Genomic DNA, 113,809 nt, shown 5'->3' with positions numbered 1-113,809 from the left:
GCGCGCGGCGCTTTACGACGCGCTGAGCGCGTTGGGCGCGCAGGCGTTCCTGACCGGGACGGGCCCCGAGCTTTTTTCGCCGCTGGGCACGCGGGCGCAGGTGTTCCGCGTAGCCGAAGAGGCCGGGGATTCACGATTGCAGGAGGAAGATCTGGCATGAAGGCGCAACGCATCACCCTTGTCACGCTGGGCGTGGCCGATCTGGACCGCGCCAAGGCCTTTTATGCCGCCCTGGGCTGGGTGCCCGAGGAAACTGCGCCGGGTGTGGTGTTCTACGATCTGGGCGGCATGAAAATGGGGCTGTTCGGGCTGGACCCGCTGGCCAAAGATCAGGGGCGCCCGGGCGCCGCGCTGGGGACCGGAGCGATGACTTTGGCGCAGAATTTCGACAGCCGCGACGCCGTGGATGCTGCTTATGCTCTGGCGCTGGATTCCGGCGCGACACCGCTGAAGGCGCCCGAAGCGGTGTTCTGGGGCGGGTATTCCGGGTATTACACCGATCCGGACGGGCATGTCTGGGAAGTGGCGCATAACCCGTTCTGGGCGCTCGATTCCGAGGGGGCGCTTGCCTGAATGCCGACCGGGCGGCATGGTTTGTTGATGCCTCGGTCCACCAGACACTCGCCCGAGCGTAGCGCCGCGCGTCTGCGCTTCCTTGAAGCGGCGCGCGAGTCGATCGACCATCTGGCACGCTATGTCACGCTGATCTTCGGGAGAGAGACATGAGCACGATCACCTGCCGTTGCGGCGACACGGCGCTGGAACTGACCGGCGCGCCGATCATGACCGCGACCTGTCATTGCACGTCCTGCCGGAGAGCGGCGGCGGAGCTGACCGCGCGTCCCGGCGCGGCGCCGGTCGTGGATGCCTATGGCGGTACGCCCTATGTGATGTGGCGCAAGGACCGGGTGAAGGTTCTTCGTGGCGCGGGTCATCTGCGCGAACACCGGCTCAGTCCCAAAGGATCGCGCCGGCCCAAAGGATCGCGTCGTGTGGTGGCCCGGTGTTGCAACAGCCCGCTCTATCTGAACTTTCCCGGCGGGCACTGGCTGTCGCTCTATGCCGTGCGCTTTGACGATCCGCCGCCGCCCGGATTGCGAACGATGCTGATGGATGTCGAGGGTCCGTGGCCCGATGACGATGTTCCAGGCGCGAAACGGCAGACGGCGCGTTTCATGGGAAAACTCCTTTTGTCCTGGGCGGCGACCGGCTTCCGGCGCTTCCCTCTGGAACCGATGCCACCGCTGGAGGATGCAGGATGAGCGAGAAGATCGAGGTCGAGAACGTCAATTCCCCGGGCCGCACCACGCGCGTGGACCGGGCGAAATACGAAGCCGCGCGCGCGGCGTTGATGGCCGTCCTGCCGGGCGAAGCGCCGGGAATGATGCCGCGCGAGGCACAGGCGGCGATGGTCGCGCATCTGCCCGAGGATCTGTTTCCCGGCGGCGACAAGGTCGGCTGGTGGATGAAATGCGTGCAGCTCGACCTTGAGGCGAAGGGCGTGATCACACGGGCACCGAAATCCCCGGTCCGGCTGTGGCGCGCTTGACGGCACCGGGGCACGGGTTCAGCATCGGCTCTTGAACCCCGCTTTTGCCGGAGCCTGCCGATGCGTGCTTTCCTTGCCCTGCTGTGTCTCGCCGCCAGCCCCCTGACCGCACAGACCGTTCCGGCCGAGCTTCAGGGCCAATGGAGTGGAGAGGGATCACAACGGGGCGGGTCGGCATGGCGCGTGGATATCGATCTGGGGTCGGACAGCGGGGTTGCGTTCTATCCCGGCGACGCTCCGTGCACCGCGCGCTGGCGCTTCCAGACCGGGCTTGAAACCTTCAGCTTTTTCACCGCCGTCGGGCACGAAGAGATCGTCACCGGACAGGACCATTGCATCGACGGGCTGGGGGTGTTTCTGCGCCTCGGCACGGACGGTGCGCTGGTGGTGGAATGGCGCGGCGAGGGCGGGGTGCCGGTGGCAATCGCCCGTCTTGGGCGCGGATAGGGCAAGCCCCGCTCAAACCGCCCTAAATCTTGTGTCCGAAGCGTGACAATACCCCCGGAATCCGCTATCGACGGGGGGCAACAAGGACGGACAAACTCCATGACCGCACAAGCCGCTCCGCGCGAGGAATATGGCGCCGATTCCATCAAGGTTCTCAAAGGCCTGGATGCCGTGCGCAAGCGCCCGGGGATGTATATCGGTGACACTGACGACGGCTCGGGCCTGCACCACATGGTGTACGAGGTCGTCGATAACGGCATCGACGAAGCGCTGGCAGGGCATGCGACCTCGGTTCACGTCAAGATTCACGCCGATTCCAGCGTCTCGGTGCGCGATAACGGGCGCGGCATTCCGACCGATATCCACGCTGAAGAGGGCGTCTCGGCGGCCGAGGTCATCATGACCCAGCTGCATGCCGGCGGGAAGTTCGACCAGAACAGCTATAAGGTGTCGGGCGGTCTGCACGGCGTCGGCGTTTCGGTGGTGAACGCGCTCAGCGACTGGCTGGAACTGCGCATCTGGCGCGGCGGCAAGGAATGGAAAGCGCGCTTCGAAAAGGGCGAGACGGTCGAGCACCTGACCGAGGTGGGTCCGGCGAAAGAGGGCGAAAAGGGCACCGAGGTTCGGTTCCTGGCCTCGGCGAAGACCAATCACCCGGAAGGCACGTTCAGCAATCTGGACTTCGTCTTCAAGACGCTGGAGAACCGCCTGCGCGAGTTGGCCTTCCTCAACAGCGGCGTGCATATCGTCGTCGAGGACGAGCGCCCCGCCGATCCGCTGAAAACTGAGTTCTGCTATGAGGGTGGCGTGCGCGAATTCGTGCGCTTCCTCGACCGATCGAAACAGCCGGTCATGCCCGAGCCCATCTTCATTGAGGGCGAGAAGGACGGCATCGGCGTCGAAGTGGCGATGTGGTGGAACGACAGCTACCACGAGAATGTGCTGCCCTTCACCAACAACATCCCGCAGCGTGACGGCGGCACGCATATGGCGGGCTTCCGCGGCGCGCTGACCCGCACCATTACCCGCTACGCGCAGGAAAGCGGCATCGCCAAGAAGGAAAAGATCGCCTTTTCCGGCGACGACGCGCGCGAGGGGCTGACCTGCGTGCTGTCGGTGAAAGTGCCCGATCCGAAATTCAGCTCGCAGACCAAGGACAAGCTGGTCTCGTCCGAGGTACGTCCGGCGGTCGAGAATCTGGTCAACGAAAAGCTGTCGGAATGGTTCGAGGAAAATCCCGGCCCGGCGCGGCAGATCGTCGGCAAGATCATCGAGGCGGCGCTGGCCCGCGAAGCCGCCCGCAAGGCCCGCGACCTGACCCGGCGCAAGACAGCGCTGGACGTGGCCTCGCTTCCCGGCAAATTGGCCGATTGTCAGGAACGCGATCCCGCCAAGTCGGAACTGTTTCTGGTCGAGGGTGACTCGGCCGGTGGTTCGGCCAAACAGGGTCGGTCGCGCCAGAATCAGGCGGTTCTGCCGCTTCGGGGCAAGATCCTGAACGTCGAGCGCGCGCGCTTCGACCGGATGCTCAGCAGTCAGGAAATCGGCACGCTGATCACCGCGATGGGCACCGGGATCGGCCGCGACGAATTCGATCTGAAGAAGCTGCGCTACCACAAGATCGTCATCATGACCGACGCCGATGTCGACGGCGCCCACATTCGCACGCTGCTGCTGACCTTCTTCTTCCGGCAGATGCCTGAACTGATCGAGGCGGGGCATCTGTATATCGCGCAGCCGCCGCTCTACAAAGTGTCGCGCGGCAAGTCCGAAGTATACCTGAAGGACGTGCCGGCGCTGGAAGATTACCTGATCCAGCAAGGGATTGACGGCGCGGTGCTGCGGCTGAAGACCGGCGAAGAGCTGGCCGGGCAGGACCTGTACCGCGTGGTCGAGGCCGCGCGCGCCTTCAAGCGGGTGCTCGATGCCTTCCCGACGCATTACCCGCGCAACATTCTGGAACAGGCGGCGATCGCCGGGGCCTTCGATCCGGGCAAGGTCGATTCCGATCTGCAGGCGGTGGCCGACAATGTCGCCGCGCGGCTGGACATGGTCGCCAAGGAATACGAGCGCGGCTGGACTGGGCGCATCACGCAGGATCACGGCATCAAGCTGTCGCGCATCCTGCGCGGGGTCGAAGAGATCCGCACGCTCGATGGCGCGGTGCTGCGCTCGGGCGAGGCGCGGCGTCTGGCGCGCGTGTCCGAAGAATCGCGCCATGTCTACCGCGATGCCTCGTCGCTGGTACGGCGTGAGCGTCATCAGAACATCTATGGCCCGACCGACCTGCTCAACGCGATGCTGGAAGAGGGCGAGCGCGGGCTGTCGCTGCAGCGCTACAAGGGTCTGGGCGAGATGAACCCCAACCAGCTCTGGGAAACCACGCTGGACCCCGATGCCCGCACCTTGCTGCAGGTGAAGGTCGACGACGTGGCCGAGGCCGATGACATCTTCTCGAAGCTGATGGGCGACATCGTCGAACCGCGCCGGGAATTCATCCAGAAGAACGCGCTGAGCGTCGAGAATCTCGACGCCTGATCGCCAGGACCACGAACAATCCGAAAGCGGCGTGGTCTCTCGCGCCGCTTTTTCTTTGCGCCATTCACCTTTCGTGCAGCAGGTCCAGAAACAGGCCGGCGGCGCGGCTTTGATGGCGGGCCCGATGGCGCACGGCGTGGAACAGCCGCTCGGGAAAAGCGAAGGGCGCGGCACGGATATGGCCGCGATCCAGATGCGGCGCGGCCGCGAGCGCTGACAGCACGGTTGCCCCATGGCCGGTTTCAACGGCGGCGATGCAGGCCTCGTTCGACGGCAGTTCCAGCACCGGGCGGATCGGCGCGATGCCCTGATCCTGCATGGCCTCATCGAACTGAGCGCGGGTGCCCGAACCCGGCTCTCGCAGCACCCAGTCGCCCCGCGCAAGCTCCGCCGCCGTCAGACCCGACGCGCGTTGCCACGCATGGTCGGGCGCGGTCAGCAGGACCAGCCGGTCGCCGCCGATCATCTCGGTCTCGAAATCGGCGCCGTCGATCCGACCCTCGACCAGCCCCAGATCCGCCTCGCCCGCGCGCAAGGCGGCCAGGACCTGTGCAGTGTTGCCCTGCCGGAAGCTCAGCGCAATGCCGGGATGACGCGCGCGAAATCGCATCAGGTGGCGCGGCAGCACATAGCTGGCGACGGTCTGGCTGGCCTGCAGACGCAGGCTGCCGGTCTCGCCCCCGCGCAGATCGGCCAGCCAGCGCGCTGCGTCCTCGACCCGGCGCATCACCTCTTCGGCGCGGGGCAGAAATCCGCGCCCGGCCTCGTTCAGCGCGATACCGCGTCCGACCCGGTCGAAAAGCGGAACGCCATGCTGCGTTTCCAGAGCCGACAGCGCCGCGCTGACCGCCGATTGCGTCAGATTGAGCTGCTTGGCGGCACGGGTGACATGCTCGAGCCGCGCCACGGCAAGGAAGATGCGCAATTGCTCCAGCGTCATAAGCGGCCCTTTCAATCAGTTACCGCGATCATTTCATGAAAAACATTCGGTTGGAATGGTTTTTCGCCGCGCGCTATCCTCCCTTCATCGCCCGCCACGCCCCGGGCCACGGAGTCCCGATGATCGCCACCCTTCCGCTCGCCACCCGCAAAAGCCTGATCCCCCTGTTGCCCGGACTGGTCCTGGTGGCCGGGGTGACGGCCCTCGCCTTCGTGCTGCGCCTGCTGCCGGGGCTGAACGCGCTGAGCCCGGTCATCGTGGCGATCCTTCTGGGCATGGCGTTGAGCAATCTGCGCGCGCCTGCCGAGGCCGCGCAGCCCGGTATCGCCTTTGCGGGCAAGGGGTTGATGCGCGCCGCCGTGGCCCTGCTGGGCGCCCAGATCACGCTGGGCGATCTGGGCGCCTTCGGGATCGGCGGTGGACTGGCGGTGCTGGCGGCCGTGGCGATCACCCTTCCCGTCAGCCACGCAGTCGGGCGACGTCTGGGCGTTGCGCCCGATCTGTCGCTGCTGATCGCCACAGGCAGCGCGGTCTGCGGAGCCTCGGCCATTGCCGGGGCGAACGGCGTGATCCGCGCCCGTGACGAGGTCGTCAGCTATGCCGTGGCGACGATCACCCTGTGGGGCACGATCGGGCTGTTCGCAGTGCCGCTGGCCTCGGGCCTTCTGGGCCTGACGCCGGTCCAATCCGGGCTGTGGGCCGGTCTGTCGCTGCACGAGGTGGCGCAGGCGGTCGGCGCTGGATTCGCGGGGGGCGAGGTTTCGGGGCAGGCGGCGCTGGCGATGAAACTGGGCCGGGTACTGATGCTGGCGGGCGTCGTCGCGGTGCTGGCGCGCGGCCATCGCGGCGAAGCGCGCGGACAGGGCGCGGGCGTGCCGGGTTTCCTTTGGGTTTTCATGGCGCTGGTGGTGCTGAACACGCTCGGGATGCTGGCCGAGCCGCTGCGCATGGCCTCGGCGCAGATCACGCCGGTCTTGCTGGCTGCGGCGCTGGCCGGGCTGGGGCTGAACACCCGCTTCGCCCGCCTGCGCGCGCTGGGGCTGGCCCCGCTGGTGCAAAGCGGTGCGGCTTTCGCGATGATCGCCGCGCTGGGGCTGGGCGCCGCGCTTTGGATCGGCTGAGCCGCGCCACCGCCCGACGCTTGCAAAACGCCTGACTTCGGGGCAGTGCAGGGGCGCGCGGCATGGTTGACGCGCTCGGGGCGAGGGATGGACCGGCGAATGCAGGCGGAAAGAGCCGCGCGATGATCGAACTGCGCGATGTCACCCATCGCTATGGCGAGCGCGTGGTCCTGCGCGACTTGTCCCTGCGGCTGGAAGAACGGCGCGTCGCGGTGATCGGCGGCAACGGTTCCGGCAAATCCTCGTTCGCGCGGCTGCTCAACGGGTTGCAGCTGCCCAGCGCCGGACAGGTTCTGATCGACGGCCTCGACACCCGCAGCGACGGCAAGGCAGTGCGCCGCCGCGTGGGCTTCGTGTTTCAGAACCCCGACAACCAGATCGTCTTTCCCGTGGTCGAGGAAGACCTCGCCTTCGGACTGAAGAACCTGCGCCTGCCGCGCGACGAGATCCGCGCGCGGGTCGATGCGGCGCTGGCGCGTTACGACCTGACCGAGCTTCGCGAGCATCCCGCGCATCTGCTGTCGGGCGGGCAGAAACAGCTTCTGGCGATTGCCGGTGTGATGGCGATGGAGCCCGCGCATATCGTGTTTGACGAACCCACCACGCTGTTGGACCTGCGCAACAAGCGCCGGGTCGCCCGCGCCATCGCCGAGCTGCCGCAGAACGTGGTGATGATCTCGCACGATCTGGAATTGCTGCGCGATTTCGACCGCGTCATTGTGCTGGACGAAGGCCGCATCGTCGCAGACGACCGGCCCGGTCCGGCGATCGATTTCTATGAAAGGCGCATGGCGTGATCCTGTCGGATTACCTCCCCGGCACCGGCCTGTTGTGGCGCTTACCGCCCGGTATCAAGCTGTTGGCGCTGGCCGCTCTGGGCACGCTTTTGCTGGCTGTGCCCCTGCTGGATCTGGCGGCGATTACCTTTGTCGCCGTGATCGCGCTTTATCTGGGCTCGGGTCTGGGCTGGCGGGTGATCTGGGGCATTCTTCGGCCCATGCTGCTGATCCTTGCCATCGTCGCGGGCGCACAATGGTGGCTGTTCGACGCGCTGTCGGCGCTGATGGTGGCGTTGCGGCTGGCGGCCCTGCTGCTGTTCGCGTCGCTGGTGACGCTGACGACGCGGGCCTCGGACATGATCGCCGCGCTGGAGCGGGCGCTGTTCTGGCTGCGTCCGCTCAGGGTGAACCCGGCCAAGGTCAGCCTTGCACTGTCGCTTGCCTTGCGCTTCATCCCCGTTCTGGGCTCGATCACCGCCGAGGTGCGCGAGGCCCAGCGCGCCCGAGGGTTGGAACGCAGCGTGATCGCCACCGCCGTTCCGGTCATCGTGCGCCTGCTGAAGATGGCCGATGATATCGCCGACGCGATCGAAGCGCGCGGCTATGACCCCGGCAATGAGACGTCCCGCTCGACAGGAGAGACCCGACCATGACCACCCGTGAGATCGTCCATATCGCGCTGTTCGCCGCGCTGACCGCCGCGCTGGGTCTTTTCCCGCCGCTCACCCTGCCCGCCGTCGGTGTCGCCATCACCGCGCAAAGCATGGGCCCGATGCTGGCCGGGGCGCTGGTCGGCGCGAAACGCGGCGGGCTGGCGCTGGCGCTGTTCTATGTGCTGGTCGCCGTGGGTATGCCGCTTCTGGCCGGCGGGCGGGGCGGCATGGGCGTTCTGCTGGGCGCCTCTGGCGGGTTCGTGCTGGCATGGCCGCTTGCGGCTTTTGCCATCGGCTGGGCCTATCAGCGCGCGCGCTTCAATCCCGGACTGCCGGGCGAGGTGGCGATTCTGGTGATCTTCGGCATCGGACTGGTCTATCTGATCGGTGTGCCGTGGATCTCGGCGGTTGCGGGGCTCAGCCTGTGGCAAGCGCTTGTCGGCTCGATCGGCTTCATTCCCGGCGATCTGGTCAAGATCGCGGTGGTGATCGCCATCACCCGAACCGTGCGCCGCGCCTATCCTGCCTTGTCTCAGGGCCGGTAAGAGCGCCAAGAAAGAAAGGCTGGTTCGCGCTTCGGGGTGCGCTATCTGTCTGACAGGCGGGCCGCAGGCGCGCCCGCCCTTCCCTTGCCATACGGGATCCAGATGAAGCGCCGCACCCTTCTTCGAACCGCTGCCGGACTTGCAGGCGTCACCGCCGCCGGGGGCGCGACCACAATCGTCCGGCGGGGGCGCAACCGCTATTACGACGGCCCCGAAAGCGACCATTTCGACGGCGTGCGGTTTTTCAATCCCGACGGGTCGAGCCCCAAGGGCCTTACCGATGCGTTGCGCTGGCGTTTTGGCCCCAAACCCGCCGAATGGCCCGACTCGATCCCGATGATCCGCCCGGCCGTGCCCGCTGAGCGTGTACAGGACCTGACCATCACCATGGTCGGCCACGCAACACTGCTGATCCAGATGCAGGGGCTGAACATCCTGACCGATCCGGTCTGGTCCGACCGCGTCTCGCCGGTATCCTTTGCCGGGCCGAAACGGGTTATCGCGCCCGGCATCGCCTTTTCCGATCTTCCGCCCATCGACCTGATCGTGCTGTCGCATTGCCACTACGATCATCTCGACCTCGCCACGCTGCACCGGCTGAAAGAGGCGCATGATCCGCATGTCATCACGCCCCTGGGCAACGATACGATCATCGCCGGAACCGGGCTGCGGAGCGAGGTGATGGATTGGGGGGACGAGACCACGTTCGGCCCGCTGGGCGTGCATTGCCTGCCCTGCCATCACTGGAGCGCGCGCGGCGTGACCGACCGGTCGATGGCGCTGTGGGCGGCGTTCATGCTGACCGCGCCCGGCGGGGCCGTGCATTTCATCGGCGATACCGGCTTCGATCAGGGCCGCCCCTATCAGGGGCTCGAGCGTTTCGGCCCGATCCGCGCGGCGATCCTGCCGATCGGCGCCTATGATCCGCGCTGGTTCATGGCCGATCAGCATCAGGACCCGGACGAGGCGGTGCAGGGCTTCCTCGCCTCGGGGGCGGTTCATGCGGTGGGCCATCACTGGGGCACGATCCAGTTGACGAACGAGGCCCGCGACGAACCCCGGGACCGGCTGGCCGAGGTGCTGGACCGCCACGCGGTCGACCCCGCCCGCTTCCGCGCAATGGAGCCCGCAGAGGTCTGGGAAATCCCGGCGCTGTAAGCGCGGCTGTGGGTAGCCATGCCAACGGTTTTGGTGAACACTCCCGCTGTTGATCGTTGTCCAGAGGGAGGAATGGATGTCGAGACTCACACGGATCGCGGTGGCGTCGCTTGCCATGCTCGCAGCCCTGCCCGCTCAGGCACAGGATATGGATGCCGACGCGCGCTGCGCCGCTGCCATGGATCTTGCCGTCGACGGCGTGCGGCTGACCGAAGCCAGCTATAGCGCGGCGGGCGAGGATTCGCCCACCGATCATTGCATCCTGCGCGGCGTGATGGCCGAACGCACCGGCGCCGATGGTCAGCCCTATGCGCTGCGCTTCGAGCTGCGCCTGCCCGATGACTGGTCCGGGCGCTTCCTGCACCAGTTCAACGGCGGCGCAGATGGAGAGGTCGTCCCGGCCCTTGGCGGCGGCGCCGGAACCGGCAGCGTTTCGGCGCTGGGGCGCGGCTTTGCCGTGGTCAGCTCGGATGCCGGGCATGACGGCGCGGGACGGCCCGATCTGGGATTGGCGGGTGCCACGGCGTTCGGGCACGATTTCGAGGCGCGGCGCATGTATGGCTATGGCGCGGTCGAGACGCTGCAACCCGCCGCGATGGCCCTGACCGAAGCCTATTACGGCGAGGCCCCGCATCACGTCTACGGCTACGGCCGCTCGAACGGCGGGCGTCACGGTCTGGTTCAGGCCGAGCGCATGCCCGGTGCTTTCGACGGCATTCTGGCGGGGTATCCCGGTTTCAACCTGCCGCGCACCGGTCTGCAGAGCGCGCTGGACATCCAGATCTTCCTGTCGCTGGGCGGCACGCTGGCCGACGCCTTCAGCCGCGAGGATCTGACCGTCGTCGCGCAATCGATCCTGAATGCCTGCGACGCGCTGGACGGGCTGGAGGACGGCGTCGTCAACGCGCTGATGGAATGCCAGCAGGAATTCGACCCTCAGGTCATGGTCTGCGCCGAGGGGCAGAACAGCGACTGCCTGAGCGCCGAGCAGGTTGACGTGCTGGTGACCAGACATGCCGGGCCGATCAGCGCCGAGGGCGAGCAGCTTTACAACAGCTGGTACTGGGATCCGGGCATTGCCTCGGGCAATTGGCGGTTCTGGAATCTGGAAAGCCCGATCCCGCCATGGGACCACCACCCGCTGATCGCCACGATGGCGGCGGGCGCGACGGCGCAGATCTTTTCGACTCCACCGAACGATGTGGGGGGTTCGCCGCAGGATCTGCTGGATTTCATGGCCAATTTCGACATCGAGGCGGGCAGTCAGGCAATCTTCGCGCGGACCGGCGATTTCCCCGAAAGCGCGATGTCGCTGATCGCGGTGCCGAATGTGGATGACCCCTCGCTCGACGCTTTCGAGGCCGAGAACGGGCGGCTGATCATCTTCCACGGCGCGGCGGACTCGGTGTTTTCGGTCAAGGATACGATCGACTATGTCGGGCGTGTGCAGGCCAACAACCCCGAGGCCGACGACTTCCTGCGCCTCTATCTGGTGCCCGGCATGCCGCATGGTCCGGGCGGCAACTCGGCCAGCCAGTTCGATCTGCTCGACGCGCTGGTGGCCTGGGTCGAAGAGGGCGAGGCGCCCGGCACGCTGGACGCGGCCTTCCCCGAAGACGATGCCGAATCGGCGGCGAATGCGGGACGGACCCGGCCGCTCTGCGTCTATCCGCAGGTCGCCCATTATGTCGGTGACGATCCCGCTGTCGCGACCAGCTTCGAATGCCGCTGAGACGACAGGCGTATTAACGAAAACAGGCGCCCCGATCCGGGGCGCCTGTGTCGTTTCCGGGCAGCTTCAGCCCACCTAAATCACCCGACCGAGGCCAGTACGTCGCCGCGTTCATGCGGGGCTTCGAAATCCAGAATCGGCCCGATCGGGATGATCCGGTGCGGATTGATCGTATCGTGGCTGTAATGATAGTGGCGCGTGATGTGGTCCATGAAGACCGTCCCCGCCACGCCCGGCACCTGATACAACGCGCGCGTGTAATCCCACAGGTTAGGATAGTCGACGATGCGCCGGCGGTTGCACTTGAAGTGACCGTGATAGACCGCGTCGAACCGCACCAGCGTGGTGAACAGACGCCAGTCAGCCTCGGTCACGCGGTCGCCCATCAGGAAGCGGTTTTCCGACAGCCGCTCTTCCAGCCAGTCGAGCGAGTCGAACAGCGGGTGGACGGCCTCTTCATACGCCTCTTGCGAGGTGGCAAAGCCGGATTTGTAGACGCCGTTATTGACCGTGTCGTAGATCCGCGCATTGACCGGCTCGATCGCCTCACGCAGGTCTTCGGGCCAGAAATCCAGCGTGTTGCCGGTTATTTCGTTGAAAGCCGAATTAAACATGCGGATGATTTCCGAGCTTTCGTTCGACACGATGGTCGCGCGTTCCTTGTCCCACAGGATCGGCACCGTCACGCGCCCGGTCATCAGCGGATCGGCGCGGGTATAGACCTGATGCAGATAGTCGAAATCGAACAGGGTATCGCCCGTCGCGCCGGGAAAATCGTCCCGCAATTCCCAGCCGTTGGACAGCATGTCGGGATGCACGACCGAGACGTCGATGTGATCTTCGAGCCCCTTGAGGCTGCGGAAGATCAGCGCCCGGTGCGCCCACGGACAGGCATAGGACACATACAGATGGTAGCGCCCGCTTTCAGCCTTGAAACCGCCCTCGCCCGACGGCCCGGCCGAGCCGTCCGCCGTGACCCAGTTGCGCCAGCTTGCTTCACTGCGTTGGAATTTTCCGCCGGTACTTTCGGTGTCGTACCATTCGTCATGCCAGCGGCCGTCGACAAGTCTACCCATCACTCTATCTCCTTTTGAGTAAAGGTGGGTGTTCACAGCAGATGGTCAATCAAACACTGGGGATGCGCCCTGCGCAGCGTCTGTGCAGGGTCACACACCCGGAAAAAAACCGCGCTGCCACATATCGGTAACTTGTTTTTCGTATGGTTGACGACAAGGATGCCAGGCATCGGGAATCGGGAGGTCCGGTCATGTTCGAGTTTTTGCCAGAGGACGTGCTCAAAGGTCTGCACGCCGCGCAGGCGCGCGACAAGCGCAAGGGCTCGCGGCTGTCGGTTCATGTCGGCGACGACGTCTTTCCGATCCTGCGCCTTTGGGAGACGGGCTTTGCCGTCGACGCCGAGCGCATTCCGCCGCTGCGGGGCTTCGTCGATATCTATGACGGCCCGCGCCATATCAGTCAGGCGCTGATCATTGCCGTAGAAGACGAGAACGGCGAAATGCGCTACGAGTTCAAGCGCGAAACCACGATCACCGACAGGCCGGTGCGCGACTATGCCATCGACCGGCCCGAACATGGCGGCTTCCTGCCCAGCCCGGCCTGATCAGCAACCGCCACATTTCGGAAATATCCGAATAAAAAAGGGCCCGTCACCGGGCCCTTGTTCGTTTACGCGCGTCTGTCCGCTTACTGCAGATCACCAAAGGCGGCGGCAAGGCGCGACACGGCTTCTTGCACCTGCGCGCGCGGCGTGGCGATGTTGAAGCGCATGAAGGTTTCGCCGCCGGTGCCGAAGGTCGAGCCGTGATTGACCGCGATCCGGGCCTCGGATTCGATCCGGCGGATCACCTCGGCGCTGTCCATCCCCGTTCCCGAGAAATCGACCCAGGCCAGATAGGTCGCTTCGAGCGGCATCGAGCGCAGGCCGGGGATCCGGTTGACCGCGTCGTCGAAAAGCTGCCGGTTGCCATCGAGATAGGTCATCAATTCATCGACCCAGGCCGCGCCCTCGGGGGTATAGGCGGCAGTCTCCATCCGCAGACCGAACGAGCCGGGCGACATGCCCAGCCCCATCATCGTCTCGCCGAAGGCTTCGCGCAGCGCGGGATCGGGAATGATGACGTTGCCGTTATGGGCGCCGGCAATGTTGAAGGTCTTGGTCGGCGCGGTCATCATCACCAGCCGGTCCAGCATGTCGGGCAGCGCGTTGATCGCGGGGGTATGGGTCTGGCCGGGAAAGACGAGGTCGCAGTGAATCTCGTCCGAGACCAGCAGCAGGTCATGCGCCTCGCAGAACGCGCCCAGCGCCTTGAGCTCGGCATCGCTCCAGCAGCGGCCACCGGGATTATGCGGCGACGAGATCACCACCATCTTCTCGTTGCCGGTCAGGCGTTTGGCGGCGTCCTCGAAGTCCATCTCGTAGCGGCCGTCGCGGAAGGCAAGCGGGCATTCCGTGACGGTGCGACCGGCCGCTTTGATGATCTTGGCGAAGACATGGTAGACAGGCGTGAACAGCACGACGCCGTCGCCCTTCTGGGTCCAGGTATGGATGCACAGCGCGGTGCCATTCACCAACCCGTGGGTGGTGAAGATCCATTCCGGTTCGACATGCCAGCCGTGGCGGTTGCTCATCCACCAATCGATCGACGCCTTGTAGGACGCATCGTCGCCGAAATAGCCGAACACCCCGTGGTCGATCATCGCCTGCAATTCGCGTGTGACCGAAGCTGGCGGGCGGAAATCCATATCCGCGACCCACATCGGGATCCCGTCTTCGGGAGAGACGCCGAACATCGGCTCCATCATGTCCCATTTTGCCGAATGCGTTCCGCGTCGGTCGATGATTTCGTCGAAGTTCATCAGGCTCTCCTTAACATGTGTGGTAGAATGCCGCCGCGAACGGCAGGATCAACCCCACAAATGACGCGGCGCGGGGCAATACCCCAAGGTTGCAGCCGGTTTGTCGCATCGGCGCCGTTGCGCGACGCCCGAGGATCGCCTAGATCAGCGAAATGAGCCTGAGATCCATCCTTCTGCACCCCGATTCCCGCCTGAAAAAGGTCTGCGATCCGATCGACAGCGTCACGCCCGAGATCGGCAAGCTGGCCGAGGACATGCTGGAAACCATGTACGAGGCGCCGGGCATCGGTCTGGCCGCGCCGCAGATCGGCGTGATGCAGCGCCTGTTCGTGATGGATTGCGTCAAGGACGAGGACACGGCGCAGCAGCCGATGGTACTGATCAATCCCGAGATCCTATGGACCTCGGAAGAGCGTAAAAGCTACGAAGAAGGCTGCCTGTCGATTCCCGATCAATTCGCCGAAGTGTCGCGCCCGGCCTCGGTGCGGATGCGGTGGCTGGGGCTCGACGGCAAGACCCATGAGGAAGAATTCGATCAGCTGTGGGCGACCTGCGCGCAGCACGAGCTGGACCATCTGAACGGCAAGCTGTTCATCGATTATCTGGGGCCGATGAAACGGCAGATGATCACCCGCAAGATGGAAAAGCTGAAACGCGACCGCGCGCGGGGCTGACCCGGCGCAGGGCGTGACATCTGCGCAATGGACGGACATGCCCGGCGGTGATAGCGCCTTGGGACATGCCCGTGAAATCCCTTATCCAGTATCCCGACGCGCGGCTCGGCCGGGTGTCACGCGCGATCACCGAGGTGGACGATACGCTCCGCTCTCTGGCGCGTGACCTTCTCGATACGATGTATGCCTGTGGGGCCGGCTCGCTGTCGGCGCCGCAGATCGGTGGAACAAGCCGGGTTCTGGTGATCGACGACGACTGGCAGCGGCGGGGGCGGGATCCGAGGATCTGCGTCAATCCGGCGATCATGGAAAGCGCGCAATCGCTGGTCGTCAATCAAGAGCATTGCCTGTCCATCCCCGAACTGACCGCGTGGATCGCACGGCCCGACTGGATCGTGCTGCGCTGGCTCGATCTTGACGGCTTGCAGCATACTGAGCTGTTGTCCGATTTCGACGGGATCGCGGCGCAGCACGGGCTGGACCTTCTGGACGGAAGGCTGTTGATAGACCGCATGGATGCCGTGAGCCGCGACGCGGCCGAGGCGCAGCTATCGAAACTGAGGATGCGATGATCCGACCCTGCCTGCCATGGCCCGACCGCCGCCTGCGCAGCCCGGCCGAGCCGGTCGAGGCCATCACCGACGAGATCCGCGCGATCTGGGACGACATGATCGACACGATGGAAGCGATGCCCGGCGTGGGCCTTGCCGCCGTGCAGATCGGCGTGATGAAGCGGCTTGCGGTGGTCGATGCCTCGGAAGCGCGCGGACAGGCGGTGCGGATGGCCAATCCCGAGGTGCTGCATGCCTCGGTCCAGCTGCGCGCGCATGACGAGGCCAGCCCTAATCTGCCCGGCGTCCACGCCCGGATCGAGCGGCCTCGTGCGGTGACGGTGCGCTTTCTCAACGCGGATGGCGAGATTGAGGAGCGCGATTTCGTCGGGCTCTGGGCGACCTCGGTCCAGCATCAGATCGACCATCTGAACGGGCGGATGTATTTCGACCGGCTCAGCAAGGTGAAGCGCGACATGCTGTTGCGCAAGGCAAAGAAGGCGCAAGGCTGACCCAGCCCTGTTGCACCGACCGCCGGTCCTTGTGTAGCTGAACCCCGCGCCGGATCATTCCGGCCCACAGGCAGGTCAGGAGCTATCGGATGCGCGTCATCTTCATGGGAACCCCGGATTTCTCGGTGCCGGTGCTGGAGGCGCTTCACGCCGAGCACGAGGTGATCTGCGTCTATTGCCAGCCGCCCCGCCGTGCCGGACGCGGCAAGCAGGAGCGCCCCACGCCGGTCCATGCCCGCGCGCTGGAACTGGGGCTGGAGGTACGCCATCCGGTCTCGCTGAAAGGCGCGAACGAACAGGCGGCTTTCGCCGCGCTCGGGGCCGATGTCGCGGTGGTCGTGGCCTATGGGCTGATCCTGCCGCAGCCGGTTCTGGATGCTCCCAAGCATGGCTGCCTGAACATCCACGCCTCGCTTCTGCCGCGATGGCGGGGGGCTGCGCCCATCCACCGGGCAATCATGGCGGGCGATGCCGAGACGGGCGTGTGCATCATGCAGATGGAGGCGGGGCTCGATACCGGGCCAGTGCTGCTGCGGGAAACGACGCCCATCGGCGCCACGGAAACCACCGAAGTGCTGCACGACCGGCTGTCAGCAATGGGCGCGCGGCTGATCGGCGCGGCGCTGGCGCAGATCGACCGGCTGACACCCGAGCCGCAGCCCGAGGACGGCGTCACCTATGCCGCCAAGATCGACAAGGCCGAGGCGCGCATCGACTGGACCCAGCCCGCCGAGGCCGTGGCGCGCAAGATCCGCGGCCTGTCGCCCTTTCCGGGCGCATGGTGCGAGACGCCGGGCGGGCGGTTGAAGCTGCTGGGCGCGGCGCCGGTGAGCGAATCAGGCATCCCCGGCACGCTGCTGCACGACATGACCGTGGCCTGCGGCGTGGGCGCTGTCGCCATCGACCGCGCCCAGCGCGAGGGCAAACGGGTGATGGAGCCCGGCGAATTGCGGCGCGGGGTTGATTGGGCCGACGGGGTGTCGTTCACCTGAACACGGCGCCCGGATCGCGCCAGCGGCAGCGCGGGCTGCCGCCGGCGCAAAGGGTCAGGGGCGCAGATAGGCCCAGCCTTGTTGTTGCAGTTCCATCAGATGGACGGCGCCCGACGGCACGACCTCAGCCTCGGACAGCAGCGGGACTTCATGCCCGGCCTGCCGTGTCATGCCCTGCAGCGTGTTGTTACAGGCCGAGAAAGCCAGCGTCTCGTATTCGAGCGACATCTGCGCGATGCGGTCGGCAACGGGCGAGGTATCGGCGCGCAGCATGTGCAGGCCCGGGCCATAGGTGACGATCTCGACCGCGACCTCTTCGCCCTGATCGTGGTAATAGCTGATGATATTGGCAGCATTGTTCAGCGCCATGTTCATCCGCGCCGGGTCGTTTTCATCGACATGAATGGCGACGCGATTCGCCTCGGCCATCGCGGCCATCGGCGCGAGGGCGGTCAGCACGGCAAGCGCGGCGGCGCGCAGGGATCTCTTGAGCATTCGGTTCCTCCCTTGGTGGCGCGCGTCCTCCCAAACGCGCGGGGCCTTGGCCCGTGGGCAGCATGCGACACTTCGCCACAATACGCAATCATATGCATGTACGAATGAAAAGACGGCCCCCGAAGGGACCGCCGATACTCGTTACGCAAGGGACGGGGTTATTCGGCCGGAACGGCGGCCACAGCGCGCGGGGCGCCGAAATGGCGGCGGTTCAGGGTGAAGACCAGCGCGATCATCGCGGCCTGCACGATCAGGGCGATGGCGATGAAGCCCCAATAAGCCGGCGAGAACTTGTCGACCAGATGGGTGGCGACCAGCCCCTTGTGGATGAAGAACTGCATCAGCACCACGAAACCGACACCAGGGCAGACCAGCGCATAGCTCATGACCGAGGTTTCACGGCCCCAGATGAAGCGCTTGCCGTAATTGTGGCGGGCAAGGATCAGCCAGCCGAACAGCGCGAAGACAAGCTGGATCGACACCATGCGGGCGAGGAAGGTGAAGGTTTCGGCGGCGGCGGCATGGGCTTCGAAATGGACGCCCAGACCGTGCGACTGACGCATCATCAGGATACCGAGGATCGTCATCAGCGGGATCAGGATCATCAGCGTCGGCGCGGTTTCGGCATTCGTGCCGTGATCCAGCATCGAGCGGATCCCGAGGATCAGCGCCACACTGGCGATCAGCAGCACCGTCACCATCAAGAAGGTCGACGCAAAGATCGACAGCCCGACCACGGCGGGATTGGTGCTCATCGCCGCCGGAGCGGCCATGCCGACGCCGATCATCGCGAAGGCGAAGGCGGGCAGGATCTGGCCGAAGCTGTTATTGGCAGCATGGTTGAACCCGCCCTCGACCTTGATGCGGGCGATGAAGTGGCCATAGGTGCGGAACGCGTGGATCGCGATCCCCGCGAAAGCCACAAGCGCCAGCGGGAACAGGTATTCGACTGCGTTCCACAGGCCCGGAACGAAGACGAGCCCCGCGATGAACAGCCCGTTGACGGACATGGCCAGCGCCAGCGGCATCGCCATGAGCTGGCTCTGCGCGTTGGTTTTCAGGAAGGCGCGATAGGCCTCGGTCCGCGACCAGGCGCGGAAATGCGTCAGGTTCCAGACCAGCGATTTCAGGTTGAGGAAGACGAACAGCGCGATGCCGGCCCAAGCGCCCACGATCATCGCCTGCATCAGCGTGTCGCCGGACTGGAACGCGGCCATGATGTCTTCGAAGACGGGCACGGTCTTTCCGGGATGCGGCACCCAGAACATCAGCCACATGAAAAAGGTCACCGACAATCCGCCCGCGCCCAGCGAGGACAGGAAATACATCGGTGAATAGGTGTCGGAGGGGCGGGAAGGGGTCATCTGTCGGCTCCATACATTCACTTTACGGAATGCATCTAACATTCCGTTTTTGGAATGTGAAGGGCCTGATTGTCGCAGGTGCAACGGTTCGATGCGCGGATCAGAGAAACCGGCGATAGGTGATCGAGGTCGGTCTGTCGTAACCCTTATGCGCAGTGCGCCCGATCTCAGCAAAGCCCATCGCCTGAAACGCCGCCTGATTCGCCGTCAGCTCCACCCGCGTCTGCAGCGTGACCGAGGGGCGGCTCAGCGCCCGGGCGCGCGCCACGGCGTGATCGACCATGACCCGCGCCAGCCCCTGCCCGCGATGCGACGCCGCCACGGCCAGCTTGCCCAGATACAGCGTATCGCCCTTGTCCGTCAGGATCATGCAGGCGACGGGGCCGGGGTCCAGAACCCAGAGCTCTTGCGCGCGGGCCTCGGCCGCAAGGTCGGCGATGGTCATCCGGCCCAGCGACGAGGGCGGGTCGATCACCGCGTCCATATAGGCGAAAGCCTGCGTCAGCAGCGCGTGGACCGGTTTCATGTCCTCATCCGGGGACACCCGGCGCGGGACCGGCGTCACAGCCTGCGCGCCATGAAGACCGACGCCGGGCTTTCGGGGTAATCGCCGAACGGGCCACAGACGACAAAGCCATGGCGGGCATAAAGCCCCATCGCCTCGGTATTGCGCGGACCGGTTTCCAGCTTGAGCGCGGGCAGGCCCAGCGCGCGGCCTTCGTCGATCAGCCGGGCCATCAATGCCTTGGCGGCGCCATGGCCGCGCGCGTCGGGGTCCACATACATCGACTTGATCTCGCCATAGCCGGACCTCAGCGCCAGCGCGGCGGTGCCGACCGGCTTGCCGTCAAGGCGCGCGGTGAAAAAGCGGATATCGGGCATGCACAGCGCATCGATGGACAGGAAATGGTTGTCCTCGGGGTCGTAGAGGCTTTGCAGATAGGCATGCGAGGCCTGCAATAGCGCGGCCACCGCCGGATCGCGCGGGGTATCGGGGGAAATCGTGACAGCCATCCGGGACCTCTTTTCCCCACACCCTAGAATGCTCGATGTGTGGCGACAATGCCCCAACATCTTGTGGATATCCGTGCAACCTCAGCAAGATCCGGCAGGGTTTCTTGACACTCGGTAAGGCTGTGCAAAGACTGGATAGACAGAGCAGAGACAGGACTTCACCCCTTGCATTTCACCCGCCTGCGCCTGAACGGGTTCAAGAGCTTCGTGGATCCCACCGAACTGGTGATCCGCGAAGGGCTGACCGGCGTTGTCGGGCCGAATGGCTGCGGCAAGTCGAACCTTCTCGAGGCCCTGCGCTGGGTCATGGGGGAAAACCGGCCCACGGCGATGCGCGGTTCGGGGATGGAAGACGTGGTCTTTGCCGGGACCAAGTCGCGCAGCGCGCGGGCCTTTGCCGAAGTGGCGCTCAGCCTCGACAATTCCGACCGGCTGGCGCCCGCAGGCTTCAACGACAGCGACGCGCTGGACGTGACGCGGCGCATCACCCGCGACGCGGGGTCGGCCTACAAGGTCAACGGCAAGGATGTGCGCGCGCGCGACGTGCAGATGCTGTTCGCCGATGCCTCGACCGGGGCGCATTCGCCCGCGCTGGTGCGGCAGGGACAGATTTCGGAACTCATCAACGCCAAGCCCAAGGCGCGCCGGCGGATCCTCGAAGAGGCCGCCGGCATCTCGGGGCTTTATCAGCGCCGGCACGAGGCCGAGCTGCGGCTCAACGCGACCGAGACCAATCTCGAACGCGTGGGCGATACGGTCGATCAGCTGGCCCAGCAGCTGACGGTGCTGAACCGGCAGGCCAAGCAGGCGGCGCGGTATCGCGAAATCGGCACCTCGCTGCGCAAGAACGAAGGGATGATCCTGTACAAGCGCTGGCGCGAAGCCGCGCAGGCCCGGGCCGAGGTGCAATCGGCTCTGGCCGAAGCCGTCACGCAGGCCGCCGCCGCCGAACGCGCCGCGCGCGAAGCCCGCGCCGAGCGCGAGGGGCGAGAGGATGCGCTGCCGCCCCTGCGCGAAGAGGAATCGATCGCCGGCGCCATCCTGCAGCGCCTGCATGTTCAGCGCGATACGTTGAGCGATCAGGAAAACCGTGCGCGCGAGGCGGTGCAGACCCTGATGGCGCGGATCGAGCAGCTCAGGCTCGACGCTCAGCGCGAGGCCGGTCTGGCCGCCGATGCCGACGAGTCCATCGAGCGGCTGCAATGGGAAGAGGAACAGCTTGCCCGGGCGTCCGAAGGCTATGACGAGAAACTGGCCGAAGCGGTCGAAGCCGCGCATGAGGCCTCGGACGTTCTGGCCGATGTCGAGGCGCATCTGACCGAGGCGACCGAGGATGTCGCCCGCCTGTCCGCGCGCCACCAATCGCTGACCCGGCAGGCCGCCGATGCCCGCGCCGAGGGTGACAAGGCTTCCGCAGGCGCCCAGCGCGCCGCCGACGAAGCCGCGCAGGCTGAAACCAATCTGGAAGCCGCCGAAGCCGAGCAGGACGCCGCGCGCGAAGCGCTGGAAGCCGCGCAGGACATGCTGGACGCCGCCGAAGAAGCGCTGGCCGATGCTGAAGCCGCCCGCGCCGAGGCGCAGGCCGCCGAGGTCGAAGCCCGCGCCGCCCGCGCCGGGGCCGAGGGCGAGGTTTCAGCCCTGTCCGCCGAGCTGACCGCGCTGCAGCGGCTCATCGACCGCGACAAGGATCAGGCGGGCGGCATCCTTGACAAGCTGCGCGTGGCGCCGGGCTTCGAACACGCGCTGGGCGCCGCTTTGGGCGACGATCTGCGCGCGGCTCCGGCCGAGGCGGGTTCGGGCTGGCGCGCGCTGCCGGGCTATGACGACACGGCGCCGCTGCCCGCGGGCGTCGACCCGCTCGCCGCCAAGGTGACCGCCCCCGCCGAGCTGGCCCGTCGCCTGTCGCAGATCGGCCTTACCGACGCCGCGCGGGCCGAGGCCCTGCATGCCGATCTGCGCCCCGGTCAGCGGCTGGTGACGATCGAGGGCGATCTGTGGCGCTGGGACGGGTTGATGCAACGCGGCGAGGATGCGCCCTCGGCCGCTGCGATCCGCCTGACGCAGCGCAACCGGCTGGATGCCCTGCGCGCCGAACTGGATGAAGCCGAGGAACGTCAGGACAACGCGCGCGAGACGCATGAAGAGCTGCAATCGGAACTCGCCCAGCGGACCGAGGCCGACCGCATGGCGCGCGATGCCCGCCGCGCCGCCGAACAGCGCCTGACCGAAGCCACCCGCGCGCAGTCCCGCGCCGAAGCCGCCGCAAGCCTTGCACAGTCGAAACGCGAAAGCGCCGGGCTGACGCTGGAACGGATGCAGGCCGAGGCCGAGGACGCGCAGTCGCGCCGCGCCGAGGCCGAAGAGGCGCTGTCAGAGCTCGAGGATATCGACGCCGCGCGCGGCGCGCTGGAAACCATCCGCACCCGTGTCGAGGCCGCGCGTGTGGCGATGCTGTCGCGCCGGGCCGCACAGGAAGAGATCCGCCGTGAAGGTGCGGCGCGGCGCACCCGCTCGCAAGAAGTGGCACGCGATATCCAGAGCTGGACCGCGCGTAAGACCAACGCCGCCGAGCGCATCGCCGATCTTGAGCGCCGCGCCGACGACGCGCAGGACGAACTCTCGGAAGCGAATGCCGCGCCCGAGGAAATCCTTGCCCGCCGCGAAGAGCTTTCCGAAGCGATTGCCGAGGCCGAGGAACGCCGCACCGCCGCCGTCGAGGCGCTGCTCTCGGCGGAAAGCGCGCTGCGCGCCGCGCAGGAGACCGAACGCACCACCGAACGCGCCGCCGGTGAATCGCGCGAAGCCCGCGCCCGCGCCGAGGCCCGTGTCGATGCGGCAGGCGAAGCGGTCACGCTGGCCGCCAACCGCATCGCTGACGAGCTGGACGCGACCCCGCAAGGGCTGCTGAACCAACTGGGCATCGCCTCAGACGACATCCCCGATTCGACCACGCTGGAAACCGAGATCGCCCGCCTGCGCCGGGCCCGCGACGCGCTGGGCGCGGTCAATCTGCGCGCCGAGGAAGACGCGCGACAGGTCGAGGAAGAGCACGGCACGCTGGTAACGGAAAAGGCCGATCTGGAAGCCGCCGTGGCGAAGCTGCGCGGCGGCATCGCCGCGCTCAACCGCGAGGGACGCGAGCGGCTGCTGGCCGCCTTCGATCAGGTCCACGCCAATTTCGCCACGCTGTTCACCCATCTGTTCAACGGGGGCGAGGCGCGGCTGGTTCTGGTGGAATCCGACGATCCGCTGGAAGCCGGGTTGGAAATCCTGTGCCAGCCACCGGGCAAGAAGCTGGCCTCGCTGAGCCTGTTGTCGGGGGGCGAGCAGACGCTGACCGCGCTGGCGCTGATCTTCGGCGTGTTTCTGGCCAACCCGGCGCCGATCTGCGTTCTCGACGAGGTGGACGCACCGCTCGACGACGCCAACGTCGTGCGGTTCTGCGAGCTGCTGGACGAGATGACCCGCCGCACCGAGACGCGCTTCCTGATCATCACCCACAACGCGCTGACCATGGCGCGGATGGACCGGCTGTTCGGCGTGACCATGGCCGAACAGGGCGTGAGCCAGCTGGTGAGCGTGAACCTCAAGGACGCCGAGTCGCTGGTGGCGTAGCGGGCGGGGGGCTGTCTGCCCCTCTCTTTGGCTACGCCAAATTCACCCCCCGAGGATATTTCCGGATTAAAGATGCGGCGGGTTCAGCCTTCGGGAACGAAGCTGGTGAACCGGGCCTGCTGCGCGATCAGGACCGCCTGCGTTCGGCTTTGCACCCCGAGTTTGCGCATGATCGCGGTGACATGCGCCTTGACCGTCGTTTCGGCGATCGAGAGTTCGAAGGCGATCTGTTTGTTGAGCCGTCCTTGGCACAGAAGGTCGAGGATGCGCGCCTGCTGACGGGTAAGCTGGGCGAGGCGCGCGACGCTGTCGGCGGCCTCGTCCCCTGCTGCCTGCTGCGCGGTTTCGGGCAGCCAGATCTCGCCCCGGGCCAGCGCATCGAGCGCGGCGCGGAAGCTGTCGCGCCCGGAATGCTTGGGCACGAAACCGCGCGCGCCGGCGGCGATGGTGGCCTGAACCAGCCGGGGCTCGGTCATCGACGAGACCACCAGCACCGGCAGGTCGGGATGCGCGGCACGCAGCCGCAACAGCCCGTCGAGCCCGTCGATATCCGGGAGGTCGAGATCGAGCAGCAGCAGGTCGGGCGGCGGTGCCGTGTCGAGCCGGGCCAGCGCGTCAGTCAGGGAATGCGCGGTGTCGATCTCGATCACGCCGGATACCGCGCGCAGGGTAAGCGCGAGTGCGTCGCAAAACAGCGGGTGGTCATCGACGATCAGCGCGCGGGCGAAACCGCGGGCGCGGTTGTGATCCGGGCTCTGGGGCACGATTGGCGAGGCTGCGGCCATGGCGATCTCCGTGTTCGGTTGTGAGAATAGCAGCCGCGGCGCCGTCCCGGAACCGCCACCAAGGTGTCGGGCCTGAAGACCGCCGTTGCGACCAAGGTCTCACAGACCAAAGCCTGCTTTCGCCTTCCGCGTGGCTGGCCTATCCTGCGCCGCGAGAGGGAGGCACATGTCATGCAGATGAAAGATACCCGCACGATCGCAGCGCCGGTTCCGGTGGTCTGGGCCGCTTTGCAGAGCCCCGACGTGCTGAAAGATGCCGTTTCCGGTTGCCAGGAGCTGACCGGCAATCCCGAGGACGGGTTCGAGGCGACGGTTGTGCAGAAGGTCGGTCCGGTGAAGGCCACGTTCAAGGGCGTGGTCAGCTTTGCCGATGTGGTCGAAGGCCAGAGCCTGACGCTGATCGGCGAAGGCAAGGGCGGCGCGGCGGGCTTTGCCAAGGGCGAGGCGCATGTGTCGCTGGAAGCCGTGACACTGGAGAGTGGCGCCGAGGGCACCGTGCTGAGCTACGAGGTCGACGCCAAGGTGGGCGGCAAGCTGGCGCAGCTGGGCAGCCGCATCATCGACGGTTTCGCGCGCAAGATGGCGGATGATTTCTTCGACCGCTTCACCGACGCGGTGGAAGGGCCGAAACCCGACGAGGCGGCTGCGGAGGCCGAAGAGAGCGAGGACGCGCCGCGCAAGGGCTGGTTCCGCAAGCTGACCGGCGGGTAAACCCCGTACTGCAAGGGGCTGAGCGCTTGCGCTCAGCCGTTCTCGCGCAGGATGCCGCCCGCAAGATAGAGCGAGCCGCAGATCAGCACGCGAGCATGCGGCGTGGCGCTTGTGATCGTGTCCAGCGCCGCCTGCACATCCTCGGCAAAATGCGCGGCAAGCCCGGCCTCGGTCGCGGCTTTCGCCGTGGCCTCGGCCGTCAGGGTCGCCGTTTCACCGGGGATGGACACCGCATAGAGCGCCTCGGCATGGCCGGCGAGCGGGCGCATGAAACCGCCGATATCCTTGGTGTTGAGCATCCCGCAGATCAGCCAGGTCGGGCGCGGCGGCAGCCGGTCAAGCGTGGCGGCAATCGCGGTTCCCGCAGCCGGGTTGTGGCCGCCGTCGAGCCATAGCTCAGCCTCGGGCGCGCTGTCGGGCAGCGGCCCTTCGCGCAGGCGCTGCATCCGGGCGGGCCATTGGGCCTGCGTCACCGCCGCCTCGCAGGCATCGGCATCGAAGCCCAGCGCGCGCAAGGCGGCCAGAGCGGCGCCAGCATTCTGGATCTGATGCGGGCCGGGCAGGTTCGGCAGCGCCAAGTCGAGAAGCCCGTTTTCATCCTGAAACACCAGCGAACCGGCATCTTCGAAGCAATGCCAGTGCTGCCCGAAGCCAAGAACCGGTGCGCCAAGCGCGGCTGCGCGGGCCTCGATCACGTCGAGAGCCGCGTCTTCCTGCGGGCCGACCACGCAGGGCACGCCGCGTTTGATGATCCCGGCCTTTTCGCCCGCGATCTCGGCCAGCGTATCACCCAGAAATTGCTGATGGTCGATCGACACCGGCGTGATGATCGTCAGCGCGGGCTTGGCTACGACATTGGTGGCATCGAGCCGCCCGCCAAGCCCCACTTCGAGCAGCAGGAAGTCCGCTGGCACGCGCGAAAAGGCGAGGATGGCGGCGACGGTGGTGATCTCGAAATAGGTGATCGGTGTGCCGCCATTGACGGCGTAGCACTCGTCGAGCACCTCGGTCAGCGCTTCCTCGGTGATCAGCGAGCCGGCGATCCGGATGCGTTCGTGAAACCGCGCCAGATGCGGCGAGGTATAGGCATGAACGCGCTTGCCCGCCGCTTCCAGACCGGCGCGGATCATCGCCTGTGTCGATCCCTTGCCGTTGGTTCCGGCGATATGGATCACCGGCGGCAGGTCGTTTTGCGGATTGCCCAGCTTGTCGAGCAGCGCCCAGACGCGGTCAAGCGTCAGGTCGATGATCTTCGGATGCAGCGCCATCATCCGCTCGAGGATGACGTCAGAGCCCGGAACGCTCGATGTCGCGGCGCTCACGGCTTGGCGTCGCCTTTTGCAGCCGGTTTCGCGCCTGCCTTTGCGGCCGGTTTCGCGGGAACCGGCGCGGCTTCGGGCGCGGGCGTCTGCGGGATCGCGGCGGGCTCGGCGGCCGCTTCGACCTCGGCTTCGGGCGCGGGCAGATCGCCCATCGTCGCGGGGGGCAACCCGGTCAGCATGCGCAGGATGGTGATCAGCTCGGTACGCATGTTCTTGCGGTTGGTCACCCGGTCGAGCATCCCGTGATCGAGCAGGTACTCGGCGCGCTGGAACCCTTCGGGCAGCTTTTCGCGGATCGTCTGTTCGATCACGCGCGGCCCGGCGAAGCAGATCAGCGCGTTGGGCTCGGCGATCTGCACGTCGCCCAGCATCGCATAGGACGCGGTCACGCCCCCGGTCGTCGGATGGGTCAGCACGCAGATATAGGGCAGGCCCGCATCCTTGAGCATCTGAATCGCGACCGTGGTACGCGGCATCTGCATCAGCGACAGGATACCTTCCTGCATCCGCGCCCCGCCCGCAGCGGCAAACACCACAAGCGGCGCCCGGCGCTGGATCGCGCGTTCGCAGGCGGCGATGAAGGCATTGCCCACATACATCCCCATCGACCCGGCCATGAAGCTGAAATCCTGACCCGCGCAGACGACGGGCATGCGCCCGATCTCGCCCTCGGCGACCAGCATCGCTTCCTTCTCGCCGGTGGCTTTCTGGGCCCCTTTCAGACGGTCGGGATACTTCTTCTGATCGCGGAATTGCAGCGGGTCGGCGACCGGCTCGGGCACCGACACCTCGCTGAAGGTTCCGGCATCGAACAGCGTCTTGAAACGCTCACGCGGCGAAATCGCCATGTGGTGATTGCAGTTCGAGCAGACCTGCAGATTGTCCGTCAACTCGCGGTGGAACAGCATCGTGCCGCATTCGGGGCACTTGGACCACAGGTTCTCGGGCACCTCGCGGCGAGAGAACAGCGAATTGATCGTTGGGCGGACGTAGTTCGTGATCCAGTTCATCGGGTCTCCCCTTGCGCTTGGGTCCAGATAGGCCGGGCTTTACGGGAATGCAACATCACCGACGCCGGATCCACAGCCGACAGGCCACCCAGACGGCGATCATCAGCCCCATATCGGCCAGCAGGATCGGCCGCAGCACCGCTTCGGGCAAGGCGCCTTCGGGTGCGCGCAGCAATGCCAGCCCGCCCAGACCACCCATCACGCTGACGATCAGGATGGCGATCACGTTATTGGCGAAATGCAGACCCCAGGCCAGTCCCAGCGCCCCGCTGCGCTGCGTCAGATCCGATGCGATCAGCCCGAACAGCGCCGTCGCGGCGAACACGTACCACACGGTATCCCCCAGCGCCGCAGCGTCGAAATGCGCAAAGCCGAACAGCAGGGCGGGCACGGTCATGTAGACCAGCGGCGCGGCGAAACGCGCGGCAAGCTGGCTCTGCAGATAGCCGCGAAACACAAGCTCTTCGGCGCCGGTCTGGATCAGGATCCCCAGCAGTGCCAGCGGCAGGAAGGCCAGCCACTGCGCCGGATCGGGCGTCAGCGCCAGCGGCGGCAACAGCGGCGAGGCCGCCAGCGTCAGCCCGCCGCCCACCAGAACCATTGCCGCCACCCCCAGCGTGAAATCCCGCAGCACGACCGGCGCGCGGCCCAGAAGGCTGCGCAACCGCCGCCCATGCAGCAGATGCACTGTGATCCACACGCCCAGCCAGCCGCCGAGAAAGGTCGACAACAACAGGATCAGCGACCACGGATCGGCCCCGGTCGAGATGCGCTGCAGGCTTTGTTCGAACCCGGCCAGCCCCTGCACCAGCCAGATCGCCACCCCAGTCAGCACCATCCACAGGAAATACACCCCACCGACAAGGCACAGCCCCACGATCGTGCGCCAGAACTGACGGCGCGGGCGGGCCGGGGCCACGAGCGGTTCATAGGTCGGAGGAATCAAGCCCCGGGCCTTTCGAAGGCGGCGCGCGCAGCCTCGGCCTTGGCGTGATGCGTGCAATCGGGGTGGTGATCGTTGATCAGCCCCATCGCCTGCATGAAGGCATAGACCGTGGTCGGGCCGACAAACGCCCAGCCGCGCTTCTTCAGATCCTTCGACAGCGCAACCGATTGCGGCGAGGTCGTGTCGCCATAGACGGGCGGGCTTTCGGGCTCATAGGACCAGATCAGCGCCGACAGGCTTTCTCCCGCCGCCTGCATCGCCAGAAGCGCACGGGCATTGGTGATGGTCGCCATGATCTTGCCCCGGTGACGCACGATCCCCCGGTCGGCCAGAAGCCGCGCCACGTCGTCCTCGGTAAAACCCGCCACCTGCACCGGGTCGAACCCCGCGAAGGCCGCACGAAAATTATCGCGCTTTTCCAAGATGGTGCGCCAACTCAGCCCCGACTGAAACGCTTCGAGCGTCAGCTTTTCGAACAACTCCCGGTCGCCCGTGACCGGATAACCCCAATCCTCGTCGTGATAGACCACGTATTCCGGCGTCGCCAGACACCAGCCACAGCGGGGCCGCCCATCGGGGCCGGGCGCGGTTTGCATCTCTGTGTTCCTTTCGCCGTTGTTGCGGCATCCTTTGCCGGGCATTGTCGGCGAAACCCGGCTGGCGTCAATGCGCCACCGGGCAGGAAACGACAGGAAGACACGATGACCGGATGGGCCGAATTCGCGCTGGCGATGGGCTGTTTCCTGATCTCGCACGCGCTCGCCGTGCGACCGGGGCTGAAGGCCGGGCTGGTCCGCGTCCTCGGTCCGCGCGGCTTCACGCTGGCCTATTCCGCGTTGTCGCTCGCGCTTCTGGCCTGGCTCATCGCCGCTGCCGGGCGCGCGCCCTATGTCCCGCTGTGGGATCCGGCCCCTTGGCAGGCCGCGCTGGCCCTGGCGCTGATGCTCGCGGCCTGCCTGCTGGTCGCCTATGCGGCGGCGGGAACCAATCCGCTCAGCTTCGGCTCACGCGCCGCCCCTTTCGACCCGGCGCGCCCCGGCATCGCCGGGCTGTCGCGCCATCCCGTGCTGTTGGCGCTGGCGCTCTGGGCCTTCGCGCATGTGGTCGCCAATGGCGATCTGGCGCATCTCGCGCTCTTCGTTCCGCTCGGCCTCTTCGCGCTGGTGGGGATACTGGCAATCGACCGCCGCAAGCGCCGCGCCCTGCCCGGCTGGGCCGATCTTGCACGCAACACCTCGCTTGTCCCGCTCTCGGCGCTGGTCACCCGACGCTGGCGCCCGGGCCCTCCCCGTATCGCACCCGCCCTTATCGCGATTCTCGTCTGGGCTGCGCTGATCGCCCTGCATCCGGTCGTCATCGGCCCCGACCCGCTGGCTTGGTTCCGCTAAGCGCGCATCTTTGATCCACAAATATCCTGGGGGTGAGGCCGCAAGGCCGAGGGGGCAAAGCCCCCTGCCCGCTAACCGCCCAGAATCATCGACGCCGCTTTCTCGGCGATCATGATGGTGGGGGAATTGGTGTTGCCCGAGGTAATGACCGGCATGATCGAGGCATCCGCCACCCGCAACCCCCGCACTCCGTTGACCCGCAGATCGGGCCCCACCACCGCGCGCGGATCGGTGCCCATGCGGCAGGTGCCGACCGGGTGGAAGATCGTCGTGCCGATATCGCCCGCCGCGCGAATGAGTTCGTCTTCGGTCTGCGCGTCCGGGCCCGGTTTGAATTCCTCGGGCCGGTACTTCGCCATCGACGGCGCCTGCATGATCCGCCGCGTCAGCCGGATCGCGTTGGCGGCGACGTGTTTGTCGCTCTCGGCGGTCAGGTAATTGGGCGCGATGACGGGGGCTTCGCGCGGGTCGGCGCTGTGGATGCGGATCGACCCCCGGCTTTCGGGCCGCAGATGGCAGACCGACGCGGTGATCGCCGGAAAACGGTGCGGCGGCTGGCCGAACGCATCGAGGCTTAGCGGCTGCACATGGTATTCCAGATCCGCGCGCTCGACATCCTCCGAGGACCGCGCGAAGGCCCCCAGCTGCGACGGGGCCATCGACATCGGCCCGCGCCGGAACAGCGCGTATTCGGCGCCGATCAGCGCCTTGCCGACCAGCGAATTGGCCATCGTGTTCAGCGACTTGCCGCCGGTGATCTTGAAACACAGCCGCAATTGCAGATGGTCCTGCAGATTCTCGCCCGCGTCGCAATCGTGCCGCGGGACGATGCCCAGATCCTTCAGCCGCCCCGCCGGGCCGATCCCGGCCAGTTGCAGCAACTGGGTCGACCCGACCGATCCCGCGGACAGGATCACCTCGGCCGCCGCGCGGGCCTCGGCGGGATGGCCGTCGCGCAGGTAGCGCACGCCTGTGCAGGTGCCGTCCTCGATGATCAGGCCAGTCGCCTGGGCCTGGGTGTGGATCTCCAGATTGCCCGACCGGCGCGCGGGGCGCAGGAAGGCCTTGGACGTGTTCCAGCGCCAACCCGCGCGCTGATTGACCTTGAAATAGGCCACGCCCTCGTTGTCGCCGGTGTTGAAATCCGGGGTGTCGGGAATGCCGGTTTCCTGCGCTGCACGGGCCCAGTCATCGAGAACCTGCCAGCGCAGGCGCTGATTTTCGACCCGCCATTCGCCGCCGGTACCATGCATCTCGCCGGGTTCGCCGGCGGCGTAGTCTTCGTGCTGTTTGAACAGCGGCAATACGTCGTCCCAGCCCCAGCCGGTATTGCCCATCTGCCGCCACTGATCGTAATCCGCCGCCTGCCCGCGCAGATACAGCATGCCGTTGATCGACGAACACCCGCCCAGCATCTTGCCGCGCGGATAGAGCAGCGAGCGGCCGTTCAGCCCGGGCTCGGGCGCCGTTCTCAGCTGCCAGTCGGCGCGCGGGTTGTCGATGCAATAGAGATAGCCGACCGGGATATGCGTCCAGATGTAATTGTCCGACCCGCCCGCTTCGAGCAGCAGCACCCGGTGCTTCCGGCTCAGACGATTGGCCAGAAGCGAGCCGGCGCTGCCCGCTCCGACGATGATATAGTCCCAATCCGCCATGCTGCTGTCTCCTCCACCCGGGCGCGACGATAGCGGTCGGGCGATTCGCACGCAATCCGCCGACGCGCCGAGATGTGACTTCACAGGGCGATCACGGCTGTGTCATGATGCGTGCATCTTGGGCCGGGCAGGCCCGCCGACACCATGCGTAGCGGTTGGCGGAACGACATCTTTTTGCTATGATTACGAACGGGTTATAAACCATTGTTAAGACGGCCGCGAAAGGTCGCACCTTCCTGGACAGAGGCAAGAATGAAACATCTTATCACTGCGTCCGTGCTCGTATTCGCGACGATGGCTCCGTCGCTTGCTTTCGCCGGACCCATCGAATCCGCCTGCAACCGTTCGGACCGTCCCGGTGCCTCGCGCCAGCTTTGCCGCTGCATCGAGGCCGCCGCAGACGACACGCTGACGCGCAGCGAACAACGCCGTGCCGCGCGGTTCTTCGCCAATCCCGACGAAGCGCAGGACGTGCGCATGTCGCCGAGCGCCCGCGACAACGAATTCTGGACCCGCTACCGCGCTTTCGGTGCCCGCGCCGAACAGATGTGCGGCTGAGACGGCGACAATCCGGACAGACAACAAAAGGGGTGCTGCAGAGCACCCCTTTTGCGTTGTGCAGTCGGGAACGGGGTCAGTCGCGGACTTCGGCCACCCGCGCGCGCCATAGCGTGAACAGACCCGCGCAGACGACGATAGCCGCGCCCACGGCGACATTGGGGCGCAAGGTCTCGCCAAACACGGTCAGGCCGATCGTCGCCGCGAAAACAAGCTGCAGATAGGCGAAGGGCTGGATCGCGCTGGCCTCGGCGACCTCATAGGCGCGGATCAGCAGGAAATGACTGCTGGCCGAGGTCAGGCACAGCGCACCCATCCAGATCCAGTGCGGGGCGCTCATCGGCTCCCAGTACCAGACACCCACGGCGGTCGTTACCGCCGCGCCGATCACCCCGGTCCAGAAAAAGCTGACAGCGGCGGAATCGAAGCGCGCAACATAGCGGGTGATCAACCCGTACAGCGCAAACATCAGCGCGGCGAGAAGCGGGATCAGCGCCTCGGGCCGGAACACGCCGATCCCGGGCTCGAGGATCACCAGAACCCCGGTAAAGCCGATGCCGATCGCCACCCAGCGCCGCCAACCGACCTTTTCGCCCAGAACCGGCCCGGACAAAGCGGCAATCAGCAGCGGATAGGTCGCGAAGACGGCATGCGCCTCGACCAGCCCCAGCACGACAAAGGAAATGATCGCGACGTAGATTTCCAGCGCCAGCAAAGCAGCGCGGAACATCTGCGTCTTGGTCACGCCGGACCGCGCGGCGTTGCGGACCCCGCCTGCCATGCGGCTGGCCAGCGTCACCACGAACAGCGCGAAAAACCAGTAGCGGATCATCACGATCATGAAGACGTTGTATTCGTCGGCCAGATAGCGCGAGATGCCGTCCTGCACCGCGAAGATGAAGGTCACCGCGACCATCAGCCAGATGCCCAGCGTGGTGTTCTGCTTGGCGCTCATGCCGGGATCCTGCCGATGCTCATGTGTTTCTTGCGCCCGAAGCCCGGCACGCGGCTGACGACAAAGCCCGCCTGTTCCAACGCGCGGCGGACATGGCCTGCGGCGGTATAGGTGGCAAATGTGCCGCCGGGGCGGGTGTGGTTCGCGACCTCGGCCAACAGCCCCTCGTCCCATAGCTCGGGATTGCGGGCCGGGGCGAAACCGTCAAGGAACCACGCATCCGCCCTGTCGGTCCAGCCGGGCAACACGATGCGCGCGTCGCCGATGCGGATCTCGGCGTCCACCTGCCCCAGTCTGAAACGCCGCACGGGCCCCTCAGACGCCGCCCAGCCCGCGACCAGCGCCTCGGCCATCGGCTGCGCGAAGGGTTTCAGCGCGCGGGCCATATCGGCGGGGGCCATCGGGAAGGCTTCGAACGAGGTGAAATGCACGGTTCCGGGCCCGTCCCAGATCTGCGCCAGCGCCAGCAGGTTCAGCCCGGTGCCAAAGCCCAGCTCGGCCACGCGAAAGCCGTCCCTCAGCCGCGCGGGCAGATCGTTGCCCTGCAGGAAGACATGACGCGTTTCCTCGAGCCCGCCGGTGAAGTAGGGATCGTCGAACGCGGTGGCAACCGGCGTATCGCCGTCGAGCCAGGACAGATCGGGCCGGGACAGATCGGGATGGGTCATACGCGTGTGAAGGATTAGGACGGGCGACCTTTACGCGCCTGAAGGGGAAACGCAATGCCACAAATCACCGTCATGGGTGCCGGAATCCTCGGTCTGAGCGCCGCTTGGGCAATGGCGCGGCGCGGCGCTTCGGTCCGGGTGATCGAGGCGCGGCGCGTGGGTGCGGGCTCGTCCGGCGGGATCGTCGGCGCGCTGGCGCCGCATGTGCCCGAGAACTGGAACACCAAGAAGGCCTTTCAGTTCGACAGCCTGATCATGGCCGAGGCGTTCTGGCGCGACGTGGCGGACGCAGGAGGCCGCGATCCGGGATATGCGCGGACCGGACGGGTCCAACCGCTGGCTGACGAAGCCGCCGTCACGCGGGCGCGAGAGCGGGGCGAGAACGCGCGCGACCTGTGGCAGGGGCGGGCCGACTGGCGTGTGGTCCCTGAGGGCAGCGTCAACGGGATGCGCTTGCCCTCGCCCACCGGGCTGGTGATCCACGACACGCTGAGCGCCCGGATGCGCCCACGCGGCGCGGCCGAGGCGCTGGTGGCGGCGCTTGCCACCAAGGGCGTTGCCGTCGAATTTGGCAAGGATGCGCCCGATGGTATCGTGCTCTGGGCCACCGGCGCCGCAGGGCTGGCTGCGTTGGGGGCCGATCTGGGGCAGCCGATGGGCACGGGCGTGAAGGGGCAGGCCGCGCTGTTGCAGGCCGATTTCCGCGATGCGCCGCAACTTTTCGCCGACAGCCTGCATGTCGTGCCGCATGCCGATGGCACGGTGGCGATCGGATCGACCAGCGAGCGCGATTTCGAAACACCCGACAGCGTCGATAGCCAGCTTGAGGACATCATCGCCCGGGTTCGCGCGCTGTCCCCCGATCTGGCGCAGGCCCCGGTGATCGAGCGTTGGGCAGGCGTGCGTCCGCGCAGCCCGTCGCGCGCGCCGATGCTGGGGGCATGGCCGGGCCGTGATGGGCATTTCGTGTTGAATGGCGGGTTCAAGATCGGTTTCGGCATGGCCCCGAAACTGGCCGAACTGGCCGCCGACCTGTTGCTTGATGGCGCCGATACGGTGCCCGATGGTTTCAGGGTCAAGGACAACCTCAAACGCCGCTGAGCGCCGCCCAAACGAAAAGGCCCCGCTTTCGCGGGGCCTTTCGGGCGATGGCGATCAACGTCAGTGCAGACGCTGTTCGACCGTCGCGATCGAGGATTCGATCAGCTTGTTGCCTGCTTCCGCCGACATGTTGGCCGCGATCAGCTCGCGCGAGGCTGCGATCGACACCGTGATGGCACGATCCCGAACCGCTTTCACCGCGCTCGCCTCGGCCGAGGCGATGTGATCTTCAGCCGAACGAAGGCGACGCGCGATCGTGGCTTCCAGATCCGACTGAGCCTGCTGGGCCGCAAGCTCGGCATCGGCCTTGGCCTTCGCGATGATACGCTCGGCCTGGTCCTTGACCTCAGCCTTTTTGCGTTCAAACGACGCCCGAAGCTCCTGAGCTTCTTCCCGCAGCTTGCGCGCTTCGGCGAGCTCGGCGCGGATCGTCGCGGCGCGCTTGTCCAGAAGGCCCGCAATCAGCGACGGAACCTTGAAGTAGAACAGCACCCCGACGAACAGGAGGAACGCCAGCAACACGACGAAGTTGGTGTTGCGCAGCGAGAAGAAAGGCCCGGTAGCGGCCAGTGCCGGCGACGCGGCAAAGACCGTGATCAGGGTCAGAAAGCGGGTCATGCAGCACCCCCGTTCAGACGTTGGTCGACAGCCGACTGAACCGCCGCAGCATCGGCCTGAACGCCAAAGGCGGTCAGGATTTCCTGCGTCGTATCCTTGGCCACTTTGCTCACGGCTTCGGCGGCGCTTTCCCGGATCTCGGCGATCCGCGCTTCCGATTCCGCGGTGCGGGCGGCGATTTCGGCATCAGCCTTGGCGATGGCCACGTCGAGCTCCTTCTGGATCTCGGCGCGCGATTCCTCGACCACCTTGGCTGCCGCAGCGCGCGCGTCGTCGAGGGCCTTGTGATAGGCGGCCTCGGCCTCGGCGGCCTGCTGTTTGAATGTCTCGGCGGCGGCGATATCGTTGGTGATGGTGCCGGTCCGCTCGGCCAGAACCGAACCGATCCGGGGCAACGCCACGCGCGAGAGGATGAAATAAAGCACGACCAGCGAAACCACGAGCCAGAAGATCTGGTTCGGGAATGTCGCAAAATCGAGCTGCGGCATGCCACCCGACGCCGCCTCGGCACCATGTGCGGCGGCAGCCCCGTGTTCGGCCGCTTGCTCGGCTCCGTGCTCGAGAACTGTTTCTTCCATCGGATGCTCCTGATTGACCGTATCCGCCGGGCAGGTCGTCAGACCCGCCCGGCCGTAAGGATCACGGGAAGGTCAGGATCAGACGGCGAACATCAGCAGCAGAGCGACGAGGAACGAGAAGATCCCCAGCGCTTCGGCGAAGGCGATGCCGATGAACAGCGTCGCGGTCTGGCCAGCAGCGGCCGAGGGGTTGCGCAGCGCGCCCGACAGGAAGTTGCCGGCAACGTTGCCCACACCGACAGCAGCCCCACCCATGCCCATGCAGGCCAGGCCAGCGCCGATATAAGCACCCATTTGAACGATCGAGCCTTCCATATTCGTCACTCCTTACGGTTGGAATTGGCTATAGAGAGATATCCGGGGACCAGTCAGCCGGGCCGTCAGTGGCTCGGATGCAGCGCGTCCTTCAGGTACACGCAGGTCAGGATGGTGAACACGTAGGCCTGAATGAAGGCCACGAGAATTTCGAGCCCGTACATCGCGGTGATGGCGACGATGGACAGCGGCGTCACAGCAACCCCGATCCCCGAGATCAGGATCAGCGGCGCGAAAGCGGCGAACACTTTGATCACGGCATGGCCGGCCATCATGTTGCCTGCAAGACGAATGGAATGGCTGACCGGGCGCACGAAGTACGAGATGACCTCAATCAGCGCCAGCACCGGGCGCAGCGCCAGCGGCGCCGACGACACCCAGAACAGACCCAGGAAGCCCGCGCCGTTCTTGACGAAACCGACGATGGTCACGGTCAGGAACACGCCGATGGCAAGGATCGCGGTGACCGCGATATGCGAGGTCGGCGTGAACGCCATGGGCAGTAGGCCCAGGAAGTTCGAGAAGACGATGAACAGGAACACGGTGAAGATATACGGGAAGAACGACAGCGCTTCCTTGCCCGCGACATCCTCGACCATCTTGTGGATAAAGCCGTAGGCCAGTTCCGCGATCGACTGGATCCGCGTCGGCACGATGGCGCGGCCGCGGGTCCCCACGATGAACAGAAGCGCGATCGCCAGAACGCTCAGCGCCATCCACAGCGTCGCATTGGTGATGGTGAAGACGCCCACTTCGCCGTCGCCGAACAGCGGCGAGACGATGAATTGATCCATCGGGTGGAAGGCCAGGCCTTCGCCATGCTCTTCTGCGGCCACGTGTCAGTCCCCTTCGTTCTTGGCGGCTGTACCCGCCTGCGTGCTCTTTCGCTGGGCTTCCTGCGCGGTCCGCATCATCGTGCGGATCCCGGCCACAAGACCCAGAAGTATGAACAGCACCAGGAACAGCGGCATGGTGTCGAACACCTTGTCCAGCCCGAACCCGATGCCGAAACCGATCAGAAGACCGGCAACCAACTCGGTGACCATGCGCCAGGCGTAATTCGCCATGTCGTGGCCTTGCGCCACCCCGTTAACCTTCGGCGCCTGCGCCTTCTTCAAGCTCGCGAGCCGGGCGTCGAGCGCTTTCAGGCGCTCAAGATCGGACGGTTCGGACATGGCGAAAGCCCCTACGACTGTCGGGGTGACGGTCGGGCGCAACCTAGGGTCGGGGGGTCACAGAGTCAACAAGTATTAGTGATCTACAAACCACTGTAATAAAAGGATAAAACTTTCCCGCCTCTGGCCCTTCCGGACAAATTGCCCCGCCTTATGCCGCGCCTGCACATTCAACCGATCCGTTGAATATCTTGACCGCCCCGCACAGCGCCGATACGCCCGATGCCATGAGCAGCCCGATGAGCGACGCCAAAACCCTCGATGCGGTCTTCATGGCGCTGGCCGATCCCACACGGCGGGCAATCCTGTCGATGCTTCTGGAAGACGACATGGCCGTCACCGATGTCGCCGACCCGTTCCCGATCTCGCTCGCCGCGATTTCTAAACACCTGTCGATCCTCGCCGAGGCCGGGCTGATCAGTCAGGAAAAGCGCGGGCGGCTCAAATGGTGCAAGCTCGAACCCGACGCGATGCGCGCCGCCTCGGTCTGGATGCAGGCGTTCGGCCAGTTCGAGCCGCTCAATCTCGACGCGTTCGAGCGCTTCCTCGCCTCGGAACTCGGCATCCCGACCGACGGCGACTAAGCCGCGCGCATCTTTGTTCCGAAAATATCCTCGGGGGGTGAATTTGGCGCAGCCAAAGAGGGGGGCAGACAGCCCCCCTGCCCTGTGTCAGCGCCGCATCCGTTCGAGCAGGGCGAGCGAGACATAGCCATCCGGCGCCAGCCCGTTCTGTGCCTGCCAGTCGCGCACGGCGGCCAGCGTGCCGGATCCGACCCGCCCGTCGATATCACCCTCATAATGCCCCGCGCGCGCCAGATGCTGCTGCAGTTCTTCGCGTTCCGGGCGGCTGAGCGGTCGGTCGTCGCGCGGCCAGCTTGCCACGAAACCGGGCCCGTCGCGCATCCGGTCGGCCAGATGACCGATGGCAATCGCATAGGCATCGGCGTTGTTATAGCGCTTGATCACGCGGAAATTCTGAAATGCCAGGATCGCGGGCCCGCGAGAGCCTGCCGGGAACATCAGCGTGGCCTCGCCCGAGCGCGGCAGCGAAGCGCCGCGTTGCGGGCGTACGCCCAGCCGGGTCCATTCGCCGACCGAACGGCTGGTATTGGCAAGCCGCGGGTTGAAATTCGACGGGATCGTCACCTCGACCCCCCAGGGCTGTCCGCGCTGCCAGCCATGGCTGGCCAGATAGGCCGCCGTCGAAGCCAGCGAATCCGTCGGGTCGTCCGACCAGATGTCGCGCCGCCCGTCGCTGCGAAAATCCACCGCGTAGGACAGGTAGCTGGTGGGGATGAACTGCGTATGGCCCATCGCGCCCGCCCAGCTTCCGACCATGTGGCTGGCATCGACATCGCCTGCCTGAATGATCCGCAGCGCGCCGATCAGTTGCTCTTCGTAGAAATCCGCCCGGCGCGACGAGATCGCCAGCGTGGCAAGCGCCGGAAGGATCGGGGTGCGCCCGCGCAGTTCGCCGAACGAACTTTCCAGACCCCAGACCGCGACCACGACCTCGCGTTCGACGCCGTAGCGGGCCTCGATCTCGCCCAGAAGGGTGCGGTAGCGGCTCAGCGCGCGGCGCCCATTCTCGATCCGGGCCTGCGAAACGGCGCTGTCGAGATAGGCCCAGATCGGGCGGCTGAATTCCGGCTGATGCGCTTCGCGCTGCAGGATATCGTTGTCGGGACGAATGCCCGCCATGGCGGTGTCGAAAACACGCGCCGTGATGCCTTCGCGCAGCGCACGGGTGCGGAAATCGCGCAACCACGCATCGAAGCGCGCATTGCCGCTGCCGCCGGTAACCGGCGTCGGTGCGCTTGTCCGCGCGGTCGCCCGCAGCCCCGAGGGCCGGGCGTTCGGGCGCAGGCTGCTGGCCGGGGCGAGCATCGCCAGAGCGGCGGCGCGCGCGCTCACCGACGTTGCTTGCGGCGTCGGGGTCGCGGCGCGGGTGGCGGGGGAGGGCTCACGCGCGGCGGCAGGAACCGGCGCCCGCTGTTCGACACTCTGCTGCGGACGCGGCATCGGGCGCGGCGATACCTCGACCGAGGCCAGCACCGACCCGGACGCCGAGACCGACGCAATGGCGAAGAGCCAGAGGATTCCGGCACGAAATGACATCTGAAGCCTGCTCTTTGCTTTGTTTTTCTGGAGTATACTGCAAACTCGCCTTTAACGGAAGCGAGCCGCGGCGCGGGTAAGCGGAACTATGCGATTCCGCCCGATGCCGGATTTCCGGCACCGTAACTGCCTTGCGATGAGATCAGTTGAGCGGAACGACGCAGTCGCAGATGCGCATATTGACCCGCGTTCCGTCCGGGTGATCCTGCCCGGGACCCGAGATTACGACGAAACAGGTTTCGTCTTTCTTAACCCAGTAGATCTGATCGTGGCCGCGGAATTCGCGTCCGACGATCACCGCCGCGCCATTCGGGTCGGCTTCGAGCATGATCTGCTCAGGGCGCACGGCCAGCGAGACCGAGCCATTCGCCGCGCGGGTCATCGGCAGGTCGCCGAACGGGGTATGCGCGTTCATGCCTTCGGCCCGGCCCGACACGATGTTCGAGCGGCCAATGAAATTCGCCACGAATTCCGAGACCGGGTTGCGATAGATCTCGTCGGGCGTGCCAAGCTGCACGATCCGCCCGCCATCCATCACCGCGATACGATCGGCAAGCGCCAGCGCCTCTTCCTGATCGTGGGTGACAAGGATCCCCGCCGAGCCCGTCGATTTCAGCAGCCGCCGGACCTCTTGCCGCGTCTCGATCCGCATCTTCGCGTCGAGATTCGAGAAAGGCTCGTCCAGCAGGATCAGCTGCGGCGCTACGGCCAGCGCCCGGGCCAGCGCCACGCGCTGTTGCTGACCGCCCGACAATTGATGCGGGCGGCGGCGGCCAAGATCGGACAGGCCGACCAGCTTCAGCATGTCTTCGGCCCGCGCGGTCGCCTGCGCGCGGGGCATCTTGCGCAGCCCGAAACGGACATTGTCCAGAACCGACAGATGCGGGAACAGCGCGTAGTCCTGAAACACGAAACCGATGCCGCGCGCTTCGGGGGGCAGCGTGGTGATATCGTGACCGTCGAAGGTGATCGTGCCTTCGTCCGGCTGCTCGAACCCGCCGATCATCCGCAGCGTCGTCGTCTTGCCACAGCCCGACGGACCCAACAGCGCCAGAAGCTCGCCCTCGCCCACGGCCAGCGAAACGCGCTCGACCGCCGAGGTCGAGGCATGCGGAAAGGTCTTGCGCAGGCGGTCGACGTCGAGCAGCGGCTTGATGGGCCGCTGGCGGAAACCGAGAGGCGAGGCCTCGGCCGGCATTCTGAAGCTGCGTGTCGCAGGCAGTTCGGTCATCGGATCAGGGGCCTTTCAGCCAATTCCAACCGTTGCACTTGGGAATACGGGATTAGGCTTGGGCGAAGCAGATGTCAATTTTCTTTGGTGTAACCCCTGTCTGACGTAACAATCAAAAGCGTTCTCGCCCGCCCCACGCAACGACGCCGCGTTTTTTGACCACTTGGTCAAGCTGGGATTGCAGGGGCGCGTTCACTCGATCATACTTTGTCCTTTCACCGCTGCCGGAACCCTCTTTCATGTCGCACGACCGCAACCCCGGACTGCCCCTGACGACCGACTGGTTCGACCGCATCCAGATCAACCGCCCCGCCGCCGAGCGCAGGGCGGCCTCGCTGCTGGCGCGGCGGTCGGTGAAGAAAGAACATCAGGCGGCGTGGCTGGTAAATGCCATCCGCTGTATGGATCTGACGACGCTGGCGGGCGACGATACCGAGAACCGCGTGGCCCGGCTTTGCGCCAAGGCCCGCCGCCCGATCGCCGACCATATCGCCGAGGGGCTGGGCCTGACCGAGATGCCGAAAACCGGCGCGGTCTGCGTCTATCCGACGATGGTGGGCGCAGCCAAGCGCGCGCTGTCGAACAGCGGGATCCCCGTGGCCTCGGTCGCGACGGGCTTTCCCGCCGGTCTGATGCCCTTGGACCTGCGGCTGGCTGAGATCCGCTATGCGGTCGATCAGGGCGCGGACGAGATCGACATCGTCATCACCCGCGCGCATGTCTTCGACGGCAATTGGCAGGCGCTTTACGATGAGATCGCCACGATGCGCGAAGCCTGTGGCGACGCGCATATGAAGGCGATCCTTGCCACCGGCGATCTGGTCACGATGTCGAATGTCTACAAGGCGTCGATGGTGGCGATGCAGGCAGGCGCGGATTTCATCAAGACCTCGACCGGAAAAGAGGGCGTCAACGCAACCATTCCGGTGTCGCTGACCATGGTCCGGGCGTTGCGCGACTATGGCGACAGGACCGGCGTGCAGATCGGCTTCAAGCCTGCCGGCGGGATGAAGACCGGCAAGGACGCGCTGTCGTGGCAGATCCTGATGAAGGAAGAGCTGGGCCGGGACTGGCTCGAGCCCGACCTGTTCCGCTTCGGCGCATCGTCCATGCTGGGCGATATCGAGCGTCAGCTCGAACATTACGTCACCGGGCGCTACGCCGCCTCGCACCGCCACGCCATCGCCTGAGGTCCCAATGCCCACTGTCACGGAAGCCCTACAGATGATGGATTACGGCCCGGCCCCGGAATCGGCCACGATCGCCAAGGACTGGCTGAAGGATCGTCGTTTCGGACATTTCATCAACGGCGCCTTCACCAAGCCGGGCGAGACCTTCGCCACCACCAACCCGGCGACGGGCGAAGAGCTGGCGCATATCGCGCAAGGCAGCGCCGAGGACGTCGCCGACGCGGTGAAGGCCGCACGCTCGGCCGCGAAAGGCTGGGCAAAACTGTCGGGCGGGCAGCGGGCGCGGCATCTCTACGCACTGGCCCGGCTGATGCAGAAGCGCGAGCGACTGTTTGCCGTGCTGGAAACGCTGGATAACGGTAAGCCGATCCGGGAATCGCGCGATATCGACGTGCCGCTGGCGGTGCGCCATTTCTATCACCATGCCGGCTGGGCCGAGCTTCTGGCCGATGAATTCCCCGGTATGCGCCCGCATGGCGTCTGCGGGCAGATCATCCCGTGGAACTTCCCGCTGCTCATGCTGGCGTGGAAGGTCGCGCCCGCGCTGGCCGCCGGCAACACGGTGGTGCTGAAGCCTGCCGAGTTCACGCCGCTGACCGCGCTGCTCTTTGCCGAGCTCTGCGTCGAAGCCGGGCTGCCCAAGGGTGTCGTCAACATCGTCACCGGCGACGGGCGCACCGGCGCCGCGCTGGTCGAGGCCGAGGTCGACAAGATCGCCTTCACCGGCTCGACCGAGGTCGGGCGCATCATCCGGCAAGCCACGGCGGGCACCGGCAAGGCGCTGACGCTGGAACTGGGCGGCAAATCCCCCTTCATCGTCTTTGCCGAGGCCGATCTCGATGCCGCGGTCGAGGGCGTGGTCGATGCCATCTGGTTCAATCAGGGCGAAGTCTGCTGTGCAGGCTCGCGGATTCTGGTGCAGGAACAGGTGGCCGAGACCTTCACCAACCGCCTGAAAGCCCGCATGGCCAAGCTGCGCGTCGGCGATCCCTTGGACAAGTCCACGGATATCGGCGCCGTGGTGCATACCACCCAGCTTGAGCGCATTCGCGGGCTGGTCGATCAGGCGGTGCAACAGGGCGCGGTGCTGCATCAGGCGCCGGTCCCCAACGGGCCGGGCAGCTTTTGCGCGCCGATGCTGCTGACCGATCTGGGTGCTGCCAATATCGCCAATACCGAAGAAATCTTCGGCCCGGTGGTCACGCTGATGACCTTCCGCACCCCCGGCGAAGCCGTCGAGCTGGCCAACAACACCCGCTACGGCCTTGCCGCGAGCCTGTGGACCGAGAACCTGACGACCGCCATGGACATCGCCGGGCAGGTCAAGGCGGGGATCATCTGGATCAACGGCACCAACATGTTCGACGCCAACGCCCCGTTCGGCGGGATGCGCGAATCCGGCTTCGGCCGCGAAGGCGCACGAGAGGGGATGCTGGCCTATCTGACCTCGGACGAGGCCACGGGCAAGGAGCGCAAAGCACGTGCCCCGCTGTCCGCCCTGCCCGCCTCGGCTTCGGGCGACGCGGTGGACCGCACGCGCAAGCTCTATATCGGCGGCGCGGAGAAGCGCCCGGATGGCGGCTATTCCTATGCCGTAGATGGCGCGCAGATCCCGCTGGGCGGGCGCAAGGACATCCGCAACGCCGTGGAAGCCGCGCACAAGGCGTCCGGCTGGTCCAAGGTCACCGGCCATAACCGCGCGCAGGTGCTGTATTTCCTGGCCGAGAACCTGAACGCCCGCGCCCGCGACTTCGCCCCGAAAGACGAGGTCGCGCAGGCGGTCGAACGCGCCTTCTACTGGGCGGCCTGGGCCGACAAGTATGACGGCAAGGTCCATTCGACGACCGGCCCGAATGTCACGCTGGCGATGAAGGAGCCCTTCGGCGTCATGGGCGTGATCTGCCCCGAGGAAGCGCCGCTTCTGGGCTTCGTCTCGACCGTTCTGCCGGCGATTGCCATGGGCAACCGGGTGATCGCGGTGCCGTCGCAAGCGGACCCGGTGCCCGCGCTGGACCTGTATCAAGTGCTCGACACGTCGGACGTGCCGGGTGGCGTGGTCAACATCGTTACCGGCCCGCGCGCCGAGCTGTCGGATACGCTGGCCAAGCATGACGATGTCGCGGCGCTGTGGGTCTTTGCCGATGCCGAGACCTGCACGAGCGCCGAGGCGCAATCGGCGGGCAACCTGAAACCCGTCTGGGCCGAAAGCCGTGCGCGCGACTGGTCCGGACCGGCCGGGCAGTCCCGCGACTTCCTGCGGCGCGCGGTGCAGGTCAAGACGGTCTGGGTTCCCTACGGCGCCTGATTTTCCAAGATAACGCACGCGACCGCGTGCCATTGATCCCGGACGGGGGGCTATCGCCCCTGTTCGGGCATTCCGGGTTGGGAAACACGGAAGGCAAAAGGGTCGGAGCCCGCGCTGTAACAGGCGCGCGCCCCGACCCTTTTCGCCAGAATTCTTGATTCGACCTGACGCCGTTTAGCCGTAGCGCTCGTGCAGGGCGGCGATATGCTCGGCGCCGATGCCGCAACATCCCCCGATCAACGTGGCCCCCGCAGCGATCCAGCGGTCGGTCCAGTGGGCATAGCTGTCGGGCGTCAGGTCGTCGCGGATCGCGGCCAGCACCTCGTTCGCTGCGCCATCTTCGCCGCGCGCGGTGAACGCGTTGGCATAAACGCCGACAGGGATGTCATCGGGCAATGCCGCACGGGCCTGTGCCACGGCGGCCTCCATCACCTCGGGCATCGAACAGTTGAAAAGCACCGCGCGCGCGCCGTGCTCCATGGCCAGCGCGACAGCGTCAGTCACGCTTTCGCCCGAGCGCAAGGCGGGGCTCCTTTCGGCATCGGCGGGATCGTCGCGCAGGCTGAAGGACATCCATAGCGGCTTGTCCGACCCCGTGACCGCTTGCGCCGTGACCCGCGCCTCTTCGAGGCTGCTCATCGTTTCGGCCAGCCACAGATCGACATGCGGCGTCAGGCCCCGGACCAGAACCGACAAAATCCGCGCCCCGGCCTCCGGATCGAAATCGCGCGGCAGGTACGAGCCGCAGGCAGGCGGCAGCGACCCCGCGACGCGCCCGTCAGGACGGGCCACGCGGGCCGCATCGCGCGCCAGCTTGCCGGCCAGATCGGCCAAAGCCTGCCCTTTATCGGCAAAGCGGGCCTCACCGATATGATAGGGCACGACGGCATAGGTGTTAGTCGTCGCGATCGTGGCGCCCGCCCGAAAGAAGGCCTCATGCGCAGACTGGACGGCCTGCGGGGACTCCATCAGCGCGCCGGCGGACCATTCGGGCTGGTGCAACTGCGCGCCATAGGCCAGCAATTCACGGCTCAGGCCGCCATCGAGCAGGGTAATCTGGGGCATGGGGGACAAACCTGAGTGCAAGGGCTGGCCTGAGTGCAAGGACTGGCGCGCTTATACCCACGACCCGCGCAAAAGAAAACGGACCGGAGGTTTCCCTGCCGGTCCGTTTCGATCGCCTGGACGCGGATCAGTCGAGCGTGCGTTCGACCGTCGTACGCTCGAAGATCTCGATGACGTCGCCCTGACGGATGTCTTCGTAATTCTCGAAGGCCATGCCGCATTCCTGACCGGACTGAACGTCCTTCACTTCGTCCTTGAAGCGCTTCAGCGTCTTCAGCGTGCCTTCGTGGACAACCACGTTGTCGCGCAGCAGGCGCACACCGGCCGAACGACGGGCAACACCTTCGGTGACCAGACAACCGGCAACCTTGCCGACGCCCGACACCTTGAAGACTTCGCGGATCTCGGCGTAACCGATGAAGGTTTCGCGCACTTCGTCCTTCAGAAGACCCGAGGCCGCCGCTTTGATGTCGTCGATCAGATCGTAGATGATCGAGTAATAGCGGATCTCGACGCCCTTTTGCTGGGCCGAGTTCCGCGCCATCGCGTTGGCCCGGACGTTGAAGGCGATGATCGGCGCGCCCGAGGCTTCCGACAGGCCGACATCCGAATCCGTGACCGCGCCGACACCATAGTGCAGCACGCGCACGCGGACCTCGTCGTTGCCGACTTTCTCCAGCGCCTGAACGATCGCCTCGGCAGAGCCCTGCACGTCGGCTTTCACCAGAACCGGCAGCTCGGCCACGTCCTTGTCGGCCTTGGCCTTGGCCATCATCTGTTCGAGCGTCGTCGCGGCACCGGCGGCAGCGCGCTTGTCTTTCGCGGCTTCCTCACGGTACTCGGCGATTTCACGCGCCTGCGCTTCGGTCTCGACCACGTTGAGCACGTCACCGGCTTCGGGCGTGCCGTTGAGACCCAGCACCTCGACCGGAACCGAAGGCCCGGCTTCGTCGACGCGCTCGCCCTTGTCGTTGATCAGCGCACGGACCTTGCCCCATTGCTCGCCGACGACGAAGATGTCGCCGCGCTTGAGCGTCCCGTTCTGAACCAGAACGGTAGCGACCGGACCGCGACCCACGTCGAGCTTGGCTTCGATGACCGCACCCTGCGCAGCGCGCGTCGGGTTGGCCTTGAGCTCGAGGATCTCGGCCTGCAGCGCGATGGCTTCCAGCAGTTGTTCCAGGCCCTGACCGGTCACGGCCGAAACCTCGACATCCTGCACGTCGCCGCCCATCTGCTCGACCACGACCTCGTGCTGCAGCAATTCGGTGCGCACGCGGTTGGCGTCGGCGGCGGGGCGGTCGATCTTGTTGATCGCCACGATCATCGGCACACCCGCCGCTTTCGCGTGGTTGAGCGCTTCGATCGTCTGCGGCATGACCGAGTCATCGGCAGCCACGACCAGAACGACGACGTCCGTCACCTGCGCGCCACGGGCCCGCATCGAGGTGAAGGCCGCGTGGCCCGGCGTATCGAGGAAGGACAGAACCGCCCCCGATTCCGTGGTCACCTGATAGGCGCCGATATGCTGGGTGATGCCGCCGGCTTCGCCCGAGACGACGCTGGTCTTGCGAATGGCATCAAGCAGCGAGGTCTTGCCGTGGTCGACGTGACCCATGATCGTGATGATCGGCGGACGCGAGACGAGGTCTTCGTCCTTGTCCTCGACCGTGTCGATGACCTGCTCGACATCGGCGTCCGACACGCGAACCGCGCGGTGGCCGAATTCTTCGATCACCAGCTCGGCGGTGTCGGCGTCGATGGGCTGATTCATCGCCACCATCATGCCCATCTTCATCAGCGACTTGACCACGTCGGCGGCGCGTTCGGCCATCCGATTGGCAAGTTCCTGCACGACGATGGTTTCGGGCAGCTGGACGTCACGCGCCTGCTTTTCGGCGCGCTGGCCCTGACCCAGCGCCTTGGCGCGGGCCTTTTCCTGCTTGCGCTTCATCGCAGCGAGCGACCGCTGGCGGCCGCCTTCGTTGCCGCTGAGGGCCGCGTTGAGCGTCAGTTTGCCCGCGCGACGGCCACCGGCATCGCCACCGCTTTTCTTGCCACGCTGGTCGCGGTCGTCGCGTTCGCGGTCGGTCTTGCGCGGGGTCGGCGCACCGCCGCCACGCACCGGGCCACGATCGGCGGCACCGCCGGGGGCGGCGCGCTCGGCGGGTTTTTCGGCAGCGGCGGGCGCAGCCTTGGCCGCGGCGGCGTCGGCTTTCGCCTTCTCCGCTTCGGCGACCTTGCGCGCCTCTTCCTCTTCCTTGGCTTTGCGGGCCTCTTCGCGCTCGCGTTCCTCACGCTCGCGCTGCTCGGCTTCCTGCCGGCGGCGTTCGCGATCTTCCTCGCGCTGCTTTTCGTCGGCCGCGCGCTGCGCGGTTTCCTCGGCCTCGCGGGCCTTGGCCGCGCGCACCGCTGCGAGGCGACGGTCCATTTCCGCGTCCGAGATCCCGGCGGGACGGCGGTTACCGCCGCCACCCGAGGCCGGCTTGGAAGACGACGCATCGCCAGACGCTGCGGAGCCGGGTTTCGGCACCACAACGCGTTTGCGCTTCGTCTCAACCACCACCGCCTTGGTCCGCCCGTGGCTAAAGCTTTGCTTCACCTGACCGGGGGTCGAGCCGCCGCGCAGCCCAAGGGGTTTCTTGCCGTCTGTATCGCTCATGCGTCTCGTCAATCCTCTCCGGTGGCATCGGCACCACCGACTGCCTCACGCAATCGCGCGAGTTTCGCCGCTTCCTCTACTACACGTGACGACAGACCGCCATAGGCAAGCGCGGCATGGATCACATGTTCACGGCCAAAAGCCGAACCCAGCTCTTCGGCGGTGAGGCAGCCGATATAGCTGCCACCCTCTGCCGGGGGCCTGAGCTTCGTCTTTCCCCGTTCGGATCCGTCCGAGGCCTGAATAAGCACCTCTGCCGTTTCCGTCGTCAACCAGTCGCGGACCTTTTCATAGCCCGCAACGGCCTGCCCGGCCTTGCGACCCAGCGCGATCAGTTCGATCACGCGCCGGGTCAGCAGGTCATGGACAAGTCCGTCCAATCCGTCGGGCACCGTTACCGGGGCCCGTGCCGCGCGGGCAAACAGCTTTCGCTTGGTTGCCTGCGCGATTGCCGCCCTGTCGGCCGAGACATAGATGCCCCGACCGGGCAGTTTGCCCTCGATATCGGGCACGACCTGCGCTTCGGGTCCGACCACGAAGCGGATCAGCCCGCCTTTGGGCTGCGTCTCGCCCGTGGCGATACACCGCCGCTCGGGTTCGTCGCGGTCCCTTGTGCGCCCGCCCCGCGTCATGATCCGGGCTCCTTACGCCTCTTCCTCGCCCTCGGCGATCTCTTCCTCGATTTCCTCGGATTCGAGATCTGCCGGATCGACCCAACCAAGCTGGATACGGGCCGTCATGATCAGGGTCTGAGCTTCTTCGAGGCTCATCTCGAAGGGCTCGAGAATACCGTCGTCTTTCATGCGCTGGCCGTCGACCGTGGTCCAGCCACCGGCCAGTTCCCAGTCGGCGCAGGTGGCGAAATCGTCGAGCGACTTCACGCCATCCTTGGCAAGCGCCTCAATCATCTGGGGCGTCAGACCCTCAAAGTCAATGAGGCTCTGTTCCACACCCAGCGCGCGGGCATTGTCCAGCGCCGCCTGATTGGCCGCTTCGATCTTGTCGCGGGCACGCGCCTGCAGCTCGGTCGCGGTGTCTTGGTCGAAGCCGTCGATCGCCAGCAGCTCGTCGAGCTCGACATAGGCAACCTCTTCCAGATTGCTGAAGCCTTCGGCCACCAGAAGCTGCGCCATCATCTCGTCGATATCGAGCGCTTCCATGAACAGGTTGGTACGCTCGGTGAACTCGGCCTGACGACGGGCGGATTCATCGGATTCCGTCATGATGTCGATGTCGAGACCCGTGAGCTGGCTGGCCAGACGCACGTTCTGACCACGACGGCCAATGGCGAGCGACAGCTGCTCGTCGGGCACCACGACCTCGATGCGCGCGGCATCTTCGTCGATCACGACTTTCGAGACCTCGGCGGGCTGCAGCGCGTTCACGAGGAACGTCGCCTGATCTTCATTCCACGGAATGATGTCGATCTTCTCGCCCTGCAGTTCGTTCACCACGGCCTGCACGCGCGAGCCGCGCATACCGACACAGGCGCCGACCGGGTCGATCGAGCCGTCATAGCTGATGACCGCGATCTTCGCACGCGAACCGGGATCGCGGGCCACGGCCTTGATCTCGATGATGCCGTCGTAGATTTCCGGCACTTCCATCTTGAACAGGGCGGCCATGAAATCGGGCGCGGTGCGCGACAGGAAGACCTGCGGACCACGGGCTTCGCGGCGCACATCCTTGATGAAGCAGCGGATACGGTCGTTCGGGCGATAGCTTTCGCGGCCGATCTTTTCGTTGCGGCGCAGGATGCCTTCACCACGGCCGATATCGACGATGATGTTGCCGTATTCCTCGCGCTTGACGGTGCCGTTGATGATCGTGCCGGCGCGGTCCTTGAACTCGTCGTACTGACGATCGCGCTCGGCCTCGCGGACCTTCTGCAAGATCACCTGCTTGGCCGATTGCGCGGCGATGCGGCCCAGCTCGACGGGGGGCACGTCATCCTTCAGCTCATCACCGATCTGCGGATCGGCCATGAATTGCTTCGCCTGCTGCACCGTCAGCTGCGCGTGATGGTTCTCGAATTCTTCATCTTCGACCACGGTGCGCACGCGGGTGAACTGCGCGCGGCCGGTCTTGCGGTCGATATGGACGCGGATGTCCATATCGGCGCCGTAACGCGATTTCGCGGCGCGGGCGAGGCTGTCTTCCATCGCCTGAACGACCAGTTCGGGGTCGATCAGTTTCTCACGCGCGACCGCTTCGGCGGTTTGCAGCAGTTCAAGCTGGTTGGCGCTGGTAATGGCCATCTGTCACTCCTCCTCGGAAGCGCTATCGGTTTCGATGGTGTCGAAGTCGGACTCGTTGATGACGCCCGCGGATTTCCGCGCGCGCAGTGTTTCCTCGATCAGCTCATCCGTGAGGATCAGCTTGGCGTCGCTCAGCCACTCGAATTGCAGGCCGATGATCACCGGCTCGCCGTGATCCTCGATCTCGATCAGGACCTCGTTCTCTTCGACGCCCTGCAGCGTGCCCTTGAAGCGGCGGCGGCCATCGATCAGCTCGTTGGTTTCAAGCCGCGCTTCATAGCCGGACCAGGCTTCGAAATCCTTCAGCCGGGTCAGCGGACGGTCGATGCCGGGGCTCGAGACTTCCAGCACATAAGGGTCTTCCAGCGGGTCCTCGACATCGAGAACGGCGCCCACCAGCGTGGTGATCTCGCCCAGTTCGTCGATTTCGATCCCGCCATCGGGCCGGTCCGCCATGATCTGCAGCGTGCGCGTCTTGCCGGCCATCAGGCGCAGGCGCACCAGTTCGAAACCGGCGGCTTCGACCGCGGGTTTGACGATCGACGCAAGGCGCCGGTCAACGGCGGCACGGGCCACCAGATCGCCGATGTCTTCGGGTTGTGACTGCTCGCTCATCGCGGCGAACTCCAGAAATAAAAAAACGGGCCGAAGCGGCCCGCGAAAGTGTCCGGTGGGCTGCAGGTTTGGACCCTCCAGCGCCGCTGTTGAAGGCGATATACGCCCCGGTCGCGAGAAATTCAAGCGATATGTGCGGATGACGCCCGGTGACGGATTCCCTCGCGCCCCGAGCGGCGCTAGGATCGGCACCGCCATGCGATATTCCCGCCGCGATGTCATGACCCTGGGCGCTGCCAGCGCCGCCGCCGCGTTGCTGCCCGCAAAGGCCGCGCAGGCGCAGATCGTGCGCCCCGATACGCTGCTGCGCTGGTCCGAGCCGGGCGAGTTCTTCGGCGGCTTTTCGGGCATCGAACTGAGCACCGACCGCAGTCGCGCGCTGTTTCTCAGCGACCGGGGTTTCGTGGTGCGCGCGCGGTTGATCCGCGATGCACAGGGCACGCTGACCGGCATCCAGAAGATCGAGCATTTTCGCCTGCGCGGCACGGCGGGCAACGCGCTGCGCGGCGGGCGGGGCGATTCCGAGGGGCTGGATCAGCGGCTGGACGGCACGCTTTATGTGTCGTTCGAGAACCGGCGCGGCCGGATCTCGGTCTATGCCGATGAACGCGGCGCGGCCACCGCGCTGCCGGTCGCGCAAAGCTGGGAACGGCTGCCGCAGAACGAAAGCCTCGAAGGGATCGCCGTCGATGAACAGGGCGCGGTCTATGTCGTGCCCGAAGCACCGCTGGACGGCACCTTCCCGCTTTATCGCCTGCGCCAGAACTGGGAGATCCTCGCGCTGATCCCCGACCGCGACGGGTTCAGACCGGTGGGTCTGGATTTCGGCCCCGACGGCAATCTCTATATGCTTGAGCGCAAGTTCCGGCTGGCATTTTTTGCCAGTCGTATCAGTCGCTTGCGTCCCGGCGACTGGAGCAGACCGGAAACGCTGGTGGAAACCTCGATGGGGTCTTTGGACAATCACGAGGGGATCTCGATCACCCGTGACGCGCAGGGCCATCTGTGGGCGACCACGGTATCCGACGACAACCAGAACGTCCTGCAGAGGACCGAAATCGCCGAATACCGTCTGACCTAGCGTTCCAGCAGGCCCGAGCTTTTCAGCCCTTCCATCACCGAAACCAGTTCACGCGTGATGCCGGGTTCCGACAGCGCATGACCCGCCATCGGCACCAGCGACAAGGTGCTGCCCGACCACGCGCGGTGCAGTTTCCACGCGGTGACAGGCGGGCAGATCATGTCGAACTGACCCTGCACGATGGTGCCGCGCACGCCGTTCAGCTTCCAGATCTCGTCCAGCAACTGGCCATCGCGGTCGAAGAAGCACTTATGCGTGAAATAGTGGTTTTCGAGCCGGGCAAAGGCGCGGGCGTAGTCGACCGGCGTCTCATGCGGAAAGCGCGTCTCGACCGTAGCGAGCGCGTTTTCCCAATCCGACCAGAGCCGCGAATAGCGCGTTTCCTTGGCAAAGACGCCAGAGAACAACCGCCGGTGATAGGCGGCGATCAGGTCGTCCTGCTCGTCATCGGGAATCGCCTCGGAAAAACGCGACCATAGCTCGGGGTAAAAACGCCCGGCGCCGCCGCCATAGAACCAGTCGAGCTCGGCCTGCGTTCCCATGAACACGCCGCGCAGGACCAGCCACGCGGCATTGGCGGGATGGGCCTGCGCATAGGCCAGCGCCAACGTCGCGCCCCAGCTTCCGCCGAACACGACCCAGCGGCCGATTCCCAGCGTTTTGCGGATCCGCTCGATATCGGCGATCAGGTGCTGGGTGGTGTTCGCCTCGACGCTGGCATGGGGACGCGAGCGCCCGCAGCCACGCTGGTCGAACAGCACGATCCGGTAATGCCGGGGATCGAAGAAACGCCGCATCATCGGGCTGCACCCGCCGCCCGGCCCGCCATGCAACACGACCACGGGGACGCCGTCGGGGTTGCCGCATTCCTCGACATACAGGGTATGCCCGTCGCCGACCTCCAGCATCTGCCGGTTGTTGGGCTCGATGGGCGGGTAGAGATACGCGGCTGCGCTCTTTTGCTCGTGGGACTTATCCATCATCCAGTCTATATACCGCTCGGCGGAGGCATTCCACGGGATGCGGACACAAAAGGCAAGGCGGAGCGCAGCATGAACAGCACCATCGACCCAGCGGAAGTTGCGAAATTCGAGGCCATGGCCGCGGATTGGTGGAATCCGCATGGCAAGTTCAAGCCGTTGCACATGCTCAACCCCTGCCGTCTGGATTACATCACCAGCCAGATCGCCGCCGAATTCGACCGCGATCTGTCACAGCCGCGCCCGTTCGAAGGGCTGCGTCTGCTGGATATCGGCTGCGGCGGCGGGCTGTTGTCGGAACCGATGGCGCGACTGGGGGCCGAGGTGGTCGGCGCCGACGCAGCCGAGCGCAACATTCCCGTCGCGCAGGTCCACGCCGAGCAATCGGGGCTCGAGATCGACTATCGCCACACAACGGCCGAAGATCTGGCCGCAGCGGGAGAGCGGTTCGACGTGGTGCTGAACATGGAAGTTGTCGAGCATGTCTCCGATCCGCTGGCCTATCTGACCGCCTGCCACGACCTGCTGAAAACCGGCGGGCTGATGATCTGCTCGACCATCAACCGCAACCCGAAAAGCTATGCGATGGCGATCTTCGGGGCCGAGGTGGTGATGCGCTGGCTGCCGCGCGGCACGCATGAATGGGCAAAATTCATCACCCCGGACGAGCTTTACGCGCTGATCGGGCAAGCCGGCCTGGACCCGGTGGACCGCAAGGGCATGGTATTCAACCCGATCTTGTGGAGCTGGTCTCTGTCCGAACGCGACCTGTCGGTGAACTACGTCACCGCCTCGATCCGCCGGGACTAAACAATCAGCCGGGCGGCAATGCCGGGCAGGGCGGCCCAGTCGTCGAACGCCTCGCTATGCGGGATCTCATCCAGACCCGTCTTGCGATAGCCCTCGGTGTAAAGCGCGAAGGGCACGCCCGCAGCCTGCGCGGTCATCGCGTCGACCTCGCTGTCCCCGACATAGACCGCAGGCCCGTCGCCCAGCGTCTCCAGCACGGCGTGCAGGGGGGACGGATCAGGCTTCATCTGCGGCAGCGAATCACCCCCCAGAACGGTCTCGAACAGATCCGACCAGCCGAAATGCGCCAGCACCGCCCGGGTCGGCACCATCGGCTTGTTGGTGCACAGCCCGATGCGCCAACCTTGGGACTTCAGCGTGGCAATCGCCGCTTCGACCCCCGGATAGATCACCGTATGCCCGTGGGCGCGCTCGTATTCCGTGATAAAGCGGGCGCGCATGCGGGCAGTGCGGTCCGGCGCGTTCCCGCCAGCCGAGGCGCGTTCCAACCGCTCGACAAAGACGCGCGCGCCGTTGCCCACGAAACTGCGGGTCTGTTCCAGCGTCACCGGCGCGAAGCCCTCGGATTTCAGCACCTCGTTCGCGGCGTGGGCGATATCGGGCGCGGAATCGATAAGCGTGCCGTCAAGGTCGAAGACGATCCTCATTACAGGGCCCTCACTGCGCAGCCATCAGCGGCGCGTTGATCGGTTTCTCGCGGATCGGCAGATGGACCAGCGCCGAGAACGCCCCCACCGCGACGCCGACCCACCAGACCAGCGTGTAATCGCCGTAGACATCGTACAGCGCGCCGCCCAGCCAGACGCCGAGGAACCCGCCGATCTGGTGGCTGAGGAACACGAAGCCATAAAGCGTGCCCATGTAGCGCAGCCCGTAGATATGCGCGACGAGGCCCGAGGTCAGCGGCACCGTGGCCAGCCACAAGGCGCCCATCAACAGAGAAAAGATCAGCACCGAGGCGGGCGTGATCGGCATCAGGATGAAGGTCGCGGCGATCACCGTCCGGGCCAGATAGATCCCCGCCAGCAGGTACTTTTTCGTCCAGCGCTTGCCCGCCCAGGCGGCGGTGATGGTGCCGGCGATATTGGCCAGCCCGATCACCGCGATCGCCACGGCGCCCAGCGCCGAGGTGGTGGTGATGCCCAGCGCCGCCAGATAACCGTTCGGCGAGATCGCGCCGCACATCTCGGTCACCATGGCCGGGAAATGCGCGGTGATGAAGGCCAGCTGATAGCCGCAGGAGAAGAAGCCCAGAAAAATCAGCGAGAAGGACGGATCGCGAAAGGCCTGCAGCAGCGCCTGCCCCATGCTTTGTTCCAGCTCGGCCCGCGTGGCCATCACCGGCGAGCGCATCATCGGCAGCACCGCCAGAACGGCAAGGATAGCGACCGCGAAGATCAGGAACACGGTCTGCCACGGGAACGAGGCGAGCAGCAGTTCGGCCACCGGCGCGCCGAAGACCTGCCCGGCCGAGCCCGCAGCGGTGGCGATGCCCAAGGCGAGCGAGCGGTTCTCATCCGAGGCGGCGCGACCCACCACGGCCAGGATCACCCCGAAGCCGGTGCCGGCGATGCCGAATCCGACAAGGATTTCAAGAAGCTGCATCGAGCCGGGCGTCATGGCAAAGGCAGACAGGACCAGACCGGCTGCGTAGAACAGCGCGCCCAGCACGATGGCCCGGCGGTCGCCGAAACGCTCGGCCACCGCGCCGAACAGCGGCTGGCCGATCCCCCATGCAAGGTTCTGGACGGCGATGGCGAGCGAGAACTCGGCACGCGGCCAGCCGAATTCCTCGGCAATCGGGATCTGGAACACGCCGAACGAGGCACGGATCGCGAAGCCGATCATGATGACCAGACAGCCGCCGATCAGGACGGGAGTGATGAGCGGGGCTTTCTGAGGCATCGATGCGATCCGTGACAGGCGACAACGCGGGGGCCAGCCCCCGCACCCCCGGAGTATTTCAGACAAGATGACGCAGGATCGATCCGGTCTGCCCGGGGCAGGGTCGCGATAATCTGTTCACGCGGGTGTGAGGGTCAAGGCCGGATCAGCGCGACTGCGCATGATATTCCGGATTGGGTTGCATTCCGATCGCTGATGCGACGCGGTTCGACATGTTGTAAAAGCCCACGGTCGAGGCGATGTCGAAAATGTCGCGGTCGGTGAAACCCTGATCGCGCAGCGCCTGACGGTCGGCCTCGACGATCTCGGCCGAGGCCTTGGTCGCTTTCTCGGCGAAGGTCAGCATGGCGGTCTGGCGCGCGTCGAGATCGGCATAGCGCCAGTTCATCACCATCGCCTCGCCCAGTTCCGGCGTGCCCAGCGCGCGCACGGCGGCGCCATGCGCCACCTGACAATACCAGCACCGGTTGATCGAACTGACCACCACAGCGATCATCTCGCGTTCCAGCTTCGACAGGCCGGACGGACCCATCATCAGGTCGTTATACATCGCCGTGAAGGCATTCAGCTTGGTGATGTCGAAGGCATAGGCCTGCAGGACGTTCGGCACCATGCCCAGCTTTTCCTGACAGATGTCGAAATAGCGCTGCGTTTCGGGCGGCAGCGGGTCCATCTGCGGCAGGTCCAGCGCGCTGATCCGGGTCATGGTGTCTTCTCCCTGTAGTGGTAAGCAGCAACCTCGGACATGCCAAGATCATTGTAAAGCGCCCGCGCGCCCGCATTGGCGGCGACCACGGCCAGCGCGAAGGTCTGCGCGCCGTTCTGCTCTGCCCACCAGGCAAGGCCGCGCACCATGTCGCGCCCGACGCCTTCGCGCCGGAACGGCGGTTCGACATAGAGGGCATGCAGCATGGCGATGCCCTCATGCACCGAGACGAAACCCACACCCGCGGGCTTGTCGCGGATGCGGGCGATGGCGGCGGTCTTCGGATCGGCGGCGCGGTGCATGACGGCGATGCGGGCGGGACCGACCTGCGCCGCTTCCCAGATCCGCCGGTGGATCGCGAGCGGCGGCCAGATCGTCGGCAGGGTGATCGGCTTGGGCTTCTCGGCGATGGTGTCGATCGGCGCGGTCATCAGCACGGTGGGATCGACGATATGGTAGCCGCGCGCTTCAAGCGCATGATCCAGCGCGTCCTGATCGGCATCGGCGCCAAGGCGGATCTGAAACAGCGGGTCAGGCCCCAGCGCGTCGAGCGCGGCATCGGAATACGCGCCCTCAAGCACCGTCGCGCTGGTCCGCTTGCCGCCCCCCGCGCCGTCGCGGCGGCGGAAGGGACCGGCGGCCTCAGACGATACAGGCGGCCAGCTTGCCTCGAGCGCCGCGAACAAAGCCGCGCTCATGGTGCCAGCGCCGCCAGTTCGACCATCGCCCGGTCGAGTTGCCCCGCATCGGTGCCGCGCACGACCAGCTGCGTGCCATAGGCGCCGTTGCGCTGATAGGGGTAGCTGCCGAAGCTCAGATCGGGGAATTTCTCGGCCAGAGCCTTCAGCTTGCCCGCAATCTCGCCCTCGCCCCGGTCGATATCGATCATCTGGCTGAGCAGCGGATCGCCACCCGTCAGCGTGGGCAGGACACTGGCGACCATCGCTTCGAAAATCGCGGGCACGCCGGCCATCACATGGACATTGCCCAGCGTGAAACCCGGCGCGGCCGAAATCGGGTTGTCGATCAGCGTGGCGCCTTCGGGGATGCGGGCCATACGCAGGCGCATCTCGTTCAGCTCGAACCCGGTGCGCTGGTAATGCGCTTCCAAGATCGCGCGGGCATCGTCGCGCACATCGATGGAGGCACCGAAGGCGCCGGCAACGGCATCGGCGGTGATGTCGTCATGGGTGGGGCCGATCCCGCCCGAGGTGAAAACCGTATCATAGGCCGCGCGCAGGGCATTCACCGCCGCGACGATGGCGTCTTGGTCGTCGGCCACCACGCGGGCCTCGCACAGGCGGATGCCACGGGTCGACAGCTCTTTGGCGAGGTGGTTGGTATTCGTGTCGCGGGTGCGGCCCGACAGGATCTCGTCCCCGATGACGAGCATGGCGGCGGTGGGATTGCCCATGGCGCTGTATTACCTCTTTGCGTTCGAGCCGGAGGTTAGCGCGGTTATGCGGGGTTTCCAATCGGTGCCGGGCAGAACTCAGCGATGGGTGGTGAAGGGGATTTTCACGCCCAGCGACAGCGTCATCGGCTGCATGCCGCCGGACTCGATGCTGGCAAGGCGCCCGATCCCCGCCGAGATCCGCCAGCTTTCGCCAACACGGTAGTCGATATCGGCCTGCAGCCCGGCAACGATACCGCCCGCCGTGTTCACGCCGCCGCCGCCGGCCGCGCCCAGCAGGCCCTCGACCGAAATGCTCCAGCGCGAGGTGAGCGGCATCTCATAGCCCAGCCCCACCATGCCCAGCGCGTAACCCGCGACACCGCCCTGCAGCGCGGTCATGGCGCTGCCGGTGGCATAGAGCCGGTCGCCAAGGAAGTAGTCGAAGGCGCTGTGCTGCATGACCACGTAATCGGTGCCCGGACGCGGGGTGATGAAAAAGCCCGCCTCGGCCGACTGCGCCTGAATACCGCCGGTATAGGCCCAGCGCTGTGCGCCGCCCCCCATGCCGTCACGGTTGAAATGCCGCATCAGGCCCAGCGTCAGGGTCGCCGCCGAGAAATCCCCATCCGGCGCCATCGTCGCGCCGACCGACAGCTCGACATCCATCGTGCGGGTGACCGGCATGCTGGCGCCCAGCGCCGCGCCCAGAAGCAGGCCCGCGCCGGTATCGACCAGCCCGCCGCCCGCAAAGCCCGCCGACCCTTCGGCAAAGAAGCTCAGGCCGCCGACCGGCTGGATATAGCGGGCGCCGCCCATGATCTGCATGTACCCCTGCGCCCCGCGCGCCGCACCGGCGCCGCCGAACCAGAGCTGCGTGTTGGGGCCGGTATCGACATGGAAGCGCGCGCCGACCATCGAGATATCGGGCTGCTGGGGCCCGGGCCGCGTGCGCGTGCCCGAGGGCGAGGTGGTCTGCGTGGCGAAAACCGAGATCGCGTCGAATTCCGGCACGCCGCCGCTGCTGAAGCCCAGCCCGCCCGCACCGACACGGTAGCGCAGGCCAAGCCCGAAGGTCGGGCCGTCGATGGGCGCACCATCGATGCGCAGCCACGCGGCATGGGCCTGCACGTCCCACGACGGCGAAAGCTGATAATCCAGCGCCACGCCCGCGCGCAGCATCAGCCCGTCGCCGATCACCTGCGCCGCACCTCCGCCACCGCCGACGAAGCCCGACAACGACAGCGACAGCCGTTGGCTGACGGGCAGGGTGGCGACGCCTTCGAAACCCCAGAAGAACGCGCCACCGGCATCGCCCAGCGCGCCGGAATAGATGGACTGACCGACGCTGAAGACGGGCGAGACGCGGCGACCGATATAGAGCCGGTGCAGCCCTTCGATCAGCGTGTTGGGGGATTGCAGCACGTCGAGGCCGGTTTCGATCTCGAAACCCTGTGCCCGATAATCCTGTGCCTGCGCGCCCGATCCGACCGCGAGGGTCACGGCGAGGGCGCTGGACGCCCAGAAAGCGGTTTTGTGCTGCATGTCGTCATCCCCCGGGAACGCGCCCCAGTCTATGGGGGATGGGGTCAGAGACAAGAGAGCCATGCGCGATCGCCCTGACGTCGCGTCTTCGGCGCAACACATTCACGCATAGCGCCGGTCCCGTGCGGTCGAACGGCGCCACCGGGGGCGCCCGACTGGTCATTTTCGCCAAGAGCGCCTATTTAGAGCGGGCAAAAAAGAGGTCATGCCGTGTACGACAAGAAGGGCACCGTCACCCGCGAAGGGATCAGGCTTCACGATCCGGAAGATTTCGCGGGGATGCACAAGGCGGGGCAGGTTGCCGCGCAAATTCTGGACGATATCGCCGAGCATGTGTTTCCCGGCCAGAAGACCGGCGAGATCGACCGCCTGATCGAAGAGATGATCAAGACGGCGGGCGTCACGTCAGCAACGATCGGCTATCGCGGCTATCAGCATGCGAGCTGCATCTCGGTGAACCACGTGGTCTGCCACGGGATTCCCGGTGACAAGGTCCTGCGCAACGGCGACATCCTGAATATCGACGTTACCGTCATCGTCGATGGCTGGTTCGGCGATACCTCGCGGATGTATGTCGCGGGCGAACTGGGCCGCAAGGCCGAGCGGCTGATTCAGGTGACGCATGACGCGCTGATGCTGGGGATCGAGGCCGTGAAGCCCGGCAACACGTTCGGCGATATCGGCTACGCGATTCAGAGCTATGTGGAATCCCAGCGCATGTCCGTGGTGCGCGATTTCTGCGGGCACGGGCTGGGCCGGGTGTTCCACGCGCCGCCCAACGTGCTGCATTACGGCCGTCCGGGGCGCGAGGCGCGGCTGGAAGAAGGCATGTTCTTCACCATCGAACCGATGGTTAATCTGGGCCGCGCCGAGACCAAAGTTCTGGCCGATGAATGGACCGCTGTGACGCGCGATAAATCGCTGTCGGCGCAATTCGAGCATTCAATCGGCGTAACAGCCGATGGTTGCGAGATCTTCACACTTTCTCCCGCAGGCAAGTTTCATCCGACCTGGGGTTGAAAGCCGGGGCACAAAAAGCGGCCTCAGGTAACCATAAGTTGAATAGAAAGCGGCGGCCAAACGGCCGCCGCTTTTTCATTTTCCGCGAATTGCGATGACAAGTGTCAACAATCCGGATTAATGGTCGCATTAATAAACGTTCACAAAACAAAAATAACGAACGTGTTAATTAACGCATTCAGATCGCCATATCCTCGAGCGATTTGCCATCGCTGAGGGCGGCTTCGATCCAGCGCGGGCGGCGGCCACGTCCGCTCCAGGTCTGCGAGGGATCTTCGGGATTGGCGTATTTCGGTGCAGCAGGCTTGCGCGTTTTCTTCGCGACCAACTGGTTAAGATCCGCAACGGTCAGCCCGCGCTCACGCGCGAAAGCCTCGACCTCTTCCAAGGCACGGCGGCGTTCCCGTTCGGCATACTCGATAACCGCTGCATCAACCTCTTTCTTGAGTTGCTTGAGCTCTTTTAACGAAAGAGCGTCCAGATCGATCATGGTTTGATCCTGTCAATGAGTGGTAACAATCTTGCTCTGCACAAGAACCGCTCTCAGGTCAATAGCATTTTGCAAAACCCGGTCACGCCGATTTCCGCGTTTCCCGCCAAATCAGATAAATGCCGGCGCCCAAAATCAGGCTTATTCCGGTCCATGAAACCGCATCCGGCCATTCGCCGAAAATCGCCACGCCCCAGAAAACCGCCATCGGCATCGCCACGTATTCCAGCGGTGCGACCAGCGCGGATTCGCACAGGCGATAGGCCTGCGCGATCAGGAAACCGCCCATCGCCGTGCCGATCCCGGCGAGAACGAAAAACGGCACATCGACCATTTGCGGCCAGATCCAGCCGCGCAGAAGAAAATCCACCGAAGGCCCCGCATCGACCGGCAGGAAATCGCCGCGCCCGGCAATCAGCCCGAAGACAAGGCTGAAGCCGAGAAAGGTGAATTGCGTATAGGCCGCCATCGACGCCGCCGTTTCGCGCACGCCCATATGCCGGGTCATCGTGTTGAGCGCCGCATAGGCGGTGGCGGCCAGAAGCGGCAGCAGGGCGATGGGGCTGAATGCCTCGGTCCCCGGGCGGATCATCACGATCACGCCCACAAGCCCCGCGCCGATTGCCGTCCAGCGACGCGGACCGACGGTTTCGCCCAGAAATACGATCGAGAACAGGGCGATCACCAGCGGGCTGACGAAGAAGATCGCCGTTGCATCGGCAATCGGCATCGCCGCGAGCGCGATGAAATAGGTCATGTTGGCCATGACGATGAAACAGCCGCGCAGCAGGTGCTTGCCCAGCATCGTCGTGCGCAGAATGCGGTAGCCGCCGGACAGAGGGATGACCACCGACAGGATGATCGCCAGTGCGACCATTGAGCGGAACAACACTACCTGATGCAGCGGATAGGCCCCGGACAGGAACTTGACCGCCATGTCATTGAGCGAGAAGCCCAGCGCAGCGCCCACCGCGCAAAGCCCGCCCACCAGCGCGACGGGCGGGGCGGGGCGCGCGGTGGCCCCGCTCATCGTGCCCTCGTCAGCGCCCGGTCCAGCGCCTGCGCAAAACGCGCCCGGTCGCGCTTGGTAAAGCTCTTGCCTGACCCCTGACGGAACGGATCGGCCGAGCGCAGATCGGCGGCGAGATCGCGCATCGCCAGCGCCTGCCCCACGCTGGACGTCGTCAGTTCGGACCCGTCGGGCTTGAGCACCAGTGCCCCGGCATCGACGCAGCGCGCGGCCAGCGGAATGTCGGCGGTGACGGCAATGTCGCCCGGCGCGCAGGCTTCGGCGATCCATTTATCCGCCGCATCCGCCCCCTGATCGACATAGACCATCCGGACCTTCGGGTGATCGACCGGACGGATCCCGCCATTCGAGACATAGACGATGGTTGCGTCGTGCCTGAGCACCGCGCGAAGCGCTTCGTCGCGCACGGGACAGGCATCGGCATCAATGAAAACGGTGGGCATGAGGACCTTTTTGGTTGCCGGTCGATCTATGCCCGCCGCCCGAGGGATTACAAGCGCGCCTTAGCCACCCAGTATGCAGCAACCCGACAACCCGTCGCGCTGCCCGCGCCAGTAGACCTGCGCCTCAAGCCCATACAGCCGGTCGCTCATCCCGTCGTCGCAGACCGCGTTGCGGATCGTCACCATGCCGCTGCGCGGCCCGCTGAACGGCACGGCAAGGGTATAGGGGCCCCGCGTCATGGGCAGGTTCGGCGCGTCGGTGGTAAAGGTCATCGCCCCGTCGGCAAGGCTGTCATAGGTCGCGGAATTGCCGGGAAGGTACAGATGGAAGGTCCAGAACGGCTCGGTCCCCATGCAGGTCAGGCTTTGCTGGCCGTCGATCCAGCTGTCGCTGCGCTCGGCTTCGAGATAGCGCATCGACGACCAGCCGACTCTTTCGTCGGTGCGCACCAGCCCCCAGCGGCGGTCTTCGGACAGACCGATCACCTCGATCCCGGTTTGGGTACGGTCGAAACGGCCGAGGATCTCGGCCCTTGCATCGGGTTCGGCGCGGATATTGAGCCAGTCGCCGGCGCGGACATCGACCACCCGGTGCAGGGCGGGAAATTCCTGCGCAAGCGCGGTCTGGGCTAGGAACAAACAGGTCAGAAGAAGGAAGAAACGCGAAAGCATGGAAGACTCCTATTGCTTGGCGCCCCAGCTCAGCGATGCCCGCCTGCGGGTATAGAACTCCCCCATCAGGCCGACAAGCAGCAGGGCGAAGGTCACGACGACCGGGTATAACGTGCTGGTGTAATGCGGGTTGTAATTGAGGAACGCGAAGCCGCGCGCCTGATCGATGATGTGAAAAAGCGGGTTCCACGCGAAATAGGGCAGCATGATTCCGGGCAGGGAATTGGCCACGAACATCTTGCCCGAGGCGAACATGTTGGTCCGCGAATAGATCTGCGACGCCAGCCCTACCGCCTTGGGCGACCACGGCTTCATCGCCAGAAAGATCGTGCCCACCGCAACGCCCGAAAACCACGCCAGCAGCAGCATCAGGATACAGCCCAGCGGATCATGGATCACCAAAGGCTCCCACGCGGCATGGTAGATGAACAGCACGACCGACACCGACAGGATCTGCACGTAAAGTTCGCCCAGCGCGGCGGCGCCGATGGCGACAATCGTGTTCATCGGCGCGTGTTTCATCATCGCCGAGGTCGGACCTTCGGCGCCGACGACCGCGCCCATCGCCTTGACGTGGCACATGAACAGGAAGACCCCGGTCATCAGGTAAAGCAGGAAATCGCCCCGGATACCGCCCGGTTTCCAGCCCACGAAATAATACATGCCGTAGAACACGCCGACCAGAAGCAGGGTCTGGGCGATGTTCATCAGCAGGCCCATCATGGCGTTGCCATGCTGGTTGCGCACCGACCGCACCCCGGCATGATAGATCAATTCAAGGATCGTGAAGGCGGAAACGAACCATCCGTCCTGACTGCGATTGCTGAGCATCGGTGTTCTTTCCGCCGGTAAGAAACCCCGAACCTTGCATTCCGGGAGCAGCAAAGGATAAGTCCAAAGCCGAATTCGATCAACTCGCGCTCTGACGCGTCCACCCAAGGATATTATTGATGTCGGACGATTTTCATCAACTCATCGAGACCGCCTTTCGCAAGATCGCCCTGCAGGCCGGCGAGGTCATCATGGAGGTCTATGGCCGCCCCGATTTCGAAGCCCGCGCGAAATCCGACAATTCACCGGTCACCGAGGCTGACGAGGCCGCCGACGAAGTGATCCGCGCCGAGCTGGCCAAGGACTTCCCCGAGATCGCCGTCGTGACCGAGGAAGCCGCCGAAACCCACAGCCTGAAGGCCGACCGCTTCATCATCGTCGACCCGCTCGACGGGACCAAGGAATTCGTCCAGCGCCGCGGGGATTTCACCGTGAATATCGCGCTGGTGGAAAACGGGGTGCCGGTGCGCGGCGTCGTTTATGCGCCCGCCAAGGAACGGCTGTTCTATACCCGCGCCGATGGGGCTTCGGTCGAAGAGACCGGGCCGTTCGGCGAAGAGCAGGGCGAGGTGACGCCGATCCGCGTGTCCAAACCCGACAATGACGCGCTTCTGGTCGTGGCGTCGAAATCGCATCGCGACGCGGCGACCGACGAATACATCAACCGTTATGCCGTCAAGGACGCAAAAAGCGCGGGCTCGTCGCTGAAATTCTGTCTGGTGGCGACCGGTGAGGCCGATTTCTATCCCCGCCTTGGCCGCACGATGGAATGGGACACCGCCGCCGGTCATGCCGTGGTGCTGGGCGCGGGCGGCACGGTGCTGCGATTCGACGACCATACGCCGCTGACCTATGGCAAGCCCGGTTACGAGAACCCGTTCTTTCTGGTTCTCAGCCCGGAAGTGGCGCTGAAATAAGCACACCCGCCCATCTGGCGCGCGCCTCGCGGCATTGCGGCGCGCGCCGGCCCCGCTTTTCTTGATTCATCAACAAAATCCCGGTTTCCGGACACAATCGCGCCCCGATTGGCCGCGATTAACCATCTTGTCGGTGGGCAGTGAGACCCACGATGTGTGTAGCAAGGTGGAGCGTCCCGATGCGCAAGAATAAAGTCACGAAAGCCGTCTTCCCTGTCGCCGGTCTGGGCACCCGTTTCCTGCCCGCGACGAAAGCTGTTCCGAAAGAAGTTCTGACGCTGGTGGATCGCCCGCTGATCCAATACGCGATCGATGAGGCCCGCGAAGCCGGGATCGAAGAATTCATCTTCGTCACCTCGCGCGGCAAAAGCGCGCTCGAAGATTACTTCGACCGCTCGCCCGAGCTGGAAATGTCGCTCAAGGCGAAGAACAAGCAATCGCTGCTGGATATCTATAACGACACCTGCATGGAATCGGGCGCGATTTCCTATGTCCGCCAGAACCAAGCGCTGGGTCTGGGCCATGCCGTGTGGTGCGCACGCCATCTGGTCGGCGACGAGCCGTTCGCGGTGATCCTGCCCGACGACGTCATCGCCGCCGAGAAGCCCTGCCTCAAGCAGATGCTGGAAGCCTACGAGGAAACCGGCGGCAACATGGTCGCGGCAATGGAAGTCCCCGAGGACAAGGCCTCGTCCTATGGCATCCTCGACGTTCCCGCCGGGATGAGCGCGGTGCTGCCGGTCTCGGGCATGGTCGAGAAACCCGCGCCGGGCACCCAACCGTCGAACCTTGCGGTTATCGGCCGCTACGTGCTGTCCGCCGATGTGATGCGCGCGCTCGACAGCCATGAAACCGGCGCCGGCGGCGAGATCCAGCTCACCGATGCGATCGCCCGCCAGATCGTCGAAAAGAACAACGTCTATGGCTATCGCTTCGAGGGCCAGCGCTTCGATTGCGGCTCGAAGGCCGGGTTCCTGCAAGCGACCCTCGCCTTCGGTCTGGCTCGCGAAGACCTGCGCGACGAGCTGCAGGATTACATCTACGACATGATGGCGATGCGCAACGCGGCACAGTAAGCCGCCCGCATCGGCAAAGACAAAGAGAGGGGGCTTTCCGCCCCCTCTTCGCTTTCGCGAATTCACCCCCGAGAGTATTTAGGGCAAAGTGAAGCACGCGAAGGAGTCCCATGCCCAAGGCCCGAAGCCTGTGGAGTGCCTATAAGTGGCGCCGGAGACGGCAGCTGCGGATCGCGCGCGCTTTCTTCAAGCGGCGTCAGCTGGCCGCGCTGGCCGACCGTACGGACCAGATCGCGCCGGGCGACGTGCTGGCCTTTAGCTGTCTGCGCAACGAAATCCAGCGGCTTCCCTATTTCCTGAGCCATTACAGGAGCTTGGGTGTCCGTCACTTCCTGATCGTGGATAATGACAGCGACGACGGCAGCGGCGATTTTCTGGCCGCGCAGCCTGATGTGTCGCTGTGGCATACCCGCGCCAGTTACCGCGCGGCGCGGTTCGGGGTCGACTGGATGATGGCGCTGATGCAGCGGCACGGGGTCGGGCATTGGTGTCTGGGCGTCGATGCCGACGAGCTGCTGGTCTATCCCCATCACGACACGCGCCCCTTGCCGGCCCTGTGCGATTTTCTGGATGCCGAGGGAGAGGTGGCCTTTGGCGCGCTGATGCTCGATCTCTATCCCAAGGGGCCGCTCGACGCGGTGGCCTATCGCCCCGGCCAGAATCCGGTCGAAGCGTTGGGCTGGTACGACAAGGGCAATTACACCATCGCCCGCAAACCCGATACCGGGGCGCTGTGGATCCAGGGCGGGCCGCGGCCACGGATGTTCTTTACTGAGCGGCCCGAGCGCGGCCCGACGTTGACGAAGATCCCGCTGATCAAGTGGCACTGGCGCTATGTCTATCTGAATTCGACCCATGTGCTGCTGCCACATTGGCTGAATGGTTCGGTCTACGACCGGGATGGCGGCGAGAAATTGTCGGGCGTGTTGCTGCACACCAAGTTCCTGCCCGGCATCGACGCGAAATCCGTCGAGGAAAAGACCCGGCGCCAGCATTTCGGCGAGCCGGGCGCTTTCGACGATTACTATGACGCGCTGACGCGGTCGCCGGATCTGTGGACGCCGTGGTCGACCCCCTATCGCGACTGGCGCCAGCTGGAAGCCGAGGGGCTGATGTCGCGGGGCGGCTGGGGGTGATCAACCCTTGCGGCAGTTAGGGGTTTGCCGGTGATCCGGATCGGGTTAAAGTCGCGCCAAGAAAAACGAGCCGAAACAGGCTTGGGCAGTGGGTGACGCGTGGGCGTTGTGTCTTCATACCGGTTGCGTTTGCGACGTCGGCGCTGGCTGTTCCGCGCCCGGCGCAAAGCGCGTGATCTGCGCGCGGTGCGAAACCGGACCAGCGGGATCGACCGCAACGCCATCCTGCTTTTCGCCACGCTGCGCAACGAAAAGCCGCGGCTGCCCTATTTCCTGAAATATTACCGCGATCTGGGCGTGCAGCATTTTCTGATCGTCGATAACGGTTCGGATGACGGATCAACCGACTATCTGGCCGCGCAACCCGATGTCTCGCTCTGGCGGACCGAAGCGAGCTACAAGGCGTCACGCTTCGGCATGGACTGGATGAATGCCCTGTTGCGGCGCCATGGTCACGGGCACTGGTCGCTGGTGGTCGATGTCGACGAGTTCTTCCTCTACCCGTTTTGCGACACGCGGCCGCTGCGCGCGCTGACCGACTGGCTGGACGATGCGGGTCTGCGCAGTTTTGGCACGCTGCTGCTCGATGTCTATCCGCGCGGGCCGGTCAGGGAGCAGCCCTGTATCGAGGGGCGCAATCCGCTGGAAATCGCCAGCTGGTTCGACAGCGCGAATTATACGATCACCCGCAATGCCGATTTCCGCAATCTGTGGATTCAGGGCGGCCCGCGCGCGCGCGCCTTCTTTGCCGATCACCCGAAGGCCGCACCCGCCCTCAACAAGGTGCCCCTGGTGAAATGGCACCGGTCTTATGCCTATGTCAGTTCGACCCATATGCTGCTGCCGCGCGGGCTGAACCTGACCTATGACACGCTGGGGGGCGAGAAGGCCTCGGGCTGTCTGTTACACGCGAAATTCCTCGCCACGCTGGGCGAAAAGGCCGACGAAGAGCTGGCGCGTGGCGAGCATTACATGGGCGGGCGCGAATACCACGCTTATGCGCGCGGGCTCGACGACGAGACGAACCTGTGGACGAAATGGTCCGAGCGCTTCATCAACTGGCGGCAGCTGGAAATCATGGGGCTGATGTCGAAAGGAAGCTGGGCATGAGCGAACGGCTGGGCTTCATCATGCTGGTGCATACCGCGCTGGACCGGGCCGCGCAGGTCGCGCGCTTCGTGGCGGCCTCGGGCAGTCCGGTGGTGATCCATGTCGATGCGCGTACGCCTCAGGATGACCGCGCGGGACTGGTTCAGGCGCTAGCCGATCTGCCCGACGTGCGGTTCAGCAAGCGCTTTCGCTGCGATTGGGGCAAGTGGTCACTTGTCGCGGCGATGCAGGCGGCGACCGAGCTGATGCTCGAGAGTTTTCCGAAGATCGAGCGCGTCTATGCCCTGTCGGGCGCCTGCCTGCCCCTGCGGCCCGTCGCGGATCTGCAGGCTTGGCTTGACCGCCATCCCGATACCGATTTCATCGAATCCGTCAGCGTGGCGGATGTGAACTGGACCAAGGGCGGCCTGTCCGAAGAGCGCTTCACGCTGCATTTCCCGGTGGGCTTCAAGACCAACAAATGGCTGTTCGACCGGCTGGTCGACGCGCAGCGATTGTTGCACGTGAAACGCGACATTCCCGACGGGATCGTGCCGCATATCGGCAGTCAGTGGTGGTGCCTGACTCGCGAGACGCTCGAGGCGATCCTGAAGGACCCGATGCGCCCCGTCTATGACCGCTATTTCAAGCGCGTCTGGATCCCTGACGAGAGCTATTTTCAGACGCTGGTGCGGCTTCATACGCGCCAGATCGAAAGCCGCTCGCCGACGCTGGGCAAGTTCGACCATCAGGGCAAGCCGCATGTGTTCTACGACGATCACCTGCAGCTTTTACGCCGCTCGGATTGCTTCATGGCGCGCAAGATCTGGCGGGGGTCGGATCGGCTGTACCAGCACTTCCTGTCGCCGCGCCCCGGGCCGGTCAATCTGGCCGAGCCTCAACCCTCGCGCATCGACCGGCATTTTGCCCGCGCTACCGAGCAGCGCATCAGGGGCCGCGCGGGGCTTTACATGGCCAGCCGCTTCCCGATGCAGAACCGCGAGAACGGCAAAACGGCCGAGCCCTATTCGGTGTTTCAGGGTTTCACCGAGGTGTTTCAGGATTTCGAGGGCTGGCTGTCTTCGGTCGCGAATTGCCGGGTGCACGGGCATCTCTTCGCCCCCCACAAGGCCGAATTCGCCGGGCGCGAAAAGACCTTCGCGGGCGGGCTGTCCGATAGCGCCAGTCTGCGCGACTATAACCCGCGCGCTTTCCTGACCAATCTGCTGTGGTCGGCGCGGGGCGAGCGGCAGTGCTTCCAGTTCGGCCCCGCTGATACACAGGGCCGGCGCTATGACCTGCTGTGGTTCATGGCCACCGATTCCAACGCGCAGATCTCGGTCATTTCCGGGGCTTGGGCGGTGCCGCTTTACCTATCGGGCCGCGACGTGGCCGAGATCCGGCGCGAGGCGGCGCGGCTGCAGCGCATCGAATCCGACATGATCGACATCCTGCATTCGCCGCATGTGCGCGCGCGGATCCGCATCTGGACGATGGCCGAGTTTCTGGAGAATCCCGCCGAGCCGCTGCATCTGCTGTTCGACGAGATCGCGCCCCATGCGCAGTCGCGGATGATCCGCATTCCGGAACTGGTCGATCTGAACGGCTTCGGCTCGTTCCTGCAGGACCTGCGCAATCAGGGCATGCAGCCGGTGCTGATGGGCGATTTCCCCACCACGCCGCTGCCGCCCGGCCCCTCGCATCGGATGAAATGATGGCCTTCGACTATTTCGTGATCCTCGCCGAGATGCGCACGGGTTCAAACCTGCTGGAATCGAACCTGAACGCCTTCGACGGCATCGAATGCCATGGCGAGCTGTTCAATACCGGGTTCATCAACACGCCCGGCACCGAAAGCTATCTCGGCGTGAGCTTCGCCCAGCGCGAGGCCGATCCTTGGTCGCTGATGATGGCCGTCCGCGATACCAAGGCGCGGATGCCGGGCTTCCGGCTGTTTCACGACCACGATCCCCGGATCTGGGACCATGTGTTGCACGATACCGCCTGCGCCAAGATCGTGCTGACACGCAACCCGCTCGACAGCTATGTCTCGCGCAAGATCGCGGCGGCGACGAACCAGTGGAAGCTGGGCGATGTCAAGAACCGTCGGCAAACGCAGGTGAGCTTCGACGCCGACGAATTCGAAACCCATCTGTCCCGGCTGCAATCCACGCAGATCGAGATCCTCAACACCCTGCAGACCACCGGCCAGAGCGCGTTCTATATCGGTTACGACGATGCCAACGATCTCGAGGTGCTCAACGGGCTGGCGCGCTGGCTGGGTCTGGCATCGCATATCGACCGGCTGCCGCGCGCGCTGAAGAAGCAGAACCCCGAGCCGCTGGATCAGAAACTCTCCAATCCCGGCGATGTGGCCAAGGCGCTGGCGCGGATCGACCGGTTCGATCTGGGCCGCACGCCGAATTTCGAGGTACGGCGCGGGCCGATGCTCGACGCGGCGCAGGGCGGGGTTCAGACGCCGCTCTTGTTCCTGCCCCTGCGCGGAGCGCCCGAAACAGAGGTGATCCGCTGGATGGCTGCACTCGACCGGGTGACGCCCGACGCGCTCGCCACCGGCTTTGACGAAGGGCGGCTGCATCGCTGGCGGCAGGGGCAAAAGGGACAGCGCAGTTTCACCGTTTTGCGCCACCCGCTCAAACGCGCCTATGACGTGTTCACGACCCGCATCGCCACGGGCGAGGTCGAGCCCGTGCGCGAGCATATGATCCGGCTGTTCGGCAGCGATCCCACCCTTGCCCGGGGATCGCTGAACGCGGACCGCGACGCCTTCAAAGCCTATCTGAAATTCTGCCGCGCTTCGATCTCGGGGCAGACCGGGCTGCAACCCTGGCCGATCTGGGCCACGCAGGCCGCGTTGCTCGACGGCTATGCCAAGGTAATCTCGCCCGATCTGGTGCTGCGCGAAGAGGATCTGGCCGAGGATCTGCCCCATCTTGCCCGCCGCATGGGCCATCCGTCGCCCCCCGAATGGAGCGACGAGTGGAGCGATCAGACCACCCCCGCCGCGCGACCCCTGTCCGAGATCCGCGATGATGAGATCACCCGCCTCGTGCGCGAGGCCTATGGCCGGGATTTCGATACGTTCGGTTTCGCGGATCTGTAGCCGCCACAGGCGCAGCCGGAACCGTCCTCTTTCAGGGTCGTCATTCGTCAGCGTCTTTCGAGGGGAAGTCAGGAACACCGCCGCGCCACGTTCCGCCAAAAAAGGTCGGGGGCGCACAAAAGCGATGGGGGTTCCGATCGCCCGGAACCCCCATCTTCCCACGTGCCCTTCGCACCACACGTAGATCTGGATATGTCCCGGGCCATCCTGGCCCTGAACTCACCCTGTCACAGTCGCGCGCTCAAGGCAAAGCGCAAGTATCTGGCATTTCAGTCAAATGCCACGCATTCCAGAAGTGCGCTCAGGCGTAGACCGCTTCCTTGCCGAAATGCTTGCAGAGCATGTAATAGACCACCGCGCGGTACTTGTTGCGCTCGGACTTGCCATAAGTCTCGATCACGCTGGCAATCGCCTCGTCCAGCGCCGGACCGTCGGGCAGGCCCAGTTTCTTCATCAGGTACTTGGTCTTGACGGTCTCGATCTCACCCGGCTGGCTGGCCGCCACCGTCGCCGCGTCGGCGTCGTAGATCGACGGCCCGCAGCCGATGGTGACCTTGGTCAGCAGGTCCATATCCGGCTCCATGCCGCATTTGGTGCGCAAATCCTCGGCGTATTTCGCAATCAGCTCGTCGCGGCGTCCCATCGTGGTCTCCCCATTGGTTTCTTCCATCTCACGGGTGAGCTTACGAAGACGCCGCGCTTTCGGGCAAGCCAAAAGCGCGGCGTCGCGGGTCCGGGGGACCGATCAGGCCGAAATCACAGACGGCGCAGCAGATCCGGCGTCGGCCAGCCATCGGCAGGCAGGCCAAGCTGCGCCTGAACGTCCTGCACGGCGGCACGCGTCCCCGCACCCAGAATCCCATCGGCACCGCCGACATCGAACCCGCGCGCCTGCAGGCGGCGCTGCAGATCGACCATCTGGTTCTGATTCAGCCCCGGCTGCGGATTGCCCGCGTCATAAACCGGCGCGCCCTCGATCCGGGTGGCGAAATAGGCCGCGGTCACCACATAGGTGAACGACTGGTTCCATTCGAACAGCACGCGGAAATTGTCGAAGATCATGAAGGCCGGCCCGCCACGCCCCTGCGGCAGGATCACCGAGGCCGGCAAACGGCCGGACGGCATCGAGGTTCCGCGCGCCTGCACGCCCAGCCGCGCCCAGTCGCTCACGCTCATCTGCGTGCGCAGACCCGTCTGGCGCAGATCCAACCCCTGCGGCACCGAGACCTCGATCAGCCACGGCTCGTTCGGGCGCCAGCCATGATGGCGCAGCAGCGCGGCCCCGGTCAGCACCGCGTCGGCCATCGAGCCGCGCACATCGACATGACCGTTGCCATCGGCATCGACGCCCAGCTCCAGAATGTCGCGCGGCAGCATCTGCACCATGCCGATCTCGCCCGCCCAGGCGCCCTGCGTGGTGCGCGGATCCAGATCGCCACGGCGATAGAGCTCGGCCATGGCCAGAAGTTGCGGGCGGAACAGTTCGGGGCGGCGGCAATCATGCGACAGCGTCGCCAGCGCATCGGCGGTGTTGATATCGCCCTGCACCGCGCCGAAATCCGTCTCGAAGGCCAGGAAGGCCAGCATGACGCCCGGGCTGATGCCGTATTGCGACTGCAGGCGCTGGAACAGGCCCGATTGCTGCGACAGAAGCTGGCGGGCGCGGTTCAGCCGGTTCTGGCTGATCAGCGCGCGCGAGAATTCGATGAAAGGGCGCTGGAAAAACCCCTGCGCGCGGTCGCGGCTCAGCACCGTCTGGTTCTGGCGCAGCCCGCCGAAAAACGCATCCGCGACGTTCTGGGGGATGCCGTTGCGCACCGCCTGCCCGCGCATGTCGTTGACAAAGGCCTGCCAGTTCCCGCCACAAGCCTGCGCCTGCGCGATTGCCGGGGCCACCATGAAAGCGGCCAGAGCCGCGGCTTTAAAGAAACGCATGAAAACTCCTGTCGATGATGTCGCAGCCTAGCAACAATCGCGTCCAGCGGCCAAGGTATCGCGCCGCCGCGCCGCGTCTATCGTCCGGGCGAAAATAGCCGCCCGCATCTTTGTTCCGGAAATATCCTCGGGGGTGAATTTGCCGGATGGCAAAGAGGGGGCAGACAGCCCCCTCTCTCCCGTTTCCAAAGGCGCGGCCTTCAGGCCGTCAGATGCGCCGCATGCCAATCGAGATGCGTACCCATGAAGCTGGAAATGAAGTAATACGAATGATCGTAGCCTTCATGCACGCCCAGCTCCAGCGGCTGACCCGCCGCCTTGCAGGCCGCGTCCAGCTTTTCGGGCATCAGCTGGGTCTCAAGGAACCCGTCCGCCGCCCCCTGATCGACCTTCAGCGCCGCCACCCGCGCGCCACCCTCGATCAGACGGCAGGCATCGTAATCGGCCCAAGCATCCTGATCCGAACCCAGATACTGGCCCAGCGCCTTCTGGCCCCATGGGCATTGTGTCGGCGCACAGATCGGCGCGAAGGCCGAAACCGAGCGGAAGCGCGACGCGTTGCGCAGCCCGATCGTCAGCGCCCCGTGCCCGCCCATCGAATGGCCCATGATCGCCTGACGGTCCATATCCATCGGGAAATGCTGGCGCAGCAGCGTCGGCAGTTCCGTCTCGACATAAGACCGCATGCGGTAATTCGTGGCCCAGGGCGCGCGCGTGCTGTCGACATAGAACCCCGCACCCAGACCGAAATCATAGGCGCCTTCGGGATCGTCGGGCACGCCGTCGCCGCGCGGCGAGGTATCGGGCGCCACGAAGATCAGGCCGTGTTTCGCACAGGCCGCGCGAAACTCGCCCTTCTCGGTGACGTTCGACCAGTTGCAGGTCAGTCCGGACAGGTACCACACGACGGGTTTCGGACCTTCCCCATCGGGCAGGAAGATCGAGAACTCCATCGGCGTTCCCGTCTCGTCGCTGTCATGGCGCCAGACTTCCTGCCAGCCGCCGTGACTGCGCCAGCGGTTGATGCGTTCCATCAGAACACCACCACCGACCGGATCGACTCGCCCGCATGCATCAGGTCGAAACCCTTGTTGATCTCTTCCAGCGACAGCGTGTGAGTGATCATCGGGTCGATTTCGATCTTCTTGTTCATGTACCAGTCGACGATCTTCGGAACGTCGGTCCGGCCCCGCGCACCGCCAAAGGCCGAGCCCTTCCAGACGCGCCCGGTCACCAGCTGGAACGGACGGGTCGAGATTTCCTTGCCCGCCTCGGCCACGCCGATCACCGTCGAGACACCCCAGCCGCGATGGCAGGCTTCCAGCGCCTGACGCATGACCATGGTGTTGCCGGTGCAGTCAAAGGTGTAATCCGCGCCGCCATCGGTCATCTCGACCAGCTTGGCGACGATGTCGCCGTCGATCTTGGTCGGGTTCACGAAATCGGTCATGCCGAACATCTTGCCCCACTGGGCTTTCTCGTCGTTGATATCGACGCCGATGATCTTGTCGGCACCCACCATGCGGGCGCCCTGAATCACGTTCAGACCGATGCCGCCCAGTCCGAAGACCACGACATTCGCGCCCGGCTCGACCTTGGCCGAGTTGATCACGGCGCCTACGCCCGTGGTTACGCCGCAGCCGATATAGCAGGCCTTGTCGAAGGGCGCGTCCTCGCGGATTTTCGCCACGGCGATTTCCGGCAGGACGGTGAAGTTCGAGAAGGTCGAGCAGCCCATATAGTGATAGACCGGCGCGCCCTTGTAGCTGAAGCGCGATGTGCCATCGGGCATCACGCCCTTGCCCTGCGTGGCGCGGATCGCGGTGCACAGGTTGGTCTTGCCCGACAGGCAGCTTTTGCACTGGCGGCATTCGGGGGTGTAAAGCGGGATCACGTGGTCGCCCGGCTTGACCGAGGTCACGCCCGCGCCGACTTCGCGCACGATACCCGCGCCTTCATGGCCCAGCACCGACGGGAACAGGCCTTCGCTGTCCAGCCCGTCCAGCGTGTAGGCGTCGGTATGGCAGATGCCGGTCGCCATGATTTCGACCAGCACTTCGCCCGCTTTCGGGCCCTCAAGGTCAAGCTCGACAATCTCGAGCGGTTTCTTCGCCTCGAAGGCGACGGCGGCACGGGTTTTCATCAGAGGTCTCCCGGGTAAGTGGTTCGCGAAAATGCCCGCCGACCTTGCCGGAATCGGGCCGGAACATCCAGCCCGGACTTGTCGCCGAAGACCCTCGAAAGGCGGCTTTTGAAACCGCTTAGCGCTGGCGCCACGCGCGCAGCGCCTGCCCCGGCAGGATCACGATACAGTCGAAATACCGCTTCGCCAGCCGCCGCGGGTTCGACATCATCCGCCAGACCCATTCCATGGCAATCGCGCGCACCCATTCCGGCGCCCGCTGCTGTCGTCCGGCCAGAAAATCCAGCCCCGCCCCGATCGAAGCAAAGCCCACCTGCGGCGCGATCTGGCGTCCGAAAGCGGCGAATTGTTCCTGCTTGGGCGCCCCCAGTGCGACGAAGCACAGCCTTGCGCCCGATGCGGCGATCTCCTGCAGAATGCGCCGGGCGTCGGGGCCGGTGGGATCGAACCCCATTGGCGGCGCGATGCGCGAGACGATCCGCAGGCCCGGGACGCGTTCGGACAGTGCAGCGCCTGCATCCGACAGCGCCTCGTCCGTCGAGCCCATCAGCGCCACGGGAACCTCTTCGCGCGCGGCAAGGCTGGCCAGCGGCACCACCATGTCCGAACCGGGCACCAGAGAGACGGGCTTTCCCGCCAGCTTCGACAGCCAGACGATCGGATTGCCATCGGCACAGACCAGATCCTGCGCGGCATAGACCTCGCGGAAGGCCGGATCGCGCGCCAGCTTCACAAGGTGATCGAGATTGATCGTCGCCAGCGCGAAGCCTTCATCGGCGCGAAACCGGCGCCGCACCTCGGCCAGCAGCGCAGCGGAATCGGCCATGTTGACCTCGATCCGATGCGGCGGGAATGAAAACTCCACGAATCCCCCATACTCTGGACGCAATTCGCCACCATGCTCCCCGGCTGAGGGCAGACAGCGCGTCCGGAGATGGTTATAGATAGCCCCGCCGCGCCATGAAAGCCCGCAAGCGTGCAGGCAAGACGAGTATCGCGGTTTGGGCAAAGAACGGGCAATGAGACGGCAGGCAATCACTCCGGGCGGGCCGTTGCGCGCAGGGGATGCGCAGGCATGATCCAGATCGGCAATATCTTCGCGCTGCTCGCGCTTGTCGGCTATCCGGTCGTCGTGATCGTCATGTTCCGCACCATGTCGCAGCAGCGGGCGCTGATCTGGTCGATCCTTGGCGCCTATATGTTTCTGCCGCAGATCAGCGCAATCAACTTCCCGCTGATCCCGCCGTTGAACAAGGAAAGCATTCCCAACCTCACGGCCTTTGCCATCTGCATGTCGTATTGGGGCCGGATGCCCAACCTTGTGCCGCAGGCCTGGGTCGGGCGGCTTCTGGTGGTGATGTTCCTCATCAGCCCGGCGATCACCGTTTTCAACAACATGGATGCGATCCAGTTCGGCGTGGACCGGTTCGGCTCGATGCGGCTGGTCGATCCCAATGCGCTGGAATTGTGGGGACTTCCGGGGCTCAGATTCTATGATTCCGGCTCGGCGCTGGTGCAGCAGATCTTCTTCATGCTGCCCTTCTTCCTTGCCCGCGAGGCGTTGCGCGGACCCGAAGGCATGCGCGAGATCCTTCTGGCACTGGTCATCGGCGGGATGCTCTATGCCCTGCCGATGCTCTACGAGGTGCGGATGTCGCCGCAGCTGCACACCCGCATCTACGGCTTTTTCCAGCATGATTTCGCGCAGGCGATGCGGCAGGGCGGGTTCCGGCCCTTCGTTTTCATGCCGCACGGGCTTTGGGTCGCCTTCTTCGTCTTCATGGTCACCATGGCCGCCGCCGGACGGTTCCGCATCGCCCCCAAGGATCTGGCGGGCAAGCGGTTGCTCATGGTGGGCTTCGGGCTGTTCCTTGTTGTGCTGACCAAATCGATGGGGCCGCTGCTTTACACGCTGGCCTTCGTGCCGGTCATCCTGCTGATGAAACCGCGAATCCATCTGGCCATCGCGACGATGCTGGTCACGCTGGTCATCGCCTATCCAATGCTGCGCGGGCTGGAACTGGTGCCGACGCAGGCGATCCTAGATCAGGTGTCCGAGATCAGCGAAGAGCGCGAGCAATCGCTGGAATACCGGTTCAACAACGAACAGCGCATCCTCGATCATGTCGAGGAACGGCCGCTTTTCGGCTGGGGTGGCTGGGGCCGGTTCATGGTCTACGACGCCGCCACCGGCGAGACCGAGACCATCGTCGACGGCCAATGGATCATCACCATCGGGCATTACGGCTGGCTGGGCTATATCGCCGCTTTCGGGATGCTGGCGCTGCCGCTTTATTCACTGGCCTTTCAGGCGGGTCGCCGGGGGGCCGCCCCCGTCCCGGTCGAGGTCAGTACGATTGCGCTGATCCTTGCCGTGAACATGTTCGACCTGTTGCCCAATGCCACGCTCATTCCCTTCACATGGCTGATGGCGGGCGCGCTTCTGGGCTATGCCGAGGATATGAAACACGCCACCAACGCCACCCGCGACGAGCGGTTGCGGCGCGCTCATCGCGGCGTCATGTTGGGCCTCAATCGCGGCGAGCAAAGCAGTGGCCCGGCACAAGACCCGGCGGCGAGCGGGCCCAGAACCTTGATTTGACGCCCGATTTCAGCCCGATTGGGGCGCCACTCTCGCCCCAAAGATCAGCCAGTTTCCGTTCGAATTCCGTTGCATCAAAGGTACGCCATGTCCGCCGATATCTCCGACACCGACATCGCCATCGTGGGCATGGCCGCCCATCTGCCGGGTGCGCCGTCGGTCGATGCCTATTGGGAGATGCTGCGTTCGGGCACCCGTGCCATCCGTCAACTGACCGAGGATGAGCTTCTGGCTGCGGGCGAAGACCCGGCCAATATCCGTCAGCCCAACTACGTCCCCTTCGCCGCGCCGCTCGACAAATTCGCCGATTTCGACGCCGAGTTCTTCGGCTTCTCGCCCAAGGAGGCCGCGATCCTCGACCCGCAGCACCGCCAGTTCCTGGAAGTGGCGTGGGAAGCGATGGAGAACGCGGGCACCACGCCCGACGGCTTCGACGGCACGATCGGCGTCTATGCGGGCTGCGGCATGGGCAGCTATTTCTATTTCAACATCTGCTCGAACCGCGACATCGTGCGCGATGTCGGCATGTTCCTGCTGCGCCATACCGGCAACGACAAGGATTTCCTGTCCACCCGCGTCAGCCATATCTTCGACCTGCGCGGCCCGTCGATCAACATCCAGACCGCGTGTTCGACCTCTCTGGTGGCGCTGCACTATGCCTCGCAGGCGCTGTTGAACGGCGAATGCGACATGGCGCTGGCGGGCGGCGTGACTATCGAGCTGCCGCAGATGCGCGGCTATTTCTACAAGGAAAACGAGATCCTGAGCCCCGATGGCGAATGCCATGCCTTCGACCATCGCGCGCAGGGCACGGTGTTCGGCTCGGGCGCGGGCTGCGTGGCGCTGAAACGGCTGGACGATGCGATCCGCGACGGCGACCATATCTGGGCCGTGGTCAAGGGATCGGCGATCAACAATGACGGCGCGCAGAAGGCGGGCTATCTGGCGCCCTCGGTCGAGGGTCAGGCGCGCTGCGTGGCCGAGGCGCAGGCATTGTCCGACGTTCCCGCCGAGACGGTCGATTACATCGAATGCCACGGCACCGGCACCTATCTGGGCGACCCGATCGAGGTCGCCGCGATGACGCAGGCCTTTCAGCAGACCACCGACAAGACGCAATTCTGCAAGATCGGCTCGGTCAAGACCAATATCGGCCATCTGGACACGGCGGCGGGCGTGGCCTCGCTCATCAAGGTGGCGCTGTCGCTGCATCACAAGGAAATGCCCCCCTCGCTGGGCTTCGAGGCGCCGAACCCGACGATCGATTTCGAAACCTCGCCCTTCGCCGTCAACGCCGCGCTGACGCCGTGGGAGAACCGCGGCCATCCGCGCCGCGCGGGCGTCAACTCACTGGGCGTGGGCGGCACCAATGCCCATGCGATCCTTCAAGAAGCGCCCGAACGCGCCCCGTCCGAGGAAAGCGACTGGCCGTTTCAGCTGTTCACCCTCTCGGCGCGCTCGAAAACCACGCTGGACGGGCAGGCGGCCAATCTGGCCGCTCATCTGCGCGCGAACCCCGATCAGAACCTTGCCGATATCGCCTGGACGCTGAAGCAGGGCCGCCGCGCCTTTGACAAGCGCCGCGTGGTGGTGGCCGAAACAGCCGAAGAAGCCGCCTCGCTTTTGGAAACCGACAACCCGCGCCGGGTCTTCAGCCATACCGCGCTGGACAATCCCGACGTGGTTTTCCTGTTCCCCGGCGGCGGTGCCCAATATGCGGGCATGGCGCGCGATCTCTATGAAACCGAGCCGGTCTTCGCCGAATGGATGGATCGCGGGCTTGAGATCCTGCAGCCGCGCCTGTCCTACGATCTGCGCGCGCTCTGGTTGCCCGAACCGGGGGCCGAGGACGCGGCGAACGAGACGCTGAAAAAACCCTCGGTCCAGCTGCCGCTGATCATGATCACCGAATACGCTCTGGCGCAGATGCTGATGGCGTGGGGCGTGCAGCCCTCGGCCCTGGTCGGGCATTCGATGGGCGAGAACACTGCCGCCTGCCTTGCCGGCGTCCTCAGCTTCGAAGATTGCATCGGTCTGGTGCATCTGCGCGGCTCGCTGTTCGACACCGTGCCTGCGGGCGGGATGCTGTCGGTGCCGCTGGGTCTGGACGCGCTGACGCCCTATCTGGGCGATCTGGATATCGCCTCGGTCAACGCGCCGGAGCTGACAGTGGTCAGCGGCCCCGATGCGGGGCTTGAGGATCTGGCCAAACGGCTTGAAGCGGATGGCATCGATACCCAGCGCATCGCCATCGACATCGCCGCGCATTCCAAGATGCTCGAACCGATCCTCGGTCAGTTCCGTGCTTATCTGGCGTCGATCCGGCTTAGTCCGCCGCAACTGCCGATCATCTCCAACCGCACCGGCCAGCCCCTGACGCCCGAGCAGGCCACCAGCCCCGATTACTGGACCCAGCACCTGCGCAGCACGGTGATGTTCGCCGATTGCGTGGCCCATCTGGCCGAGACCCCCAACCGCATCTGGATCGAGGTCGGGCCGGGCAAGGCGCTGTCCTCGCTCACCCGGATGCATGGCGCGGTGCCGCCGCAACAGGTTCTGGCCGCGCTGCGCCATCCCGACGAAGACATCGCCGACGATATGTACCACATGGGCCTTCTGGGCCGGATCTGGGCACTGGGCGGCGCGTTCGATTGGGCGCAGATCTGGGGCGAGGCGCGGCGGGTGAAACTGCCGCTGCCGGGCTATGCCTTTGACCGGCGCGAATATTTCATCGCCCCCGCCAAACCCGCCACGGCGGTAGAAACCGCCCTTCCCGCGCGGATCGAGGATGTCGCGGACATGGGCACGCGGCTGGCCTGGGTCGCGCGCTCGGCCGAGGTGGATCTCGATGTCGAGACCGAGCTGGATCAGGCCCCGGCGGAAAGCTGGCTGATCTTCGCCGATCAGGACGGCATCGCCGCCCCCGTCATCGCCCGCCTGCGCGACGCCGGACAAAAGGTGATCGAGGTGCAGACCGGCGACACGTTCTGCCGCCGGGGCGAGAATGCCTATACCCTGCCGCCCGAGCGCGGGCGCGAGGGGTATGATCTGCTTGTTCAGGACCTTGTCCATCGCGGCACCGTGCCCACCCGCATCGCGCATTTCTGGCTCGCCTCGGGCGAAGAGCGGTTCCGCCCCGGCTCGAACGCGTTTCAGGCGCATGTGGAACAGGGCTTTTATTCGCTGCTGTTCCTCGGTCAGGCCATTGCGGATGAAGGCCTCGCCGGGCCGATCCACATGAGCGTCATCACCGCCGGCGCCCAGCGCGTCCGGGACGAAGCGCTGCGCTGGCCGGAAAAGGCGCTGATCGCCGGGCCCGCCCGCGTGATGCCGCATGAGGTCACCGGGATCACCATCGGCACGCTGGATATCGACCCCCGCACCCGCAAGCGCGGATCGGCGCCGGATCAAACCCTGCCGATCCTTGAAGAGCTGCTCGCCCAGCCCGGCAACCATGTCGCCGCCCTGCGCGGAACCAAGCGCTTCGTGCAGAAACTGCGCGCGCAGCCGCTGACCGACACCCCCGACTTGCCGCAGGGCGCGGCCTGGGTCATCACCGGCGGTTTCGGCGGCATCGGGCAATCCGTGGCCGAGGCTCTGATCCAACGCTCAGGCGCGAAGATCGTGCTGATCGCTCGCACCGCCCTGCCGCCGCGCGAAGAATGGGAGGCCGCGAAGGCGCGCGGCGACGCCGCGACCCGCCGCATCCTGCAGGTCGAGCGGCTGGAAGCCATGGGCGGCGAGGTGATGATCACCGCTGCCGATGTCTGCAATATCGACGAGATGCGCGCAGCCCTCGACGCCGCCCGCACGCGGTTCGGCAAGATTCACGGCGTGATCCACGCGGCGGGCACGATTGACGACGCGCCGATGGCCGCGAAATCGGTCGGCAGCGTGGAAAACGTCTTTGCCCCCAAGGTCCACGGCACACGCGTGCTCGACAGCCTGCTGCCCGACGGCGCGGTCGAACGGATCGTCGTGTTCTCGTCCACCTCGACCCTGACGGCGCCCGCCGGTCAGGTCGATTACGTTGCCGCGAACGAATATCTCAACGCCTGGGCCACGGCGCGTTCGGGCAAGACCCGCGTCACCGCCATCGACTGGGGCATCTGGGCCGAGGTCGGCATGGCCGCCGACGCTATGGCCTCGCGCCTGGGCCACGACCCGGCGATGCCGGAAACGCCCGTCGCGCTGCCTTTGCTGGAAACGGCGGGCTTTGACGCGGGGATGAACCGGCGTTTCAGCGCGACCTATACCACCGATATGTGGCTGCTGGACGAACACCGCACCAAGGACAACCGCGCGCTGGTGCCCGGCACCGGGATGCTGGAAATCGCCGCGCAATCGCTGCACGGACAGGGCGAGGTCGAACCCTTCGAGATCGCCGACCTGACCTTCTTCCGCGCGCTCGAGGTCGACGACCCCCGCGCGATCCGCGTGACGCTGACGCGCAACGATGCGGGCTATGACTTCGCGCTGCGCTCGGGCGTGACCCTGCGCGGGCGGGACGGCTTCGTGCTGAATGCCAGCGCGCAGATCAACATGCGCGACATCGCCCGCCCCGCGCCGCTGGACATCGCCGCGGTCGAAGGGCGCTGCCAGACCGGGATCAAGAAAGATCCCTGCGGCATCGCCACGGGGCAGGAGACGCATCTGAACTTCGGCCCGCGCTGGCGGGTGCTGAAACGGCAGGGCTATGGCACCGGCGAAGGCATCGCCCGGCTGTCCCTGCCCGAAGCGTTCCGCGCCGATCTGGATCAGGGCTTTGTGCTGCATCCCGCGCTGACGGACCTTGCCACCGGCTGGGCGATGGAGCTGATCGCGGGTTACGGCGGTCGCGCGCTCTGGGTGCCGGTCAGCTATGGCAGCGTGAAGGTCTTCCGCGCCCTGCCCGCCGAAATCGTCAGCCATGTCCGTATCGCCCCCGCCGAACAGGGCGTGGCCAGTTTCGACATCACCCTTGCCACGCCCGAGGGCGAGGTCTGCGCCGAGATCGCCCGCTTCACAATCAAGCGGCTGGACGGCGGCTTTGGGACGCCCGCGCCGCTTCTGCCCTCGGAAGTGGAGTTCGACGCCGGGACCGACGACCGCGCGCTCAATCCCGGCGAAGAACGGCTGGCGCGCAATCTTGCGCAGGGCCTGACCGCAGCCGAGGGCGCCGAGGGTTTCCTGCGCGCCATCGCTACGGATCGTCGGCAGGTGGTGATCTCGTCGCTGACGCTGCCCGAACTGATCGCCGAGGCCGCGCAGCCTATCGAGATCGAAACCGGCGACGGGCAGAAATTCGAACGCCCCAATCTCGACAGCGCCTATGTCGAGCCGCGCAACGATGTCGAGCGGATGCTGGTGGCGATGTTCGAGGAATTGCTGGGCGTGCAGGGCGTCGGCGTGCAGGACAGCTTCTTCGATCTTGGCGGCCATTCGCTGATCGCCGTCCGGCTGTTCGCGCGCGTGAAGAAAACATGGTCGGTCGATTTCCCGATCTCGATCCTGTTCGAAGCGCCGACCGTCGAAAAAGTCGCCGCCATGGTCGCCGAACGCGCCGGGATCACCGAGACGGGCGATGCCCCCGCCGTGGCCGTGCCGCAGAAACGCTACGAGTTCCTCGTGCCGATGCACGAGGGCGAGCCGGGCGCGAAGACGCCGTTCTTCCTGTGCGCGGGCATGTTCGGCAACGTGCTGAACCTGCGCAATCTCGCCCAGCTTCTGGGCCGCGACCGGCCGTTCTATGGCCTGCAGGCGCGCGGCCTTCTGGGTGGCGCCGAACCGCATCGCCGTCTGGATGACGCCGCGCGCGACTACCTGACCGAGGTCCGGCAGGTGCAACCGCACGGGCCCTACCTGATCGGCGGTTTCTCGGGCGGCGGGTTGACGGCTTTGGAAATGGCGCGGCAATTGCGCGCCGAGGGCGAAGAGGTCGCGCTGCTGACGCTGCTGGACACACCTCTGCCCGAGCGCCCGGCGCTGAATCGCACCGACAAAGCGCTGATCAAGGCGACCGAGTTCCGGCGCAAGGGTCCGGGCTATTTCGCCGAATGGATGGCCAACCGCAAATTGTGGAAGGAAGAGCTGGAACGCATGGCGCAAGAGGCGCAGGCCGAAGCCGATAGCGGCTTCCACAACCGCGCTATCGAAACCGCTTTCCGCAATGCCCTGCCGCATGTCGGCCTTGCCCCCTATGACGGCCGGGTCGCGCTGTTCCGCCCGCCGCTGGACCGGCATTGGAAGGTCTCGGGCGGGCGCTGGGTCAGCAGTGCGAAGGAATACGTCTATGACGATAACGACTGGTCGCGCTTCATGGCCCGGCTCAGCGTGCACGAGGTTCCCGGCGATCACGATTCCATGGTGCTGGAACCCAATGTCCGCGTCATGGCCTCCAAGCTGAAGACCCTGATCGCCGAGGTCGAGACATGAGCCGCGTTCTGTGCGTGATCCTGAACTGGCGCACCGCCGAGATGACAGCGCGCGCCACCGAGGCCGCAATCACCGCGATGGAAGGGATCGAGGGCGCGATCACCATCGTCGACAATGACAGCCAGGACGGCAGTTTCGAAACCCTGAGCGCCCGTGCCGAAAGCTGGCCACGCGTGCGGGTGATCGCGTCTGAACGCAATGGCGGCTTCGGGGCGGGGAACAATGTGGGCATCCGCGCGGGCCTGCCGGACGGAACGCGGCCCGATTACGTCTTCATCATGAATTCGGACGCCTTCCCCGAACCCGATGCGATCCGCGTGCTGCTCGATTACCTCGACACCCATCCGCAGACCGGCTTTGCGGGCAGCGCGATCCGGGGGGATGACGATGTGCCGCATGTCACCGCCTTCCGCTTCCCCTCGATCGCCAGCGAGTTCGAGGGCGCGGCGCAGACCGGCCCGGTTTCGAAGCTGCTCAAACACGCCATCGTCGCCCCGCCGCTGCCCACGCAGACCACGCAGGTCGACTGGGTCGCCGGGGCCAGCGTGCTGATGCGGCAGGACATGCTGGATGAGATCGGTCTCTTCGACGAGACGTTTTTCCTGTATTTCGAAGAGGTTGATCTGTTCCTGCGCGGGCGGCGCGCGGGCTGGAACGCGGCCTATGTGGTTGAGAGCCGGGTCGTGCATATCGGCTCGGTCAGCACCGGGATGAAGCAATGGTCCCGCGTGCCGGATTATTGGTTTCAGTCGCGGCAGCATTACTTTGAAAAGAACCACGGTCGCCTCTACACGCTGACCGCGACCGCCGCGCATATGGCCGGGCTGGGCCTGTTCGGGCTGCGGGTGTTGCTGCAACGCAAACAACCCCACACCCCGCCACATTTTGTCCGCGATCTCTTGCGACACAGTCTGGGAACGCGCCGACCGCAGGAGAGTTAAGAATGACGTCTTTTTCGAGTGTCCTGGTTGGGAATGAATCCCTGCTGGTGGAATGCGCCAAGATCCTTCTTGGCCGGGGCCACCGGATCGTCACCGTCGCCAGCCGCAATGCCGAGGTGATCGCCTGGGCCGAAACCGCCGGCCTGCCAGTGGTTGAGCCGGGCAAGGGGCTTGAGACCCGTGTCACCGAAGATTTCGACTGGCTGCTGTCGATTGCCAACCTGTCCGTTCTGCCCGACGCGCTGATCGCCCGCGCCGCCAAAGGGGCGGTCAATTTTCATGACGGCCCGCTGCCGCGTTATGCCGGGCTGAACGCGCCGCTCTGGGCGATGCTGAACGGCGAGACGCGCCACGGCGTGACATGGCACCGGATCGAGGGCGGGATCGACGAAGGTCGGATCCTGCAACAGGCCGCCTTCGACATTCAGCCCGACGATACCACCTTTTCGCTCAATGCCCGCTGCTATGGTGCGGCCATCGAAAGCTTCCCTGCCGTGGTCGCCGCGCTGGAAAGCGATGCGCCCGGCACCGCGCAGGACCTGAGCCAGCGCACGCTCTATCGCCGTGACGACCGCCCCGCCCGCGCCGCGCGGATCGACTTCACTCGCCCGGCGGCCGAGATCGTCCGTCTGGTGCGCGCGCTCGATCATAGCGGTTACTGGAACCCGCTGGCGCTGCCGAAGGTCGAAACAGCCAAGGGCGTTTTCGCCGTGACCGGGGCGGAAATCGTCCCCGGCTCGGGCGTGCCGGGCACCGTCTTGGACACGGGCGACGCGCTGACCGTTGCCTGCGCCGATGGCGCGGTGATTCTGACGGGCCTGACCTGTCTGGGCGGCCTGCCCGAAAGCGACATCGCCGCGACCGGTGATCTGCTGCCTGCCCCGTCCGACGCGCTGACCGACGCCATGGCCCGCGTCACGCCCGGCGAAGCGCGCTGGCGCAAGGCGCTTGCCGCCTTTGCCCCGTCCGAGCTGTCCACCAGAAGCGGCGGCACCGGCCGGGCCGAGCGTGCGCTGGACAACGTCACCGCCCCCCGTGCGGCGGCGATCCTGTCGTCCTTTACCCCCGGCAGCTGGGCCTATCGCGGCCCGATGACCGGCGATGCGCATCGCGCCGCCACCGCGTATATCGCCCCGTGGGTGCCGATGAACGTCACGGGGGACAGCCTCGGCGCGCTGGAAGCCGCGATTGCGGACGCCAAAGCCTTCACTGAAACGCATCCCTCCTATGCGCGCGACCTCATTGGCCGCGACCCGGCGCTGATGCCGCTTTCCGCCCCCGCGCTGGGCCTGTCGGAAACCGGTACGCCCATCGAAGGTGTGGCGCTATGCCTCGTATCGGGACCTGCGGGTCTGACGCTGAGCGCCGATCTGTCCCTGACCGACGAAGCGGCGCTGGATCTTGCCGCCGCCCGCATCGCGCATTTGGCGCAGGCCGAAATCGCCACGCCGCTGGCCGAGCTCGACCGCCTCAGCGCGCGCGAGCGGGCGATCCTTGCGCGGCTCAACGACACCGCCGAGCCTTTCGACAACCAGCCGATCAGCCGCCTGTTCGAAGCGCAGGTTGCCCGCACGCCCGACGCGACCGCGCTGGTCTTCGAGGGCCGGTCGCTGACCTATGCCCAGCTCAACGCGCGCGCCAACAAGGTCGCGCATGTATTGCAAGACATGGGCATCAAACCCGACACGCCCGTCGCGCTGTGCGCCCGCCGCTCGCCCGATCTGCTGATCGGCGCGCTGGGCATTCTGAAAGCAGGCGGCGCTTATGTGCCGATGGATCCGTCCTATCCCACCGACCGCCTGAAGCATTTCGTCACCGATAGCGGCGCGCCGGTCATCGTGACGCAATCGGCCCTGATCGACAGTCTGCCGGACCACGCCGCGCAGCTGCTGGTTCTGGACACCGATACCCGCGTCGCCTCGGCGCCCGAGGGAAACCCCGAAACCGGCGCCGCGCCCGAAAACCTTGCCTATCTGATCTATACCTCGGGCTCGACCGGGCTGCCCAAGGGCGTGATGGTCGAACACCGCAACGTCGCCAACTTCTTCGCCGGCATGGATCAGCGCATTCAGCACGATCCGGCAGGGGTTTGGCTCGCGGTGACCTCGCTGTCCTTCGATATTTCGGTGCTCGAGCTCTTCTGGACGCTCGCGCGCGGCTTCAAGCTGGTGCTGACGTCGGACGAAGACCGCATGATGGTCTCTGGCGGGTCGATGGCGATTTCCGACAAGAAGATGGATTTCAGCCTGTTCTACTGGGGCAACGATGACGGCCCCGGGCCGAAAAAATACGAGCTGCTGCTGGAAGGCGCGAAGTTTGCCGATACCCACGGCTTCCGCGCCGTCTGGACGCCGGAACGCCATTTCCACGCCTTCGGTGGCCCCTATCCGAACCCCGCCGTTACCGGCGCGGCGGTGGCGGCGGTGACCAAAAATATCGACGTGCGCTCGGGCTCTTGCGTGGCGCCGCTGCACCATCCGCTCAGGATCGCCGAGGAATGGGCAGTGATCGACAACCTGACCAACGGGCGCGTGGGCCTTGGCATGGCCTCGGGCTGGCACCCGGTCGATTTCGTGCTGCGGCCGGAAAACAGCGTGCCCCACAACAAGGCCGCCTTGTTCGACACGATCGAGAAGGTGCGCAAGCTGTGGCGTGGCGAGGATGTCGCGTTTGACCATAATGGCGAAGAACGCATCGTTCAGTCGCTGCCGCGCCCGGTGTCCAAGGAATTGCCGATCTGGCTGACCACGGCGGGCAATCCCGAGACGTGGCGCGAAGCCGGGCGCATCGGTGCGAACGTGCTGACCCACCTTCTGGGCCAGTCGATCGACGAGGTGGCCGAGAAGATCAAGATCTACCACGAAGCCCTGCGTGAGGTGGGACGCGATCCTGCCGATTACACCGTCACGATGATGCTGCACACCTATGTCGCCCGCACCCGCGAGATCGCGCGCGAAACCGCCAGCGGCCCGATGAAGAGCTATCTTCTGTCCGCTGCCGGGCTGCTGAAGCAATACGCATGGGCCTTCCCCGCGTTCAAGAAGCCCAAGGGCACGTCGAACCCGATGGAGATCGACCTTGCCACGCTCAGCCAGGACGAGGTGGACGGGATCCTCGATTATGCCTTCAACCGCTATTTCGAAGACAGCGGTCTGTTCGGCACGGTCGACGATTGCATCCGTCGCGTCGAGCAACTCAAAGCCATCGGCGTGGCCGAGATCGGCTGCCTGATCGATTACGGCATCCCCACCCAGCAGGTGCTCGAAGGGCTCTATCCGCTGGCCGAGGTGCTGCGCCGGTCGAACGCGCCGGCCGAGCTGGACGCGAATGACTTCTCGCTCGCCGCGCAGATCCAGCGCCACAAGGTCACCCATCTGCAATGCACGCCCTCGATGGCACGGATGCTGGTCACCAATGACGAGGCCCGCGCAGCGCTGGGTCAGGTCAAACACATGATGGTCGGCGGCGAAGCGCTGCCGGGCGCTCTGGCGTCGCAGCTGGCGGGGATCACCGGCGCGCCGGTGCAGAACATGTACGGCCCCACGGAAACCACGATCTGGTCCACCACCGCCTTTTCGAAGGGCGGCGAGGGCGTGGTCGGCATCGGCTCGGCCATCGCCAACACGACGCTGCACGTTCTGGACGACCAGCAACGCCCGGTCCCGGTGGGGCAGGAAGGCGAGCTGTGGATCGGCGGGGCAGGCGTCACGCGCGGCTATTGGCAGCGCCCTGAGCTGACCGCCGAGCGGTTCGTCACCATTGACGGCGAGCGGCTCTATCGCACCGGCGATCTGGTGCGGCTGCGCGCGGACGGGACGGTCGATTTCTTGGGTCGCGCCGACCATCAGGTGAAGATCCGCGGCTACCGGATCGAGCTGGGCGAGATCGAGACGCAGCTCGACGCGCTGCCCGGCGTCACGCAATCGGTCGTCATCGCGCGCGAGGATCAGCCGGGCGACGTGCGGCTGGTGGCCTATGTGCTGGGCCATGCCGATACCGGCGCGCTCAAAACGGCGCTGGCGGGGGTGTTGCCCGCGCATATGGTGCCCTCGGCTGTCGTGCGGCTAGACAGCTTCCCGCTGACGCCCAACAAGAAGATCGACCGCAAGGCGCTGCCCGCACCGGGCGTGGTGCGTGCGGCGGTGATCGCGGCCCCTGTGGCGGCGAATGGCGGCGATACGCAGGCCCGCATCGCGGCGATCTGGCAGAAGGTTCTGGGCGTGGCCGAGATCAAGCCCGCCGACAACTTCTTCCAGCTTGGCGGGCATTCGCTGCTGGCCGTGCAGGCGCATCGTGAGATCCGCGAGGCGCTGGCGCTGCCGGGCCTTTCAATCACCGACGTGTTCCGCTTCCCGGTTTTGCAGGCTCTGGCGGCGCATATCGACGCCAAGTTGAAGCCTGCGGGCAGCACCGCGCCGCAAACTCCCGAACCCGCCAAGGAGGTCGAGCAAGAGGCCGCACGCGGACGCATGGACGCGATGTCGCGCCGCCGCGCGATGCGGGCCGAGCGGCTGAGCAAGCTCGGATGATCCCGGCGTGAACGCCATCGACCTTGAAACAACGCGCCGCCAGCTCGAAGGGCTGGCGGTGCGCGTTTTCCCGGCACCTATGCGGGTGGCTGTGGTGCCCATCGGTGATGTTTCGCTAAAACCCGAAGAAGAGCGCGCCGTCGAGCGTGCCATCGACCGGCGTCGTGCAGAATTCTCGGCCGGACGACAGGCGGCGCGGCAGGCGATCGGCCGCGATGTCGCGATCCCGATGGCCATAGACCGCAGCCCGGTCTGGCCCGACGGTGTCACGGGCTCGATCTCGCATGCCGGGGGCTGGGCCGTCGCGGCTGTGGGTGAGGGGTTGATCGGCCTCGATCTGGAGCTGGATGCCGAGCTGCCCGAAGAAATCTGGGACACCGTGCTTTTGCCGCAAGAGCGGGGCCTGACCCCGCATCAGGCACGGCTGATCTTCAGCGCGAAAGAGGCCGTCTACAAAGCGCAATACCCGCAAACCGGCGCGCTGTTCGGGTTCGAGACGCTGGCGATTACCTTGGGCGACGATACGTTTCGCGCAGAATTCCAGCGCGATGTCGGCCCTTTCCGTGCCGGTCACGGCATCGACGGGCGCTTTGCCATCGGCGGCGGCTTTATCCTGACCGGGACGCAATGAACCGCGCGGCACCATCACCCGCCCAGCGACCCGTCGCAAGACAGGCGGTCAGCAGGTAGCCGCCGGTCGGGGCCTCCCAATCCAGCATTTCACCCGCAGCGAAGGTGCCGGGCAGCGCGCGCAGCATCAGGTCTTCGGTCAGATCCGCGCGGCGGATACCCCCAGCGGTCGAGATCGCCTCGTCCATCGGGCGCGGTCCGGTCAGCGGGATACGCAACCGTTTGAGCGCCTGCGCCGCTTTCATGGGATCATCGGGCAGCGGCCGCAGGAATTCCTGCACAAGGGCCAGACGCCCCTCGATCAGCCCCAGCTTGCGCAGACGGTTGGCCGAGGATTCCCGGCTGGGACGGCGGGCGATCCGGTCGGTCAGCGCATCGATGCTCAGATCCGGGAACAGGTCGACGAAGAGCGGCGCGCCGTCACGCAGGGTACGGCTGAGCGCATAAATCCCGCCGCCTTCGAGGCCGCGCCGGGAGATCACCGCTTCGGCCCGCACGCTCTGACGACCCGCGATCAACGCAACCCCTTTGAGCGGCTGGCCGAAATGGCGCGCCATGTGGTCGGACCAGTCGATATGGAACCCCATATTCGCCGGCCTGAACGGCGCGGGCTCGATGCCCTTTTGCCGCAGCAGATCGGCCCAGGCGCCATCGGACCCCAACCGCGCCCAGCTTGCGCCGCCCATCGCCAGCACATTGGCCTTGGGCGTCACTGTCACCGGCCCCTCGGGGGTGTCGAACCGCCCGTCGCCCTGCCAGCGCCAGCGCGGGCGCAGATCCAGACCCCGCGCGCTCAGATCCGCCAGCCAGTAACGCAGCAGCGGCGAGGCCTTCATCGCCTGCGGAAAGACCCGCCCGGACGAGCCGGTGAAGACTGCCTGTCCCTGCGCGTGCATCCACTCTTGCACCTCGGCGGGGCCGAAGGCGGTCAGCATTGGGCGCAGCCATTCCCTTGCTTCGTAATAATTCGAAATAAAGGCGTCGAACGGTTCGTCCTTGGTGACGTTCAGCCCGGATTTCCCCGCCATCAGCAGTTTGCGGGCGGGCGAGGGTTTGGCCTCGGCCAGCAGCACCGAATACCCGGCGGCAAGCAGGCGGTCGGCGGCCATGAGCCCGGCAGGACCGGCGCCCACGACCAGCGCGTCAGGAATCATAGCGTGCCCAGATCGCCGCCTCGCCCAGCTTTTCAACCAGCTTGGCATGGGCGGCGGCTTCGTCCGGCGACAGCCGCGAGGGCAAGGGCGCCGGGCGCGGGCGCGGACGCCACTGGCTGTCGACCGAACCCCGGTTACGGGACGATCCCGCACCGCCCAGCACAAGGTCGGGCTGCCGCCCGCCCATCAGTTCCAGATAGACTTCGGCCAGGATTTCCGAGTCGAGAAGCGCGCCGTGGAGCGTACGCGACGAGTTGTCGATACCGAAGCGGCGGCACAGCGCGTCGAGCGAGGCCGGCGAACCCGGAAAGCGGCGCCGGGCGATGGCAAGCGTGTCGATAACCTTGTTTTCCAGCTTCGGCCGCCCCGATTTCTCAAGCTCGAAATTCAGGAACTTCATGTCGAAAGCGGCGTTGTGGATCACAAGCGTGGCGCCGGTGAAGAATTCGACAAAGCCATCCGCGATCTCGTTGAATTTCGGCTGCGGGCGCAGGAAATCCGCCGACAACCCGTGCACGTTGAACGCCTCTTCGGGCATATCGCGTTCGGGGTTGATGTATTGGTGATAGGTGCGACCGGTCGGCATGTGGTTGACCAGCTCGACGCCGCCGATTTCAACCAGCCGGTGGCCTTCGGACGGCTCGAACCCGGTGGTTTCCGTATCCATGACGATTTCACGCATCGGGCGTCTCTCCGCTCAGCTTGGCGACCAGTTCGAACACGGCGCTGCGGGTCTGATCAAGGGTCAGCGTTTCGATGACGTGGTCGGCGCGGGCGCGTTTCTCGGCATCGGGCATCTGTTTCGACAGGATGGTCTGGAAATGCGCCTCTGTCATGCCGGGGCGGGCGAGAACCCGCTCGCGCTGCACCTCGGGCGGGGCGGACACGACCAGCACTTCCTCCACGCCACGCTCACCGCCGGTTTCGAACAGCAGGGGCACGTCGACAACGACCAGCGGCTTGTCGGCATTGTCAGCGATGAAATCGGCACGCGATTGGCCGACCAGCGGGTGAACTACCGCTTCGATCTGCTTCAATGCGGTCTTGTCCGCAGCGATCCAGTCGCGCAAGGCGGCGCGGTCGATGGCCCCGTCGACAACCGCCGCCGGGTGCAGCGCGGCCAGCGGCGCAACAGCCGGGCCGCCTTTGCGATAGAGCGCGTGCACGGCGGCATCGGCATCCCAGACCGGCACGCCCGCGTCGCGGAAGAAGCCTGCCGTGGTGGATTTTCCCATGCCGATCGAGCCGGTAAGCCCCAGAACCAACGTCATCCCAACACCGCCTTGCGCAAAGCCTCGTCAACGCGCGGACGATGGCCGAACCAGCGCTCGAACCCCGGAACCGCCTGATGCAGAAGCATCCCCAGACCGTCGACCACCCGGTTGCCGCGCGCGCGGGCCGCGGCCAGAAGCGGCGTTTCCAGCGGCGTATAGACCAGATCGGTGACAAGCGCCGTGCCCGAAAGATCATCCAGCGCCAGATCGAGCGGAGGATTGCCCGACATGCCCATCGCCGTGCCGTTGATCAGCGTGTCGCAGCCCTCCAGCATTGCCGCGCGCTCAGCCCAGGGCACAACGGTGATGCCGTCGCCCAGTTCGCCCGCCAGCTCATCAGCCCGGGCTTCGGTGCGGTTGGTGAGGCGGATCTCGTCGGCCCCAGCATCCTGAAGGGCAGCGATCACCGCGCGGCCGGCACCGCCGGCACCGACCAGAGAGACCACGCGCGGCGCCCAGTCGGGATGCGCATCGCGGATGTTCTGGGCGAAACCATAGGCATCGGTATTGTCGGCCTCGATCCCGGATTTGGTGAAGGTCAGTGTGTTCGCCGCGCCAATACGGTCCGCAAGCTTTGTCACCGTGTCTGCCAGCCCCAGCGCGTCGTGCTTGTGGGGGATGGTGACATTGACGCCGACAAACCCCATGCGCGGCAGGATGCGCAGGGCTTCGGCGAAATCGTCAGGTTTGATATGCAGCGGCACGTAATGGCCCTCAAGCCCGTAGCGCTGCAGCCAGTGACGGAACAGGCGCGGTGAGCGGCTATGTGCGACCGGGTCACCGATCACACCGGCGATGCGAAGCTGGGTCATCCGTCGATATCCTTTCGACGCGTGAGTATCTGCAGAAGTTCGAGCAGGGGCAGGCCCTGAATGCTGAACAGATCGCCCTCGATGGCCGAAAACAGGCGCACGCCTTCGGCTTCGATCTGATAGGCGCCGACGCAATGGCGGATTTCGTCCCAGTTCCGCTCGATATAAGCGTCACGGTAGCTGTCGGAGACATCGCGCATCGTCAGTCGGGGTGTCGCGACATGACGCCAGACCGGCTCGCCCTGTGCGAAAAGGACGGCGGCGGTGTGCAGACGGTGGGTTTTGCCGCGAAGGGCATCCAGTTGTGCGCGCGCTTCATCTTTATCGCGCGGCTTGGCGAAGATGCGGCCATCACATTCAAGGATCTGGTCGCAACCCAGTACCATCCCCTGCGGGTTTCGCCGCGCGACCTTCAGCGCCTTATGCTCGGCCAGCGCATCGGCGAGATCATGCGCACCCGCGCCTTCGGCCTGAAGCGACTCGCGCAGCATTTCCTCATCGATTCGCGCCGGCTGGACCGCAATCTGCAACCCTGCGTTGCGCAAAAGCGTCGCCCGGATCGCGGAGCCTGAAGCGAGGGTGAGGACAGTCATGTGGATAAGTCCGCTCGAAAACTCTGGGTGAGTTGGGGGCCAAAGGGGGTGCTGGCGAGAGATCGCCGGTTACACCCAAGAAAGTCAAGCCGCGGGGCCCAGTTCTCCACACGGGAAAACCCCGGTGCACAGGGTGTGAAAGATCGGTGACAAGCAATCGGATGAACTTTGCTGGAACTTGATTCAGTTAATGATGTCAGAGACCTGCATAGGAAGTTTGCCACCGCGCATGAACAAGCGGCCTGTGGACAAAGATGGGGACAGCATCGGAATTCATGTTATCCCCAGGACAATAATCATCATCTATCCTAGATCTCTTTTCTTATTCTTTAAGAAAGATGGGTGGGCTGCGCAGACCTGGCATGGATCTGTCACGCAATTGACTCGGTTCCTCCATTCGCTTAGAGAAACGCCAAAGCGGACCCGTCCGGGACCCCGTGTTTTCCGAAGACTTTGTGATTGATCCGATGCAGACCCCGAACCGGGGGCATCGTGGAGGGCTATGCATGGCCGAGAACCGACTGAACCTGTCCGAGCTGAAAGCCCAGACACCCGCCGAGCTGTTGGCACTGGCCGAAGAGCTTGAAATCGAGAACGCGCCGTCCATGCGCAAGGGCGAGATGATGTTCTCGATCCTGAAAGAGCGCGCCGAGGATGGCTGGGAAGTCGGTGGCGATGGCGTGCTCGAGGTTCTGCAGGACGGTTTCGGCTTCCTACGCTCGACCGAAGCCAACTATCTTCCGGGTCCTGACGATATCTACGTCTCGCCCGAGATGATCCGCCAGTTCAGCCTGCGGACCGGCGACACGATCGAAGGTGTGATCGTTGCGCCCGGCGAGAACGAGAAGTACTTCGCGCTGACCAAGGTGACGTCTATCAACTTCGACGATCCTGAGCGGGCGCGCCACAAGGTCCATTTCGACAATCTGACGCCGCTTTATCCCGATGAGCGTCTGAACATGGAAATCGAGGATCCGACGATCAAGGACCGGTCGGCCCGGATCATCGACATCGTCGTGCCGCTGGGCAAAGGCCAACGCGCGCTGATCGTGGCGCCGCCGCGCACGGGTAAGACCGTGCTGATGCAGAACATCGCGCATTCGATCGCCTCGAACCATCCGGAATGCTACTTGATCGTGTTGCTGATCGACGAGCGGCCCGAGGAAGTCACGGACATGCAGCGCTCGGTGAAGGGCGAAGTTGTCTCTTCGACCTTCGACGAGCCGGCGACGCGTCACGTTGCCGTGGCCGAGATGGTGATCGAAAAGGCCAAGCGTCTTGTCGAGCACAAGCGCGACGTGGTGATCTTGCTCGACTCGATCACCCGTCTGGGCCGGGCTTTTAACACCGTCGTTCCGTCTTCGGGCAAGGTGCTGACCGGCGGTGTCGACGCCAACGCCCTGCAGCGTCCGAAGCGTTTCTTCGGCGCCGCACGGAACATCGAAGAGGGCGGGTCGCTGACCATCATCGCCACCGCTCTGATCGATACCGGCTCGCGCATGGACGAGGTGATCTTCGAGGAATTCAAGGGTACGGGTAATTCGGAAATCGTGCTGGACCGCAAGGTTGCTGACAAGCGCGTGTTCCCGGCGATGGATATCCTCAAGTCCGGGACGCGGAAGGAAGACCTGCTGGTCGACAAGTCGAACCTGCAGAAAACCTTCGTTCTGCGCCGCATCCTGAACCCGATGGGTACGACGGATGCGATCGAATTCCTGATTTCGAAGCTCAAACAGACCAAGACGAACGGCGAGTTCTTCGATTCCATGAACTCGTAATCGGGTCGCTCATCCGGAGGGACAGATGGACACGATTGTCGCCCTTGCCACCGCGCAGGGCCGAGCGGGCGTGGCGATCATCCGCGCCTCGGGTGATCAGGCCTTTGACCTATGCGAGGCAATCGCCGGTTTCGTGCCCGCTGAGCGCGAGGTTCGCTGGGCACGGTTTCGCGATGCGACCGGCTCCGTGATCGATACCGGGCTTGTGCTTGCCTTCGAGCAGGGCCGCAGCTTTACCGGCGAACGGGTTTGCGAGTTTCAGGTGCATGGCAGCGTAGCGGTCGCGGGGGCGATGCTGCGGGCGTGTCTGGCCGTGGAAGGTGTGCGCGCCGCCGAGGCCGGTGAGTTCACGCGGAGAGCCTTCCTGAACGGACGCATGGACCTGACTGAGGTTGAGGCGCTGGCGGATCTTATCGACGCCGAGACCGATGCTCAGCGACGTCAGGCTCTGAGCGTGATGGATGGGTCGGCGCGGGCCATGGTCGAAGGCTGGCGCGAGGATCTGTTGCAGTCCCTGGCGATGATGGAAGCGGCGCTGGATTTCGCCGACGAGGAGTTGCCCGACGACCTGACCGAGCATGTCGTTTCACCGCTCCGCTCGGTTCAGGGTAGTTTGCAGCGGCAATTGGCCGGTCGGCGCGCGTCGGAATCCGTGCGCAGCGGGTTCGAGGTGGCGATCATTGGCCGTGTGAATGCTGGGAAATCTACGCTTCTCAATGCATTAGCAGGCAGGGATGCCGCGATTACCTCATCGCGTGCAGGTACCACGCGGGACGTGATCGAGGTACGGATGGAGCTCGATGGACTAGCCGTCACGCTGATCGATACGGCTGGTCTCCGCGAGTCCGATGATGAGATCGAGCAGACGGGGATAGAGCGCGGTCAGTCCCGTGCGGCCCGCGCCGATCTTCGGGTATTTCTGCAAAGTTCCCCTGATGAAGAGCCTGTAAACGTGGTGGACGGCGATATCGTCGCGCTGTCGAAGGCGGATCTTTGGGGAATTGAGGGGCTTTCGGCGCAGAACGGGCAGGGTATATCCGATCTTGTCGGGCGAATTACAGATGAACTTCGCGACCGAGCGCAGGACAGTTCGGTGTTCACCCGCGAGCGGCATTTCGACAAATTGACGCGGGCTCAGGAGAGGATTGATGCGGCGCTCGACGCTCTGGGACGGGGTGTTGACTGGGACCTTGTGTCGGAAGATGTGAAGGCCGGGATCCGGGCTTTGGATGGCATTATCGGGCGTGTCGATGTAGAAGACGTGCTTGGGCGGATCTTTGCGTCGTTCTGCATCGGCAAGTAGGGACTGTTTCACGTGAAACAATATGACGTCATCGTCGTCGGAGCCGGCCACGCCGGTGTCGAAGCCGCTTTGGCAGCGGCGCGCCGGAAAGCGCGTACGGCTCTGGTTACCTTTCGCAAGAGCGATCTGGGAATCATGTCGTGTAATCCGGCGATCGGTGGGATCGGCAAAGGTCATCTGGTGCGCGAGATTGACGCGCTTGACGGGATGATGGCTCACGCGGGTGACTACGCGGCGATTCAATATCGGTTACTTAACAGATCGCGCGGTCCGGCAGTACAGGGGCCGCGCGTGCAGGCCGATCGCGATCGTTATGCAGAATTCGTTCAGCGCTATGTCAGTGCGCAACAAGGTCTCGACGTTATCGAAGCTGAAGTGGTTGATCTGCGTGTGGAGGCAGGCGGCGTGCAGGCCGTTATTTTGGCCGACAGAAGCGAAATTCAAGCGCGCGCGGTTGTTCTCGCCACGGGGACCTTTCTTCGGGGAGAGATCCATATCGGGACAGAACGGATCAAAGCCGGTCGCCGCGGATCGCCAGCAGCCGAACGTTTCGGAGACCGGTTGCGCGAGGCTGCTCACGGCGTAGGTCGCTTGAAGACGGGGACACCGGCGCGTCTGGTTGCGTCGAGTATCAACTGGGATTTGGTTGGCCAGCAGCCTGGCGATGAAGAACCTGAGTTCTTGTCATTTGAGACCAAGGCGATTCAAGAACGGCAGGTCCCGTGTGGCGTGACGGAAACCAATCCGCATACGCATGAGATCATTTCGGCCAACCTGCACCTGTCGGCTATGCATGTGGGCAATATTTCTGGCGTTGGGCCTCGCTACTGCCCCTCTATCGAAGATAAGGTTGTACGTTTTGTCGACAAAGCAGAGCACAACGTATTTCTCGAGCCGGAAGGGCTAACCAGTGATTTGGTTTACCCCAACGGCATTTCCACGTCGCTACCCCAGGGCGTTCAGTTGAAATTTCTTCAATCTATCAAAGGGTTGAAGAATGTTGAAGTTCGCCATTTCGGATATGCTATCGAATACGACTATCTCGATCCACGTGGTCTGCATAGCAACTTGGAGCACCGCGAAATCGAAGGTTTGTTCCTGGCGGGCCAGATCAACGGCACAACTGGCTATGAAGAAGCCGGGGCGCAGGGCTTGCTCGCCGGGGCGAATGCTGCTGCGTGTGCCTTGAATGAGGCGCCGCTGACACTCTCTCGCTTCGACAGTTACATCGGTGTGATGGTCGATGACCTTATCCACCGTGGTGTCAGCGAACCTTATCGTATGTTCACCTCTCGCGCTGAGTATCGGTTGAGTATCCGTGCAGACAACGCAGACCAACGGCTGACCCAGCTTGGTTTTGACTATGGATTGGTGACGGATCGGCGACGCGACGTGTTTGAACACAAGATGTTGCGCATGTCTTCCCTTAGAGCCGAGATGGAAGGCAGCACCGTTCCCGCAGAGGTCATGGAAGAACTCGATATTTCGACTGTCAGAAGCGGGCGTAAGCGGAACTGGCGGGACCTCAGCGCCCAACTTGTCTCAGAGAAGCGACCCGTTTCAGTGATGGGAACCTATTTCGGCGATGCGGAGATTGCCGATATTGAGCAGATTGCGCGGGACACGTTCTATGAACCCTACCTTGATCGTCAAAAGCGTGAAGTGGAAAAACTGAAGCGCGAAAGCGCGGTGGTGATACCCGCAACAATCGACTACATGGCTATATCGTCGCTTTCAAACGAACTGAGATCAAAGCTCTCTCGCGTTGCTCCCGAGACGATTGCCGACGTCGAAAGAATCGAGGGAATGACACCCGCAGCAGTTTCAGCTCTGTTGGCGCATATCCATCTTCAGGGCAAGAAGCGCCGTGTCACACAGTGAAGAAGCGGCGGATGCGTTGGGATTCGATGTTTCACGTGAAACAGTTGATCGCCTTGATGTCTATGCGCAGGCCTTGCTGACGTGGTCAAGAAAAATCAACCTGATCGCGCCCACGACACACAGCGATATCTGGTCCCGACACATCGTCGATTCCCTTCAGGTGATTAAATCCGCACCTGCGGTGTTCCCGCGCTCTTGGTGCGATATCGGATCCGGTGGGGGGCTGCCGGGCATCGTAGTGAGCATCATTGCCCGTGAAACCTCACCGTCCTCAATCATTACGTTGATCGAATCGGATAAGAGGAAATCGGCGTTTATGAAAATAATTTCGGATCAGTTGGGACTAAACACACGTGTGATCACGGAGCGGATCGAAGCTGCACCGTCGATTGGCGCCGAGATCGTGTCCGCAAGAGCGCTGGCTCCACTACCGGCCCTGCTGCACTATTGCTCGCGGCATCTGACGTCGGATGGATCGGGCATTCTTTCAAAGGGACGTCAGTGGCGCCAAGAGCTTGAAGAGGCGCGTCAATCATGGCACTTCGAGTATGATATTCAGGATAGTCGCGTCGACCCTGACAGCGTCATTCTCACTGTAAAAAAACTTCGCCGGTTGGACAGCTTCACATGAAAATCATTGCGATCGCGAACCAAAAGGGCGGAGTCGCCAAAACAACCACGGCCATCAATCTCGCAGCCAGCCTTGCCGAAAAGGGGCGCAAGGTTCTGGTGGTGGATATGGACCCTCAAGGCAACGCCTCTACCGGGCTAGGCATCCTCCTCGATCAACGGCAGGAGACCATTTACGATCTTCTGTTGGCCGAAGCATCACCGGAGTCCGCAATTGTCGAGACTGAAACACCGGGCGTCAGCCTGATCCCTTCGACGACCGAGCTGTCGTCGTCCGATGTACAGCTCTATAACGTCAACAAGCGCAGCTACTTGTTGAAGGATTCCTTGGCAAGCCCGGCGCTTGCTACGATGAATTTCGACTATGTGTTGATCGACTGCCCCCCGTCGCTGAACCTTCTGACCGTCAATGCGCTGGTTGCTGCGCATTCCGTGCTTATCCCTCTGCAAAGTGAGTTCTTCGCGCTTGAAGGGCTTTCACAATTGATGCTCACCATCCGAGAGATACGCCAGACGGCCAACAATGCGCTGCGTGTCGAGGGCATTCTGCTGACCATGCATGACCAGCGGAACAACCTCTCACAGCAGGTCGAGCGGGACGCGCGTGACACTCTGGGCGATCTCGTTTACCAGACCGTTATCCCGCGCAATGTACGATTGAGCGAGGCTCCGTCATTCTCCGTTCCGGCGATCACCTACGATCCCAGCTCGAAAGGGGCGCAGGCCTATCGTACTTTTGCGGAGGAATTCTTGAAGAATAACAACGATATGCGAGGAGAATCCTGATGACAGAGCGAAAGCAGTCACGTCGGGGTTTGGGGCGCGGTTTGTCGGCGCTGATGGCGGATGTCGGAATTGACGCCAAAGAGACAAACCCTGAGGCAGTGCAACCGACCTCTGGTGCGCGTGTCGAGCAACTGCCGATCGAGTTGATCGAAGCAAACCCGGATCAGCCGCGTCGAAAGTTCGACGAGCGCGCACTGGGTGAGCTTAGCGAATCGATCAAGTCGAAGGGCATCGTTCAGCCTCTCGTTGTGCGCCCCTCGCCGCGGCAAGCGGACCATTACGAAATCGTTGCTGGTGAACGCCGTTGGCGTGCGGCGCAGCTTGCGCAACTATCGACCCTGCCTGTGGTGGTGCGGCAATTCGATGATCAGGAAGTCCTCGAAGTTGCAATTATCGAGAACATCCAGCGCGAAGGGCTCAACGCGATCGAGGAAGCGACCGGCTATCGTCAGCTGATCGACAAATTCGGCCATACGCAGGAGAAGATTGCCGAAGCGCTCGGCAAGAGCCGAAGCCATATCGCAAACCTGCTGAGACTTCTGAATCTTCCGGCCGAAGTTCAGAATATGGTGGTTGTGGGAACCATCTCGGCGGGGCATGCGCGTGCTTTGGTGACGGCCGAGGATCCGGTGAAGCTTGCCATGCGAGCGGCGGGGGAGGGGCTTTCGGTGCGTGAAACCGAAGATCTCGCGCGCCGCATGTCTGTGCCGCCGGTCAACCCATCGGTGCGTCGCAATCCGCAGAAAGATACCGATACCCGTGCGCTGGAAGAGGATTTGTCGGCAAATCTGGGCATGGGTGTCGCGATTGACCATCGCGCTGGCGGCGAAGGGCAGGTAACCATTCGCTACAAGACGCTTGAGCAGCTTGATCAGCTTTGCCAATTGCTGTCATCGGTGCGCTGAGGCGGGCTACAAAAGCTCTCTGAGCAGTGAATTCAGCAAGGGGCGCCCGGTCTCTGTGGCGCCCATTCGCGTTCCATCGCGCCAGATCAGGCCCATATCAGACAATTCCGACAAGGTTTGCGCGCGCAGGGTGGAGCCTCTCAGTGCTGTATAGCGCTCCAGGTCGATACCTTCGGAAAGCCGCAATCCCATTAAGAGCAGTTCATCGGCCTGCTCGTCGATTGTCAGAACGCTGATTTCATCCGCGCTGACCTGCCTATTGACTTTGGAAAGCCAGTCACCGGGCTGACGCGCGGCAACGGATGCGATCCGACCCTGCTGCGTCGTAACCCGACCATGCGCGCCCGGGCCGATACCGACATAGTCACCGTAACGCCAATAGACCAAATTATGCTGTGATTCCAGACCCTTGAAAGCGTGGTTTGACACTTCGTAGGCCGTCAATCCCGCCGCGTTGCATTGATCCTGTGTGATTTGCCACAGGTCCGCGCCCAAATCTTCGGATGGCAGCCCGCCTAGCCGCCCGCGCGCGTGACGGTCTCCAAAGGCGGTCCCGGGCTCGATGGTTAGCTGGTACAGCGACATATGGCTGGGTTTAAGCGCCAGAGCGGTGGCCAGTTCACGGTCCCAATCCTCTGCCGTTTGATGCTGGCGGGCATAGATCAGGTCAAGACTCGTGCGCGAGAAAACGGAATTGGCGATCTCCCAGGCCTTCATCGCCTCTTCGACGCTGTGCAATCGGCCCAGCTTCGCCAGATCGGCGTCGTTCAACGCCTGTACGCCCAAGGATAGCCGGTTCACCCCGGCATCGGAAAATCCCTGAAAACGCTCAAAATCGACCGATGTCGGATTCGCTTCCAACGTCACTTCAAGGTTGTTCGACGCGTGCCAGCTGGATTTCGCTGCATTGATGACCGCAGCGACCGTTTCTGGTTGCATCAATGACGGCGTGCCGCCGCCGAAAAAGATCGATGTCAGCACCCGACCGCTTGTTATCTCCGCCCAGCGGTCAATTTCGCGCAGATAGGCCTCGCGCCAATCTGCGTGCGAGATGCGCGAAACGACGTGGCTGTTGAAGTCGCAATAGGGGCATTTCGCCGTGCAGAACGGCCAGTGCACATACAATGCGAACCCGCCGTTCCGCCAATCTTCGGCGATGGAGTGTTTCACGTGAAACGCTCGAGAAACGCAGACAGCGCGCGGGCCCGATGCGACAGCGTGTTCTTTTCTGTCGCCGTCATCTCGGCAAAGGTCCGTTCGTGACCTTCCGGCACGAACATAGGGTCATATCCATGGCCCAGAGCCCCCCGAACTGGCCAGACCAGATGCCCGGGCACCGACCCTTCGAATACCTCGTCGCGCCCATCGGGCCACGCCATCACCAGCGTGCAGCGAAATTCGGCGTGCCACGGCGTGTCCTTGCCCTGCAATTCCGTGTGGGTCCGCGTCATCGCTCGCATGAAATCGCGCCCGCCGGGCCCTTCCGCCCAATCCGCCGTATAGACGCCAGGCGCACCATCGAGAGCGTCGACACACAGCCCGGAATCGTCGGCCAATGCCGGCAACCCAGTGGCCTTTGCCGCTGCATGCGCCTTGATCCGGGCATTACCGACAAAGGTCGTCTCGGTTTCTTCCGGTTCAGGCAGGCCCTTCTCGGCTGCAGAGATGATCGACACGCCATGCGGCGCCAGCAATTGCCGCAGCTCTTCGACTTTGCCCGCATTGTGGGTCGCGAATAGCAGGGTTTCGCCGCGCAGGGTCACAATGCGGCCTTTTGCGCCGCGACCAGCTCACCCACGCCTTTCGACGCCAGCGCCAACATGTTGTCCATATCGTCCCGCGAGAAGACCGTGCCTTCGCCCGACATCTGTACTTCGATCATACGACCGTCATCCAGAAGGATGAAGTTTCCGTCAACGCCGGCCGCGCTGTCTTCGTCGTAATCGAGATCCAGAACCGGCTGCCCGGCATAAAGCCCGCAGGATACTGCTGCGACATTGCCGATGATCGGATTGGTCGCGATGGCCCCCGTCTTCATCAGGGTGCGGATCGCCATTTCCAGCGCCACCCAGCCGCCGGTGATCGAGGCGCAACGCGTCCCGCCATCGGCCTGGATCACGTCGCAATCGACGGTGATCTGCCGCTCACCCATCGCCGAGCGGTCAATGCCCGCGCGCAGCGACCGCCCGATCAGGCGCTGGATCTCGATCGTGCGCCCGCCTTGCTTGCCGGTCGCGGCTTCGCGCCGGTTGCGCTTGTTGGTGGCGCGCGGCAGCATACCGTATTCGGCGGTGACCCAGCCCAACCCGGTATTCTTCAGGAAAGGCGGCGTGCGATCTTCGACCGAGGCCGTGCACAGGACATGGGTATTGCCCATCTTGATCAGACAAGACCCTTCCGCATGCCGCATCACTCCGGTTTCGATTGAAACCACTCGCATTTCATCTAGATTTCTTCCCGAAGGGCGCATGTCCGGATCCTCTTGTCGATGTGACTCCAGATACATCCCGCGCGCCCGGGGTTGCAACCTGAATGACGCCGTGCGCAGCCACGGCCCGAGGAGCGATGAGCGCAGAGAACAAGGCCTTTCACGACATGAATGACCGCGCCCGCGAGGTCTTTCGCCGCGTCGTCGACAGCTACCTGCAGACCGGTGCGCCGGTCGGCTCGCGCACGCTGACCCGCGATTTCAGCGAGAAGCTCTCGCCCGCCACGATCCGCAACGTGATGCAGGATCTCGAATATATGGGGCTTCTGGAAAGCCCGCATGTTTCGGCCGGGCGCGTGCCCACGCAACAGGGGCTGCGCCTTTTCGTGGATGCGCTGCTCGAAATCGACCCCGTCACCAGCGCCGATCGCGAACGGCTCGAAGCCACACGGCATTCCAACGAACGTGACGTGACCGCGCTTTTGGACAGGGTGGGACGGGCGCTGTCGGGCGTCACGCGCGGGGCTTCGCTGGTTCTGGCCCCCAAGCACGAGGCGCCGATCAAGCATATCGAATTCGTGCCGATCTCGAATGACCGCGCGCTGGTGGTGCTGGTTTTCGATGACGGCCATGTCGAAAACCGCGTTTTCGCCACGCCGCCGGGCCTTGTCCCGTCGGCAATCCGCGAGGCGGTGAATTTCATCAATGCGCTCGCCTCGGGCCTGACCCTCAGCGAGCTGCGCGGTCGCATGCGGACCGAGATCCGGGCACGGCGGCAGGAAATCGACTCGCTCGCCTCAGACCTGATCGAACGTGGCATGGCGCTTTGGGAAAACGAGGGCGAGCGCCATGAGCGTCTCATCGTCAGCGGCCGCGCCAACCTGCTGGAACAAACCGATACCGACAGCCTTCAGCGCATCCGCGAGCTGTTCGACGACCTCGAGCGTAAACGCGACATCGCCGAAGTGCTCGAACATACCGAACAAGGCGACGGTGTGCGCATTTTCATCGGTGCCGAGAACAAACTCTTTTCGCTGACGGGTTCCACTTTGGTGGTTTCTCCATATATGAACGCCGACAGCAAGATCGTCGGTGCGGTCGGGGTCATCGGCCCGACCCGGCTCAACTATGGCCGCATCGTCCCGATCGTGGATTATACCGCTCAGCTCGTCGGCAAGATGCTGACCGAGCTGGGTTCCGATTGACACGAGGACCCAATGGCTGACCCGCAGCAGAACCCGGCTGAAGAACCCGTCGAAACCGAAGACCTCGCGACCCCCGAGGAACAGCTCGATCCCGTCGCCGCGCTGGAAGCGGCGCAGGCGAAGATGGAGGCCGAGCGCAACGAGATGCGCGACCGGCTGATGCGCGCGCTGGCGGATCTGGAAAACACCCGCAAGCGGGCCGAGAAGGACCGGCGCGAGGCGGCGATCTATGGCGGTCAGAAACTGGCGCGCGACATGCTGTCGGTTTTCGACAACCTGAACCGGGCGCTGTCCCTGATGGATGACAGCCTGCGCGAGCAGCAGAAAGGGCTGGCCGAAGGGCTGGACCTGACGCTGCGTGACCTGATGAACATCTATGCCCGCCACGGGATCGAGCGCGTCGCGCCCGAAGTCGGCGAGACCTTCGATCCGCATTTCCACGAAGCGATGTTCGAAGCCCCGGTGCCCGGCACCAAGGCGGGCCAGATCATCCAGGTCGTGTCGGAAGGCTTCCGGCTGAACGATCACTTGCTGCGCCCGGCCCAGGTCGGCGTGTCCTCGACCCCGGGCTAAGACGCGCGAGGCTGTAGGGTGCGTGCTTTGCACGCACCGCTCCCGGCAAGGGCGGCAAGGCACCGTAGCGCGCCTTAGCCCTTGTCGTCGCCCAGCAGGTCCCGCAGCTCGTACAGCATCGTCAGGGCCTCGCGCGGCGTCATCGAATCCGGATGAACGCTGCGCAGCTTTTCCTCCACCACAGATGCTTTGGGCTTGGCGGCCCGGACAGGGGCCGGGGGCGACGCTGCGGCAAAGAGCGGCAGCTCGTCGATCAGCGCCTTCGCGCCTTTCTGCCCCTGATCGCCCGCTTCCAGCATTTCCAGAACTTCGCGCGCCCGCACGATCACCGCGTCCGGCAGACCCGCCAGCCGCGCCACCTGCACGCCATAGGACCGGTCCGCTGCGCCCTTGATCACCTCGTGCAGGAAAACGACCTCGCCCTCCCATTCGCGGACGCTGACGGTGGCATTCTCGATCCCGTCCAACCGCTCGGCCATCGCCACCATCTCGTGGTAATGCGTGGCAAACAGCGCGCGGCAGCCATTGACCGCGTGCAGATGTTCCAGCACTGCCCAGGCGATGGACAGGCCGTCATAAGTCGCGGTGCCGCGCCCGATCTCGTCAAGGATCACGAAGGCGCGCTTGCCCGCCTGATTGACGATCGCCGCCGTCTCGACCATCTCGACCATGAAGGTCGAGCGCCCGCGCGCCAGATCATCTGAGGCGCCGACGCGGCTGAAGACCTGATCGACCAGTCCGATCCGCGCCGAGCGCGCCGGCACATAGCCGCCCGCCTGCGCGAGGATAGCGATCAGTGCGTTCTGGCGCAGGAAGGTCGATTTACCGGCCATGTTCGGCCCCGTAACCAGCCAAATCGCCGCCGCGTCGCTCTCCTTGGGGTCCAGCGCAAGATCGTTGGCGACAAAGGGCTGGCCATTCTTTGCCAACGCCGCCTCGACCACCGGGTGCCGCCCGGCCTCGACCTCGAAATCGCGGCTGTCATCGACCTGCGGCCGCGTCCAGTCGCGCAGCCGCGCCAGCTCGGCGAAGCCCGCCGTGACATCGATCTCGGCCAGCGCGCGGGCGGCGCCATGCACGTCGGCGGCGCGCTCGAGGATCGCCGCGCGCAGCTCTTCGAAGATCCGCCGCTCGATATCCAGCGCCCGCGCGCCCGCGTTCAGGATCTTGGTTTCCATCTCGGACAGCGGCACGGTGGTGAACCGGACCTGATTGGCCGTGGTCTGCCGATGCTTGAACACCTCGTTCAAAGGGGCGGACAGCATCTTCTCGGCATGGGTCGCGGTCGTCTCGATGAAGTAGCCAAGCACGTTGTTGTGCTTGATCTTCAGCGAGTTGATGCCGGTTTCCTTGATGTACTCGGCCTGCATCCGGGCAATCACGCCGCGCCCTTCGTCGCGCAGCTCGCGCGCCGCGTCCAGCTCTTCGTCCACGCCCGAGGCGATGAAGCCCCCATCGCGGGCCAGAAGCGGCGGCTCCGCCACCAGAGAGCGCTCCAGCAGCCCCGCCAGCGCCTCATGTCCGGACAGGGCATCCCGGGCCGCCGAGAGCACGTCAGGGCCGTCCTGAGGCAGCATGGCGGCCAGAGCGCCCGCCTGTGCCAGCCCGCCGCGGATCATCGCCAGATCGCGCGGCCCGCCGCGTTCCAGCGCCAGCCGCGACAGCGCGCGGTCGATATCGGGCACCGCCTTCAGACAGGCGCGCAGATCGCCGCGTAACAGGTCGTCGCCGACCAGCAAATCCACCGCCGCCAGCCGCGCCCGGATTACGCCCAGATCGCAGGACGGCGCGGAAATGCGCCGCTCGAGCAGGCGCGCACCGCCCGCCGTGACGCTGGTATCGATCGCGCTCAGAAGCGACCCGTCACGCCCGCCCTGAAGCGACGATGTCAGTTCAAGGTTCCGCCGCGTCGGCCCGTCGATCTGCATCGCCGCGCCCGCGCTTTCCTTTACCGGCGGGCGCATCAGCGGCATCCGGCCTTTTTGCGTCAGGTCGAGGTAATCGACCAACGCCCCGAGCGCCGAAACCTCTTCGCGCGTGAAGGTGCCAAACCCGTCCAGCGTCTGCACCCCGAACAGCGCACAAAGCCGCTTCGTACCGGCGGCGCTGTCGAAGGACGCGCGCCCGCGTTCGGCCAGCGTCAGGGCCATGTCGTCGGCCAGTTCGCGCAGGCTTGCGGCGTGATCCTCGGCCACGATCAGTTCCCGCGCGCCCAGCCGCGCCAGTTCGGGCGCCAGCCGCACGCGCGGGCAGGGCATCACCCGCAACTCGCCGGTGGAAATATCCGCCCAGGCCAGCGCCGCCTCGCCGCGAATGTCGCCCCACGCGGCAAGGTAATTGTGCCGCCGGGGCTCCAGCAGCGCGTCTTCGGTCAGCGTGCCGGGCGTGACCAGCCGCACCACGTCGCGCTTGACCACCGATTTCGAGCCGCGCTTCTTGGCCTCGGCCGGGTCTTCCATCTGTTCGGCGATGGCCACGCGGAAGCCCTTGCGGATCAGCGTCAGCAGATAGCCTTCGGCCGCATGGACCGGCACGCCGCACATCGGGATATCTTCGCCCAGATGCTGGCCGCGCTTGGTCAGCGAGATATCCAGCGCCGCCGCCGCCGCGACCGCGTCGTCGAAGAACATCTCGTAGAAATCGCCCATGCGATAGAACAACAGCGCATCTGGATTTTGCTCCTTGATCTCAAGGAACTGCGCCATCATCGGCGTGACTTGCTGGCTCATTCCGCCCCCGGTTTGCATCCGTACGCGACTGTAATGCAGCCGGATTCCGGGCGAAAGGGCGATCCCCGTGCCGCGCCGGGGCATCGGCAGGGCGTTCGCCGGCCAAATCCCGCGTTGTTCCACGCGCGCTTGGGCGCTAAGGAAAAACAGTTCCCCGGAGGAGGCCCCATGTCCCGCAAGTCCCGTATCACGCCCGACGAGGCGCTTCGCTATCACTTCGAGCCCACGCCCGGCAAATACGAGATCACCGCCTCGAAGCCGATGGCGACCCAGCGCGACCTGTCGCTGGCCTATTCGCCCGGTGTCGCGGTTCCCGTGGAAGCGATCGCGCAGGATCCTGGGCTCGCCTATGATTACACCACCAAGGGCAACATGGTGGCCGTGGTGTCGAACGGCACGGCGATCCTTGGCCTCGGCAATCTGGGGGCGCTGGCCTCGAAACCGGTGATGGAAGGCAAGGCGGTGCTGTTCAAGCGCTTCGCCGATGTCAACGCCATCGATATCGAGCTTGCGACCGAGGATGCCGACGAGATCATCAAGGCCGTGCACCTGATGTCGCCCACTTTCGGCGGCATCAACCTTGAAGATATCAAGGCGCCCGAATGCTTCATCATCGAAAGCCGTCTGAAAGAGCTGTGCGACATCCCGGTGTTCCACGATGACCAGCACGGCACGGCGGTGATCTGCGCGGCGGGTCTCATCAACGCGCTCGAGATCAGCGGCAAGAAGATCGAAGACTGCAAGGTCGTGCTGAACGGCGCCGGCGCCGCCGGCATCGCCTGTCTTGAGCTTATCAAATCGATGGGCGCCAAGCACGAAAACTGCCTCATGTGCGACACCAAGGGCGTGATCTATCAGGGCCGCACCGAGGGCATGAACCAGTGGAAATCGGCCCATGCGGTCGAAACTGAAGCGCGCACGCTGGAAGAGGCGATGGTCGATGCCGACGTGTTCCTTGGTGTGTCGGCCAAGGGCGCTGTCACGCCCGAAATGGTGGCCAGCATGGCCGAAAACCCGGTCATTTTCGCCATGGCCAACCCTGATCCGGAAATCACCCCCGAAGAAGCCCACGCCGTGCGCCCCGACGCGATCGTGGCGACCGGGCGCTCGGATTACCCCAATCAGGTCAACAACGTGCTGGGCTTCCCCTATCTGTTCCGGGGCGCTCTGGACATCCACGCCCGCGCGATCAACGACGAAATGAAGATCGCCTGCGCGCAGGCCCTCGCCGCGCTGGCGCGCGAAGACGTGCCCGACGAGGTCGCCATGGCCTATGGCCGCAAGCTGTCTTTCGGACGGGACTACATCATTCCCACGCCCTTCGACCCGCGGCTGATCTACACGATCCCGCCCGCCGTGGCGAAAGCCGGGATGGATACCGGCGTCGCGCGGCGGCCGATCATCGACATGGACGCCTATACGCAGAACCTGCAGCGCCGGATGGACCCGACCGCTTCGATCCAGCAAAGCCTGTTCGCCCGCGCGCGCCAGAGCCAGAGCCGCATGATCTTTGCCGAGGGCGATGACGAGCGCGTGCTGCGCGCCGCCGTGGCCTATCAGCGCGCCGGTCTGGGCAAATCGCTGGTCGTGGGGCAGGACGACGATGTGAAGCGCCGGCTCGAAGCGGCCGGTCTGGGCGACGCGGTGCGCGAGCTGCAGGTGGTGAACGCCGCCAACACCCGCCATCTCGAGACCTACAAGGAATTCCTCTACGGCCGCCTGCAGCGCAAGGGTTTCGACCAGCGCGACGTGCACCGCATGACCACCCGCGACCGGCATATCTTTTCGGCGCTGATGCTGCAGCATGGGCATGGCGACGGGCTGGTGACCGGGGCCACGCGCAAGTCGGCACTTGTGATGGACATGATCAACCACGTCTTCGATGCCCGCGCACAGGACGGCGCGGTCGGGGTCTCGGCCTTGCTGCACAAGGGCAAGATCGTGCTGATCGCCGACACGCTGGTGCATGAATGGCCCGAAGAAGACGATCTTGCCGATATCGCCATTCGCGCCGCGTCGGTGGCGCGCACGCTGGGGCTTGAGCCGCGCGTGGCCTTTGTCAGCTTCTCGACCTTCGGTTATCCGATTTCCGAGCGCGCGCAGAAGATGCATCTGGCCCCCGATGTGCTGGAAGCGCGCGGCGTCGATTTCGAATACGAGGGCGAGATGACCGTCGACGTGGCCCTTAACCCGCAGGCCGCCACGCATTACCCGTTCTCACGGCTGACGAAGCCCGCGAATATCCTTGTCGTGCCCGCGCGGCACTCGGCCTCGATCTCGGTCAAGCTGATGCAGGAGATGGCGGGCGCCACGGTGATCGGTCCGATCCTGACGGGGGTGCCCAAGCCGATCCAGATCCTGCCCACCAACGCCACCGTCAACGACATCATGAACATGGCGGTGATGGCGGCCTGCCGCGTGGGGATCGCGTCGCGATGAGTGTCTATTGCCTCGGCTCGATCAATATCGACCACGTCTATCGCCTGAAGGCCCTACCGTTGGCGGGTGAGACGCTGTCGGCCACCGGCTATCAGCCGGGGCTGGGCGGCAAGGGCGTGAACCAGAGCATCGCGGCGCTCAGGGCTGGGGCGAAGGTCGTGCATATCGGTGCGGTGGGGCAGGGGGATGCCTGGATCGCCGGGGCGCTGGTGGAGCATGGCGTGGCGATGGATTGCATCGCCACTGTCGCCCAGCCCACCGGCCACGCGATCGTTGCGGTCGATGACGCGGGCGAGAACCAGATCATCATCTATTCCGGCGCCAATCTCGCGCAGGATCCGGCGTTGATCGACGCGACGCTCACGGCGGCGCAGCCGGGCGACATCCTGCTGTTGCAGAACGAAACCTCGCATCAGGTCGAGGCCGCGAAAGCCGCCCGGGCGCGCGGGATGAAGGTGTTCTATTCCGCCGCTCCCTTCGCGTTGGAGCCGCTCAGCGCCGTTTTGCCCCATGTCACGCATTTGCTGGTCAATGCAGGCGAGGCGCGCGCCCTGACCGAGGCCACGGGTATTCCGCTCGATGCCCAGCCGGTCGAGGCGGTTATCGTCACCCATGGCGCCAAGGGCGCGGAATGGGTGAGCCAGGGCGCCGAGCCGCTTTTCATCCCGGCTTTCAAGGTCACGCCCGTCGATACAACCGGCGCGGGCGATTGTTTCGCAGGCTCTCTCGCCGCTGCGCTCGACCAGGGGGCGAGTGCCCCTGACGCCCTGCGCTATGCCTCTGCTGCTGCAGCGTTGCAGGTCACACGCCCCGGCGCAGCCCCGGCGATGCCCCTGAAATCCGAGGTTCAGGCCTTGATCGACAGGGCCTGACACATACAATCACCGCATCCCTGCCTTTTTTTCGCCTTTGTTAAGGGTTGGTTTAGGAGTCGAGTTCAACCTGTTCCCATTCAGCCGGAAGGTGATCATGACCGCTCAGACCAATACCGCGCTTCATGTGGCAGCCACGAAGCCGGGTGCCTCGCTCCCTGCCGGTGCCGGTATCGCACTGGCCATGGTTCTTGGCGGGGCGATGTGGGTGGGTATCTTCGCGCTTTTCCTCTGAATGCTCTGACCCGTCGCGCAGCTCCTCCCCCAGGCGATGCGACACCGGACAATGCGTCCGAACGCAAACGGGCCGCGATCTTCGCGGCCCGTTTCGTTTATGCAGCGATGCAATCCAAATCCGGGAAAGCAAAACGGGCCGCCCAACAGGACGGCCCGATTAAAGCAATCTTTATAGAGGCTTAGCCCTTTTCAGCAACCCGCGCATTCCGCGTCGCGATCAGTTTCAGGCGCAGCGCGTTCAGGTGGATGAAGCCGGCGGCGTCCTTCTGGTCGTAGGCGCCCGCATCTTCTTCGAATGTCACGTGCTTCTCGGAATACAGCGAGTAATCCGACCAGCGCGCCACGGTCCGCGCCACGCCCTTGTAGAGCTTCAGCTTGACCGTGCCGGTGACGTATTCCTGCGTCTTGTCGATCAGCGCCTGCAGCGCCTCGCGCTCGGGCGAGAACCAGAAGCCGTTATAGATCAGCTCGGCATAGCGCGGCATGATCGAATCCTTCAGGTGGCCAGCGCCCGAATCGAGCGTGATCTGCTCGATACCGCGATGCGCTTCCAGCAGGATCGTACCACCCGGCGTTTCGTAAACGCCGCGCGATTTCATGCCGACGAAGCGGTTTTCCACGAAGTCCAGCATGCCGATACCATGCTTGGCACCGTATTCGTTCAGCTTGGTCAGGATCGTGGCGGGCGACATGGCCTCGCCATTGATCGCCACCGCGTCGCCCTGCTCGAAAGCGACCTCGATGAATTCCGGCTGATCCGGCGCGTCCTCGACCTGAACGATGCGCTGCGCCACGTAATCGGGCGCCTCGACACCCGGATCTTCCAGAACCGTGCCCTCGGACGAGGTATGCAGCAGGTTCGCATCGACCGAGAACGGCGCTTCGCCGCGCTTGTTCTTGGCAATCGGGATCTGGTTCTGTTCGGCGAATTCCAGCAGACGGGTCCGCGAGGTCAGGTCCCATTCCCGCCACGGCGCGATCACCCGGATCGACGGGTCTAGCGCCAGCGCCGACAATTCGAACCGCACCTGATCGTTGCCTTTGCCGGTCGCCCCATGGGCGATGGCATCGGCGCCGTGTTTGTGGGCGATTTCCACCAGATGTTTCGAGATCAGCGGTCGCGCGATCGAGGTGCCCAGCAGATAGAGCCCCTCATACAGCGCGTTGGCACGGAACATCGGGAAGACGAAATCCTTCACGAATTCCTCGCGCACGTCGAGGATGTGAATGTTCTCTTCCTTGATGCCCAGCATCAGCGCCTTGGCACGCGCGGGCTCCAGTTCCTCACCCTGGCCCAGATCGGCCGTATAGGTGATCACTTCGCAGCCGTATTCGGTCTGCAGCCATTTCAGGATGATCGAGGTATCGAGACCGCCGGAATAGGCCAGCACGACTTTCTTGGGCGCGGACATGAGCATCTCCCATGGAGTGGAACGGGCTTCGACTATCCCCTTTACCCTTGCTGCGCAACACCTCGCCGCGATTGACAGAGGGCGGCGGCAGCGAAACACTCGTACCGAGACACCCATGCGTCAGGCAGGACCCGATGAAAGCCATTGCGATCTTCACTCACGCACTGCGAATGGTGCTGGGCAATGCCGGCGCTGCGCTGCGCCTTGGCGCGGTGGCGCTGGTGGTCATGGTTGCGCTCAACGTCAGCGTCGGACGCGAAATGATCCTGTCCTCCGTTCCGGGACAACAGATGATGCCCTCGCCCGCGACGCTGTTTCTGTCGCTCGCACGGTTCGTCACCGGCCTTTGGGTCGCGGTCGCATGGCATCGCTACATCCTGATCGAGGAAACGCCCGGTGCCTTCCTGCCGCCATGGCACGGCGCGGCGATCTGGCGCTACGTGAAGGCCGGGGTCATTCTCGGGCTTGTTCTGGCTGCGGTGTTCATACCCTTCATGGCGGTCAGCGGCCTGATCCTGGCGCCGATGATGGGCGCGACATCGGCCTCGCCGGGAATGCTGGTGGTGCTG

106 protein-coding genes (2 of these 106 cut by a window edge) are annotated in these 113,809 nt (G+C 64.9%); 52 read left to right on the top strand and 54 right to left on the bottom strand.

What is annotated here, in order from left to right; translation table 11 throughout:
• The 7 genes from recF to gyrB form a co-directional block, all read left to right on the top strand.
• Positions 1-160 carry the end of a DNA replication/repair protein RecF gene (gene recF, locus JI664_RS10085; RefSeq protein WP_207013608.1) on the top strand. Its footprint begins 929 nt before the window's first position, so only the last 160 of its 1,089 coding nucleotides appear in the window; its start codon lies beyond the left edge, outside the window; the stop codon is at positions 158-160.
• Entirely contained in the window at positions 157-573 is a 417-nt protein-coding gene (locus JI664_RS10080; protein WP_207013607.1) for a VOC family protein, read from the top strand. The genes recF and JI664_RS10080 overlap by 4 nt, the downstream gene beginning before the upstream one ends.
• 27 nt (positions 574-600) lie before the next feature.
• Entirely contained in the window at positions 601-726 is a 126-nt protein-coding gene (locus JI664_RS23985) for a hypothetical protein (protein WP_286173999.1), read from the top strand.
• Positions 723-1,262: a GFA family protein gene (locus JI664_RS23980; RefSeq protein WP_286173998.1), complete on the top strand. Its 540-nt coding sequence runs from the start codon at positions 723-725 to the stop codon at positions 1,260-1,262. The genes JI664_RS23985 and JI664_RS23980 overlap by 4 nt, the downstream gene beginning before the upstream one ends.
• Entirely contained in the window at positions 1,259-1,549 is a 291-nt protein-coding gene (locus JI664_RS10070) for a DUF6958 family protein (protein WP_207013606.1), read from the top strand. The genes JI664_RS23980 and JI664_RS10070 overlap by 4 nt, the downstream gene beginning before the upstream one ends.
• A gap of 60 nt (positions 1,550-1,609) precedes the next feature.
• Positions 1,610-1,996, top strand: a complete 387-nt coding sequence (locus tag JI664_RS10065; protein ID WP_207013605.1) for a hypothetical protein — start codon at positions 1,610-1,612, stop codon at positions 1,994-1,996.
• 99 nt (positions 1,997-2,095) lie between these two features.
• Complete coding sequence (gene gyrB / locus JI664_RS10060; protein WP_207013604.1) at positions 2,096-4,534, top strand: DNA topoisomerase (ATP-hydrolyzing) subunit B; 2,439 nt, start codon at positions 2,096-2,098, stop codon at positions 4,532-4,534.
• A 64-nt stretch (positions 4,535-4,598) separates the two neighbouring features.
• Here gyrB and JI664_RS10055 read toward each other — a convergent pair whose 3' ends face one another.
• Positions 4,599-5,474, bottom strand: coding sequence for a LysR family transcriptional regulator (locus JI664_RS10055; protein ID WP_207013603.1), 876 nt, complete (start codon positions 5,472-5,474; stop codon positions 4,599-4,601).
• 119 nt (positions 5,475-5,593) lie between these two features.
• Here JI664_RS10055 and JI664_RS10050 point away from each other — a divergent pair, with 119 nt between their 5' ends.
• The 6 genes from JI664_RS10050 (at position 5,594) to JI664_RS10025 (ending at position 11,462) form a co-directional block, all read left to right on the top strand.
• The gene (locus JI664_RS10050) at positions 5,594-6,595 is read left to right on the top strand and encodes a YeiH family protein (RefSeq protein ID WP_207013602.1); all 1,002 of its coding nucleotides are present in this window, start codon (positions 5,594-5,596) and stop codon (positions 6,593-6,595) included.
• A 62-nt stretch (positions 6,596-6,657) separates the two neighbouring features.
• Entirely contained in the window at positions 6,658-7,392 is a 735-nt protein-coding gene (locus JI664_RS10045; protein WP_349768712.1) for an energy-coupling factor ABC transporter ATP-binding protein, read from the top strand.
• Positions 7,389-8,027 (top strand): energy-coupling factor transporter transmembrane component T family protein, encoded by a 639-nt coding sequence (locus JI664_RS10040; RefSeq protein ID WP_349768711.1) that lies wholly within the window; start codon positions 7,389-7,391, stop codon positions 8,025-8,027. The genes JI664_RS10045 and JI664_RS10040 overlap by 4 nt, the downstream gene beginning before the upstream one ends.
• Positions 8,024-8,572, top strand: a complete 549-nt coding sequence (locus JI664_RS10035) for a biotin transporter BioY (RefSeq protein ID WP_207013601.1) — start codon at positions 8,024-8,026, stop codon at positions 8,570-8,572. The genes JI664_RS10040 and JI664_RS10035 overlap by 4 nt, the downstream gene beginning before the upstream one ends.
• A gap of 102 nt (positions 8,573-8,674) precedes the next feature.
• Complete coding sequence (locus tag JI664_RS10030) at positions 8,675-9,730, top strand: MBL fold metallo-hydrolase (protein ID WP_207013600.1); 1,056 nt, start codon at positions 8,675-8,677, stop codon at positions 9,728-9,730.
• 76 nt (positions 9,731-9,806) lie between these two features.
• Entirely contained in the window at positions 9,807-11,462 is a 1,656-nt protein-coding gene (locus JI664_RS10025) for a tannase/feruloyl esterase family alpha/beta hydrolase (RefSeq protein ID WP_207013599.1), read from the top strand.
• A gap of 80 nt (positions 11,463-11,542) precedes the next feature.
• Here JI664_RS10025 and JI664_RS10020 read toward each other — a convergent pair whose 3' ends face one another.
• On the bottom strand, positions 11,543-12,538 hold the full coding sequence (locus tag JI664_RS10020; RefSeq protein WP_207013598.1) for a glutathione S-transferase family protein: 996 nt from the start codon (positions 12,536-12,538) through the stop codon (positions 11,543-11,545).
• A gap of 191 nt (positions 12,539-12,729) precedes the next feature.
• Between JI664_RS10020 and JI664_RS10015 the strand changes: the two genes are divergently transcribed.
• Complete coding sequence (locus tag JI664_RS10015; RefSeq protein ID WP_207013597.1) at positions 12,730-13,083, top strand: hypothetical protein; 354 nt, start codon at positions 12,730-12,732, stop codon at positions 13,081-13,083.
• Between the two features lie 83 nt (positions 13,084-13,166).
• On the opposite strand, the gene JI664_RS10010 is transcribed toward JI664_RS10015, so the two are convergent.
• Positions 13,167-14,339, bottom strand: coding sequence for a MalY/PatB family protein (locus tag JI664_RS10010; RefSeq protein WP_207013596.1), 1,173 nt, complete (start codon positions 14,337-14,339; stop codon positions 13,167-13,169).
• A 152-nt stretch (positions 14,340-14,491) separates the two neighbouring features.
• Between JI664_RS10010 and def (JI664_RS10005) the strand changes: the two genes are divergently transcribed.
• From def (JI664_RS10005) to fmt, 4 genes are all read left to right on the top strand, one after another.
• Positions 14,492-15,013, top strand: a complete 522-nt coding sequence (gene def, locus JI664_RS10005; protein WP_207013595.1) for a peptide deformylase — start codon at positions 14,492-14,494, stop codon at positions 15,011-15,013.
• Between the two features lie 71 nt (positions 15,014-15,084).
• Positions 15,085-15,585, top strand: coding sequence for a peptide deformylase (locus tag JI664_RS10000; RefSeq protein WP_207013594.1), 501 nt, complete (start codon positions 15,085-15,087; stop codon positions 15,583-15,585).
• Positions 15,582-16,076, top strand: coding sequence for a peptide deformylase (def, locus tag JI664_RS09995; protein WP_207013593.1), 495 nt, complete (start codon positions 15,582-15,584; stop codon positions 16,074-16,076). The genes JI664_RS10000 and def (JI664_RS09995) overlap by 4 nt, the downstream gene beginning before the upstream one ends.
• An 89-nt stretch (positions 16,077-16,165) precedes the next feature.
• A complete protein-coding gene (gene fmt / locus JI664_RS09990; RefSeq protein ID WP_207013592.1) occupies positions 16,166-17,068 on the top strand; it encodes a methionyl-tRNA formyltransferase in 903 nt (300 codons plus the stop codon).
• 54 nt (positions 17,069-17,122) lie between these two features.
• Here fmt and JI664_RS09985 read toward each other — a convergent pair whose 3' ends face one another.
• The 4 genes from JI664_RS09985 to JI664_RS09970 form a co-directional block, all read right to left on the bottom strand.
• Complete coding sequence (locus JI664_RS09985) at positions 17,123-17,563, bottom strand: DsrE family protein (RefSeq protein ID WP_207013591.1); 441 nt, start codon at positions 17,561-17,563, stop codon at positions 17,123-17,125.
• 158 nt (positions 17,564-17,721) lie between these two features.
• On the bottom strand, positions 17,722-18,927 hold the full coding sequence (locus JI664_RS09980) for a TsoY family (seleno)protein (RefSeq protein WP_207013590.1): 1,206 nt from the start codon (positions 18,925-18,927) through the stop codon (positions 17,722-17,724).
• 100 nt (positions 18,928-19,027) lie between these two features.
• Complete coding sequence (locus tag JI664_RS09975) at positions 19,028-19,453, bottom strand: GNAT family N-acetyltransferase (protein WP_207013589.1); 426 nt, start codon at positions 19,451-19,453, stop codon at positions 19,028-19,030.
• Positions 19,454-19,488: 35 nt separating this feature from the next.
• Positions 19,489-19,941 (bottom strand): GNAT family N-acetyltransferase, encoded by a 453-nt coding sequence (locus JI664_RS09970; RefSeq protein ID WP_207013588.1) that lies wholly within the window; start codon positions 19,939-19,941, stop codon positions 19,489-19,491.
• Between the two features lie 165 nt (positions 19,942-20,106).
• Here JI664_RS09970 and JI664_RS09965 point away from each other — a divergent pair, with 165 nt between their 5' ends.
• Entirely contained in the window at positions 20,107-23,556 is a 3,450-nt protein-coding gene (locus tag JI664_RS09965) for a chromosome segregation SMC family protein (protein WP_207013587.1), read from the top strand.
• Between the two features lie 83 nt (positions 23,557-23,639).
• Here JI664_RS09965 and JI664_RS09960 read toward each other — a convergent pair whose 3' ends face one another.
• Positions 23,640-24,341, bottom strand: coding sequence for a response regulator transcription factor (locus JI664_RS09960; protein ID WP_207013586.1), 702 nt, complete (start codon positions 24,339-24,341; stop codon positions 23,640-23,642).
• Positions 24,342-24,512: 171 nt separating this feature from the next.
• Between JI664_RS09960 and JI664_RS09955 the strand changes: the two genes are divergently transcribed.
• Complete coding sequence (locus tag JI664_RS09955; RefSeq protein ID WP_207013585.1) at positions 24,513-25,052, top strand: CoxG family protein; 540 nt, start codon at positions 24,513-24,515, stop codon at positions 25,050-25,052.
• Positions 25,053-25,084: 32 nt separating this feature from the next.
• On the opposite strand, the gene JI664_RS09950 is transcribed toward JI664_RS09955, so the two are convergent.
• Genes JI664_RS09950 through JI664_RS09935 form a run of 4 tightly spaced genes read right to left on the bottom strand, consistent with a single transcriptional unit; the run spans position 25,085 to position 28,926 of the window.
• Positions 25,085-26,323 (bottom strand): bifunctional folylpolyglutamate synthase/dihydrofolate synthase, encoded by a 1,239-nt coding sequence (locus JI664_RS09950; protein ID WP_207013655.1) that lies wholly within the window; start codon positions 26,321-26,323, stop codon positions 25,085-25,087.
• 47 nt (positions 26,324-26,370) lie between these two features.
• Positions 26,371-27,384 carry an acetyl-CoA carboxylase, carboxyltransferase subunit beta gene (gene accD, locus JI664_RS09945; protein ID WP_207013584.1) on the bottom strand — a complete coding sequence of 338 codons (1,014 nt, stop codon included), beginning with the start codon at positions 27,382-27,384 and terminating at the stop codon, positions 26,371-26,373.
• 55 nt (positions 27,385-27,439) lie between these two features.
• Positions 27,440-28,303 carry a CPBP family intramembrane glutamic endopeptidase gene (locus tag JI664_RS24155; protein WP_207013583.1) on the bottom strand — a complete coding sequence of 288 codons (864 nt, stop codon included), beginning with the start codon at positions 28,301-28,303 and terminating at the stop codon, positions 27,440-27,442.
• Positions 28,304-28,326: 23 nt separating this feature from the next.
• On the bottom strand, positions 28,327-28,926 hold the full coding sequence (locus JI664_RS09935; RefSeq protein WP_207013582.1) for a DNA-3-methyladenine glycosylase I: 600 nt from the start codon (positions 28,924-28,926) through the stop codon (positions 28,327-28,329).
• A 105-nt stretch (positions 28,927-29,031) separates the two neighbouring features.
• Between JI664_RS09935 and JI664_RS09930 the strand changes: the two genes are divergently transcribed.
• The gene (locus JI664_RS09930) at positions 29,032-29,718 is read left to right on the top strand and encodes an NnrU family protein (protein WP_207013581.1); all 687 of its coding nucleotides are present in this window, start codon (positions 29,032-29,034) and stop codon (positions 29,716-29,718) included.
• 71 nt (positions 29,719-29,789) lie between these two features.
• On the opposite strand, the gene JI664_RS09925 is transcribed toward JI664_RS09930, so the two are convergent.
• Entirely contained in the window at positions 29,790-31,373 is a 1,584-nt protein-coding gene (locus tag JI664_RS09925; RefSeq protein ID WP_207013580.1) for a GMC family oxidoreductase, read from the bottom strand.
• A 252-nt stretch (positions 31,374-31,625) separates the two neighbouring features.
• Here JI664_RS09925 and JI664_RS09920 point away from each other — a divergent pair, with 252 nt between their 5' ends.
• A complete protein-coding gene (locus JI664_RS09920) occupies positions 31,626-31,931 on the top strand; it encodes a hypothetical protein (RefSeq protein WP_207013579.1) in 306 nt (101 codons plus the stop codon).
• A 76-nt stretch (positions 31,932-32,007) separates the two neighbouring features.
• Here the strand turns inward: JI664_RS09920 and JI664_RS09915 are convergent, their stop codons facing one another.
• On the bottom strand, positions 32,008-32,886 hold the full coding sequence (locus tag JI664_RS09915; protein WP_207013578.1) for a DMT family transporter: 879 nt from the start codon (positions 32,884-32,886) through the stop codon (positions 32,008-32,010).
• Positions 32,883-33,554 (bottom strand): tRNA (5-methylaminomethyl-2-thiouridine)(34)-methyltransferase MnmD, encoded by a 672-nt coding sequence (gene mnmD, locus JI664_RS09910; protein ID WP_207013577.1) that lies wholly within the window; start codon positions 33,552-33,554, stop codon positions 32,883-32,885. The genes JI664_RS09915 and mnmD overlap by 4 nt, the downstream gene beginning before the upstream one ends.
• 54 nt (positions 33,555-33,608) lie before the next feature.
• Between mnmD and JI664_RS09905 the strand changes: the two genes are divergently transcribed.
• On the top strand, positions 33,609-34,655 hold the full coding sequence (locus JI664_RS09905) for an NAD(P)/FAD-dependent oxidoreductase (protein WP_207013576.1): 1,047 nt from the start codon (positions 33,609-33,611) through the stop codon (positions 34,653-34,655).
• 60 nt (positions 34,656-34,715) lie between these two features.
• On the opposite strand, the gene JI664_RS09900 is transcribed toward JI664_RS09905, so the two are convergent.
• The 5 genes from JI664_RS09900 to JI664_RS09880 all read right to left on the bottom strand — a co-directional run bounded on the left by JI664_RS09900 (position 34,716) and on the right by JI664_RS09880 (position 37,341).
• Positions 34,716-35,273, bottom strand: coding sequence for a F0F1 ATP synthase subunit B (locus JI664_RS09900; protein ID WP_207013575.1), 558 nt, complete (start codon positions 35,271-35,273; stop codon positions 34,716-34,718).
• The gene (locus tag JI664_RS09895) at positions 35,270-35,851 is read right to left on the bottom strand and encodes a F0F1 ATP synthase subunit B' (protein ID WP_207013574.1); all 582 of its coding nucleotides are present in this window, start codon (positions 35,849-35,851) and stop codon (positions 35,270-35,272) included. The genes JI664_RS09900 and JI664_RS09895 overlap by 4 nt, the downstream gene beginning before the upstream one ends.
• Positions 35,852-35,929: 78 nt before the next feature.
• Positions 35,930-36,166: a F0F1 ATP synthase subunit C gene (locus tag JI664_RS09890; RefSeq protein ID WP_107751530.1), complete on the bottom strand. Its 237-nt coding sequence runs from the start codon at positions 36,164-36,166 to the stop codon at positions 35,930-35,932.
• Positions 36,167-36,231: 65 nt separating this feature from the next.
• A complete protein-coding gene (locus tag JI664_RS09885; protein ID WP_207013654.1) occupies positions 36,232-36,960 on the bottom strand; it encodes a F0F1 ATP synthase subunit A in 729 nt (242 codons plus the stop codon).
• 45 nt (positions 36,961-37,005) lie between these two features.
• A complete protein-coding gene (locus tag JI664_RS09880) occupies positions 37,006-37,341 on the bottom strand; it encodes an AtpZ/AtpI family protein (protein ID WP_207013573.1) in 336 nt (111 codons plus the stop codon).
• Positions 37,342-37,580: 239 nt separating this feature from the next.
• Between JI664_RS09880 and JI664_RS09875 the strand changes: the two genes are divergently transcribed.
• Positions 37,581-37,925, top strand: coding sequence for an ArsR/SmtB family transcription factor (locus JI664_RS09875; RefSeq protein WP_207013572.1), 345 nt, complete (start codon positions 37,581-37,583; stop codon positions 37,923-37,925).
• An 87-nt stretch (positions 37,926-38,012) separates the two neighbouring features.
• On the opposite strand, the gene JI664_RS09870 is transcribed toward JI664_RS09875, so the two are convergent.
• Positions 38,013-39,461 (bottom strand): lytic murein transglycosylase, encoded by a 1,449-nt coding sequence (locus JI664_RS09870; RefSeq protein ID WP_207013571.1) that lies wholly within the window; start codon positions 39,459-39,461, stop codon positions 38,013-38,015.
• A 142-nt stretch (positions 39,462-39,603) separates the two neighbouring features.
• Positions 39,604-40,692, bottom strand: a complete 1,089-nt coding sequence (locus JI664_RS09865; RefSeq protein WP_207013570.1) for an ABC transporter ATP-binding protein — start codon at positions 40,690-40,692, stop codon at positions 39,604-39,606.
• 239 nt (positions 40,693-40,931) lie between these two features.
• Here JI664_RS09865 and deoC point away from each other — a divergent pair, with 239 nt between their 5' ends.
• Both deoC and JI664_RS09855 read left to right on the top strand, forming a co-directional pair.
• A complete protein-coding gene (gene deoC, locus JI664_RS09860; protein ID WP_207013569.1) occupies positions 40,932-41,882 on the top strand; it encodes a deoxyribose-phosphate aldolase in 951 nt (316 codons plus the stop codon).
• 7 nt (positions 41,883-41,889) lie between these two features.
• On the top strand, positions 41,890-44,187 hold the full coding sequence (locus JI664_RS09855) for an aldehyde dehydrogenase family protein (RefSeq protein WP_207013568.1): 2,298 nt from the start codon (positions 41,890-41,892) through the stop codon (positions 44,185-44,187).
• Between the two features lie 174 nt (positions 44,188-44,361).
• Here the strand turns inward: JI664_RS09855 and JI664_RS09850 are convergent, their stop codons facing one another.
• From JI664_RS09850 to rimP, 5 genes are all read right to left on the bottom strand, one after another.
• Positions 44,362-45,252, bottom strand: a complete 891-nt coding sequence (locus JI664_RS09850; RefSeq protein ID WP_207013567.1) for a homocysteine S-methyltransferase family protein — start codon at positions 45,250-45,252, stop codon at positions 44,362-44,364.
• 127 nt (positions 45,253-45,379) lie between these two features.
• On the bottom strand, positions 45,380-47,914 hold the full coding sequence (gene infB / locus JI664_RS09845) for a translation initiation factor IF-2 (protein ID WP_207013566.1): 2,535 nt from the start codon (positions 47,912-47,914) through the stop codon (positions 45,380-45,382).
• 8 nt (positions 47,915-47,922) lie between these two features.
• Complete coding sequence (locus JI664_RS09840) at positions 47,923-48,546, bottom strand: RNA-binding protein (protein ID WP_207013565.1); 624 nt, start codon at positions 48,544-48,546, stop codon at positions 47,923-47,925.
• A gap of 12 nt (positions 48,547-48,558) precedes the next feature.
• Positions 48,559-50,172, bottom strand: coding sequence for a transcription termination factor NusA (gene nusA, locus JI664_RS09835; protein WP_207013564.1), 1,614 nt, complete (start codon positions 50,170-50,172; stop codon positions 48,559-48,561).
• Positions 50,173-50,175: 3 nt separating this feature from the next.
• A complete protein-coding gene (gene rimP / locus JI664_RS09830; protein ID WP_207013563.1) occupies positions 50,176-50,787 on the bottom strand; it encodes a ribosome maturation factor RimP in 612 nt (203 codons plus the stop codon).
• A gap of 196 nt (positions 50,788-50,983) precedes the next feature.
• On the opposite strand from rimP, the gene JI664_RS09825 reads away from it, so the two are divergent.
• Positions 50,984-51,868 carry an esterase-like activity of phytase family protein gene (locus JI664_RS09825; RefSeq protein WP_207013562.1) on the top strand — a complete coding sequence of 295 codons (885 nt, stop codon included), beginning with the start codon at positions 50,984-50,986 and terminating at the stop codon, positions 51,866-51,868.
• On the opposite strand, the gene pip is transcribed toward JI664_RS09825, so the two are convergent.
• Positions 51,865-52,848 (bottom strand): prolyl aminopeptidase, encoded by a 984-nt coding sequence (gene pip, locus JI664_RS09820; RefSeq protein WP_207013561.1) that lies wholly within the window; start codon positions 52,846-52,848, stop codon positions 51,865-51,867. The genes JI664_RS09825 and pip overlap by 4 nt on opposite strands.
• Positions 52,849-52,920: 72 nt before the next feature.
• Here pip and ubiG point away from each other — a divergent pair, with 72 nt between their 5' ends.
• Positions 52,921-53,658 carry a bifunctional 2-polyprenyl-6-hydroxyphenol methylase/3-demethylubiquinol 3-O-methyltransferase UbiG gene (gene ubiG, locus JI664_RS09815; RefSeq protein ID WP_207013560.1) on the top strand — a complete coding sequence of 246 codons (738 nt, stop codon included), beginning with the start codon at positions 52,921-52,923 and terminating at the stop codon, positions 53,656-53,658.
• Here ubiG and gph read toward each other — a convergent pair.
• The 6 genes from gph to JI664_RS09785 form a co-directional block, all read right to left on the bottom strand.
• The gene (gph, locus tag JI664_RS09810; protein WP_207013559.1) at positions 53,655-54,305 is read right to left on the bottom strand and encodes a phosphoglycolate phosphatase; all 651 of its coding nucleotides are present in this window, start codon (positions 54,303-54,305) and stop codon (positions 53,655-53,657) included. The two genes, ubiG and gph, sit on opposite strands and share 4 nt — an antisense overlap.
• 10 nt (positions 54,306-54,315) lie before the next feature.
• Positions 54,316-55,563, bottom strand: a complete 1,248-nt coding sequence (locus JI664_RS09805; protein ID WP_207013558.1) for an MFS transporter — start codon at positions 55,561-55,563, stop codon at positions 54,316-54,318.
• 145 nt (positions 55,564-55,708) lie between these two features.
• A complete protein-coding gene (locus JI664_RS09800) occupies positions 55,709-56,269 on the bottom strand; it encodes a peroxidase-related enzyme (protein WP_207013557.1) in 561 nt (186 codons plus the stop codon).
• Positions 56,266-56,967, bottom strand: coding sequence for a GNAT family N-acetyltransferase (locus JI664_RS09795; RefSeq protein WP_207013556.1), 702 nt, complete (start codon positions 56,965-56,967; stop codon positions 56,266-56,268). The genes JI664_RS09800 and JI664_RS09795 overlap by 4 nt, the downstream gene beginning before the upstream one ends.
• Positions 56,964-57,683 carry a competence/damage-inducible protein A gene (locus JI664_RS09790; protein WP_207013555.1) on the bottom strand — a complete coding sequence of 240 codons (720 nt, stop codon included), beginning with the start codon at positions 57,681-57,683 and terminating at the stop codon, positions 56,964-56,966. Before JI664_RS09790 ends, JI664_RS09795 begins: the two co-directional genes overlap by 4 nt.
• Before the next feature lie 78 nt (positions 57,684-57,761).
• Entirely contained in the window at positions 57,762-59,207 is a 1,446-nt protein-coding gene (locus JI664_RS09785; protein ID WP_207013554.1) for a hypothetical protein, read from the bottom strand.
• A 210-nt stretch (positions 59,208-59,417) separates the two neighbouring features.
• On the opposite strand from JI664_RS09785, the gene map reads away from it, so the two are divergent.
• Positions 59,418-60,227, top strand: a complete 810-nt coding sequence (map, locus tag JI664_RS09780; RefSeq protein WP_207013553.1) for a type I methionyl aminopeptidase — start codon at positions 59,418-59,420, stop codon at positions 60,225-60,227.
• A gap of 178 nt (positions 60,228-60,405) precedes the next feature.
• Here the strand turns inward: map and JI664_RS09775 are convergent, their stop codons facing one another.
• The 5 genes from JI664_RS09775 to JI664_RS09755 all read right to left on the bottom strand — a co-directional run bounded on the left by JI664_RS09775 (position 60,406) and on the right by JI664_RS09755 (position 63,693).
• Positions 60,406-60,717 carry an H-NS family nucleoid-associated regulatory protein gene (locus JI664_RS09775; protein ID WP_207013552.1) on the bottom strand — a complete coding sequence of 104 codons (312 nt, stop codon included), beginning with the start codon at positions 60,715-60,717 and terminating at the stop codon, positions 60,406-60,408.
• A gap of 82 nt (positions 60,718-60,799) precedes the next feature.
• Complete coding sequence (locus tag JI664_RS09770) at positions 60,800-61,747, bottom strand: DMT family transporter (protein WP_207013551.1); 948 nt, start codon at positions 61,745-61,747, stop codon at positions 60,800-60,802.
• Positions 61,744-62,190, bottom strand: a complete 447-nt coding sequence (locus JI664_RS09765) for a YaiI/YqxD family protein (RefSeq protein ID WP_207013550.1) — start codon at positions 62,188-62,190, stop codon at positions 61,744-61,746. The genes JI664_RS09770 and JI664_RS09765 overlap by 4 nt, the downstream gene beginning before the upstream one ends.
• Before the next feature lie 60 nt (positions 62,191-62,250).
• Positions 62,251-62,862 carry a peptide-binding protein gene (locus JI664_RS09760; RefSeq protein ID WP_207013549.1) on the bottom strand — a complete coding sequence of 204 codons (612 nt, stop codon included), beginning with the start codon at positions 62,860-62,862 and terminating at the stop codon, positions 62,251-62,253.
• A 9-nt stretch (positions 62,863-62,871) separates the two neighbouring features.
• Positions 62,872-63,693: an ABC transporter permease gene (locus JI664_RS09755; RefSeq protein WP_207013548.1), complete on the bottom strand. Its 822-nt coding sequence runs from the start codon at positions 63,691-63,693 to the stop codon at positions 62,872-62,874.
• Positions 63,694-63,812: 119 nt separating this feature from the next.
• On the opposite strand from JI664_RS09755, the gene cysQ reads away from it, so the two are divergent.
• From cysQ to JI664_RS09725, 6 genes are all read left to right on the top strand, one after another.
• Positions 63,813-64,610, top strand: coding sequence for a 3'(2'),5'-bisphosphate nucleotidase CysQ (gene cysQ, locus JI664_RS09750; RefSeq protein ID WP_207013547.1), 798 nt, complete (start codon positions 63,813-63,815; stop codon positions 64,608-64,610).
• Positions 64,611-64,789: 179 nt separating this feature from the next.
• Positions 64,790-65,686, top strand: a complete 897-nt coding sequence (gene galU, locus JI664_RS09745) for a UTP--glucose-1-phosphate uridylyltransferase GalU (protein WP_207013546.1) — start codon at positions 64,790-64,792, stop codon at positions 65,684-65,686.
• A 110-nt stretch (positions 65,687-65,796) separates the two neighbouring features.
• Positions 65,797-66,822 (top strand): glycosyltransferase family 2 protein, encoded by a 1,026-nt coding sequence (locus JI664_RS09740; protein WP_207013545.1) that lies wholly within the window; start codon positions 65,797-65,799, stop codon positions 66,820-66,822.
• A 99-nt stretch (positions 66,823-66,921) separates the two neighbouring features.
• Complete coding sequence (locus JI664_RS09735) at positions 66,922-67,932, top strand: glycosyltransferase family 2 protein (protein WP_207013544.1); 1,011 nt, start codon at positions 66,922-66,924, stop codon at positions 67,930-67,932.
• The gene (locus tag JI664_RS09730; protein WP_286173994.1) at positions 67,929-69,626 is read left to right on the top strand and encodes a beta-1,6-N-acetylglucosaminyltransferase; all 1,698 of its coding nucleotides are present in this window, start codon (positions 67,929-67,931) and stop codon (positions 69,624-69,626) included. Before JI664_RS09735 ends, JI664_RS09730 begins: the two co-directional genes overlap by 4 nt.
• The gene (locus JI664_RS09725) at positions 69,626-71,035 is read left to right on the top strand and encodes a sulfotransferase family 2 domain-containing protein (RefSeq protein WP_207013543.1); all 1,410 of its coding nucleotides are present in this window, start codon (positions 69,626-69,628) and stop codon (positions 71,033-71,035) included. Before JI664_RS09730 ends, JI664_RS09725 begins: the two co-directional genes overlap by 1 nt.
• Positions 71,036-71,336: 301 nt before the next feature.
• Here JI664_RS09725 and JI664_RS09720 read toward each other — a convergent pair whose 3' ends face one another.
• The 5 genes from JI664_RS09720 to JI664_RS09700 all read right to left on the bottom strand — a co-directional run bounded on the left by JI664_RS09720 (position 71,337) and on the right by JI664_RS09700 (position 75,978).
• The gene (locus JI664_RS09720) at positions 71,337-71,678 is read right to left on the bottom strand and encodes a DUF2853 family protein (RefSeq protein ID WP_207013542.1); all 342 of its coding nucleotides are present in this window, start codon (positions 71,676-71,678) and stop codon (positions 71,337-71,339) included.
• A 113-nt stretch (positions 71,679-71,791) separates the two neighbouring features.
• Positions 71,792-72,970, bottom strand: coding sequence for a lytic murein transglycosylase (locus JI664_RS09715; RefSeq protein WP_207013541.1), 1,179 nt, complete (start codon positions 72,968-72,970; stop codon positions 71,792-71,794).
• Between the two features lie 200 nt (positions 72,971-73,170).
• Positions 73,171-74,004: an S-formylglutathione hydrolase gene (fghA, locus tag JI664_RS09710; protein WP_207013540.1), complete on the bottom strand. Its 834-nt coding sequence runs from the start codon at positions 74,002-74,004 to the stop codon at positions 73,171-73,173.
• Positions 74,004-75,113, bottom strand: a complete 1,110-nt coding sequence (locus tag JI664_RS09705) for an S-(hydroxymethyl)glutathione dehydrogenase/class III alcohol dehydrogenase (protein ID WP_207013539.1) — start codon at positions 75,111-75,113, stop codon at positions 74,004-74,006. Before JI664_RS09705 ends, fghA begins: the two co-directional genes overlap by 1 nt.
• A gap of 118 nt (positions 75,114-75,231) precedes the next feature.
• Positions 75,232-75,978 carry a WecB/TagA/CpsF family glycosyltransferase gene (locus tag JI664_RS09700; protein WP_349768709.1) on the bottom strand — a complete coding sequence of 249 codons (747 nt, stop codon included), beginning with the start codon at positions 75,976-75,978 and terminating at the stop codon, positions 75,232-75,234.
• A 210-nt stretch (positions 75,979-76,188) separates the two neighbouring features.
• Between JI664_RS09700 and JI664_RS09695 the strand changes: the two genes are divergently transcribed.
• The 5 genes from JI664_RS09695 (at position 76,189) to JI664_RS09675 (ending at position 90,230) form a co-directional block, all read left to right on the top strand.
• Complete coding sequence (locus tag JI664_RS09695; protein WP_207013538.1) at positions 76,189-77,715, top strand: O-antigen ligase family protein; 1,527 nt, start codon at positions 76,189-76,191, stop codon at positions 77,713-77,715.
• A gap of 87 nt (positions 77,716-77,802) precedes the next feature.
• Positions 77,803-84,129 (top strand): type I polyketide synthase, encoded by a 6,327-nt coding sequence (locus JI664_RS09690; RefSeq protein WP_207013537.1) that lies wholly within the window; start codon positions 77,803-77,805, stop codon positions 84,127-84,129.
• Positions 84,126-85,070 (top strand): glycosyltransferase family 2 protein, encoded by a 945-nt coding sequence (locus tag JI664_RS09685; RefSeq protein WP_207013536.1) that lies wholly within the window; start codon positions 84,126-84,128, stop codon positions 85,068-85,070. The genes JI664_RS09690 and JI664_RS09685 overlap by 4 nt, the downstream gene beginning before the upstream one ends.
• 2 nt (positions 85,071-85,072) lie before the next feature.
• Complete coding sequence (locus JI664_RS09680; protein WP_207013535.1) at positions 85,073-89,599, top strand: MupA/Atu3671 family FMN-dependent luciferase-like monooxygenase; 4,527 nt, start codon at positions 85,073-85,075, stop codon at positions 89,597-89,599.
• Positions 89,600-89,606: 7 nt separating this feature from the next.
• Entirely contained in the window at positions 89,607-90,230 is a 624-nt protein-coding gene (locus JI664_RS09675) for a 4'-phosphopantetheinyl transferase family protein (protein ID WP_207013534.1), read from the top strand.
• Here the strand turns inward: JI664_RS09675 and JI664_RS09670 are convergent.
• The 5 genes from JI664_RS09670 to JI664_RS09650 are packed head-to-tail and all read right to left on the bottom strand — an operon-like array spanning position 90,208 to position 94,062.
• Entirely contained in the window at positions 90,208-91,383 is a 1,176-nt protein-coding gene (locus JI664_RS09670) for a TIGR03862 family flavoprotein (RefSeq protein WP_207013533.1), read from the bottom strand. The genes JI664_RS09675 and JI664_RS09670 overlap by 23 nt on opposite strands.
• Positions 91,373-92,065: a DNA polymerase III subunit epsilon gene (dnaQ, locus tag JI664_RS09665; RefSeq protein ID WP_207013532.1), complete on the bottom strand. Its 693-nt coding sequence runs from the start codon at positions 92,063-92,065 to the stop codon at positions 91,373-91,375. Before dnaQ ends, JI664_RS09670 begins: the two co-directional genes overlap by 11 nt.
• A complete protein-coding gene (gene coaE / locus JI664_RS09660; RefSeq protein WP_207013531.1) occupies positions 92,058-92,654 on the bottom strand; it encodes a dephospho-CoA kinase in 597 nt (198 codons plus the stop codon). Before coaE ends, dnaQ begins: the two co-directional genes overlap by 8 nt.
• Positions 92,651-93,469 carry a shikimate dehydrogenase gene (locus JI664_RS09655; RefSeq protein ID WP_207013530.1) on the bottom strand — a complete coding sequence of 273 codons (819 nt, stop codon included), beginning with the start codon at positions 93,467-93,469 and terminating at the stop codon, positions 92,651-92,653. Before JI664_RS09655 ends, coaE begins: the two co-directional genes overlap by 4 nt.
• A complete protein-coding gene (locus tag JI664_RS09650; RefSeq protein WP_207013529.1) occupies positions 93,466-94,062 on the bottom strand; it encodes a Maf family protein in 597 nt (198 codons plus the stop codon). The genes JI664_RS09655 and JI664_RS09650 overlap by 4 nt, the downstream gene beginning before the upstream one ends.
• Positions 94,063-94,568: 506 nt before the next feature.
• On the opposite strand from JI664_RS09650, the gene rho reads away from it, so the two are divergent.
• The 6 genes from rho to JI664_RS09620 are packed head-to-tail and all read left to right on the top strand — an operon-like array spanning position 94,569 to position 101,345.
• The gene (rho, locus tag JI664_RS09645; protein WP_207013528.1) at positions 94,569-95,840 is read left to right on the top strand and encodes a transcription termination factor Rho; all 1,272 of its coding nucleotides are present in this window, start codon (positions 94,569-94,571) and stop codon (positions 95,838-95,840) included.
• Positions 95,841-95,865: 25 nt separating this feature from the next.
• Positions 95,866-97,143 (top strand): tRNA uridine-5-carboxymethylaminomethyl(34) synthesis GTPase MnmE, encoded by a 1,278-nt coding sequence (gene mnmE / locus JI664_RS09640; protein ID WP_207013527.1) that lies wholly within the window; start codon positions 95,866-95,868, stop codon positions 97,141-97,143.
• Between the two features lie 3 nt (positions 97,144-97,146).
• Entirely contained in the window at positions 97,147-99,024 is a 1,878-nt protein-coding gene (gene mnmG / locus JI664_RS09635; RefSeq protein ID WP_207013651.1) for a tRNA uridine-5-carboxymethylaminomethyl(34) synthesis enzyme MnmG, read from the top strand.
• A complete protein-coding gene (gene rsmG / locus JI664_RS09630) occupies positions 99,011-99,655 on the top strand; it encodes a 16S rRNA (guanine(527)-N(7))-methyltransferase RsmG (RefSeq protein WP_207013526.1) in 645 nt (214 codons plus the stop codon). The genes mnmG and rsmG overlap by 14 nt, the downstream gene beginning before the upstream one ends.
• Positions 99,652-100,440 carry a ParA family protein gene (locus tag JI664_RS09625; protein ID WP_207013525.1) on the top strand — a complete coding sequence of 263 codons (789 nt, stop codon included), beginning with the start codon at positions 99,652-99,654 and terminating at the stop codon, positions 100,438-100,440. Before rsmG ends, JI664_RS09625 begins: the two co-directional genes overlap by 4 nt.
• The gene (locus JI664_RS09620) at positions 100,440-101,345 is read left to right on the top strand and encodes a ParB/RepB/Spo0J family partition protein (RefSeq protein WP_207013524.1); all 906 of its coding nucleotides are present in this window, start codon (positions 100,440-100,442) and stop codon (positions 101,343-101,345) included. The genes JI664_RS09625 and JI664_RS09620 overlap by 1 nt, the downstream gene beginning before the upstream one ends.
• Before the next feature lie 6 nt (positions 101,346-101,351).
• Here the strand turns inward: JI664_RS09620 and hemW are convergent, their stop codons facing one another.
• From hemW to rph, 3 genes are read right to left on the bottom strand one after another with little or no spacing between them, the layout of a single operon-like run.
• Positions 101,352-102,515 (bottom strand): radical SAM family heme chaperone HemW, encoded by a 1,164-nt coding sequence (gene hemW / locus JI664_RS09615; protein WP_349768708.1) that lies wholly within the window; start codon positions 102,513-102,515, stop codon positions 101,352-101,354.
• On the bottom strand, positions 102,512-103,108 hold the full coding sequence (rdgB, locus tag JI664_RS09610; RefSeq protein ID WP_349768707.1) for an RdgB/HAM1 family non-canonical purine NTP pyrophosphatase: 597 nt from the start codon (positions 103,106-103,108) through the stop codon (positions 102,512-102,514). The genes hemW and rdgB overlap by 4 nt, the downstream gene beginning before the upstream one ends.
• On the bottom strand, positions 103,105-103,815 hold the full coding sequence (gene rph / locus JI664_RS09605; protein ID WP_207013523.1) for a ribonuclease PH: 711 nt from the start codon (positions 103,813-103,815) through the stop codon (positions 103,105-103,107). Before rph ends, rdgB begins: the two co-directional genes overlap by 4 nt.
• 95 nt (positions 103,816-103,910) lie before the next feature.
• On the opposite strand from rph, the gene hrcA reads away from it, so the two are divergent.
• On the top strand, positions 103,911-104,978 hold the full coding sequence (gene hrcA, locus JI664_RS09600) for a heat-inducible transcriptional repressor HrcA (RefSeq protein ID WP_207013522.1): 1,068 nt from the start codon (positions 103,911-103,913) through the stop codon (positions 104,976-104,978).
• 12 nt (positions 104,979-104,990) lie between these two features.
• Positions 104,991-105,551: a nucleotide exchange factor GrpE gene (locus JI664_RS09595; RefSeq protein WP_207013521.1), complete on the top strand. Its 561-nt coding sequence runs from the start codon at positions 104,991-104,993 to the stop codon at positions 105,549-105,551.
• A gap of 74 nt (positions 105,552-105,625) precedes the next feature.
• Here JI664_RS09595 and mutS read toward each other — a convergent pair whose 3' ends face one another.
• On the bottom strand, positions 105,626-108,280 hold the full coding sequence (gene mutS, locus JI664_RS09590) for a DNA mismatch repair protein MutS (protein WP_207013520.1): 2,655 nt from the start codon (positions 108,278-108,280) through the stop codon (positions 105,626-105,628).
• 168 nt (positions 108,281-108,448) lie between these two features.
• Here mutS and JI664_RS09585 point away from each other — a divergent pair, with 168 nt between their 5' ends.
• The 3 genes from JI664_RS09585 (at position 108,449) to JI664_RS09575 (ending at position 111,826) form a co-directional block, all read left to right on the top strand.
• Positions 108,449-110,719, top strand: coding sequence for an NADP-dependent malic enzyme (locus JI664_RS09585; RefSeq protein WP_207013519.1), 2,271 nt, complete (start codon positions 108,449-108,451; stop codon positions 110,717-110,719).
• Complete coding sequence (locus JI664_RS09580) at positions 110,716-111,591, top strand: ribokinase (RefSeq protein ID WP_207013518.1); 876 nt, start codon at positions 110,716-110,718, stop codon at positions 111,589-111,591. Before JI664_RS09585 ends, JI664_RS09580 begins: the two co-directional genes overlap by 4 nt.
• Positions 111,592-111,688: 97 nt before the next feature.
• Entirely contained in the window at positions 111,689-111,826 is a 138-nt protein-coding gene (locus JI664_RS09575; protein ID WP_207013517.1) for a hypothetical protein, read from the top strand.
• Between the two features lie 181 nt (positions 111,827-112,007).
• On the opposite strand, the gene JI664_RS09570 is transcribed toward JI664_RS09575, so the two are convergent.
• A complete protein-coding gene (locus tag JI664_RS09570; RefSeq protein ID WP_207013516.1) occupies positions 112,008-113,240 on the bottom strand; it encodes an argininosuccinate synthase in 1,233 nt (410 codons plus the stop codon).
• 134 nt (positions 113,241-113,374) lie between these two features.
• Here JI664_RS09570 and JI664_RS09565 point away from each other — a divergent pair, with 134 nt between their 5' ends.
• Positions 113,375-113,809, top strand: partial view of a hypothetical protein gene (locus JI664_RS09565; RefSeq protein ID WP_207013515.1) — the 5' portion only. It continues 330 nt past the right edge of the window; the window shows 435 of its 765 coding nt (coding positions 1-435); the start codon lies at positions 113,375-113,377; the stop codon falls past the right edge of the window.

It is taken from the genome of Rhodobacter sp. NTK016B, from assembly GCF_017303295.1.
Taxonomy (GTDB): Bacteria; Pseudomonadota; Alphaproteobacteria; order Rhodobacterales; family Rhodobacteraceae; genus Pararhodobacter.
Note: the sequence above shows the minus strand (reverse complement) of the source record. Positions and strands in the feature narration are given on the sequence as shown.

Excerpts from the sequence above, each read along its gene's own strand:
- JI664_RS09770 (WP_207013551.1), bottom strand. The coding sequence starts at position 61,747 with ATGAGCGGGGCCACCGCGCGCCCCGCCCCGCCCGTCGCGCTGGTGGGC.
- JI664_RS09905 (WP_207013576.1), top strand. The coding sequence starts at position 33,609 with ATGCCACAAATCACCGTCATGGGTGCCGGAATCCTCGGTCTGAGCGCC.
- JI664_RS09840 (WP_207013565.1), bottom strand. The coding sequence starts at position 48,546 with ATGACGCGGGGCGGGCGCACAAGGGACCGCGACGAACCCGAGCGGCGG.
- JI664_RS09685 (WP_207013536.1), top strand. The coding sequence starts at position 84,126 with ATGAGCCGCGTTCTGTGCGTGATCCTGAACTGGCGCACCGCCGAGATG.
- JI664_RS09950 (WP_207013655.1), bottom strand. The coding sequence starts at position 26,323 with ATGATGGCGCTGCATCCGAAGATCATCGACCTGACGCTTGACCGCGTC.
- JI664_RS09870 (WP_207013571.1), bottom strand. The coding sequence starts at position 39,461 with ATGTCATTTCGTGCCGGAATCCTCTGGCTCTTCGCCATTGCGTCGGTC.
- JI664_RS10055 (WP_207013603.1), bottom strand. The coding sequence starts at position 5,474 with ATGACGCTGGAGCAATTGCGCATCTTCCTTGCCGTGGCGCGGCTCGAG.
- JI664_RS09970 (WP_207013588.1), bottom strand. The coding sequence starts at position 19,941 with ATGGCTGTCACGATTTCCCCCGATACCCCGCGCGATCCGGCGGTGGCC.
- mnmD (WP_207013577.1), bottom strand. The coding sequence starts at position 33,554 with ATGACCCATCCCGATCTGTCCCGGCCCGATCTGTCCTGGCTCGACGGC.
- def (WP_207013595.1), top strand. The coding sequence starts at position 14,492 with ATGAGCCTGAGATCCATCCTTCTGCACCCCGATTCCCGCCTGAAAAAG.
- JI664_RS09920 (WP_207013579.1), top strand. The coding sequence starts at position 31,626 with ATGAAACATCTTATCACTGCGTCCGTGCTCGTATTCGCGACGATGGCT.
- JI664_RS09715 (WP_207013541.1), bottom strand. The coding sequence starts at position 72,970 with ATGCGTTTCTTTAAAGCCGCGGCTCTGGCCGCTTTCATGGTGGCCCCG.
- JI664_RS09825 (WP_207013562.1), top strand. The coding sequence starts at position 50,984 with ATGCGATATTCCCGCCGCGATGTCATGACCCTGGGCGCTGCCAGCGCC.
- def (WP_207013593.1), top strand. The coding sequence starts at position 15,582 with ATGATCCGACCCTGCCTGCCATGGCCCGACCGCCGCCTGCGCAGCCCG.
- JI664_RS09790 (WP_207013555.1), bottom strand. The coding sequence starts at position 57,683 with ATGGGCAATCCCACCGCCGCCATGCTCGTCATCGGGGACGAGATCCTG.
- JI664_RS09800 (WP_207013557.1), bottom strand. The coding sequence starts at position 56,269 with ATGACCCGGATCAGCGCGCTGGACCTGCCGCAGATGGACCCGCTGCCG.
- JI664_RS09915 (WP_207013578.1), bottom strand. The coding sequence starts at position 32,886 with ATGAGCGCCAAGCAGAACACCACGCTGGGCATCTGGCTGATGGTCGCG.
- JI664_RS09960 (WP_207013586.1), bottom strand. The coding sequence starts at position 24,341 with ATGGCCGCAGCCTCGCCAATCGTGCCCCAGAGCCCGGATCACAACCGC.
- infB (WP_207013566.1), bottom strand. The coding sequence starts at position 47,914 with ATGAGCGATACAGACGGCAAGAAACCCCTTGGGCTGCGCGGCGGCTCG.
- JI664_RS23985 (WP_286173999.1), top strand. The coding sequence starts at position 601 with ATGCCTCGGTCCACCAGACACTCGCCCGAGCGTAGCGCCGCGCGTCTG.
- JI664_RS09575 (WP_207013517.1), top strand. The coding sequence starts at position 111,689 with ATGACCGCTCAGACCAATACCGCGCTTCATGTGGCAGCCACGAAGCCG.
- JI664_RS09785 (WP_207013554.1), bottom strand. The coding sequence starts at position 59,207 with ATGCAGCACAAAACCGCTTTCTGGGCGTCCAGCGCCCTCGCCGTGACC.
- JI664_RS10070 (WP_207013606.1), top strand. The coding sequence starts at position 1,259 with ATGAGCGAGAAGATCGAGGTCGAGAACGTCAATTCCCCGGGCCGCACC.
- rph (WP_207013523.1), bottom strand. The coding sequence starts at position 103,815 with ATGCGCCCTTCGGGAAGAAATCTAGATGAAATGCGAGTGGTTTCAATC.
- JI664_RS10010 (WP_207013596.1), bottom strand. The coding sequence starts at position 14,339 with ATGAACTTCGACGAAATCATCGACCGACGCGGAACGCATTCGGCAAAA.
- JI664_RS09885 (WP_207013654.1), bottom strand. The coding sequence starts at position 36,960 with ATGGATCAATTCATCGTCTCGCCGCTGTTCGGCGACGGCGAAGTGGGC.
- JI664_RS09775 (WP_207013552.1), bottom strand. The coding sequence starts at position 60,717 with ATGATCGATCTGGACGCTCTTTCGTTAAAAGAGCTCAAGCAACTCAAG.
- JI664_RS23980 (WP_286173998.1), top strand. The coding sequence starts at position 723 with ATGAGCACGATCACCTGCCGTTGCGGCGACACGGCGCTGGAACTGACC.
- JI664_RS09985 (WP_207013591.1), bottom strand. The coding sequence starts at position 17,563 with ATGCTCAAGAGATCCCTGCGCGCCGCCGCGCTTGCCGTGCTGACCGCC.
- JI664_RS09865 (WP_207013570.1), bottom strand. The coding sequence starts at position 40,692 with ATGACCGAACTGCCTGCGACACGCAGCTTCAGAATGCCGGCCGAGGCC.
- JI664_RS09725 (WP_207013543.1), top strand. The coding sequence starts at position 69,626 with ATGGCCTTCGACTATTTCGTGATCCTCGCCGAGATGCGCACGGGTTCA.
- nusA (WP_207013564.1), bottom strand. The coding sequence starts at position 50,172 with ATGGCCATTACCAGCGCCAACCAGCTTGAACTGCTGCAAACCGCCGAA.
- JI664_RS09720 (WP_207013542.1), bottom strand. The coding sequence starts at position 71,678 with ATGGGACGCCGCGACGAGCTGATTGCGAAATACGCCGAGGATTTGCGC.
- JI664_RS09850 (WP_207013567.1), bottom strand. The coding sequence starts at position 45,252 with ATGCCCCAGATTACCCTGCTCGATGGCGGCCTGAGCCGTGAATTGCTG.
- pip (WP_207013561.1), bottom strand. The coding sequence starts at position 52,848 with ATGGATAAGTCCCACGAGCAAAAGAGCGCAGCCGCGTATCTCTACCCG.
- JI664_RS09975 (WP_207013589.1), bottom strand. The coding sequence starts at position 19,453 with ATGAAACCGGTCCACGCGCTGCTGACGCAGGCTTTCGCCTATATGGAC.
- JI664_RS10080 (WP_207013607.1), top strand. The coding sequence starts at position 157 with ATGAAGGCGCAACGCATCACCCTTGTCACGCTGGGCGTGGCCGATCTG.
- accD (WP_207013584.1), bottom strand. The coding sequence starts at position 27,384 with ATGAACTGGATCACGAACTACGTCCGCCCAACGATCAATTCGCTGTTC.
- JI664_RS09765 (WP_207013550.1), bottom strand. The coding sequence starts at position 62,190 with ATGCCCACCGTTTTCATTGATGCCGATGCCTGTCCCGTGCGCGACGAA.
- fghA (WP_207013540.1), bottom strand. The coding sequence starts at position 74,004 with ATGGAACGCATCAACCGCTGGCGCAGTCACGGCGGCTGGCAGGAAGTC.
- galU (WP_207013546.1), top strand. The coding sequence starts at position 64,790 with ATGCGCAAGAATAAAGTCACGAAAGCCGTCTTCCCTGTCGCCGGTCTG.
- fmt (WP_207013592.1), top strand. The coding sequence starts at position 16,166 with ATGCGCGTCATCTTCATGGGAACCCCGGATTTCTCGGTGCCGGTGCTG.
- JI664_RS10020 (WP_207013598.1), bottom strand. The coding sequence starts at position 12,538 with ATGGGTAGACTTGTCGACGGCCGCTGGCATGACGAATGGTACGACACC.
- JI664_RS09955 (WP_207013585.1), top strand. The coding sequence starts at position 24,513 with ATGCAGATGAAAGATACCCGCACGATCGCAGCGCCGGTTCCGGTGGTC.
- JI664_RS10065 (WP_207013605.1), top strand. The coding sequence starts at position 1,610 with ATGCGTGCTTTCCTTGCCCTGCTGTGTCTCGCCGCCAGCCCCCTGACC.
- rimP (WP_207013563.1), bottom strand. The coding sequence starts at position 50,787 with ATGAGCGAGCAGTCACAACCCGAAGACATCGGCGATCTGGTGGCCCGT.
- JI664_RS09980 (WP_207013590.1), bottom strand. The coding sequence starts at position 18,927 with ATGACCCCTTCCCGCCCCTCCGACACCTATTCACCGATGTATTTCCTG.
- coaE (WP_207013531.1), bottom strand. The coding sequence starts at position 92,654 with ATGACGTTGGTTCTGGGGCTTACCGGCTCGATCGGCATGGGAAAATCC.
- ubiG (WP_207013560.1), top strand. The coding sequence starts at position 52,921 with ATGAACAGCACCATCGACCCAGCGGAAGTTGCGAAATTCGAGGCCATG.
- JI664_RS10050 (WP_207013602.1), top strand. The coding sequence starts at position 5,594 with ATGATCGCCACCCTTCCGCTCGCCACCCGCAAAAGCCTGATCCCCCTG.
- JI664_RS09755 (WP_207013548.1), bottom strand. The coding sequence starts at position 63,693 with ATGCTCAGCAATCGCAGTCAGGACGGATGGTTCGTTTCCGCCTTCACG.
- JI664_RS09890 (WP_107751530.1), bottom strand. The coding sequence starts at position 36,166 with ATGGAAGGCTCGATCGTTCAAATGGGTGCTTATATCGGCGCTGGCCTG.
- mutS (WP_207013520.1), bottom strand. The coding sequence starts at position 108,280 with ATGAGCCAGCAAGTCACGCCGATGATGGCGCAGTTCCTTGAGATCAAG.
- gyrB (WP_207013604.1), top strand. The coding sequence starts at position 2,096 with ATGACCGCACAAGCCGCTCCGCGCGAGGAATATGGCGCCGATTCCATC.
- JI664_RS09655 (WP_207013530.1), bottom strand. The coding sequence starts at position 93,469 with ATGACCCAGCTTCGCATCGCCGGTGTGATCGGTGACCCGGTCGCACAT.
- JI664_RS09730 (WP_286173994.1), top strand. The coding sequence starts at position 67,929 with ATGAGCGAACGGCTGGGCTTCATCATGCTGGTGCATACCGCGCTGGAC.
- JI664_RS09595 (WP_207013521.1), top strand. The coding sequence starts at position 104,991 with ATGGCTGACCCGCAGCAGAACCCGGCTGAAGAACCCGTCGAAACCGAA.
- JI664_RS09760 (WP_207013549.1), bottom strand. The coding sequence starts at position 62,862 with ATGCTTTCGCGTTTCTTCCTTCTTCTGACCTGTTTGTTCCTAGCCCAG.
- JI664_RS10015 (WP_207013597.1), top strand. The coding sequence starts at position 12,730 with ATGTTCGAGTTTTTGCCAGAGGACGTGCTCAAAGGTCTGCACGCCGCG.
- JI664_RS10045 (WP_349768712.1), top strand. The coding sequence starts at position 6,658 with ATGGTTGACGCGCTCGGGGCGAGGGATGGACCGGCGAATGCAGGCGGA.
- JI664_RS09930 (WP_207013581.1), top strand. The coding sequence starts at position 29,032 with ATGACCGGATGGGCCGAATTCGCGCTGGCGATGGGCTGTTTCCTGATC.
- JI664_RS09880 (WP_207013573.1), bottom strand. The coding sequence starts at position 37,341 with ATGTCCGAACCGTCCGATCTTGAGCGCCTGAAAGCGCTCGACGCCCGG.
- gph (WP_207013559.1), bottom strand. The coding sequence starts at position 54,305 with ATGAGGATCGTCTTCGACCTTGACGGCACGCTTATCGATTCCGCGCCC.
- JI664_RS09705 (WP_207013539.1), bottom strand. The coding sequence starts at position 75,113 with ATGAAAACCCGTGCCGCCGTCGCCTTCGAGGCGAAGAAACCGCTCGAG.
- mnmE (WP_207013527.1), top strand. The coding sequence starts at position 95,866 with ATGGACACGATTGTCGCCCTTGCCACCGCGCAGGGCCGAGCGGGCGTG.
- deoC (WP_207013569.1), top strand. The coding sequence starts at position 40,932 with ATGTCGCACGACCGCAACCCCGGACTGCCCCTGACGACCGACTGGTTC.
- JI664_RS09875 (WP_207013572.1), top strand. The coding sequence starts at position 37,581 with ATGAGCGACGCCAAAACCCTCGATGCGGTCTTCATGGCGCTGGCCGAT.
- JI664_RS09935 (WP_207013582.1), bottom strand. The coding sequence starts at position 28,926 with ATGCAAACCGCGCCCGGCCCCGATGGGCGGCCCCGCTGTGGCTGGTGT.
- JI664_RS09670 (WP_207013533.1), bottom strand. The coding sequence starts at position 91,383 with ATGATTCCTGACGCGCTGGTCGTGGGCGCCGGTCCTGCCGGGCTCATG.
- JI664_RS09855 (WP_207013568.1), top strand. The coding sequence starts at position 41,890 with ATGCCCACTGTCACGGAAGCCCTACAGATGATGGATTACGGCCCGGCC.
- rho (WP_207013528.1), top strand. The coding sequence starts at position 94,569 with ATGGCCGAGAACCGACTGAACCTGTCCGAGCTGAAAGCCCAGACACCC.
- dnaQ (WP_207013532.1), bottom strand. The coding sequence starts at position 92,065 with ATGCGTGAAATCGTCATGGATACGGAAACCACCGGGTTCGAGCCGTCC.
- JI664_RS09805 (WP_207013558.1), bottom strand. The coding sequence starts at position 55,563 with ATGCCTCAGAAAGCCCCGCTCATCACTCCCGTCCTGATCGGCGGCTGT.
- hrcA (WP_207013522.1), top strand. The coding sequence starts at position 103,911 with ATGAGCGCAGAGAACAAGGCCTTTCACGACATGAATGACCGCGCCCGC.
- JI664_RS09580 (WP_207013518.1), top strand. The coding sequence starts at position 110,716 with ATGAGTGTCTATTGCCTCGGCTCGATCAATATCGACCACGTCTATCGC.
- JI664_RS09690 (WP_207013537.1), top strand. The coding sequence starts at position 77,803 with ATGTCCGCCGATATCTCCGACACCGACATCGCCATCGTGGGCATGGCC.
- JI664_RS09925 (WP_207013580.1), bottom strand. The coding sequence starts at position 31,373 with ATGGCGGATTGGGACTATATCATCGTCGGAGCGGGCAGCGCCGGCTCG.
- JI664_RS09680 (WP_207013535.1), top strand. The coding sequence starts at position 85,073 with ATGACGTCTTTTTCGAGTGTCCTGGTTGGGAATGAATCCCTGCTGGTG.
- JI664_RS09895 (WP_207013574.1), bottom strand. The coding sequence starts at position 35,851 with ATGGAAGAAACAGTTCTCGAGCACGGAGCCGAGCAAGCGGCCGAACAC.
- cysQ (WP_207013547.1), top strand. The coding sequence starts at position 63,813 with ATGTCGGACGATTTTCATCAACTCATCGAGACCGCCTTTCGCAAGATC.
- JI664_RS10035 (WP_207013601.1), top strand. The coding sequence starts at position 8,024 with ATGACCACCCGTGAGATCGTCCATATCGCGCTGTTCGCCGCGCTGACC.
- JI664_RS09620 (WP_207013524.1), top strand. The coding sequence starts at position 100,440 with ATGACAGAGCGAAAGCAGTCACGTCGGGGTTTGGGGCGCGGTTTGTCG.
- JI664_RS09625 (WP_207013525.1), top strand. The coding sequence starts at position 99,652 with ATGAAAATCATTGCGATCGCGAACCAAAAGGGCGGAGTCGCCAAAACA.
- JI664_RS09900 (WP_207013575.1), bottom strand. The coding sequence starts at position 35,273 with ATGACCCGCTTTCTGACCCTGATCACGGTCTTTGCCGCGTCGCCGGCA.
- JI664_RS09695 (WP_207013538.1), top strand. The coding sequence starts at position 76,189 with ATGATCCAGATCGGCAATATCTTCGCGCTGCTCGCGCTTGTCGGCTAT.
- JI664_RS10030 (WP_207013600.1), top strand. The coding sequence starts at position 8,675 with ATGAAGCGCCGCACCCTTCTTCGAACCGCTGCCGGACTTGCAGGCGTC.
- JI664_RS09585 (WP_207013519.1), top strand. The coding sequence starts at position 108,449 with ATGTCCCGCAAGTCCCGTATCACGCCCGACGAGGCGCTTCGCTATCAC.
- JI664_RS09740 (WP_207013545.1), top strand. The coding sequence starts at position 65,797 with ATGCCCAAGGCCCGAAGCCTGTGGAGTGCCTATAAGTGGCGCCGGAGA.
- JI664_RS09795 (WP_207013556.1), bottom strand. The coding sequence starts at position 56,967 with ATGAGCGCGGCTTTGTTCGCGGCGCTCGAGGCAAGCTGGCCGCCTGTA.
- JI664_RS09570 (WP_207013516.1), bottom strand. The coding sequence starts at position 113,240 with ATGTCCGCGCCCAAGAAAGTCGTGCTGGCCTATTCCGGCGGTCTCGAT.
- JI664_RS09650 (WP_207013529.1), bottom strand. The coding sequence starts at position 94,062 with ATGACTGTCCTCACCCTCGCTTCAGGCTCCGCGATCCGGGCGACGCTT.
- JI664_RS10025 (WP_207013599.1), top strand. The coding sequence starts at position 9,807 with ATGTCGAGACTCACACGGATCGCGGTGGCGTCGCTTGCCATGCTCGCA.